Origin of the sequence: Streptomyces sp. WAC05374 (genome assembly GCF_004353505.1) — a bacterium.
Lineage (GTDB): Bacteria > Actinomycetota > Actinomycetes > Streptomycetales > Streptomycetaceae > Streptomyces.
Genome location: NZ_SMNQ01000004.1, coordinates 171,961 through 285,680, shown reverse-complemented (window position 1 = coordinate 285,680; position 113,720 = coordinate 171,961). Strand labels below are relative to the sequence as shown.

The 113,720-nt window shown below is 73.8% G+C and carries 103 protein-coding genes, 1 tRNA gene and 1 pseudogene (2 of these 105 only partly in view); 55 read left to right on the top strand and 50 right to left on the bottom strand.

Features of this window, described 5'->3' with window-relative positions:
- From E2B92_RS11660 to E2B92_RS11650, 3 genes are all read left to right on the top strand, one after another.
- On the top strand, positions 1–380 hold the 3' portion of the coding sequence (locus E2B92_RS11660) for an ANTAR domain-containing response regulator (protein WP_126885344.1). Its footprint begins 337 nt before the window's first position; only the last 380 of its 717 coding nucleotides appear in the window; its start codon lies beyond the left edge, outside the window; it ends in the stop codon at positions 378–380.
- Positions 381–498: 118 nt separating this feature from the next.
- Entirely contained in the window at positions 499–1,725 is a 1,227-nt protein-coding gene (locus E2B92_RS11655; RefSeq protein WP_126885343.1) for an aminotransferase class I/II-fold pyridoxal phosphate-dependent enzyme, read from the top strand.
- Between the two features lie 13 nt (positions 1,726–1,738).
- The gene (locus tag E2B92_RS11650) at positions 1,739–2,770 is read left to right on the top strand and encodes an MBL fold metallo-hydrolase (RefSeq protein WP_133087503.1); all 1,032 of its coding nucleotides are present in this window, start codon (positions 1,739–1,741) and stop codon (positions 2,768–2,770) included.
- A gap of 135 nt (positions 2,771–2,905) precedes the next feature.
- Here E2B92_RS11650 and E2B92_RS11645 read toward each other — a convergent pair whose 3' ends face one another.
- Positions 2,906–3,514 (bottom strand): DedA family protein, encoded by a 609-nt coding sequence (locus E2B92_RS11645; RefSeq protein WP_235023790.1) that lies wholly within the window; start codon positions 3,512–3,514, stop codon positions 2,906–2,908.
- The gene (locus E2B92_RS11640; protein WP_126889344.1) at positions 3,511–4,293 is read right to left on the bottom strand and encodes an MBL fold metallo-hydrolase; all 783 of its coding nucleotides are present in this window, start codon (positions 4,291–4,293) and stop codon (positions 3,511–3,513) included. The genes E2B92_RS11645 and E2B92_RS11640 overlap by 4 nt, the downstream gene beginning before the upstream one ends.
- 95 nt (positions 4,294–4,388) lie before the next feature.
- Between E2B92_RS11640 and E2B92_RS11635 the strand changes: the two genes are divergently transcribed.
- The 7 genes from E2B92_RS11635 to E2B92_RS33790 all read left to right on the top strand — a co-directional run bounded on the left by E2B92_RS11635 (position 4,389) and on the right by E2B92_RS33790 (position 11,976).
- The gene (locus E2B92_RS11635) at positions 4,389–4,793 is read left to right on the top strand and encodes a hypothetical protein (protein ID WP_126889343.1); all 405 of its coding nucleotides are present in this window, start codon (positions 4,389–4,391) and stop codon (positions 4,791–4,793) included.
- Positions 4,794–4,815: 22 nt separating this feature from the next.
- Positions 4,816–6,918, top strand: coding sequence for a phage holin family protein (locus tag E2B92_RS11630; protein WP_185923805.1), 2,103 nt, complete (start codon positions 4,816–4,818; stop codon positions 6,916–6,918).
- Positions 6,919–6,984: 66 nt separating this feature from the next.
- Positions 6,985–8,349, top strand: a complete 1,365-nt coding sequence (locus E2B92_RS11625) for an amino acid permease (RefSeq protein WP_133087502.1) — start codon at positions 6,985–6,987, stop codon at positions 8,347–8,349.
- Between the two features lie 186 nt (positions 8,350–8,535).
- Positions 8,536–9,597, top strand: a complete 1,062-nt coding sequence (locus E2B92_RS11620) for an ATP-binding protein (protein ID WP_126889400.1) — start codon at positions 8,536–8,538, stop codon at positions 9,595–9,597.
- On the top strand, positions 9,594–11,399 hold the full coding sequence (locus tag E2B92_RS11615) for a vWA domain-containing protein (protein ID WP_126889399.1): 1,806 nt from the start codon (positions 9,594–9,596) through the stop codon (positions 11,397–11,399). Before E2B92_RS11620 ends, E2B92_RS11615 begins: the two co-directional genes overlap by 4 nt.
- Positions 11,400–11,458: 59 nt before the next feature.
- Positions 11,459–11,785, top strand: coding sequence for a hypothetical protein (locus E2B92_RS11610; RefSeq protein WP_133087501.1), 327 nt, complete (start codon positions 11,459–11,461; stop codon positions 11,783–11,785).
- A 59-nt stretch (positions 11,786–11,844) separates the two neighbouring features.
- Entirely contained in the window at positions 11,845–11,976 is a 132-nt protein-coding gene (locus E2B92_RS33790) for a hypothetical protein (RefSeq protein WP_268825565.1), read from the top strand.
- Positions 11,977–12,020: 44 nt separating this feature from the next.
- Here E2B92_RS33790 and E2B92_RS11605 read toward each other — a convergent pair whose 3' ends face one another.
- Genes E2B92_RS11605 through tdh form a run of 3 tightly spaced genes read right to left on the bottom strand, consistent with a single transcriptional unit; the run spans position 12,021 to position 15,194 of the window.
- A complete protein-coding gene (locus E2B92_RS11605) occupies positions 12,021–12,938 on the bottom strand; it encodes a LysR family transcriptional regulator (RefSeq protein ID WP_126886740.1) in 918 nt (305 codons plus the stop codon).
- 21 nt (positions 12,939–12,959) lie between these two features.
- Complete coding sequence (locus E2B92_RS11600; protein WP_126886741.1) at positions 12,960–14,141, bottom strand: glycine C-acetyltransferase; 1,182 nt, start codon at positions 14,139–14,141, stop codon at positions 12,960–12,962.
- A 24-nt stretch (positions 14,142–14,165) separates the two neighbouring features.
- Positions 14,166–15,194, bottom strand: coding sequence for an L-threonine 3-dehydrogenase (gene tdh, locus E2B92_RS11595; RefSeq protein ID WP_126886742.1), 1,029 nt, complete (start codon positions 15,192–15,194; stop codon positions 14,166–14,168).
- Positions 15,195–15,337: 143 nt separating this feature from the next.
- Here tdh and E2B92_RS11590 point away from each other — a divergent pair, with 143 nt between their 5' ends.
- Entirely contained in the window at positions 15,338–15,961 is a 624-nt protein-coding gene (locus E2B92_RS11590; RefSeq protein WP_126886743.1) for a histone deacetylase, read from the top strand.
- A gap of 34 nt (positions 15,962–15,995) precedes the next feature.
- Here the strand turns inward: E2B92_RS11590 and E2B92_RS11585 are convergent, their stop codons facing one another.
- Positions 15,996–16,370 (bottom strand): hypothetical protein, encoded by a 375-nt coding sequence (locus E2B92_RS11585; protein ID WP_126886744.1) that lies wholly within the window; start codon positions 16,368–16,370, stop codon positions 15,996–15,998.
- Positions 16,371–16,598: 228 nt separating this feature from the next.
- On the opposite strand from E2B92_RS11585, the gene E2B92_RS11580 reads away from it, so the two are divergent.
- The gene (locus E2B92_RS11580) at positions 16,599–17,015 is read left to right on the top strand and encodes a hypothetical protein (protein WP_126886745.1); all 417 of its coding nucleotides are present in this window, start codon (positions 16,599–16,601) and stop codon (positions 17,013–17,015) included.
- Between the two features lie 217 nt (positions 17,016–17,232).
- On the opposite strand, the gene E2B92_RS11575 is transcribed toward E2B92_RS11580, so the two are convergent.
- Entirely contained in the window at positions 17,233–18,039 is an 807-nt protein-coding gene (locus E2B92_RS11575) for a helix-turn-helix domain-containing protein (protein ID WP_126886746.1), read from the bottom strand.
- Positions 18,040–18,142: 103 nt separating this feature from the next.
- Here E2B92_RS11575 and E2B92_RS11570 point away from each other — a divergent pair, with 103 nt between their 5' ends.
- Complete coding sequence (locus tag E2B92_RS11570; RefSeq protein WP_126886747.1) at positions 18,143–18,448, top strand: 4a-hydroxytetrahydrobiopterin dehydratase; 306 nt, start codon at positions 18,143–18,145, stop codon at positions 18,446–18,448.
- Between the two features lie 4 nt (positions 18,449–18,452).
- On the opposite strand, the gene E2B92_RS11565 is transcribed toward E2B92_RS11570, so the two are convergent.
- Both E2B92_RS11565 and E2B92_RS11560 read right to left on the bottom strand, forming a co-directional pair.
- On the bottom strand, positions 18,453–18,905 hold the full coding sequence (locus tag E2B92_RS11565) for a hypothetical protein (protein WP_126886748.1): 453 nt from the start codon (positions 18,903–18,905) through the stop codon (positions 18,453–18,455).
- Positions 18,902–19,387: a hypothetical protein gene (locus tag E2B92_RS11560; protein ID WP_126886749.1), complete on the bottom strand. Its 486-nt coding sequence runs from the start codon at positions 19,385–19,387 to the stop codon at positions 18,902–18,904. The genes E2B92_RS11565 and E2B92_RS11560 overlap by 4 nt, the downstream gene beginning before the upstream one ends.
- Positions 19,388–19,426: 39 nt before the next feature.
- Here E2B92_RS11560 and E2B92_RS11555 point away from each other — a divergent pair, with 39 nt between their 5' ends.
- Positions 19,427–20,440, top strand: a complete 1,014-nt coding sequence (locus E2B92_RS11555; protein ID WP_126886750.1) for a helix-turn-helix transcriptional regulator — start codon at positions 19,427–19,429, stop codon at positions 20,438–20,440.
- A gap of 27 nt (positions 20,441–20,467) precedes the next feature.
- Positions 20,468–21,364 carry a class I SAM-dependent methyltransferase gene (locus tag E2B92_RS11550; RefSeq protein ID WP_126886751.1) on the top strand — a complete coding sequence of 299 codons (897 nt, stop codon included), beginning with the start codon at positions 20,468–20,470 and terminating at the stop codon, positions 21,362–21,364.
- Positions 21,365–21,376: 12 nt separating this feature from the next.
- Here the strand turns inward: E2B92_RS11550 and E2B92_RS11545 are convergent, their stop codons facing one another.
- A complete protein-coding gene (locus E2B92_RS11545) occupies positions 21,377–22,174 on the bottom strand; it encodes a TIGR03943 family putative permease subunit (RefSeq protein WP_126886752.1) in 798 nt (265 codons plus the stop codon).
- The gene (locus E2B92_RS11540) at positions 22,171–23,157 is read right to left on the bottom strand and encodes a permease (protein WP_235023789.1); all 987 of its coding nucleotides are present in this window, start codon (positions 23,155–23,157) and stop codon (positions 22,171–22,173) included. Before E2B92_RS11540 ends, E2B92_RS11545 begins: the two co-directional genes overlap by 4 nt.
- A 127-nt stretch (positions 23,158–23,284) precedes the next feature.
- Here E2B92_RS11540 and E2B92_RS11535 point away from each other — a divergent pair, with 127 nt between their 5' ends.
- A complete protein-coding gene (locus E2B92_RS11535; RefSeq protein WP_126886753.1) occupies positions 23,285–23,842 on the top strand; it encodes a hypothetical protein in 558 nt (185 codons plus the stop codon).
- A gap of 77 nt (positions 23,843–23,919) precedes the next feature.
- Entirely contained in the window at positions 23,920–24,396 is a 477-nt protein-coding gene (locus E2B92_RS11530; protein WP_126886754.1) for a hypothetical protein, read from the top strand.
- A gap of 73 nt (positions 24,397–24,469) precedes the next feature.
- Here E2B92_RS11530 and E2B92_RS11525 read toward each other — a convergent pair whose 3' ends face one another.
- The 3 genes from E2B92_RS11525 to E2B92_RS11515 form a co-directional block, all read right to left on the bottom strand.
- Positions 24,470–25,303 carry an aldo/keto reductase gene (locus E2B92_RS11525; RefSeq protein ID WP_126886755.1) on the bottom strand — a complete coding sequence of 278 codons (834 nt, stop codon included), beginning with the start codon at positions 25,301–25,303 and terminating at the stop codon, positions 24,470–24,472.
- Positions 25,304–25,478: 175 nt separating this feature from the next.
- Positions 25,479–27,278 (bottom strand): AMP-dependent synthetase/ligase, encoded by a 1,800-nt coding sequence (locus E2B92_RS11520; RefSeq protein WP_126886756.1) that lies wholly within the window; start codon positions 27,276–27,278, stop codon positions 25,479–25,481.
- A gap of 255 nt (positions 27,279–27,533) precedes the next feature.
- Positions 27,534–28,394 carry a LysR substrate-binding domain-containing protein gene (locus tag E2B92_RS11515; RefSeq protein ID WP_126886757.1) on the bottom strand — a complete coding sequence of 287 codons (861 nt, stop codon included), beginning with the start codon at positions 28,392–28,394 and terminating at the stop codon, positions 27,534–27,536.
- 127 nt (positions 28,395–28,521) lie between these two features.
- Here E2B92_RS11515 and E2B92_RS11510 point away from each other — a divergent pair, with 127 nt between their 5' ends.
- Positions 28,522–29,538: a bile acid:sodium symporter family protein gene (locus tag E2B92_RS11510; RefSeq protein WP_126886758.1), complete on the top strand. Its 1,017-nt coding sequence runs from the start codon at positions 28,522–28,524 to the stop codon at positions 29,536–29,538.
- Positions 29,539–29,714: 176 nt separating this feature from the next.
- Positions 29,715–30,101 carry a (2Fe-2S) ferredoxin domain-containing protein gene (locus tag E2B92_RS11505; protein ID WP_126886759.1) on the top strand — a complete coding sequence of 129 codons (387 nt, stop codon included), beginning with the start codon at positions 29,715–29,717 and terminating at the stop codon, positions 30,099–30,101.
- Positions 30,102–30,186: 85 nt separating this feature from the next.
- On the opposite strand, the gene fdhD is transcribed toward E2B92_RS11505, so the two are convergent.
- Complete coding sequence (gene fdhD / locus E2B92_RS11500) at positions 30,187–31,035, bottom strand: formate dehydrogenase accessory sulfurtransferase FdhD (RefSeq protein ID WP_126886760.1); 849 nt, start codon at positions 31,033–31,035, stop codon at positions 30,187–30,189.
- 561 nt (positions 31,036–31,596) lie between these two features.
- Here fdhD and E2B92_RS11490 point away from each other — a divergent pair.
- Positions 31,597–32,538, top strand: a complete 942-nt coding sequence (locus tag E2B92_RS11490) for a beta-ketoacyl-ACP synthase III (RefSeq protein WP_126886762.1) — start codon at positions 31,597–31,599, stop codon at positions 32,536–32,538.
- 49 nt (positions 32,539–32,587) lie between these two features.
- On the opposite strand, the gene E2B92_RS11485 is transcribed toward E2B92_RS11490, so the two are convergent.
- The gene (locus E2B92_RS11485; protein WP_126886763.1) at positions 32,588–32,932 is read right to left on the bottom strand and encodes a hypothetical protein; all 345 of its coding nucleotides are present in this window, start codon (positions 32,930–32,932) and stop codon (positions 32,588–32,590) included.
- A 225-nt stretch (positions 32,933–33,157) separates the two neighbouring features.
- Here E2B92_RS11485 and E2B92_RS11480 point away from each other — a divergent pair, with 225 nt between their 5' ends.
- The 20 genes from E2B92_RS11480 to E2B92_RS11370 all read left to right on the top strand — a co-directional run bounded on the left by E2B92_RS11480 (position 33,158) and on the right by E2B92_RS11370 (position 59,003).
- Entirely contained in the window at positions 33,158–34,339 is a 1,182-nt protein-coding gene (locus tag E2B92_RS11480) for an ROK family transcriptional regulator (protein ID WP_126886764.1), read from the top strand.
- A 237-nt stretch (positions 34,340–34,576) separates the two neighbouring features.
- Positions 34,577–36,103 carry a sugar ABC transporter ATP-binding protein gene (locus E2B92_RS11470; protein ID WP_126886765.1) on the top strand — a complete coding sequence of 509 codons (1,527 nt, stop codon included), beginning with the start codon at positions 34,577–34,579 and terminating at the stop codon, positions 36,101–36,103.
- Positions 36,100–37,122: an ABC transporter permease gene (locus tag E2B92_RS11465; RefSeq protein ID WP_126886766.1), complete on the top strand. Its 1,023-nt coding sequence runs from the start codon at positions 36,100–36,102 to the stop codon at positions 37,120–37,122. The genes E2B92_RS11470 and E2B92_RS11465 overlap by 4 nt, the downstream gene beginning before the upstream one ends.
- A gap of 83 nt (positions 37,123–37,205) precedes the next feature.
- Positions 37,206–38,240 (top strand): substrate-binding domain-containing protein, encoded by a 1,035-nt coding sequence (locus E2B92_RS11460; RefSeq protein WP_126888762.1) that lies wholly within the window; start codon positions 37,206–37,208, stop codon positions 38,238–38,240.
- A gap of 47 nt (positions 38,241–38,287) precedes the next feature.
- Positions 38,288–39,487, top strand: coding sequence for a Gfo/Idh/MocA family protein (locus E2B92_RS11455; protein ID WP_126888761.1), 1,200 nt, complete (start codon positions 38,288–38,290; stop codon positions 39,485–39,487).
- A 10-nt stretch (positions 39,488–39,497) separates the two neighbouring features.
- The gene (locus E2B92_RS11450; protein WP_126888760.1) at positions 39,498–40,502 is read left to right on the top strand and encodes a sugar phosphate isomerase/epimerase family protein; all 1,005 of its coding nucleotides are present in this window, start codon (positions 39,498–39,500) and stop codon (positions 40,500–40,502) included.
- A gap of 459 nt (positions 40,503–40,961) precedes the next feature.
- Positions 40,962–44,660: a ThuA domain-containing protein gene (locus E2B92_RS11445; RefSeq protein WP_126888759.1), complete on the top strand. Its 3,699-nt coding sequence runs from the start codon at positions 40,962–40,964 to the stop codon at positions 44,658–44,660.
- Between the two features lie 91 nt (positions 44,661–44,751).
- The gene (locus E2B92_RS11440; RefSeq protein WP_126888758.1) at positions 44,752–46,029 is read left to right on the top strand and encodes an inositol-3-phosphate synthase; all 1,278 of its coding nucleotides are present in this window, start codon (positions 44,752–44,754) and stop codon (positions 46,027–46,029) included.
- Positions 46,026–47,156, top strand: a complete 1,131-nt coding sequence (locus E2B92_RS11435; protein WP_133087499.1) for an SCO3242 family prenyltransferase — start codon at positions 46,026–46,028, stop codon at positions 47,154–47,156. Before E2B92_RS11440 ends, E2B92_RS11435 begins: the two co-directional genes overlap by 4 nt.
- The gene (locus E2B92_RS11430; protein WP_133087498.1) at positions 47,153–48,064 is read left to right on the top strand and encodes a sugar phosphate isomerase/epimerase family protein; all 912 of its coding nucleotides are present in this window, start codon (positions 47,153–47,155) and stop codon (positions 48,062–48,064) included. Before E2B92_RS11435 ends, E2B92_RS11430 begins: the two co-directional genes overlap by 4 nt.
- Positions 48,061–48,705 (top strand): EboA domain-containing protein, encoded by a 645-nt coding sequence (locus E2B92_RS11425; RefSeq protein ID WP_133087497.1) that lies wholly within the window; start codon positions 48,061–48,063, stop codon positions 48,703–48,705. Before E2B92_RS11430 ends, E2B92_RS11425 begins: the two co-directional genes overlap by 4 nt.
- Positions 48,705–49,553, top strand: coding sequence for a TatD family hydrolase (locus tag E2B92_RS11420; protein WP_126889582.1), 849 nt, complete (start codon positions 48,705–48,707; stop codon positions 49,551–49,553). The genes E2B92_RS11425 and E2B92_RS11420 overlap by 1 nt, the downstream gene beginning before the upstream one ends.
- Before the next feature lie 12 nt (positions 49,554–49,565).
- Positions 49,566–50,735: a metabolite traffic protein EboE gene (eboE, locus tag E2B92_RS11415; RefSeq protein WP_133087496.1), complete on the top strand. Its 1,170-nt coding sequence runs from the start codon at positions 49,566–49,568 to the stop codon at positions 50,733–50,735.
- Positions 50,732–52,117, top strand: coding sequence for a nucleotide pyrophosphatase/phosphodiesterase family protein (locus E2B92_RS11410; RefSeq protein ID WP_126885185.1), 1,386 nt, complete (start codon positions 50,732–50,734; stop codon positions 52,115–52,117). The genes eboE and E2B92_RS11410 overlap by 4 nt, the downstream gene beginning before the upstream one ends.
- A gap of 47 nt (positions 52,118–52,164) precedes the next feature.
- Complete coding sequence (locus E2B92_RS11405) at positions 52,165–53,202, top strand: sugar phosphate isomerase/epimerase family protein (protein ID WP_126885186.1); 1,038 nt, start codon at positions 52,165–52,167, stop codon at positions 53,200–53,202.
- Positions 53,203–53,597: 395 nt separating this feature from the next.
- Positions 53,598–55,199 carry an ISL3 family transposase gene (locus E2B92_RS11395; RefSeq protein WP_126885187.1) on the top strand — a complete coding sequence of 534 codons (1,602 nt, stop codon included), beginning with the start codon at positions 53,598–53,600 and terminating at the stop codon, positions 55,197–55,199.
- Positions 55,200–55,258: 59 nt separating this feature from the next.
- Positions 55,259–56,065: a hypothetical protein gene (locus E2B92_RS11390; RefSeq protein ID WP_235023788.1), complete on the top strand. Its 807-nt coding sequence runs from the start codon at positions 55,259–55,261 to the stop codon at positions 56,063–56,065.
- 595 nt (positions 56,066–56,660) lie between these two features.
- Complete coding sequence (locus tag E2B92_RS11385; protein ID WP_126885188.1) at positions 56,661–57,107, top strand: hypothetical protein; 447 nt, start codon at positions 56,661–56,663, stop codon at positions 57,105–57,107.
- Positions 57,108–57,984: 877 nt separating this feature from the next.
- A complete protein-coding gene (locus tag E2B92_RS11375) occupies positions 57,985–58,515 on the top strand; it encodes a hypothetical protein (protein WP_126885189.1) in 531 nt (176 codons plus the stop codon).
- A 400-nt stretch (positions 58,516–58,915) separates the two neighbouring features.
- Positions 58,916–59,003: transfer RNA gene (locus E2B92_RS11370), tRNA-Leu, on the top strand.
- Between the two features lie 126 nt (positions 59,004–59,129).
- Here E2B92_RS11370 and E2B92_RS11365 read toward each other — a convergent pair.
- The 7 genes from E2B92_RS11365 to E2B92_RS11335 all read right to left on the bottom strand — a co-directional run bounded on the left by E2B92_RS11365 (position 59,130) and on the right by E2B92_RS11335 (position 68,426).
- The gene (locus E2B92_RS11365; RefSeq protein ID WP_126885190.1) at positions 59,130–59,351 is read right to left on the bottom strand and encodes a hypothetical protein; all 222 of its coding nucleotides are present in this window, start codon (positions 59,349–59,351) and stop codon (positions 59,130–59,132) included.
- A 121-nt stretch (positions 59,352–59,472) separates the two neighbouring features.
- Positions 59,473–62,304, bottom strand: a complete 2,832-nt coding sequence (locus tag E2B92_RS11360; protein WP_126885191.1) for an NHLP bacteriocin export ABC transporter permease/ATPase subunit — start codon at positions 62,302–62,304, stop codon at positions 59,473–59,475.
- 1 nt (position 62,305) lies between these two features.
- Complete coding sequence (locus E2B92_RS11355) at positions 62,306–64,528, bottom strand: NHLP family bacteriocin export ABC transporter peptidase/permease/ATPase subunit (protein WP_399431490.1); 2,223 nt, start codon at positions 64,526–64,528, stop codon at positions 62,306–62,308.
- Complete coding sequence (locus E2B92_RS11350; protein ID WP_126885192.1) at positions 64,525–65,331, bottom strand: HlyD family efflux transporter periplasmic adaptor subunit; 807 nt, start codon at positions 65,329–65,331, stop codon at positions 64,525–64,527. The genes E2B92_RS11355 and E2B92_RS11350 overlap by 4 nt, the downstream gene beginning before the upstream one ends.
- A gap of 95 nt (positions 65,332–65,426) precedes the next feature.
- On the bottom strand, positions 65,427–65,648 hold the full coding sequence (locus E2B92_RS11345; protein ID WP_126885193.1) for a type A2 lantipeptide: 222 nt from the start codon (positions 65,646–65,648) through the stop codon (positions 65,427–65,429).
- 430 nt (positions 65,649–66,078) lie between these two features.
- Positions 66,079–67,068 carry a polyprenyl synthetase family protein gene (locus E2B92_RS11340; protein ID WP_126885213.1) on the bottom strand — a complete coding sequence of 330 codons (990 nt, stop codon included), beginning with the start codon at positions 67,066–67,068 and terminating at the stop codon, positions 66,079–66,081.
- 305 nt (positions 67,069–67,373) lie between these two features.
- Positions 67,374–68,426 carry a tetratricopeptide repeat protein gene (locus E2B92_RS11335; RefSeq protein WP_126885194.1) on the bottom strand — a complete coding sequence of 351 codons (1,053 nt, stop codon included), beginning with the start codon at positions 68,424–68,426 and terminating at the stop codon, positions 67,374–67,376.
- A gap of 267 nt (positions 68,427–68,693) precedes the next feature.
- On the opposite strand from E2B92_RS11335, the gene E2B92_RS11330 reads away from it, so the two are divergent.
- Together E2B92_RS11330 and E2B92_RS11325 are read left to right on the top strand one after the other, a co-directional pair.
- The gene (locus E2B92_RS11330) at positions 68,694–69,455 is read left to right on the top strand and encodes an HAD family hydrolase (protein WP_126885195.1); all 762 of its coding nucleotides are present in this window, start codon (positions 68,694–68,696) and stop codon (positions 69,453–69,455) included.
- The gene (locus E2B92_RS11325) at positions 69,452–71,854 is read left to right on the top strand and encodes a glycoside hydrolase family 65 protein (RefSeq protein WP_126885196.1); all 2,403 of its coding nucleotides are present in this window, start codon (positions 69,452–69,454) and stop codon (positions 71,852–71,854) included. Before E2B92_RS11330 ends, E2B92_RS11325 begins: the two co-directional genes overlap by 4 nt.
- Positions 71,855–71,876: 22 nt before the next feature.
- Here the strand turns inward: E2B92_RS11325 and E2B92_RS11320 are convergent, their stop codons facing one another.
- The 6 genes from E2B92_RS11320 to E2B92_RS11295 all read right to left on the bottom strand — a co-directional run bounded on the left by E2B92_RS11320 (position 71,877) and on the right by E2B92_RS11295 (position 78,092).
- Positions 71,877–72,581, bottom strand: coding sequence for a helix-turn-helix domain-containing protein (locus E2B92_RS11320; RefSeq protein WP_126885197.1), 705 nt, complete (start codon positions 72,579–72,581; stop codon positions 71,877–71,879).
- Between the two features lie 99 nt (positions 72,582–72,680).
- Positions 72,681–73,535: a geranyl diphosphate 2-C-methyltransferase gene (locus E2B92_RS11315; RefSeq protein ID WP_200836953.1), complete on the bottom strand. Its 855-nt coding sequence runs from the start codon at positions 73,533–73,535 to the stop codon at positions 72,681–72,683.
- Between the two features lie 72 nt (positions 73,536–73,607).
- Positions 73,608–75,041, bottom strand: coding sequence for a family 2B encapsulin nanocompartment shell protein (locus E2B92_RS11310; RefSeq protein WP_126885199.1), 1,434 nt, complete (start codon positions 75,039–75,041; stop codon positions 73,608–73,610).
- A gap of 290 nt (positions 75,042–75,331) precedes the next feature.
- Positions 75,332–75,970 (bottom strand): LutC/YkgG family protein, encoded by a 639-nt coding sequence (locus E2B92_RS11305; RefSeq protein ID WP_126885200.1) that lies wholly within the window; start codon positions 75,968–75,970, stop codon positions 75,332–75,334.
- Entirely contained in the window at positions 75,967–77,385 is a 1,419-nt protein-coding gene (locus E2B92_RS11300; RefSeq protein ID WP_126885201.1) for a lactate utilization protein B, read from the bottom strand. The genes E2B92_RS11305 and E2B92_RS11300 overlap by 4 nt, the downstream gene beginning before the upstream one ends.
- The gene (locus E2B92_RS11295; RefSeq protein ID WP_126885202.1) at positions 77,382–78,092 is read right to left on the bottom strand and encodes a (Fe-S)-binding protein; all 711 of its coding nucleotides are present in this window, start codon (positions 78,090–78,092) and stop codon (positions 77,382–77,384) included. Before E2B92_RS11295 ends, E2B92_RS11300 begins: the two co-directional genes overlap by 4 nt.
- Positions 78,093–78,211: 119 nt before the next feature.
- Here E2B92_RS11295 and E2B92_RS11290 point away from each other — a divergent pair, with 119 nt between their 5' ends.
- On the top strand, positions 78,212–79,051 hold the full coding sequence (locus E2B92_RS11290) for an alpha/beta fold hydrolase (protein WP_126885203.1): 840 nt from the start codon (positions 78,212–78,214) through the stop codon (positions 79,049–79,051).
- A gap of 10 nt (positions 79,052–79,061) precedes the next feature.
- Here E2B92_RS11290 and E2B92_RS11285 read toward each other — a convergent pair whose 3' ends face one another.
- The gene (locus E2B92_RS11285) at positions 79,062–79,532 is read right to left on the bottom strand and encodes a MarR family winged helix-turn-helix transcriptional regulator (protein WP_126885204.1); all 471 of its coding nucleotides are present in this window, start codon (positions 79,530–79,532) and stop codon (positions 79,062–79,064) included.
- A gap of 186 nt (positions 79,533–79,718) precedes the next feature.
- Here E2B92_RS11285 and E2B92_RS11280 point away from each other — a divergent pair, with 186 nt between their 5' ends.
- The 4 genes and pseudogenes from E2B92_RS11280 (at position 79,719) to E2B92_RS34110 (ending at position 82,015) form a co-directional block, all read left to right on the top strand.
- On the top strand, positions 79,719–80,507 hold the full coding sequence (locus E2B92_RS11280) for a CoA transferase subunit A (RefSeq protein ID WP_126885205.1): 789 nt from the start codon (positions 79,719–79,721) through the stop codon (positions 80,505–80,507).
- Positions 80,507–81,142, top strand: a complete 636-nt coding sequence (locus tag E2B92_RS11275; protein ID WP_126885206.1) for a CoA transferase subunit B — start codon at positions 80,507–80,509, stop codon at positions 81,140–81,142. Before E2B92_RS11280 ends, E2B92_RS11275 begins: the two co-directional genes overlap by 1 nt.
- A gap of 20 nt (positions 81,143–81,162) precedes the next feature.
- Positions 81,163–81,612 (top strand): annotated as a pseudogene (locus tag E2B92_RS32955) (dioxygenase family protein); the annotation flags it as partial.
- Between the two features lie 187 nt (positions 81,613–81,799).
- On the top strand, positions 81,800–82,015 hold the full coding sequence (locus E2B92_RS34110) for a hypothetical protein (RefSeq protein WP_185923585.1): 216 nt from the start codon (positions 81,800–81,802) through the stop codon (positions 82,013–82,015).
- Between the two features lie 27 nt (positions 82,016–82,042).
- Here E2B92_RS34110 and E2B92_RS11265 read toward each other — a convergent pair whose 3' ends face one another.
- The 3 genes from E2B92_RS11265 to E2B92_RS11255 all read right to left on the bottom strand — a co-directional run bounded on the left by E2B92_RS11265 (position 82,043) and on the right by E2B92_RS11255 (position 85,074).
- On the bottom strand, positions 82,043–82,789 hold the full coding sequence (locus E2B92_RS11265; RefSeq protein ID WP_126885207.1) for a Clp protease N-terminal domain-containing protein: 747 nt from the start codon (positions 82,787–82,789) through the stop codon (positions 82,043–82,045).
- Between the two features lie 62 nt (positions 82,790–82,851).
- Positions 82,852–83,991 (bottom strand): ABC transporter substrate-binding protein, encoded by a 1,140-nt coding sequence (locus E2B92_RS11260; RefSeq protein WP_235023787.1) that lies wholly within the window; start codon positions 83,989–83,991, stop codon positions 82,852–82,854.
- Positions 83,992–84,108: 117 nt separating this feature from the next.
- Positions 84,109–85,074, bottom strand: a complete 966-nt coding sequence (locus E2B92_RS11255; RefSeq protein ID WP_126885209.1) for an NADP-dependent oxidoreductase — start codon at positions 85,072–85,074, stop codon at positions 84,109–84,111.
- Between the two features lie 70 nt (positions 85,075–85,144).
- Here E2B92_RS11255 and E2B92_RS11250 point away from each other — a divergent pair, with 70 nt between their 5' ends.
- Positions 85,145–86,107, top strand: a complete 963-nt coding sequence (locus E2B92_RS11250; protein WP_126885210.1) for a GlxA family transcriptional regulator — start codon at positions 85,145–85,147, stop codon at positions 86,105–86,107.
- Here E2B92_RS11250 and E2B92_RS11245 read toward each other — a convergent pair.
- Positions 86,088–87,995: a DUF2264 domain-containing protein gene (locus E2B92_RS11245; RefSeq protein ID WP_133087495.1), complete on the bottom strand. Its 1,908-nt coding sequence runs from the start codon at positions 87,993–87,995 to the stop codon at positions 86,088–86,090. The two genes, E2B92_RS11250 and E2B92_RS11245, sit on opposite strands and share 20 nt — an antisense overlap.
- 164 nt (positions 87,996–88,159) lie before the next feature.
- Entirely contained in the window at positions 88,160–89,086 is a 927-nt protein-coding gene (gene mmuM, locus E2B92_RS11240) for a homocysteine S-methyltransferase (RefSeq protein ID WP_126888833.1), read from the bottom strand.
- A 104-nt stretch (positions 89,087–89,190) separates the two neighbouring features.
- Here mmuM and E2B92_RS11235 point away from each other — a divergent pair, with 104 nt between their 5' ends.
- Complete coding sequence (locus E2B92_RS11235) at positions 89,191–89,418, top strand: DUF5133 domain-containing protein (protein ID WP_126888834.1); 228 nt, start codon at positions 89,191–89,193, stop codon at positions 89,416–89,418.
- Positions 89,419–89,525: 107 nt separating this feature from the next.
- Here the strand turns inward: E2B92_RS11235 and E2B92_RS11230 are convergent, their stop codons facing one another.
- From E2B92_RS11230 to E2B92_RS11200, 6 genes are all read right to left on the bottom strand, one after another.
- Positions 89,526–90,080, bottom strand: coding sequence for a hypothetical protein (locus E2B92_RS11230; RefSeq protein ID WP_126888835.1), 555 nt, complete (start codon positions 90,078–90,080; stop codon positions 89,526–89,528).
- Between the two features lie 30 nt (positions 90,081–90,110).
- Entirely contained in the window at positions 90,111–90,806 is a 696-nt protein-coding gene (locus E2B92_RS11225) for an ester cyclase (RefSeq protein WP_126888836.1), read from the bottom strand.
- A 73-nt stretch (positions 90,807–90,879) separates the two neighbouring features.
- Positions 90,880–93,636 (bottom strand): helix-turn-helix transcriptional regulator, encoded by a 2,757-nt coding sequence (locus E2B92_RS11220; RefSeq protein ID WP_312846102.1) that lies wholly within the window; start codon positions 93,634–93,636, stop codon positions 90,880–90,882.
- 308 nt (positions 93,637–93,944) lie between these two features.
- Positions 93,945–95,759, bottom strand: coding sequence for a S8 family peptidase (locus E2B92_RS11215; protein ID WP_185923764.1), 1,815 nt, complete (start codon positions 95,757–95,759; stop codon positions 93,945–93,947).
- An 850-nt stretch (positions 95,760–96,609) separates the two neighbouring features.
- On the bottom strand, positions 96,610–97,041 hold the full coding sequence (locus E2B92_RS11205) for a hypothetical protein (RefSeq protein ID WP_126887390.1): 432 nt from the start codon (positions 97,039–97,041) through the stop codon (positions 96,610–96,612).
- On the bottom strand, positions 97,035–97,505 hold the full coding sequence (locus tag E2B92_RS11200) for an ATP-binding protein (protein WP_126887389.1): 471 nt from the start codon (positions 97,503–97,505) through the stop codon (positions 97,035–97,037). Before E2B92_RS11200 ends, E2B92_RS11205 begins: the two co-directional genes overlap by 7 nt.
- Before the next feature lie 214 nt (positions 97,506–97,719).
- Between E2B92_RS11200 and E2B92_RS11195 the strand changes: the two genes are divergently transcribed.
- Entirely contained in the window at positions 97,720–98,583 is an 864-nt protein-coding gene (locus tag E2B92_RS11195; protein WP_126887388.1) for a helix-turn-helix domain-containing protein, read from the top strand.
- A complete protein-coding gene (locus E2B92_RS11190; protein WP_126887387.1) occupies positions 98,584–98,829 on the top strand; it encodes a DUF397 domain-containing protein in 246 nt (81 codons plus the stop codon).
- Here E2B92_RS11190 and E2B92_RS11185 read toward each other — a convergent pair.
- Positions 98,822–100,732, bottom strand: a complete 1,911-nt coding sequence (locus E2B92_RS11185) for a M64 family metallopeptidase (protein ID WP_126887386.1) — start codon at positions 100,730–100,732, stop codon at positions 98,822–98,824. The two genes, E2B92_RS11190 and E2B92_RS11185, sit on opposite strands and share 8 nt — an antisense overlap.
- A gap of 66 nt (positions 100,733–100,798) precedes the next feature.
- The gene (locus E2B92_RS11180) at positions 100,799–102,121 is read right to left on the bottom strand and encodes a 6-phospho-beta-glucosidase (protein ID WP_126887385.1); all 1,323 of its coding nucleotides are present in this window, start codon (positions 102,119–102,121) and stop codon (positions 100,799–100,801) included.
- A 129-nt stretch (positions 102,122–102,250) separates the two neighbouring features.
- Between E2B92_RS11180 and E2B92_RS11175 the strand changes: the two genes are divergently transcribed.
- Positions 102,251–103,138 carry an alpha/beta fold hydrolase gene (locus tag E2B92_RS11175; protein WP_235023785.1) on the top strand — a complete coding sequence of 296 codons (888 nt, stop codon included), beginning with the start codon at positions 102,251–102,253 and terminating at the stop codon, positions 103,136–103,138.
- A 7-nt stretch (positions 103,139–103,145) separates the two neighbouring features.
- Here E2B92_RS11175 and E2B92_RS11170 read toward each other — a convergent pair whose 3' ends face one another.
- From E2B92_RS11170 to tgmA, 3 genes are all read right to left on the bottom strand, one after another.
- Positions 103,146–104,912, bottom strand: coding sequence for a hydroxysqualene dehydroxylase (locus tag E2B92_RS11170; RefSeq protein ID WP_126887383.1), 1,767 nt, complete (start codon positions 104,910–104,912; stop codon positions 103,146–103,148).
- 236 nt (positions 104,913–105,148) lie between these two features.
- Positions 105,149–106,081, bottom strand: a complete 933-nt coding sequence (gene tgmB, locus E2B92_RS11165) for an ATP-grasp ribosomal peptide maturase (protein WP_126887382.1) — start codon at positions 106,079–106,081, stop codon at positions 105,149–105,151.
- A 21-nt stretch (positions 106,082–106,102) separates the two neighbouring features.
- Positions 106,103–106,297: a putative ATP-grasp-modified RiPP gene (gene tgmA, locus E2B92_RS11160; protein ID WP_126887381.1), complete on the bottom strand. Its 195-nt coding sequence runs from the start codon at positions 106,295–106,297 to the stop codon at positions 106,103–106,105.
- 130 nt (positions 106,298–106,427) lie between these two features.
- Here tgmA and E2B92_RS11155 point away from each other — a divergent pair, with 130 nt between their 5' ends.
- Positions 106,428–106,913, top strand: a complete 486-nt coding sequence (locus tag E2B92_RS11155; RefSeq protein WP_126887380.1) for a YchJ family protein — start codon at positions 106,428–106,430, stop codon at positions 106,911–106,913.
- 42 nt (positions 106,914–106,955) lie between these two features.
- On the opposite strand, the gene E2B92_RS11150 is transcribed toward E2B92_RS11155, so the two are convergent.
- From E2B92_RS11150 to E2B92_RS11135, 4 genes are all read right to left on the bottom strand, one after another.
- Complete coding sequence (locus tag E2B92_RS11150) at positions 106,956–108,998, bottom strand: MDR family MFS transporter (protein ID WP_260604389.1); 2,043 nt, start codon at positions 108,996–108,998, stop codon at positions 106,956–106,958.
- A gap of 67 nt (positions 108,999–109,065) precedes the next feature.
- Positions 109,066–109,500 carry a GNAT family N-acetyltransferase gene (locus E2B92_RS11145; RefSeq protein ID WP_126887379.1) on the bottom strand — a complete coding sequence of 145 codons (435 nt, stop codon included), beginning with the start codon at positions 109,498–109,500 and terminating at the stop codon, positions 109,066–109,068.
- A 42-nt stretch (positions 109,501–109,542) separates the two neighbouring features.
- Positions 109,543–109,803, bottom strand: coding sequence for a hypothetical protein (locus tag E2B92_RS11140; RefSeq protein ID WP_126887378.1), 261 nt, complete (start codon positions 109,801–109,803; stop codon positions 109,543–109,545).
- A gap of 196 nt (positions 109,804–109,999) precedes the next feature.
- Positions 110,000–111,220, bottom strand: coding sequence for a helix-turn-helix domain-containing protein (locus E2B92_RS11135; protein ID WP_126887377.1), 1,221 nt, complete (start codon positions 111,218–111,220; stop codon positions 110,000–110,002).
- 567 nt (positions 111,221–111,787) lie between these two features.
- Here E2B92_RS11135 and E2B92_RS11130 point away from each other — a divergent pair.
- Both E2B92_RS11130 and E2B92_RS11125 read left to right on the top strand, forming a co-directional pair.
- Positions 111,788–112,381 carry a hypothetical protein gene (locus E2B92_RS11130; protein WP_126887376.1) on the top strand — a complete coding sequence of 198 codons (594 nt, stop codon included), beginning with the start codon at positions 111,788–111,790 and terminating at the stop codon, positions 112,379–112,381.
- Positions 112,382–112,443: 62 nt separating this feature from the next.
- Positions 112,444–113,720, top strand: the 5' portion of a protein-coding gene (locus E2B92_RS11125) for a DUF6801 domain-containing protein (RefSeq protein WP_126887375.1). The gene runs 343 nt beyond the window's last position; only the first 1,277 of its 1,620 coding nucleotides appear in the window; the start codon lies at positions 112,444–112,446; its stop codon lies beyond the right edge, outside the window.

Below are 113,720 nucleotides of genomic sequence, written 5' to 3'. Positions count from 1 at the left end.
ACCGGGCCGGCATGGACATCACGCTCAACCTCTACGGCTTCCGGCCCGGGGCGCTGGCGCACGCCGCGTACGGCTTCGCCGCCATCCTCGGCGAGGAGATCACGGCCGGCCTCGCCCGGGACCGGCGCTACCGCGCGGCCCTCACCGAGCTCGGCCAGCTCACCACGGCACTGCGCTCCCGGCCCGTGATCGACCAGGCCGGCGGCATCGTCATGCACGTCCTCGGCTGCGACGCCGACGAGGCGTACCGGGTGCTGCGGCACGTCTCGCAGCTCACCAACCGCAAACTCGCGGACGTCGCCCAGGGCGTCGTCCGCACCCGGGGCCGCGGCCTGGAGAAGGAACTGGTCCGCCTGGCACCGGGCACCCCGCGCCGGTGACCGGGGGCCGGACCCCGCGGAGCGGCGATATGCGAAGAACCTCCGTATAAAGGGCTATGGGGCTGGGCACATGTCCCCGGACCACCAGCGGCTCGGACCCAGCGGCGGAGGTGAGGGCATGGGGCAGCCGGACACGCGAGGGCGCGGCCCCGTCCGCTACGGGCCGCACGCGCCCGAGTCCGGGCTGCCCGTGCTGCCCGAGCTGGCGGCCGTCCTCGCGGCCGCCGCCGGCCGCACCGAACCCGAACCACCCGGAGGCGGCGCCGTCCTGCGCGACGCGGCCTGCGGCTACTGGTGGCGCCGAGGGCTGCGCTGCCACCCCGAGGACCTCGCCGCAGCGCCGGGCGCCCAGCCGCTGCTGTCGGCCCTCGTGGCCGCCCACGGGGGCGACGTCCTGATGCCCCGGCCCTGCCCCGCCTGGTGGACCCCGCAGGCCAGGCTCCTGGGGCGGCCCGCCTACCACGTGCCCACGCCCGCCGAGTGCGGGGGCGTGCCCGACCCGTTCGCGCTGCTGGAAACCGTACGGCGCGTGCGCGCCGAGGGTGGCCGGCCGGCCGTCCTGCTGCTGTCCGTGGCCGACGACCCCACGGCCACCGTCGCCCCGCCCGAGGTGGTGCGCGAGGCGTGCGAGGCGGCCGTCGACGAGGGCCTGCACATCATCAGCGACGAGACCTGGCGCGACACCCTGCACGACCCGCACGACACCGTGCTCGTCAGCCCCGCCGAGATGTGCCCCGACGACGTCACCGTCCTGTGCGACCTGTCCGGGGCGCTCACCCCCGGCGCCTGGCCCGCCGCCGTCGCCCGCTTCCCGCACACCGGACGGGGACCGGCCCGCCGCGCCCGCACCCTGGACCGGCTCACCGCCCTCGGCGCCCAGGTGGCCGCCCCCGTCGCCGCGGCCGCCGCCCACGCGCTCGGCGAACCCGCACCGGTCACCACCCGCGCCGCCGCCACCGCCGCCCTCCACGCGCGCGTGGCCGCCGCCGCGCACCGCACCCTCCTCGACGCCGGGGCGCTCGCCCTCCCGCCCCGGGCCGGACGGCACCTGTACGCGGACCTCGGCCCCCTGCGCGGCCGCCTCGCCGAACGCGGCGTGACCGACTCCATGGAACTGGAGGACTACCTGACGGACCGCCTGGGCGTGCCCGTACCCGGCGGCCACCGCTTCGGCGACGAGCTCGGCGCGCTCCGGGTGCGGCTGGCGACCTGGTCCCTGCTCGGAGCAACCCCCGAGGAGCGCACGGAGTCCCTCACGGCGGCGGAGCCGCTGGAATCGCCCCATGTGACGGAGGCGTTGGACAGGTTCGGTTCTGCTTTCCACGAACTGGGAGAACCACGGTGAACGGAGCTGGCGGATGACGGAACAGACGGCACCCAGCGAGCACCCCCCGTCGGGCCGCGCCCCGGCCGGGCACCCCCGGGGCGGCCCCCCACGCCCCCTCGGCCAGATCCGCACCTGGCCGAGATCCTTCACCGACCGGCTCACCGCCCCCCTGCCCGGGGTGCGCGCCATGGCCAGACTCGCCCGCGAGGGAGCGGTGCGCCCCAGCGCCGAAGGGCTCCGCGACATCCCGCACCTGCCGTTCGCGCCCGAACCCCTGCCCACCGCGGAGCCCGGCTCCGTCGCCGTCACCTGGGCCGGCCACGCGAGCTGGATCATCCGGATCGGCGGGCTCACCGTCCTCACCGACCCCGTCTGGTCCCGCCGCATCCTCGGCACACCCGCCCGCATCACGCCCGTCGGCGTGCGGTGGGAGGACCTCCCGCCCGTCGACGCCGTCGTCATCAGCCACAACCACTACGACCACCTCGACGCCCCCACCGTCCGCAGGCTGCCCCGCGACACCCCCGTCTTCGTCCCCGCCGGGCTCGGCCGCTGGTTCCGCCGCCGCCGCTTCACCCACGTCACCGAACTCGACTGGTGGGAGGCGGCCGAACTGCGCGGCGTCCGCTTCGACTTCGTACCGTCCCACCACTGGTCCAAGCGCACCCTCACCGACACCTGCCGCACCCTGTGGGGCGGCTGGGTGCTCGGCGACACCCACGGCCACCGCGTCCACTTCGCCGGCGACACCGGCTACGGCCACTGGTTCGAGGAGATCGGCCGCCGCCACCCGGGCATCGACCTCGCCCTCCTCCCCATCGGCGCCTACGACCCCCGCTGGTGGCTGCGCGACGTCCACACCGACCCGGAGGAGGCCGTCCAGGCCTTCCAGGACCTCGGCGCCCGGATCATGGCGCCCATGCACTGGGCCACGTTCGTCCTCTCCTCCGAGCCGGTCATGGAGCCCCTCACCCGCGTCCGCGCCGCCTGGGAGAAGGCGGGACTGCCCCGCGACCGCCTCTGGGACCTGCCCGTGGGCGCCTCACGGGTGCTGCCTGATTAGGGCTCGCATCTCCTCCGGGGCGCTTCAGCCTGTGCCGACGGCCGATCGTGCTCGGTCGCTCGTTCCTCACGACCTCCGCGCGTTCTCCCTCTCGACACAGTCGCGCCCCTTCGGCTCACTCGCCGATCCGCCCGCTCAGGAGTGACGCACCCGCCGCCACAGCGACGGCACCGCGCCCACCACGACCGTGAGGGCGATCGCCGCCAGCACGCCCTGCCAGGGGCTCGCGAAGAGCGAACCGCCCAGGACGCCGATCAACTGGTACGTCGCCGCCCACGCCAGGCACGCCGGCAGATTGCCGCGCACGAAGCGGCGCAGCGGCATCTCGGCGAGCAGGCACGCCAGCATCACCGGTATCCGGCCCGCCGGGACCAGCCGGGACAGCACCAGCACCGACACCCGGTGCTCCGCCAGCCTGCTCCGGGCCTGCTCCAGCTTGTCCGGCGCCGCCCGCCCCCGCAGCGCCTCCAGCCACCGCGAGCCGTTCCTCGACCGCACCCCCCGCCGGCCCAGCCAGTACAGCGCCACGTCCCCCACGAACGCCGCGCCCGCCGCCAGCAGGAACACCACCAGCAGCGACACCGGCGACGTCTGGTGGAACGCCACCACGGCGGCCGAGCTGACGATCGCCCCCGTGGGGATCACCGGCACCAGCGCCCCCAGCGCCACCAGAAGGAACAGCGCCGGGTAGCCGAGCGCCTGCTGGGTCGACTCCGGCGGCAACTGGGCCACCGCCGCGATCACCCGGACACCTCCGGCCGCACGCTCTCGCCGTGCCGCAGCAGGTGCACCGCCACGCCCGGCGCCAGGCGCGCCGCGTGCCGCACGAACTCGTCGCCCGGCGCGTGGAACTCGTGCGGCCGCACCCCGTCCAGCCCGATCGGCCAGTACGTGCCGTAGTGCACCGGAACCGCCGCCCGGGGCGCCAGCGCCGCCAGCGCCTCGGCCGCCCGGGTCGCGTCCAGGTGCCCGTGCCCCAGGAACGGCCCCCACCCGCCCACCGGCAGCAGCGCCACGTCCACCTCGCCCACGGCCGCCGCCATCCCGTCGAACAGCCCGGTGTCCCCGGCGAAGTAGGTGCGCGCCGCGCCACTGATCACGTACCCGAGCGCGGGGGAGAGGTGCGGCCCCACCGGCAGCCGCCGCCCGTCGTGGCGCGCCGGCACCGCCCGGACGACGACGCCCGCCACCTTCACCTCGTCACCGGTGGCCACCTCGGTGATCCGCAGGCCGCGCGCGCCCACGAGCCTGCGCAGCCCCGGCACCGCACGGAGCGCGCCCGTCGGCACGATCAGCCGCGTACCCGGCGCGAGCCGGGCCAGCGACGGCAGGTGCAGGTGGTCGGAGTGGAGGTGCGACACCAGCACCACCTCCGCCCGCGCCGCGGCCGGGGGCGGCACCGCGCCGCGCCGCCGCCGCAGATGGGCCAGCCGGCGCACGAACAGCGGGTCGGTGAGCACCCGCACCCCCGAGTCCTGGACCGTACAGGTGGCATGACCCCACCAGGTGACCTCCACCGGCACGCCCGCCCTCCTCGCTCCCGTGTCGCCCGTCCGAGCTCTTACGAGCGTAAATGCGCTCCTCCTCGCCCGGAGCCGATCGGAGTAGGGTCGGCGGCATGGACGACGTACGCGTGGCGGCGATCGCCAGCCTGACGCCGCTCGAAGAGCTCGACAGCGACCCCTTCCTGGTCGACACCCGCAGCCAGCACGCCATGTGCGAGCGGTGGGCGGCCGACAAGGGCTACGTCGTCAGCCGGCAGCTCCTGTTCTACGGGATGCGGCCCGACCACCGGATGCTCTGGGCCGACGTGGAGGCGGGCGCGGTCGACCTGTTCGTGGTGCCCAACGAGCGCGTCCTGCACCGCGCCCTGACGTCCGCGCGGGACTTCACGGCCGAGTGCGAGCGCCGGGGCGTGCGGCTGGAGACGGCCGGGCTCGACGAACCGGCGTACGACGCGGCGATGAAGGCCCATGTGCACCGCCGGCTCTCGATGCCGACAGCGGGCTACGACGGCTGCTGAGCCGGATCGAGGAGTTGGCGGCGTGTTCCCCGGACGCTGGCGTACGGCGGGAGGTGCCCTGCTGCGCGTCGTCGTGGTGTGGGCGGTGTCGACCCTCACCCTGCTCGCGCTCGCCGGGCTCCTGCCCGACTTCCGGCTCCAGTCCGACGACGGCGACAGCATCACCCGCACCGCCGTCACCGCCGCCTGGGGCGCCGGCGCCTTCGGCCTGCTGAGCGCCCTGGTGTGGCCGCTGGTCGTCCGCGCCCTGCTGCTCGTGCCCGCCCTGGTCCTCGGGCTCCTCGCCTTCTTCCTCAACGGCTCACTGCTGCTGCTCGCCCTCTGGCTCATCCCCGACGGGCGCGGCGAGGCCGCCCCGGAGAACGCCGTCGTGGTGGCCGCCGTCATGTCGGCCGTCGCGTCCGCCACGTCCACCGCCCTCGCCGTCCGCGACGACAACGCCTACCGGCGGCGTCTGCACCGGCTCGCGGGGCGGCGGCGGTCCGGGCACCCGGCGCTGGGCCCCGGCAGCCCGCCCGGCACGCTGTTCCTCCAGCTCGACGGCGTCGGCCACCGGGTGCTGCGCGACGCCGTCGCCGACGGGCTCATGCCGACGGTCGCCGCCTGGCTCGGCTCCACCCACCGCCTCACGCCCTGGCGCACCGACTGGTCCAGCCAGACCGGCGCCAGCCAGCTCGCCATCCTGCACGGCACCAACCACGACGTACCCGCCTTCCGCTGGTACGAGAAGGACACCGGCCGGCTCATGGTCAGCAACCGGCCCGCCAGCGCCGTCGAGCTCCAGCGCCGCGCCATCGAGCGCACCGGCGACGGCGGCCTCCTCACCCTGGACGGCGCCGGCCGCGGCAACCTCTTCAGCGGCGGCGCCGAACAGCTCGCCCTGGTGCTCTCGGTCTCCGCCCGCCGGGGCCGCCGCAACCGCTCCCGCGCCGGGTACGTCGCCTACTTCCGCGACCCCGCCAACGCCGTGCGCACCGCCATGTCCGCCGTCGCCGAGGTGTGCCGGGAGATCGGCCAGTCGACCCGGTCGCGGATCAGGAAGGAGACCCCCCGGGTCGGCCGCGGCGGGCTGTACCCCGTCATCCGGGCCTTCGCCACGGTCGTCGAACGGGACGTGGTCGTCGCCGCCGTCATCGGCGACCTGCTCGCCGGCCGCACCGCCGTGTACGCCGACCTCGTCGCCTACGACGAGGTGGCCCACCACTCCGGCCCGCACAGCCGCGACGCCCAGAAGGTGCTGGAGCGCCTGGACCGGTCCGTCGCCCTGATCGCCAAGGTCGCCGAGCACGCCCCCCGCCCCTACCGGATCGTGCTCCTCTCCGACCACGGCCAGAGCCCGGGCGAGACGTTCGAGTCGGCGTACGGCCTGACCCTGCGCGACCTGGTCCGGGCGGGCTGCGGGCTGCCCGTGCCGCGCCGCGCCCAGCACACCCCGAGCGGCGCCGAGGCGCGCGACGCGCTGCGCAGCGCGGTGCACCTGCCGGTGGAGGAGGGCCGGGAGGAACGCCCGGCCCCCACCTCCGGCCCGATCGTGCTGGCCTCCGGCAACCTGGGCCTGATCTCCTTCCCGGACGTGCCCCACCGGATGTCCCGCGAGGAGATCGACCGCCGTCACCCGGCGCTGCTGCGGACCCTGGCCGACCACCCCGGCATCGGCTTCCTGCTGGTGCGCAGCGAGGAGCACGGCTCGGTGGTGCTCGGCCCCGGCGGGGCCGAGGTCCCGGTCGCCGACTTCACCGACGACGGCCCGCTCGCCCCGTACGGCCCCGGCGCCGCCGACGCCGTCCGGCGCACCGACACCTTCCCGCACGTCGCCGACATCATGGTCAACTCCATGTACGACCCGCGGACCGGCACCGTGCACGCCTTCGAGGAGCAGATCGGCTCCCACGGCGGTCTGGGCGGCGAGCAGTCGGAGGCGTTCCTGCTCTGGCCGCGCACCCTGTCCGCGCCGGTCGCGGACGGCGGCCGGCTGGTGGGCGCCGAGGCGGTGCACCGGGTGCTGCGCCGCTGGCTGCGGGAGGGCCAGGGCCCGCAGGTACCGCTGCAACAATCCCCGTCCCGCCCGCAACCGGAAGAAGTATTTCCGGTTCCCGACCGCGTCGCGCCGGACAAACACGGGTGATTTGGTGCGGCGTTCGCCGTACCCGACCATGTTCAGGTTTGTACGGCGAAAGGCGCACCACCCCCCATGAGCACCACCCCCGCGAGCACCACCCCCCTGATCACCGACCCCACCCCCGACGAGCGGTCCAAGCACGCCCGCAGCTTCGGACTGCCCATCGCCACCGCCCTGGTCATGGGCAACATCATCGGCGGCGGGATCTTCCTCCTCCCCGCCTCCGTCGCCCCCTACGGCACCATCAGCCTCGTCGCCTTCGCCGTCCTCACCGCCGGTGCCATCGCCCTCGCGCTCGTCTTCGGCCGCCTCGCGCAGCGCCACCCCCTCACCGGCGGCCCCTACATCTACGCCCGCGAGGCGTTCGGCGACTTCGCCGGCTTCCTCGCCGCGTGGTCGTACTGGATCACCACCTGGGTGTCCAACGCGGCGCTCGCCGTCGCCGCCGTCGGCTACCTGAACGTCCTCGTCCCGGTGCACGACTCCACGGCCGCCACGATCGCCGCCGCCCTGACCCTCCAGTGGCTGCCCGCCCTCGCCAACCTCGCCGGCACCCGGTACGTCGGCGCGGTGCAACTCGTCGCCACCGTCCTGAAGTTCGTCCCGCTCCTCCTCGTGGCCGTCGGGGGCCTGTTCTTCTTCGACTCCGCCAACCTCGGCCCCTTCCAGGCCGGCGACTCCAGCGCCGTCGGCGCCGTCTCCGCCTCCGCCGCGATCCTGCTCTTCAGCTACCTGGGCGTGGAGTCCGCCGCCGTCAGTGCCGGCGAGGTGCGCGACCCGCAGCGCAACGTCGGCCGCGCCACCATCCTCGGCACGCTCGGCGCCGCCGCCATCTACCTGCTGGGCACCCTCTCCGTCTTCGGCCTCGTCGCGCACGACCGGCTCGTCGACTCCGGCGCGCCCTTCTCCGACGCCGTCAACGCCATGTTCGGCGGCACCTGGGGCGGCACCGCCGTCGCCTGCATGGCCCTGGTCTCCATGGTCGGCGCCCTCAACGGCTGGACCCTGCTCAGCGCCCAGACCCCGTACGCCGCGGCCAAGGACGGCCTCTTCCCCAAGGCGTTCACCCACAAGCGGCGCGGCGTGCCCACGTACGGCGTCCTCGTCACCGTCGTCCTCGCCTCCCTGCTGACCGTCTACAACTACACGGCCGGCCCCGAGGGCGTCTTCGAGATCCTCGTGCTGGTCACCACCTTCACCGCCACGGTGCCCTACCTCCTGTCGACCGCCGCGCAGATCTACTTCCTCGCCTCCGGCCGCTCCGAGCGCGTCCACCGCCCCCGCCTCGTCCGCGACGCGGCCCTCTCCCTGATCGCCTTCGCGTTCTCCATGTGGCTCGTCGCCGGCTCCGGCTACGCGGCGGTCTACCAGGGCGTGCTGTTCCTCTTCGCGGGCGTGCTGGTCTACGCCTGGATGGCGGCCCGCAAGCAGGCCTGAGTCCCGGGGCGGCGCCGCCCCGGGCGCACGCCCCGGGACGGCGCCGTCCCGCGCGAACGGGCCGCCCCGGAAAATCGGCTGCGCCGCACCGCGTGCCGTGCCCACACTGGGCGGGCCCGCCGTCCGTACGGGCGTCGAACCCCCGTCCGGGGCCCCGGACTTCGCGCACCCCAGGAGTGAGCCCGCTTGCAGGCCGCCGTCACCGTCACGCCCGCCCGGATTCCCGAGCTGCTGCTCGGCCTCGCCACCGTGCGCCCCGTCTTCCTGTGGGGCGCGCCCGGCATCGGGAAGTCGTCGCTCGTCAGGGACTTCGCGCGGTCCCTCGGGCTCGAGTGCGTCAGCCTGCTCGGCACCCAGCTCGCCCCCGAGGACCTCATCGGCGTCCCCCGGATCAGGGACGGCAAATCCGTCTTCTGCCCGCCCGAGGCCATCGCCCGCGACGAGCCGTACTGCCTCTTCCTCGACGAACTGAACGCCGCCACCCCCGACGTGCAGAAGGCGTTCTACTCCCTCATCCTCGACCGCCGCATCGGCAGCTACGAACTGCCCGCAGGGTCCATCGTCATCGGCGCCGGCAACCGCGCCACCGACAACGCCCTCGCACGCCCCGTGTCCTCCGCGCTGATCAACCGCCTCACCCACGTCCACCTGCGCGCCAGCGCCAACGACTGGCTGGTGTGGGCCGGGGAGAACGGCATCCACCCGTGGGTCACCGACTACCTCACCGACCGGCCCGACCACCTCTGGTCGCAGCCGCCCAAGACGGAGGAGCCCTTCTCCACGCCCCGCTCCTGGCACATGCTCTCCGACGCGCTGCACTCCTTCGGGCCCACGCTCGACGAGGAGACCCTCAAGATCGTCGCCCACGGCACGCTGACGCCCTCCCACGCCGTCTCCTTCTGCGGGTACGCCAAGATCGTGCGCCACGCCTACGGCATCGACGCCATCATCAAGGGCGACGCCTCCTGGCCGCACCGCGTCGAGGACCGCGACCTGCTCTACTACCTCGCCGACGCCTTCCGCGGCCGGCTCATCAAGGAACTGCCCGCCACCAAGGACCGCGTCCCGCCCGCCGTGCGGGAGGCCGCCCACCGCGCGAAGTCGCTGCTCGTGCAGCTCGCCGAGATCTCCGTCGAGGTCGCCCAGACCGTCATCGCCGACGACGCCGACGGACAGCCCGTCCTGCCCGCCTGGTTCCTGATCGAGGCCGCACGCGACCTGCCGCGCCTGGTCGAGGCCCGCCGGTGACGCCTGCACGGCCCGCCAAGAAGGCCCGCCGGCCCGACCCCGCAGCCGAGGCGTTCCTCGCCGGACTCGCCCTCGTCAAACGCCACCCGGCCCTCGCCGCCCTGGAGGCCGACATCTGCCGCAGCCGCGACTGCGCGCACTCCCCGCGTCACGGGGCGGCCGCCGTCGACTCCAACGGCCGCATCCACGTCCACCCCGACCGCCGCGCCGAACCCGCCGAATGGGCCTGGGCACTCGCCCACTGCCTCATCCACCTCGGCTTCGGGCACGTACCCGCCCACCGGGACCGGCGCCGCGAGCAGCCCGACCGTTACGAGCTCGCCGCCCGCTGCGCCGTGGTCAACCGCTTCCTGCTCACCCTCCGCGTCGGCCGCGCACCCGAGGACCTGCCCGCCGCCTACCCCGACGGCGAGGAGGAACAGCTCGCCGCGCGCTGGCGGAAGACCGGCGTTCCCGCCGCCTTCACCCACTGCGGGACGGCGGGCGACGCACCCGACCAGATCCTCGTGCCCTGGTCGACCTGGCACACCCCGCCCGACTGGCAGCTCGCGTTCGCGCACGCCCTCACCCGTACCGTCTCCGCCGCCATGGACGTCGCCGGCGGCCGGCGCGACTCCCTCACCGGCGAGATCCGGCCGCAGCAGCCCTGGGACCGCGCGCTCGGCTGGTTCATCTCCTCGTACCCGCTCCTCGGCGGCATCGCGTCCGGCATGAAGCTCGTCGCCGACGCCGCACTCGCCCGGGAGCACGGCATCTCCGTCGCCGCCGTCGACGCCACCCTCGGCGAGATCTACCTCAACCCGCTGCGCCGGTACGAGGACGAGGAATGGCGCTTCGTCCTCGCCCACGAGATGCTGCACGCCGCGCTGCGCCACGGCGACCGGCGCGGCGCCCGCGACCCGTACCTGTTCAACGTCGCCGCCGACTACGTCGTCAACGGCTGGCTCGTCGAGATGGGCGTCGGCACCATGCCCGAGGGGCTGCTGTACGACCCGGGCCTCGGCGGCCTGTCGGCGGAGGAGGTGTACGACCGGATCGTCACCGACGCCCGGCGCGTGCGGCGCCTGGCCACCCTGCGCGGCAAGGGCGCCGGCGACATCCTCGGCGCCCCGCTCGGCGGGCGCCCCCACGCGTACGTGGACCTCGACGAGTTCTACCGGCGCGGCCTCGCACAGGGCCTGGACCTGCACCTGAGCGGGGAGCGCGGCCTGCTGCCCGCCGGACTGGTCGAGGAGATCCGGGCGCTGGCGCACCCCCCGGTGCCGTGGGACGCGCGGCTCGCCCGCTGGTTCGACGCGTTCGTGCCCCGCCCCGAGCCGGTGCGCAGCTACGCCCGGCCGGCCCGCCGCCAGGCGTCCACCCCCGACATCCCGCGCGCCGGGCGGTACTTCCCGCCCGAGGAGGTCGCCCGCTGCACCTTCGGCGTCGTCCTGGACACCTCCGGTTCCATGGACCGGCGGCTGCTCGGCAAGGCGCTCGGCGCCATCGCCTCGTACGCCGAGGCCCGTGACGTCCCCGCGGCGCGCGTGGTGTTCTGCGACGCCGCCCCGTACGACGCGGGCTACCTGCCGCCCGGCGAGATCGCCGGACGGGTACGCGTCCGGGGCCGCGGCGGCACGGTCCTCCAGCCGGGGCTGGACCTCCTGCTGCGCGCCCGCGACTTCCCCGCCACGGCGCCCGTCCTGATCATCACGGACGGCCACTGCGACGTGCTCCGCGTCCGCCGCGAGCACGCCTTCCTCGTCCCGGACGGCGCGAGGCTGCCGTTCACCGCGCGGGGCCCGGTGTTCCGGCTCCGCTGAACGGGCGGTTGTGGCCCCGGACGGGCACAAGCCGTCCGGTCACGGGCAAAGGAACGCCCATGACCAGCACGACCGGGCTCATCGTCGCCGCACGCCGCGCCGTGCTGGTCACCCTCCTGGCGCTGGCCGCCCTGCTGGGCGTCACCGCCGGCGCCGCTCCCGCCCCGGGCGCCGAACCACGCCCGGCCGCCTCCGCCGCGCCCGAGCCCGACCTCACGGAGGCGGAGGCGGCCGCCCCGCACCGCACGGACCGCCGCCCCCGGCGCGCCGTACGCCCCCGGGCGCCCCGTCCCCGCCGCCCCGGCCGGCCACCGGCCGCCGGTCCACTCCCGCTTCCGGCCCACCCGACGGTCCGCCCCCTCACGTGCGTGGTCCTGCGCTGCTGAGCGGCCCGCCCGCCCCCCGCAGCACCGACCAGCCACGTCACCCAGCAGGAGGCCCCGCCATGCCCATCGACCCCTTCGCCGCCCTCAACGCCCTCATCCGCGCCGAAGCCACCCGCGCCACCGCCCCGGACGCCCCGACCGCCACCGACGCGGACACCGCACCCCAGCCGCCCGAGGAGGACGAGAAGTAACCGGCACCACGCAAGGGCCGGGGGCGCCGCCCCCGCCCGCCGGCTCAGCCCAGGGCCGACAGCCCCCGCGCCGACCCCGCCAGCGCGTCCAGCACCGGACGGATCAGGGGGTGCTCCTCCGCACCCCGGCGCACCGCCGCGAAGACGCGCCGGAACGCCGCCGGGCCCGCGACCGGGCGGACCACCACGTCCTTCAGCTCGATGCCCCGCAGCGCCGAGCGCGGCACCAGGGCCACCCCCGCCCCCGCGCCCGCCAGGGCGACGACCGCGCGGAAGTCGTCCGAGGAGTGCACCAGCCGCGGATCGAACCCGGCCAGCTCGCACGCCAGGAGCACCATGTCGTGGCAGGGGTTCCCCGGGTACGGCGCGATCCAGTCGGCGTCCGCCAGCGAGGCCAGCGCCACCTCCGGCTCCTGCCCCAGCGGATGCCCCGCGCGCAGCACCGCGTCGAACGGCTCCGCGTACAGCGGGACGCGCGCCAGCCGCCGGTCGCCCTCGCGCGGCGCGCCCCGGTACTCCACCGCCACCGCCACGTCCGCCTCGCCGTCCAGGACCAGCGGCAGCGACTCGTCGCCCTCCGCGTCCCGCACCCGCACCCGGATGCCGGGGTGCGTCCCGGCCAGCCGCCCGATCGCGGGCGCCAGCACCTCGCCGATCCCGGTCGCGAACGCGGCGACCGTCACCTCGCCCGCCGCGCCGCCCGCGTACGCCGCGAGCTCCGCCTCGGCCCGCTCGAGCTGCGCCAGCACCTCGTTGGCGTGCCCCAGCAGGATCTCGCCGGCCGCCGTGAGCCGCACGCCCTTGCCGCTGCGGGTCAGCAGCACGTGCCCCGTCTCCTGCTCCAGCGCGGCGAGCTGCTGCGAGACGGCGGACGGGGTCAGGTACAGCGCCGCGGCCGCGGCGGTCACCGTACGGTGGTCCGCCGCGGCCCGCAGGACACGCAGTCGCCGGGGGTCGATCACCCAGCCATTGTCCCCCAGTTGTCAGCCGGCCATCGCCGCCCTGGCGTCGGTGAACGCCGCCACGGCCCGCTCCACGTCCGCCGTCGAGTGCGCGGCCGAGAGCTGCACGCGGATGCGGGCCTGCCCCATGGGCACCACCGGGTAGGAGAAGCCGATCACGTACACGCCCCGCTCCAGCAGCAGCTCGGCCATCCGGCCCGCCTGTGCCGCGTCCCCGATCATCACCGGGGCGATCGCGTGGTCGCCGGGCAGGATCTCGAAGCCCGCCTCCGTCATCCGCGTACGGAACAGCTTGGTGTTGGCCTGCAGCTTCTCCCGCAGGTCACCGGCCGACTCCAGCAGGTCCAGCACCTTCAGCGACGCCGCCGCGATCACCGGGGCGAGCGAGTTGGAGAAGAGGTACGGGCGCGACCGCTGGCGCAGCAGCGCGACGATCTCCGCGCGGGCCGCCACATAGCCGCCGGAGGCGCCGCCGAGCGCCTTGCCGAGAGTGCCGGTGATGATGTCGACCCGGTCCATCACGCCGTGCAGCTCGGGCGTACCGCGACCGCCGGGGCCGACGAACCCGACCGCGTGCGAGTCGTCGACCATCACCATGGCGTCGTACCGGTCGGCGAGGTCGCAGATCTCCGGCAGCGGCGCCACGTAGCCGTCCATCGAGAACACGCCGTCGGTGACGATCAGGCGCCGCCGCGCGTCCTGGGTCTCCTTGAGCTGCTTCTCCAGGTCGGCCATGTCCCGGTTGGCGTACCGGTGGCGGCGCGCCTTCGACAGCCGGATGCCGTCGATGATGGAGGCGTGGTTCAGGGCGTCGGAGATCACCGCGTCCTCGGGCCCGAGCAGCGTCTCGAAGACACCGCCGTTGGCGTCGAAGCAGGAGGAGTACAGGATCGTGTCCTCCTGGCCGAGGAACGCGGACAGCCGCCGCTCCAGCTCCTTGTGGACGTCCTGCGTGCCGCAGATGAAGCGCACGGACGCCATGCCGTAGCCCCAGCGGTCCAGCGCCTCCTTGGCGGCGGCGATCACCTCGGGGTGGTCGGCCAGACCCAGGTAGTTGTTGGCGCAGAAGTTCAGCACCTCACCGGAGGGGACGGACACGGTGGCGCTCTGCGGGGTGCCGATCACCCGCTCCGGCTTGAACAGACCCGCGTCGCGGATCTCGTCGAGGGTGGCGCGCAGCTCGTCGCGGACGGACGCGTACATGGGTGGGAGTCTCCTAAGGGAAGGTCAGACGGTCCAGTCGAGGATGATCTTGCCGCTGCGGGCGGTGGCCGCCTCGTCGAAGGCGGCGTCGAAGTCCTGGTAGCCGTAGCTGCCGGTGATCACCGGGCTGAGGTCGAGACCGCCCTCCAGCAGGACGGTCATCGCGTACCACGTCTCGAACATCTCCCGGCCGTAGATGCCCTTGACCGTGATCATGGAGGTGACGATCTTCGACCAGTCGACGGCGAACTCCTCGGCCGGCAGGCCCAGCATCGCGATCCGGCCGCCGTGCGTCATGTTGGCGACCATGTCCCGCATCGCCTCGGGCCGCCCGGACATCTCCAGGCCGATGTCGAAGCCCTCACGCAGGCCGAGCTGCCGCTGCGCCTCACCGATCGACGACTCCGCGACGTTCACGGCGAGCGTCGCGCCCACCTTGCGGGCCAGCTCCAGCCGCGACTCGCTCACATCGGTGATCACCACATTGCGCGCACCCGCGTGCCGGGCCACCGCCGCCGCCATGATCCCGATCGGGCCCGCACCGGTGATCAGCACGTCCTCGCCGACCAGCGGGAAGGACAGCGCCGTGTGCACGGCGTTCCCGAACGGGTCGAAGATCGCGGCGACGTCCAGGTCCACCTTCGTCCGGTGCACCCACACATTGGACGCGGGCAGCGCCACGTACTCGGCGAACGCGCCGTCCCGCCCCACACCCAGCCCGACCGTGGCCCGGCACAGGTGCCGGCGGCCCGCCAGGCAGTTGCGGCACTTCCCGCACACCAGGTGCCCCTCGCCGCTGACCAGGTCGCCCACCGCGATGTCGGTGACGTCGGAGCCGACGTGCGCCACCTCGCCGACGAACTCGTGCCCCAGCACCAGCGGCGCCGACACCGCCTGCCGGGCCCAGCCGTCCCAGGAGCGGATGTGCAGGTCCGTCCCGCAGATACCGGTGCGCAGCACCCGGATCAGCACGTCACCGGACCCCGTCTCGGGCTCCGGGACGTCCATGAGCCAGAGGCCCGGCTCGGCCTTGTGCTTGACGAGTGCCTTCATGGGTGCGGCTCCAGGCGAGAGGGTCCGGACGGAGATCGTGAACGCGCACCACCCTGCCGACCCGCGCCCGCCGCGTCCATCGAGGTTTTCTTAAGCGGGTCAACAGCGCAGCTTCACGCGCCACGCCCCGCTACGTTCGACGCATGACGACCGAGGTCTGGTACACGTCCTACGGCTCCAACACCCACGTCGACCGCCTGGCCCACTACATCGTCGGCGGCACACCCCCGGGCGCCCTGCGCACCTACCCCGGCTGCCGCGACCGCCGCCTGCCCACCGCCTCCGTCCCGGTGGAGCTGAACGGCGCCCTGTACTTCGCCACCGAGTCCCCGGTGTGGACCGGCGGCCGGGCCTTCTACGACCCGGACGCCGAGGGCCGCGTCCTCGCCCGGGCGCACCGCGTCACCGCCGGGCAGTTCGCGGCCATCGCCGCCCAGGAGATGTACCGCGAGCCAGGCCCGGACACCGCCCTCGACCTGACGGAGGTCCTCCGCGACGGCCGGGCGGTCCTCGGCGAGGGCCGCTACGAGACGCTCGTGCACCCCGGCACCCTCGACGGGCTGCCCCTGCTCACCTTCACCGCCCCCTGGCACCTCGCCGACGTCGCCTGGAACGCCCCCTCCGCCGACTACCTCCGCTTCCTCGCCGCCGGCCTGCTCGCGGCGGGCGCCTGGGACGCGGACACCGTCGCCGCCTACCTCGCCGCCTGCCCGGGTGCGGCGGGCCACTGGACCGAGCGGCGGATCAAGGAGCTGATCGCGAGCTGACCGTAGTCACCGCCGGCCTCCGGCCGGACCCCGGTCAGGCCCGCGGCAGGTTCCGCACGATGTCGTCGATCCGGCCATTGCTGGCTTCGTACCCCGCGCCTCCGTCCTCCAGCAGCATGATGTGCCGGATCTGGGCAGGTGTCAGGCCCCGGTCGTGCAGCGCGATGACCTGATCGCGCCAGGCGATGGCCGACTGGGCCCCGTCGATCCGGTAGTGCGCGTCCAGCGTGCGTTCCGCGATCACCTGGGCCTGTGTCAGGGCCGCGTCCGCCCTCTGGAGGCCAAGTGCCGACTGGCGTTCGGACTGGGCCAGGGCACGCTCGGCCTTGCGCAGGCTCAGAACGGCCACCGCCACGGCGATGACGTTTCCGGCGAGCCCCGACCATGCGGCAACGCTGTCCGGATTCACTTCCCGCTCCTGAGACGCTCGCTGAGACGTGGTGACTGGGGGGACGCCCAGGAGAGCGGGCCGGTTCCGCACCCCGGCCATCACGGACCGCCCACAGGCCCCCGCATTACCCCGGCGGTAATCGACCCCCTCCCCGCCGACCGGCATCGTTCTCGGTACCGGAACCCGGACGGTCTCGCACTCCGGCCGGGCTCCGGGCCCCTACGACCTCGACGGAGGCTGACCGCCATGTCCCAGGCCCTGCTCGCCGGCATCTCCCGCACCACCGAGCCGCAGACCATGCTGCGCCGCTTCCTCGCCCTCGACGCCGCCGTCACCGGGGCCAACGGGCTGGCGTACGCCCTCGCCCCCGCGCCCCTCGGGCGGCTCCTCGGCACCGACGCCACGCTCCTGCTCGGACTCGGCCTGTTCCTCACCGCGTTCGCCGCCGGCGTCGGCTACCTCGCCTCCCGCCCGCAGCCGCCCGCCACGGCCGTCAAGCTGGTCGTGGACGCCAACGCCCTGTGGGCGGCCCTGAGCATCGTGGCGCTCGTCGCCTGGCTGTCGCCCACGACCGCCGGCGCGGTGTGGATCCCGGCGCAGGCCGCGACCGTCGCGGGGTTCGCCGTCCTCCAGTTCTCCGCCCTGCGGGCGGTGGGACGCTAGGGCGTGTCTTTCGGACCTTGCCGGGCTCGCGTGCCCTGGCACGCGCTCCCCCTGCCTTCGGCGGGGGGACCCCCAGCGGCGTTGTCGTCGGTCGCCAATGTCCCCCGTAGCCCTACGGGCACGGGAGGTGCCCCCACCGCAGTGGCTCCCTCCTCCGCCTTGCATCCACACGCACCAGACCCCGCTCCCTGATCCGGCCTGATCCGAAAGACACGCCCTAGAGCGACCGCAGGTACTTGACCGTCGCCGGGTCGGCCGGGAGGAGCGTCTCGATGGCCAGCTCGGCGACCGTCACGTCCATCGGCGTGTTGAACGTCGAGATCGACGACACGAACGACAGCAGGTGCCCGTCGTGCTCGATCCGCAGCGGCAGCGCGAAGTACGGGTACGGATGGGGGTCCTCCCGGTCCTCCGGACGGGCGTCCGCCGGCTCCGGCAGCGGATACGCCGCGACCTCCTCGTACAGCCTGCGCAGCGGCTCCGAGCGCGCCAGCGCGATCTGGCGCTCCATCTGGGCCAGCAGGTGGCCGCGCCACTCGCGCAGGTTGTGGATGCGCGGCGCCAGGCCCTCCGGGTGCAGGGTGATCCGCATGGCGTTCAGCGGCGGCGTCAGCAGGTGCTCGGGCAGCCCGTCCAGCAGCCGCGCGATGCCCTGGTTGGCGGCCACCACCGTGTACGAGCCGTCCACCACGAGCGCCGGATACGGGTCGTACCCGGCGAGGAGCTGATCGATGCCCGCCCGCAGCGTGTCCAGCGACGGGTCGTCCAGGGACGTCTCGGCGTACCGCGGGGCGTAACCCGCCGCCAGCAGCAGGGCGTTGCGCTCCCGCACCGGCACGTCCAGGTGCTCGGCGAGGCGCAGGATCATCTCCTCGCTCGGACGGGACCGGCCCGTCTCGATGAACGACACATGACGCGCCGACGAGTCGGCGCGCAGGGCGAGCTCGAGCTGGCTCAGCCGCCGCCGCTCACGCCAGCCGCGCAGCAGCGGCCCTACTCCGGTACCGGACGCGACAGTTGTCATACCGCAGACCGTAACCCACGTGTTGACCGCGGCGGGCCGCCGCCGGACCGTAAGGTCACGGTCACGCCGACATCGTCCGCACCGACCCGGAGGGAGCCCGGACATGCCCACGGAGCCGCTGTCGCAGAAGGAGATCGAGGACCGGCTGCGGGAACTTCCCGGCTGGTCCCAGGAGGGCGACCGGATCGCCCGCACCTACCGCCTGGGCACGCACTTCGCGGCGGCCGCGATGGTCGTCCACGTCGCCCGCATCCAGGAGGAGCTGAACCACCACTCCGACCTCACCCTCGGCTACAACACCGTCAACGTCACCGTGAACACCCACGACGCGGGCGGCGCCATCACGGAGAAGGACTTCTCCCTGGCCGCCCGGGTCGAGGAGATCGCGCCCTCCCACGGCGCGGACTGACGCGCTACGCGCGCGTGAAGGTCATCACCCAGTTCGTCACCCAGGTCTCCCCGCCGTCCACCGAGAAGGCCTGTTCCCACCGCGCGCCGGCCGCCGTGATGTCCGACCACAGGAAGCGGACCCGCACGGCCCGGCCCGCGTGGTGGTCGTCGCCGTGGAACCGCCCCGTACCGTCTGCGCCGAAGCGGCCGCGTACGGGCGGCTCCAGGCGGCCCGTACGGCTGTTGGCCCAGTTCAGCGTCCACTCCCCGGTCTCCGGCTCGTACAGGCGCGTGGTCAGGCCGCGAAAGCCCTTCGAGGGGAAGACGATCTCGTCCACGTGCGCGGCGCCGTCCCAGAAGAGGTGCCCCGTGGTGTGGCCGTCGAACTCCTCCCACCCGCTGTTGGGGTCGAGGAAGTCGGCGAGCCGGCGGTTGCGGACGTTCCAGCGGCCGTCGAGGAAGTCGAAGTCCGTCACGCGCGCGTGCCTCCCGTCCGGGGCGAACGCAGCACGTCGGCCACGTACGCGTCGAGATCCGGGCGGTCCGGCGCGAGCATGTGCCGTACCCACGCGTCGCGTTCGTGCGCCAGGGGCGGCAGCTCCCACACGCAGCCGATCCACGGTCTGCGAAGGGGCACGAAGTGCGTCGGATCGCGGTCCGGGCAGCCCAGCGTCGGCTGTCCGGCCACCGCGACGGCGCAGTGCAGGACGTTGTCCCACACCCACGTGTAGGCGTTGAGGTAGGCGCCGTCGTCACCGCCCCGGTGCAGGACGGTGAACGACGCCGGGGGAGTGGTCGCGTCCGGCTCCGGGAGCAGGCCGGGCAGGAGCGCGTACGCCGCCTCCGCCACGTCCGGGGCGATCCCCGCCGGGTCGGCGGTGACCTCGTAGCGCTTGACGCGACGGCCGGCCACCTCCACCGGGACCGCCGTGAACAGGAGTTTCTCTGCGAAAGACATGGCTGGACGGTACGAGCGGTCCACTGACACCCTGTGTCAGTGAAGTCCAGCCGGCTCCTGTCCATCCTGCTCCTCCTCCAGACCAGGGGCCGCATGACCGCCGCCCAGCTCGCCGCCGAGCTGGAGGTCTCGGTCCGCACCGTCTACCGGGACGTCGAGGCCCTGCACACGGCGGGCGTCCCGCTCTACGGGGACGCCGGGCACCGCGGCGGCTACGAGCTGCTCGCCGGCTACCGCACCCGGCTGACCGGCCTGTCCGCCGGCGAGGCCGAGGCGCTGTTCCTCACCGCCCTGCCCGGCCCGGCCGCCGAGCTGGGTCTCGGCCCCGCCGTCGCGGGCGCCCGGCTCAAGCTGCGCGCCGCCCTGCCGCCCGCGCTGCGGGAGCAGGCCGACCGCATGAGCCGCAGGTTCCACCTCGACGCGCCCGGCTGGTACGCGCGGGACGACGACGTGCCGTTCCTGCCCGCCGTCGCCGACGCGGTGTGGCGCGGCCGGGTCCTCGACGTCCACTACCGCCGCTGGACGGCACCGACCGACGTCGAGCGGCGCCTGGAGCCGTACGGCCTGGTCCTCAAGGCGGGCCGCTGGTACGTCGTGGCGGCCCGGCCCGGCGGGTCCGGCCCGCGCACCTACCGGGTCGACCAGATCCTGCGCCTCACGGTGACGGACGAGGAGTGCGCCGTGCCGGACGGGTTCGACCTGGCGGCGTACTGGCGGGAGTACCAGCGCGACTTCCACGCCCGGCTCCACCGGGGCGAGGCGCTCGTCCGGCTCTCCCCGCGCGGGGTGTCCCGGCTGACCGGCGCCGCCCGGGCCGCCGCCGGGAGCGGCACCGTCGAGCCGGACGGCTGGACGCGCACCGTGGTGCCCGTCGAGTCGGCGGACGACGCCCACGACCGGTTCCTGGCCCTCGGCGCCGACGTGGAGGTCCTCGCCCCGCCCGAGCTGCGCGCCCGGCTCGCCGCGACGGCCCGGCTGCTCGCCGAGCGGTACGCCGCCGAGCCTCCCGCACGCCCCGTAATTTTGCCGGAGTCGCAACAAAGTTCGCCCTGACCGCGCCCCGGGGCCACGCTGTTCCGCATGAGCGCACACCACCAGGGCCACCACGGTCACGCACACCACCACCACGACGACACCCACATGGACTGGACCGAGCTGCTGCCGCTGCTGGAGCAGGGCGCGGAGCTCCAGAGCCCGCTGTACCGGCAGGCCGTGGCCTGGCTCGGCGAGCTGGCGCCGGCGGCCGGCGTGCGCCGCGTCCTCGACGTCGGCAGCGGCCCGGGCGTGCTGTCCTGCCTGCTCGCCGAGGCGTTCCCGTACGCGGAGGTCGTCGCCGTCGACGGCACGCCCGAGCTGCTGGAGCGCACCCGGGAGCGGGCCCGCGCCGCGTCGCTCGACGGGCGGATCACCACCCTGAACGCCGACCTCCCCGGCGGCATCGCCGACCTGGGCGACGCCGACCTGATCTGGGCGGCCGACTCCCTGCACCACCTGGGCGACCAGCGCGGGGCCGTCGCCGGACTGGCCGGACTGCTGCGCCCCGGCGGGCTGCTGGCGGTCGTCGAGGGCGGGCTGCCGACGCGGCGCCTGCCGAGGAACCCGGGCATCGGGCGCCCGGGCCTGGAGGCGAGGATCGACGCGGTGCACGCGGAGTGGTTCGCCGAGATGCGGGCGGCGCTGCCGGGCGCCAAGGAGGAGGTCGACGACTGGCGGGCGCTGCTCGCGGACGCGGGGCTCGTGCCGAGCGGCACCCGCTCGTTCCTCCACGACGTGCCCGCCCCGGTCACCGACGCGGTGCGGGAGCAGGTCGTGGCCACGTTCGCGCGGTCGCGCGACGGGCTCGGTGAGCGGCTCACGCCCGAGGACCGGGCCGCCCTGGACCGGCTGCTCGACCCCGAGGAGCCCCAGGGCCTGCACCGGCGGCCGGACCTGTTCGTCCTGACCGCCCGCACGGTGCACACGGCCCGCCGGGGCTGAGCCGCCGGTCCGTCACGGCAGCAGGGGCGTGGTGTCCTGGTAGGGGTTGACCGGCTCGGGCACCCGCTCCACGCTCCGGGCGTCGAGCGCCACCTGGGCGGTCGCCGTGCCCAGTTCGCCGCCGCCACCGGGGTGCCACGTGCCCGTCACGGTCACCCAGGTGTCGGCGGGGGGCGCGGGCCTGCCGTGGACGCGGACGCGCAGCGACCGGGAGTCGGCCGCGCAGCAGCTCACGACGAGCCGGGTGAGGTACCAGGAGCCGTCCTTGGCGGAGCCGTCCTTCGCGGGCGTGACGAACCCGGTCATCAGCACCGTACGGCCGGCCAGGCTCCGCTCCCGGTCCTGCTGGACCCGCGCGATGAACCCGGACAGGGCGAGCGGCGCGGGGTCGGCGTCCGGCAGGGGGTCGAACTCCGACACCCGGGCGACCGCGTTGTCGGTCTCGCGCGCCGCGGTGTACGAGCCGAGCGCGGGCGGGGCGTACAGCAGCAGGGCCAGGACGGGCAGGAAGAGCACCCAGGCGACCCGCGGCCCGCCGTCGTGCCCGTGCCCGTGTCCATGCCCGTGCCCGTCGTCCACCGGTCCCTGGTCGTCCGCCCGTTCCCGGTGCTCCGGCCGCCGGGGCGCGAACGGCAGCCCGTCCCGTACGGCGCTCACGACGCCCAGCACCAGCAGCAGCACGGCGGAGGCGATCAGGAAGGGCCGCAGCCCCTCCTTCACGTACCGCAGGTAGACCTGGCTCAGCAGCGAGATGTGCAGCACGGCCGAGCCGGTGAGCAGCAGCAGCGCCGCCTGGATGTGCCGTCTCACAGCAGCCACCACCCGGTCAGACAGGCGCACGCCACGGCCACCACGGCGGTCGCGGCCGAGAAGCGCACGGCGAAGGCCCGGCCGAAGGTCCCGGCCTGGAGGGCGATCAGCTTCACGTCGACCATGGGGCCCACCACCATGAAGGTCAGCCGTGCGGTGGGGGAGAAGCCGGTGAGCGACGCGGCGACGAAGGCGTCGGCCTCCGAGCAGACGGCGAGCACGATGGCGAGCGCGGCGAGGAACAGCACCGACAGCCAGGGGGAGCCGGCGAAGGCGTCCAGGACGGAGCGCGGTACGAGCACGTTGAAGGTGGCCGCCGCCATCGCGCCGACGACCAGGAAGCCGCCCGCGTGCAGGAAGTCGTGCTGGAAGCCGAGCCGGAACTCCTCCCAGCGGCTGTGCCCGGCCCGGTGGCCCGTGTGCCGCGCGGGCATCGACAGCCACTCGGCACGGCCCCACTTCAGCCACAGCCAGCCCATGGTGGCCGCCGTCACGAGGGAGGCGACGAGCCGGGCGGCGACCATGCCCGGCTGCCCGGGGAAGGCGACGGCGGTCGACACCAGGACCACGGGGTTGACCGCGGGCGCGGAGAGCAGGAACGCGAACGCCGCGGCCGGGGTGACCCCGCGCCGGATCAGGCTCCCCGCGACCGGCACGGAGGCGCACTCGCAGCCGGGCAGCACCACGCCCGCGGCCCCGGCGACCGGCACCGCGAGCGCGGGGTTGCGGGGCAGCGCCCGGCTGAAGACCCGTGCGGGGACGAAGGCGTTGACGGCCCCCGAGACGATGGTGCCGAGGAGCAGGAAGGGCAGCGCCTGCACCGTGAGCGCCACGCAGACGGTCTGCCAGGCCCGGAACCCGGGGTGGTTCAGCACGGGGAGCGCCAGCGCGCCGATCAGCAGCAGCGACACGGCTCCGGTGACGGCGACGGACGACGGTATCGCGCCCGGCGGGCGCTCGCGCACGGGGGCGGCTCGGTTCATGGAGCCACACCCTAGCCGCAGCGGCGAATGACAATCATTTCACCCTACGGATCGACCGCTCCTCGCGGACAAGGGTGAGCGATACCCTGAAAGGGGCATAACGGGCACTCCTGAGGGGGTTGGTCCCATGTCGACAGGCACGCTCCTGGCGATCGTCATTCCCGTCGCGCTGATCCTCGCCGCACTGGCCGTGATCGCCTTCCTGGGCTTCCGCAGCCGGCGCCTGCGCGAGCGGTTCGGGCCGGAGTACGACCGGACGGTCGAGGACGCCGGAAGCCGGCGCGCGGCCGAGCGCGACCTGAGCGCACGCGAGAAACGCCACGACGAGCTGGACATCAAGCCTCTGCCGGGCGAGGTCCGGGACCGCTACACGCGGAACTGGACCGAGGTGCAGGGCGAGTTCGTGGACCGCCCGGAGGAGGCCGTGCAGGACGCGGACCTCCTGGTGACCTCCCTGATGAGGGAGCGCGGCTACCCGACGGAGGGCCTCGACCAGCGGCTGAGGGACCTCTCGGTCGAGCACGGCCGCACGATCGAGCACTACCGGGCCGCGCACGAGGTCAACAGGCTGAGCATGAAGCACCAGGCCACGACCGAGCAGTTGCGCGGGGCGATGGTGCATTACCGCGCCCTCTTCGACGAACTGCTGGCCGACGGGGGCCAGTCCCGCCGGGCCCCGGCCTGAACCCGGAAGCGGAGAGTCGCGCCCGCGCGCCCGGACCGGCGCGTACCGCGGGCGCCTGTCGCGGTGGAGGAGGAGAGATGCGACGCCAGGACATACCCGGGCCCGGCGAGAGCGGGCCGGCCACCGAGCTGTCCACCGAGGACATCGCCCGGCCGGGCAGTGCGGGCGGTGGCCTGGAGGGGCGGCCGGACGCCCCGGCCCATCCCCTCCGGAGCGCGGCGGAGCCGGCCGGTCCAAAGCCGCCCACGGCCCCCGAAGTGGCCGTGCCGAGCGATGAGGACGAGACGCCACAGCTCCTGGCCGGGGGCGACGAGGAGGGCTTCCGGGACCGCTGGCAGGAGATCCAGACCCGGTTCGTCGACGATCCGCGCGATGCCGTGCACCAGGCCGACGCCCTCGTCACCGACGTCATGCGGCAACTGGCCTCGACCTTCGCCGAGCACAAGAAGGACCTGGAGGGTCAGTGGAACCGCGGCGAGGAGGTCGACACCGAGGACCTGCGCAGGGCGCTGCGCCGGTACCGGTCGTTCTTCAACCGCCTGCTGACCACCTGACCCACCGGCCGGCCCCGCACCACGACCGGCGCGGCCGCCCCCGGGCCACCGCGCCGGCGGACGGCGCCGTGGCTCAGTCGTCGCCGAACGTGGCCGGGTCCGGGCCCAGCCGCCTGCCCTCGTCGAGGGCGGCGAAGGCCGCCAGGTCGTCGGCGTCCAGCTCGAAGCCGAAGACGTCGATGTTCTCCCGGATGCGGGAGGGGGTCGAGGACTTCGGGATCACGACGTTGCCGAGCTGGAGGTGCCAGCGCAGCACCACCTGGGCGGGCGTGCGCTCGTGCTTCCGGGCGACCGCCACGACCGTCGGGGCCTCCAGCAGGCCCCGGCCCTGGCCCAGCGGCGACCATGCCTCGGTCCGGATGCCGTGGCGGGCGTGGAACTCCCGCGACTGCGCCTGCTGGAGCTGGGGGTGCAGCTCGATCTGGTTGAGCACCGGGACGACGGAGGTCTCGTCCATCAGGCGCTCCAGGTGCTCGGGCAGGAAGTTCGAGACACCGATCGCCCGGGCGCGGCCGTCCGCGAGGATCTTCTCGAACGCCTTGTACGTGTCGACGTACGCGTCCCGCGACGGCACCGGCCAGTGGATCAGGTACAGGTCGACGTAATCGAGCCCCAGCCTGGCCAGCGAGTCGTCGAACGCCCGCAGGGTCGAGTCGTGGCCCTGCTCGCTGTTCCAGAGCTTGGTGGTGACGAAGATCTCGTCGCGGGCGATGCCGGAGGCGGCGATGGCCTCGCCGGTGCCCTTCTCGTTCCCGTAGATCGCTGCGGTGTCGATGCTGCGGTACCCGGCCTCGAGGGCCGTGCCCACCGTCCTGGCCGCCTCGTCGTCGGGCACCTGCCAGACACCGAAACCGAGCTGCGGCATGGACACGCCGTTGTTGAGGGTGATGGAGGGGACCTTGCTCACGAGCGGTCGATCCTTACGTCGTCGGTCTGCTACTCCCAGGGACAACGACCACATCCTGGAACGTGTTCCCGCCCCGTACCGGAACCGTTCCCCCGACCGGGTCCGGTCCATGCCCCCCCTCCCGCGCACGTCACTGAACGCGGTACGGCCATCTGAACCCGCGCCCGGGGACGGCTCACCGGTACAGGGCGTCGACCTCCGCCGCGTAGGCCGCCTCGATGGCCTTCCGTTTCAGCTTGAGCGACGGCGTCAGCAGCCCGTGCTCCTCCGAGAACGGGTGGGCCAGGATGCGGAAGGTCCGGATCGACTCCGCCTGTGACACCAGGGTGTTGGCCGCCACCACCGCCCGCCGTATCTCCGTCTCCAGTGACGGGTCCCGCACCAGCTCGGCGGGCGGCAGGGGCACGCGGTTCTGCATGGCGAGCCAGTGCTCGACGGCCTCCTGGTCGATGGTCACCAGGGCGGCCACGTACGGGCGGTCGTTGCCGACCACGATGCACTGCGCCACCAGGGGGTGGGACCGCACCCGCTCCTCCAGGGCGGCCGGCGACACGCTCTTGCCGCCGGAGGTCACCAGGATCTCCTTCTTCCGCCCCGTGATGGTCAGATAGCCGTCCTCGTCGAGCGACCCCAGGTCACCGGTCGCCAGCCAGCCGTCGTGGAGCACGGCGGCGGTCGCGGCCGGGTCGCCCAGATAGCCGGAGAAGACGTGCGGCCCGCGCAGCCACACCTCCCCGTCGTCCGCGATGTGCACCGTCGTGCCCGGGATGGGCGGGCCGACCGTGCCGTACTTCGTCCGCTCGGGCGGGTTGGCCGTGGCCGCCGCCGCCGACTCCGTCAGGCCGTAGCCCTCGTACACGGTCACGCCCGCGCCCTCGAAGAACAGCCCGAGCCGCCGCGCCATCCCCGAACCGCCGGACATGGCGTGCCGCACCCGGCCGCCGAGCGCCTCGCGGACCTTGCCGTACACCACCTTGTCGAAGAACTGGTGCTGCACCCGCAGCGCGGCCGACGGGCCGGGCCCCAGCCCGAACGCCTTGTTCTCCAGCGCCTCCGCGTACCGCACCGCCACCTCGACGGCCTTGTCGAAGGGGCCCAGCCTCCCGTCCGCCTCCGCCCGGCGCCGTGCCGCCTGGTACACCTTCTCGAAGATGTACGGGACGGCCAGCACGAACGTCGGCCGGAACGCGGCCAGGTCGGCCAGCAGCGGCCCGGCCGCGAGCTGCGGCTGGTGGCCGAACTTCACCCGCTTGCGGACCGCCGCGACCTCCACCATCCGCCCGAAGACATGGGCGAGGGGCAGGAACAGCAGCGTCGACGCCTCGTCGCCGGGCTTGGAGTGGAAGACCTGCTCCCAGCGGCCGACCAGCGTGTCCGCCTCGAACATGAAGTTCGCGTGGGTCAGCACGCACCCCTTGGGGCGGCCCGTCGTCCCGGAGGTGTAGATCACCGTGGCGACCGACTCGGGCGTCACCGCGCGCCGGTGCCGGTGGACCACGTCCTCGTCGATGCGGGAGCCCGCCTCCGTCAGCTCGCCGACGGCCCCAGCGTCGAGCTGCCACAGCCGCTTCAGCCGGGGCAGCCGGTCGATCACCGAGCCGATGGTCATGGCGTGGTCCTCGTGCTCCACCACGCACGCGGTCACCTCGGCGTCGTGCAGCATCCAGTGGACCTGGTCGGCCGAGGAGGTGGGGTAGATGGGCACCGACTGGGCCCCGACGGTCCACAGCGCGAAGTCGAACAGCGTCCACTCGTAGCGCGTCCGCGCCATGATGGCGACCCGGTCCCCGAACCGGACGCCCTCGGCGAGCAGGCCCTTGGCGAGCGCCAGCACCTCGTCCCGGAACCGAGCGGCCGTGACATCGGCCCAGCGGCCGTCCGTCCCCTTGCGGCCGAGGACGACCCGGTCCGGGTCGTCCAGCGCGTGCTCGAAAACGGAGTCAGCCAGTCCGCCAACCAGGGGAGCCGCAGCCACGGGTGGGACGGTGAACTCGCGCAATGGCCTGCTCCTTGGGGGGTGCTCCGCACGGCGGAGGGTGACGGTACCCCACGCCGGACCTGCGCGGGAGGGCCTTCGCGAACCCCGCCCGTACGACATCGCCACAGGTCAGAAGCTAAGTGCCCGGCCACGGCGGTTGCCATGCGTCCACTACTGACCGCCGGGTAAGTAGCGGGTACCGTAATCTCCACGGAATCTGTACGACCCGCTCACGCACCGTTACCTGCCCCGCTACCGGTGCAGCCGGTCGCCGCCCGCCAGGATCGCCGCCGCCAGGGCGTCCGCCGCCTCCTGGGCACCGCCCCGGGGCCGGCCGTGGAGGAGGACGAAGTCCACCCCGCCCAGCTCCGGCAGGCCGGCCCGGGCGGGGACGGGAGCCAGACCCGGCGGGACCAGGCCACGGGTGTGGGCCATCACGCCCAGGCCCGCCCGGGCGGCCGCGATCAGCCCGCTCAGGCTCGCGCTCGTGCAGACGATCCGCCAGGAGCGGCCGTGCGCCTCCAGCGCCTCCAGCGCACGCGCCCGGGTGATGCCCGGCGGCGGGAAGACGATGAGCGGAACCGGGCGATCCGGGTCCAGGCGCAGCGCCGGCGCGCCGATCCACGTCAGGGTGGACTGCCAGACCAGACGGCCGTGGGTGTCCCCGCCGCGCCGCTTGGCGAGGACCAGGTCCAGCCGGCCCGCCGCCAGCTTCTCGTGCAGCGTGCCCGACAGGCCCACCGTCAGCTCCAGGTCCACCTCGGGGTGCTCGCGCCGGAACGACTCCAGGATCTCGGGCAGCCGGGTCAGCACGAAGTCCTCCGACACCCCGAACCGCAGCCGCCCCCGCAGCCGCGTCCCCGTGAAGAACGCCGCCGCCCGCTCGTGCGCCGCCAGGATCGTCCGGGCGAAGCCGAGCATCGCCTCCCCGTCCTCGGTCAGCTCCACGCTGTGCGTGTCCCGGGTGAACAGCGCACGCCCCGCCGCCTCCTCCAGCCGCCGTACGTGCTGGCTGACCGTCGACTGGCGCAGCCCGAGACGGCGGGCGGCCTGGGTGAAGCTCAGGGTCTGCGCCACGGCCAGGAACGTGCGCAACTGCGTCGGCTCGTACACACCGCCAGGCTAGCGCCGGTCATCGCGGAACGTGATGACAGTCAGAGCGGTGTACCGGATTCCCGATCGGCTCGATCAGGTGGACGATGGGCGGGGTACGACCCGAACCCGAGAGCACGTGGAGCACATGAGCCGCCGACCCCTGTCCTGGCCGCCGATCGACCCGTACCTCCTGGCGCTGGTGGGGACGGTGGCCCTCGCGGCGCTGCTCCCCGCCTCGGGTGCGGCCGCCGACGCCGTCGGCGGGGTCTCGACCGGCGCCGTCGCGCTGCTGTTCTTCCTGTACGGGGCACGGCTGTCCACCCGGGAGGCGCTGGACGGCCTGCGCCACTGGCGGCTGCACGTGACCGTGCTGGCGGCGACGTTCGTGGTCTTCCCGCTGCTGGGGCTGGCCGCGGAGGGCCTGGTCCCGGCGGTGCTGACGCCCGCCCTGTACGGCGGGCTGCTGTTCCTGTGCCTGGTGCCCTCCACGATCCAGTCGTCGATCGCCTTCACCTCCATGGCGCGCGGCAACGTGCCCGCCGCGATCTGCGCGGGCTCCTTCTCCTCGCTGGCCGGGATCGTCCTCACGCCCCTGCTGGCGGCCCTGCTGCTGGGCGGTTCCGCCGGCGGGTTCTCGGCCGGTTCACTGCTGCGCATCGTCGCCCAGTTGCTGCTGCCGTTCCTGGCGGGCCAGGCGCTGCGCCGCTGGGTGGCCGGCTTCCTCACCCGGCACAAGAAGGTGCTCGGGTACGTCGACCGCGGCTCGATCCTGCTCGTCGTCTACACGGCGTTCAGCGCGGGCATGGTCCAGGGCGTCTGGCACCAGGTCACCCCCGCCCGGCTGGCGGCCCTGCTGGGCGTCGAGGCGGTGCTCCTCGCCGTGATGCTGGCGCTGACCTGGTACGGGGCCGGACGGCTCGGGTTCGGCCGGGAGGACCGGATCGCGATCCAGTTCGCGGGGTCGAAGAAGAGCCTCGCGGCGGGCCTGCCGATGGCGAGCGTCCTGTTCGGCGCGCACGCCTCGCTCGCCGTCCTGCCGCTGATGCTCTTCCACCAGATGCAGCTCATGGTGTGCGCGGTCGTCGCGAAACGCCGCGCGAACGACCCGGCGCCCCAGTTGTCGGCGGCGGACCCGGGCCGTGCGGAGCCGGTCCACCGCTGACGGCCGCCGTCACGGGACGAGGACGTCCACCGTGCCGCCGCCGGGGCCGTACGCCCACCGACCGCGACCGGTTCGCCGCCCTCCTGGAACGGATCGCCCACCCCACCGCCCGGTGATGATCACGCAGGCGGATACCGTGAGGCCATGCCCTCATTCGACGCCCCGGACACGGCCCGGTGAACCGCACCTGGATACGCCCCGGCGCCACCCGCCCCTGCTCCCTGGTCGTCTGCCGCGGCTGCTGCTGCGGCGACGCCCGCAAGCGCCCCGGCACCGACCACGCCGGCCAGCTCGACCGGCTCCGCGCGGCCGCCGCGGCCTCCGGCGGCCGGCTCGCCGTCCGCACCAGTGACTGCCTGGGTCCGTGCGGCCAGGCCAATGTGGTGGTCGTCCAGCCCTCCACCGAGGGCCGCCGCAAGGGCGCCCGCGCCGCCTGGATCGGCTGGGCGCTCGACGACGACTGCCTGGACGACATCCTCGCCTGGGTCGAGGCGGGCGGGCCGGGCGTCGCGGCACCCCCGGACACGCTCACGCTCCAGATGATCGACCCGCCCCGCAGGTAGGGACGCGGAACCGGCCGGCACGGGGGCGCACCCCGTGCCGGCCGGCCACCGCACCGGCCCGTGCGGCCGGCCTCCCGGAGCCGGGTCAGCCGCGGGGGGCCGCTGCCTCCAGGGCGATCCGGCCCTCACCCGCGTACACGTTCATGTTCCGGCCGCGCAGGAAACCGACCAGCGTGAGTCCCGTCTCCGCGGCCAGGTCGACGGCGAGCGACGACGGCGCCGACACCGCCGCCAGCACCGGGATGCCCGCCATCACCGCCTTCTGCGCCAGCTCGAACGACGCACGCCCCGACACCAGCAGGATCGCCCGGTCCAGCGGCAGCCGGTCCTCCCGCAGGGCGTGGCCGACCAGCTTGTCCACCGCGTTGTGCCGGCCCACGTCCTCCCGCACGTCGAGCAGCTCGCCCGTCTCGGAGAACAGCGCCGCCGCGTGCAGCCCACCGGTCCGGTCGAAGACCCGCTGTGCCTCCCGCAGCCTGTCGGGGAGCGCGGCGAGCAGCCCGGGCTCCACCAGGAGCGGGGGAGTGTCGGCGATCGGGAAGCGCGCCGTGGTGCGCACCGCGTCCAGGCTGGCCTTGCCGCACAGGCCGCACGAGGACGTCGTGTAGACGTTCCGCTCCAGCGTGATGTCCGGAACGGTCACGCCGGGCGCGAGCCTGACGTCCACCACGTTGTAGGTGTTGGTCCCGTCGTCCTGGGCGCCGGCGCAGTACACGATGTTCCGTACGTCCGCCGCCGAGCCCAGCACGCCCTCGCTGACGAGGAAGCCGGCCGCCAGGGCGAAGTCGTCGCCCGGGGTGCGCATGGTGATGGCGAGCGGCTTGCCGTTGAGCCGGATCTCCAGAGGCTCCTCGGCGACCAGGGTGTCCGGGCGGGTCGAGACGGCTCCGTCCCGGATGCGGATGACGCGGCGGCGCTCGGTGACCCGTCCCATGCTGATCAGTCCCGGTTCTGAACGTGGTGGCAGCCGAAACGGCCCTTGACGCGGAGGTTGCCGTGGTCACCGTGCCGTCGTGCGGCGAGGTGACCCCGACGATCACATTGTCCTGCACGTACGGAGTCGGGTGGCGGCCGACTCCGCGGTACGCGCGGACCGTCGCCCGTCGCCCGTCGCCCGTCGCCCGTCGCCCGTCGCCCCTCGCCCGTCGCCGTGGCCGTGGCCGTGGCCGTCGTCGTGGCCGTCGTCGTCGCCGTCGCCGTGGCCGTGGCCGTCGTCGTGGCCGTGGCCGTCCCCGCCCGCCGCGCGTCGTGCGCCGTGCGCCGTCCGCCGTCCGACTCGTCCCACCCGCCCGCCGCCCGCGTGCCGGACCGGGGCCGCGGGACGCGCGCGCGGGTTTCCCTTCCGGGGCGGGCGGGACCGCGGATGTTGCGGACTCTCCAAGAGGCGGGCGTGAATCCTGTCGGATCGCTTGACCGGTTACTCATCAGTCGCTGGCGAAACTGGGTGGTTCCTGCACCCGCATGAAACCTTTCGCACACCAAGGGGGTCCCGGGCATGACGGGCACTCGTATCGCCGCGCTCGGGCACTACCAGCCCGCCAAGATCCTGACCAACGCCGACCTGGCCGCGCTCGTCGACACCAGCGACGAATGGATCACCAGCCGGGTCGGCATCAGGACCCGCCATGTCGCCGGCCCCGACGAGCCCGTCGACGAGATGGCCGCCCACGCGGGCGCCAAGGCGCTGGCCGCCGCCGGACTCGGCCCGGCGGACGTCGACCTGGTGCTGGTCGCCACCTCCACGGCCATCGACCGCTCCCCGAACACCGCGGCCCGGGTCGCCGCCCGGCTGGGTATGGGGTCGCCCGCCACCATGGACCTCAACGTGGTGTGCGCCGGCTTCACCCACGCGCTGGCCACCGCCGACCACGCCGTACGGGCGGGCTCGGCGACCCGCGCGCTGGTGATCGGTGCCGACAAGATGACCGAGATCACCGACTGGACCGACCGGACGACCTGCGTCCTGGTCGGCGACGGCGCGGGCGCGGCGGTCGTCGAGGCGGCGCCCGGCGAGGCCGGCATCGGACCGGTGCTGTGGGGCTCCGTCCCCGAGATGGGCCACGCCGTCCGCATCGAGGGCACCCCGCCGCGGTTCGCCCAGGAGGGCCAGGCGGTCTACCGCTGGGCCACCACGCAGCTCCCGCCCATCGCCCGCCGGGTGTGCGAGCGGGCGGGCGTCACGCCCGAGGAACTGGCCGCGGTCGTGCTGCACCAGGCGAACCTGCGCATCATCGAACCGGTCGCCCGGCGGATCGGCGCGGTCAACGCGGTGATCGCCCGCGACGTCACCGAGTCCGGCAACACTTCGGCCGCCTCCATCCCCATGGCGCTCAGCAAGCTGGTCGAGCGCGGCGAGGTCGCCTCCGGCGCGCCCGCCCTGCTCTTCGGCTTCGGCGGCAACCTGTCGTACGCGGGCCAGGTCGTCCGGGTGCCCTGACGGCGGAGCGCGCGTGCCGCCGGTCATCGTTTCCCTTGCCCGGCGCCGGTCACTCCTTGTCGCGTGTGACGACGACCAAGGAGCACAAGCGGTCGGTCCCGGGATCGCCGGTGGGCAGGGCGACCGGCAGGCCGGGGCCGGGCGGCGGGGCGGAGGACCGTGCCTCCGCGCGGAAGGCGGGCCCGCAGTGGTCGCCGGGGGACTCGCCGCCCGGGGGCGGGCAGCCGGCCGGGTGCCGCTCCCGCGCCGCGCAGTCCGGCGGCGCGGGTTCGGACGCGTAGGGGCTGGGCGGCGTGGCCGTGCCGGTGGTGCTGGCGAGGTACTCGGTGGCCGCGTAGCCGGCGCAGCCGACCACCAGGGTGCCCACCGTGAAGGCGCGCAGTGCCCTGCTCACCCCGGTCCCCTTCCCGCTCGGTCGCCCCGCCGGCCTTCCCAGCCGCTCGATCCGCCGTCCACCGTACGCGAGTTGGGCCGTGGCGAGCCTTTGTCCTGGCTGTGGAGAAAGTTGGCATGGATTGCCGCGCAACTTCTTCCCCCTGAGGCAAAGCGCTGCTACGTTCCCCCTCGAAAGCAGCACACCAAGGCCGGACACGACGGCGGGGAGGGGCGCGTGAGACGTATGACGGCTCGACCCGCCAACGCGCACCAGGCGCGACTTCTGCGGCTGCTGCGCGACGGCGGCCCCAACTCCCGCGCCCAGCTTGGCGACCAGGTCGACCTGTCACGCTCCAAGCTGGCCGTCGAGGTGGACCGGCTCCTGGAGACCGGGCTCGTGGTGGCGGACGGGCTCGCCGCGTCACGCGGCGGGCGGCGGTCGCACAACATCCGCCTCGCGCCCGGACTGCGCTTCCTGGGCGTCGACATCGGCGCCACCTCCATCGATGTCGCCGTCACCAACGCGGAGCTGGAGGTGCTGGGCCACCTCAACCACCCCATGGACGTGCGCGACGGCCCGGTCGCCGTGTTCGAGCAGGTCCTCACCATGGCCGCCAAGCTCCGGGCGTCCGGCCTCGCCGAGGGCTTCGACGGTGCCGGGATCGGCGTACCCGGCCCGGTCCGCTTCCCCGAGGGCGTACCGGTCGCGCCGCCGATCATGCCCGGCTGGGACGGGTTCCCCGTCCGGGAGGCGCTCAGCCAGGAGCTCGGCTGTCCGGTCATGGTGGACAACGACGTGAACCTGATGGCGATGGGGGAGCAGCACGCGGGCGTCGCCCGTTCGGTCGGCGACTTCCTCTGCGTCAAGATCGGTACGGGCATCGGGTGCGGCATCGTCGTCGGCGGGGAGGTGTACCGCGGGACGACCGGCAGCGCCGGCGACATCGGTCACATCCAGGTCGTGCCGGAGGGCCGCGCCTGCGCGTGCGGCAACCGCGGGTGCCTCGAGGCCCACTTCAGCGGCGCCGCGCTCGCCCGTGACGCCGAGGACGCGGCACGCGCCGGCCGGTCGGAGGAGCTGGCGCGGCGCCTGGAGGCCACCGGGCGGCTCACCGCCGTGGACGTCGCCGCCGGCGCGGCCGCGGGTGACGCCACCTCACTCGCGCTGATCCGCGAGGGCGGCAACCGCGTGGGCCAGGTCATCGCCGGGCTCGTCAGCTTCTTCAACCCGGGCCTGGTGGTGATCGGCGGCGGGGTGACCGGCCTCGGCCACAACCTGCTCGCCGCCGTCCGCACCCAGGTCTACCGCACGTCCCTGCCCCTGGCCACCGGCAACCTCCCCATCGTGCTGGGCGAGCTCGGCCCCGCCGCCGGAGTCACCGGCGCCGCCCGGCTCATCAGCGACCACCTGTTCTCACCCGCCTGACCCGTACCGGCCCGACCGCGCCCTCCTCGGCCCAGCAGGCCGCACCCGTACCCGTCCGGGCCCCACCAGCCTCACCGGCACCACCCGCACCGGCCGCAACACCCCGCGCACCGCACCACCGGCCCCACCCCGGCCCCCACCCCCCCCCCCCCCCGCCCCCCCCCCCCCCCCCCCCACCCCCCCCCCCCCCCCCCCGGCCCCCCCCCCCCCCCCCCCCCCCCGCCGAGGGGATTCGTCATGGCAACACCGGAACCACCCCTGCTCACCATGTCCGGCATCACCAAGTCGTTCCCCGGGGTACGCGCCCTCGACGGCGTCGACCTGGAGGTCAGGGCCGGCGAAGTCCACTGCCTCCTCGGCCAGAACGGCGCCGGCAAGTCCACCCTCATCAAGGTCCTGGCCGGGGCCCACCAGCCCGACGGCGGCACCATCGCGTGGCGGGGCCGGCCGGTGGAGCTGAAGTCGCCCGTCGCCGCCATGCGCCTCGGCATCGCCACCATCTACCAGGAACTCGACCTGGTGGAGGGCCTGTCCGTCGCCGAGAACGTCTTCCTCGGCCACGAACCCACCACCGCCGGGTTCGTCGTGCGCGGCCGCACCGCCCGCACCGCCGCCACCGCCCTGCTGCGCCGTCTCGGCCACCCGGAGATCGACCCGGCCCGGGCCGTGGGCGACCTGTCCGCCGCCCAGCGGCAGATCGTCTCCATGGCCCGCGCGCTCTCCCACGACGTACGCCTCATCGTCATGGACGAGCCGTCCGCCGCCCTCGACCCCGACGAGACCGCCAACCTCTTCCGGATCGTCGCCGACCTCACCGCCGACGGGGTCGCCGTCGTGTACATCTCCCATCGCCTGGAGGAGATCCGCCGCATCGGCGACCGCGTGACCGTCCTCAAGGACGGCCGAGCCGTCGCCGGGGGCCTGTCCGCCGAGGACACCCCGACACGCGACATCGTTGCCATGATGACCGGCCGGAACGTCGAGTACGTCTTCCCCGAGCGCCGCCCGACCGCGCCGGGGCCCGCGGGAGCCCCGCTGCTGAGGGCCGAGGGCCTCGCCCGGGAGGGGGAGTTCGCGCCGGTCGACCTGGAACTGCGGCCCGGCGAGATCGTCGGCCTCGCCGGGCTCGTCGGCTCCGGACGCTCCGAGATCCTGGAGACCGTCTACGGCGCCCGGCGCCCCACCGCCGGACGCGTCCTGGTCGACGGCCGCCCGCTGCGCCCCGGGAGCGTACGCGCCGCCGTCCGCGCCGGACTCGGCCTCGCGCCCGAGGAACGCAAGGCGCAGGGCCTGCTGATGCTCGAATCCGTCACGCGCAACGTCTCCGTGTCGTCCCTGGCCCGCTTCTCCCGTGCCGGCTGGATCGACCGCACGGCCGAACGCGCCGCCGCCCGCGCCGCCACCCGCGACCTGTCCCTGCGCCCCGACAACCCCGACGCCCGCGTCCGCACCCTCTCCGGCGGCAACCAGCAGAAGGCCGTCCTCGCCCGCTGGCTGCTGCGCGGCTGCCGTGTCCTCCTCCTCGACGAACCGACCCGCGGCGTCGACGTCGGAGCCCGTGCCGAGCTGTACGCCGTGATCCGCCGCCTCGCCGACGACGGGCTCGCCGTCCTGCTCGTCTCCAGCGAGATCCCCGAAGTGCTGGGCCTCGCCGACCGGGTGCTGGTGCTGCGGGAGGGCCGCGTCGTGCACACGGCGCCCGCCCGGGAGCTCGACGAACACCGCGTACTCGACCTTGTGATGGAAGGGAGCCCGACGCCATGACGCAGCCCGCGCCGGTCACGACCGCCGAACCCCGGGAACCCGCCGGCAAAGCCGGTGGACGACCGCCCCTGGGGCTGCGGGCCGACGTCCGCAACCTCTCCCTGCTCGGTGTCCTCGCCGTACTGATCGCGATCGGCGGCATCACCCGGCCCGACCAGTTCCTCGACACCTCCAACCTCCAACTGGTGCTCACCCAGGCGTCCGTCATCGGCGTCGTCACCGTCGGCATGACGTTCGTCATCACCAGCGGCGGCATCGACCTGTCGGTCGGCGCGATCGTCGCGCTGGCGTCCGTGTGGGCGACCACCGTCGCCACCCAGGAGTACGGTTTCGCCGGCATCCTCTTCACGGCGGTCGTGGTGGGCCTCGGCTGCGGCCTCGTGAACGGCGTGCTCATCGCGTACGGCGGGATGGTGCCCTTCATCGCCACGCTCGCCATGCTCGCCTCGGCGCGCGGACTCGCGCTCCAGATCACCGACGGCAAGACCCAGATCGTCACCGTCCCGTCGGTCCTCGACCTCGGCGTCCCGGACGCCTACGTCCTCGGTATACCGCCGCTGGTGCTGGTCTTCGCCGCCGTCACCGTCATCGGCTGGCTGGTGCTGAACCGGACGACGTTCGGACGGCGCACGGTCGCGGTCGGCGGCAACGCGGAGGCGGCCCGGCTCGCCGGCATCGACGTACGCCGCCAGCGCCTGTACCTCTACCTCCTGTCGGGGCTGTGCTGCGGCATCGCGGCCTTCCTGCTGATCGTCCTGGCGGGCTCGGGCCAGAACACCAACGGCAACCTGTACGAACTCGACGCGATCGCGGCCGCGATCATCGGCGGCACCCTGCTCAGCGGTGGACGCGGCACCATCGCCGGCTCCGTGCTCGGCGTCCTCGTCTTCACCACCATCACCAACATCTTCGCCCTGAACAACCTCCAGAGCGACGTCCAGCAGATCGCCAAGGGCGCCATCATCGTCGCCGCCGTCCTCGTCCAGCGCCGCACCGCACGCGACACCGCCGAGTCCTGACACCCCCCGGCCCCCATCACCAGCCTCTCACCCCCCTTTCACCGCTCCCCTTTGTGCGCCCCTACCGGAAGGGTCCCACCGCCATGCCAGAAACCAGCCGCAGAGGACTGCTGTTCGGCACCGCCGCCGTATCCGCCGGCGCCCTGCTGACCGCCTGCACCAGCAACGAACCCAAGAACCCGGCCCCCGCCAACAACGCCCCGGCCGCCGACGACAAGCCCGGCGCGCCCGTGACCATCGGGTTCGCCGGCCCGCAGGCCGACCACGGCTGGCTCAACGCCATCAACGTCAACGCCAAGCAGCGGGCCGAGAAATACTCCGAGGTGACCCTGGAGATCACCGAGGGCTCCAACGACACCGCCACCCAGATCGGCCAGATCCAGACCCTCATCAACAAGAAGGTCGACGTCCTGGTCATCCTGCCGGCCGACGGCAAGGCGCTCACCCAGGTCGGCCTCCAGGCCATGAAGGCCGGCATCCCGGTGATCAACCTCGACCGGATCTTCGCCTCCCCGCAGGCCTACCGCTGCTGGATCGGCGGCGACAACTACGGCATGGGCCTCAACGCCGGCCGGTACATCGGCGAACAGCTCAAGGACAAGCCCGACGCCAAGGTCGTCGAACTGGCCGGGCTGGACAACCTGGAACTGACCAAGCAGCGCACCCAGGGCTTCGACGACGCCCTGAAGAACTATCCCAACATCAGGAAGGTGGCGCGGCAGGCCGCCGAGTTCACCGTCGAGTCCGGCCAGGCCAAAATGGCCCAGCTCCTGCAGGCGCAGCAGCAGTTCGACGCGCTGTGGAACCACGACGACGACCAGGGCGTGGGCGCGCTGCGCGCCATCCAGCAGGCCGGCCGGGACGACTTCCTGATGGTCGGCGGAGCGGGCGCCAAGTCGGCGATGGACGCCATCAAGGCCGGCGACGGCGTGCTCAAGGCGACCGTCCTCTACCCGCCCACCATGGCCGCCTCCGCCATCGACCTGGCACGGGCGCTGGGCCAGAAGAAGGGCGTCGGCGGCATGTCGGAGCTGGAGATCCCCGCGTCGATCACCCTCTACTCGGCCGTGGTCACCAAGGAGAACGTCGACGAGTACCTGCCGACGGGCTTCAACTGACCCGGCTCTGCCCGCCCCCACCGAGCAACCGACGAGGAGGAACCCGTATGGCGCAGCAGGAACGCACGGCGCGGCAGGAACGGACGATCGGCATCGGCATGGTCGGGTACGCGTTCATGGGCGCCGCCCACTCACAGGGCTGGCGCACCGTGGGCCGCGTCTTCGACCTGCCGCTGCGGCCGGTGCTCGCCGCGGTCTGCGGCCGGGACGCCGCGGCCGTCCGGGCGGCCGCCGACCGGCACGGCTGGGCCGCGGCCGAGACCGACTGGCGGGACCTCGTCGCACGCGACGACGTCGACGTGGTGGACATCTGCACCCCCGGGGACAGCCACGCCCGGATCGCCATCGCCGCCCTGGAGGCGGGCAAGCACGTCCTGTGCGAGAAGCCGCTGGCCAACACCGTGGCCGAGGCCGAGGCCATGGTGGCGGCCGCCGAGCGGGCCCGGGCGCGCGGCCGGGTCGCCATGGTCGGCTTCAACTACCGCCGCGTGCCCGCCATGACATACGCCCGGGACCTGATCGCCGCCGGCCGCCTGGGCGCGCTGCGTCACGTACGGGTGACCTACCTCCAGGACTGGCTGGTCGACCCGGACTTCCCGCTCACCTGGCGGCTGGAGCGGGAGCACGCAGGGTCCGGGGCGCTCGGGGACCTGGGCGCGCACATCGTGGACCTCGCGCAGTTCCTGGCGGGGGAACCGCTCGTGGGGGTGTCGGCGCTCACCGAGACCTTCGTGCGCGAGCGGCCGCTGCTCGCCGGGGCGTCGGCCGGGCTCTCGGCGTCGGGGGGCGCCGAGCGCGGGGCCGTCACCGTGGACGACGCGGCCGTGTTCACGGGGCGGCTGGCGTCGGGGGCGCTGGTGTCGTTCGAGGCGACCCGGATGGCGGCGGGCCGCAAGAACGCGCTGCGGCTGGAGGTCAACGGGGAGCGGGGGTCGCTCGCCTTCGACCTGGAACGGCTGAACGAGCTGTCGTTCTACGACGGAGGCGACCCGGCCCCGTCGGCCGGCTTCCGGCGCATCCTCGTCACCGAGCCGGACCACCCGTACCTGGAGGCGTGGTGGCCGCCCGGTCACGCCCTCGGCTACGAGCACACCTTCGTCCACCAGGCGCGCGACCTCCTCCACGCCATCGCCTCGGGCACCGAGCCGGCGCCGTCCTTCGCGGACGGGCTGCGGGTGCAGCGCGTGCTGGCGGCGGTGGAGGAGAGCGCCGAGAAGAACGCCGTCTACACCCCCGTACCGGCCTAGGAGGCATGTGGTGCCACGTCCCTTCACCCTCTTCACCGGCCAGTGGGCCGACCTTCCGCTGGAGGAGGTCTGCCGCCTCGCGCGTGACTTCGGCTACGACGGTCTCGAACTCGCCTGCTGGGGCGATCACTTCGAGGTCGACAAGGCGCTGGCCGACCCCGCCTACCTGGACGGGCGGCGGGCGCTGCTCGACAAGTACGGACTGAAGTGCTGGGCGATCTCCAACCACCTGGTGGGCCAGGCCGTCTGCGACCACCCCATCGACGAGCGGCACCGGGCCATCGTGCCGGGGCGGGTCTGGGGCGACGGCGACCCCGAGGGCGTGCGGCGGCGGGCGGCGCGCGAGCTGGCCGACACCGCCCGGGCGGCCGCGGCCTTCGGGGTGCGTACGGTCGTCGGTTTCACCGGGTCGTCGATCTGGCACCTGGTGGCGATGTTCCCGCCGGTGCCGGAGCGGATGATCGAGCGCGGGTACGAGGACTTCGCCGAGCGGTGGAACCCGGTCCTGGACGTCTTCGACGCGGAGGGCGTGCGGTTCGCCCACGAGGTCCATCCGAGCGAGATCGCCTACGACTACTGGACCACGCAGCGGGCCCTGGAGGCGGTGGACCGGCGCCCGGCCTTCGGGCTGAACTTCGACCCGAGCCACTTCGTGTGGCAGGACCTGGACCCGGTCGGGTTCCTGTACGACTTCCGGGACCGGATCTACCACGTGGACTGCAAGGAGGCGCGGCGGCGGCTCGACGGCCGCAACGGCCGGCTCGGCTCCCACCTGCCGTGGGGCGATCCGCGGCGCGGCTGGGACTTCGTGTCGGCAGGGCACGGGGACGTGCCGTGGGAGGACGTCTTCCGGATGCTGCGCTCGATCGGGTACGCGGGGCCGGTGTCGGTGGAGTGGGAGGACGCCGGGATGGACCGGCTGACCGGTGCGCCGGAAGCGCTTGCCACGCTGAAGCGGTACGACTTCGACCCGCCGGCCGCCTCCTTCGACGCCGCGTTCGGCGGCGACGGCTAGGGCGGGGCCGCAGGTCACCGGCCCGGTGGCGGGTGCCGCCACCGGGCGGTCCGGCCTGCCCGCCCACGGCTTTGTCCAGCGCCGGGAAAAAGTCCGGGCCAAGTCCCGCACAAGGGCTTTCGGCACAGGAGCAACCCGGCTAACGTCCCTTCCGTGTACGGCCCTGAGGTGTACGCGACACCGGCAGGACACCCGCGTCGAGACATCGGCTCCACGGCACCGCCCTGGCAACACCCGTCTCGGGCAGCCGGTTTCACGACACCGGCCCGGCAGCCACCCGCCTGAGGCACCCGGCTCCACCACCCCGGCCCCACGACACCGTTCAGGCCATGGACCCCGACCAGCGTGACGGCGCACGCCGGTCCCCGGACAACCCGGCGCGGCACCCCCGGCAAGTACCCCTGGGGAGCCGCCCCACCGAGGCAACAGCCCGCATCCGGCCTTCTCCGGAGGACATTCGTGCACAGAAAACGGCTCGGAGCGCGCAACGCGCTCGCACTCCTCACCGGCGGCCTGCTCGCCGTGACGTCGTTCACCCTCGGCGCCCCGCCCGTCGTGGCGGCCGGCGCGCCCGCACCGGCGGCGGCCGAGGAGCAGTTCCAGCAGGTCACCCTCGCCAAGGGCGGCGAAGAGGTCGGCGAACCGATGTCGCTCGCCGTCATGCCCGACCGCAGCGTGCTGCACACCTCGCGCGGCGGCGAGCTGCGGCGCACCGACGCCGCCGGCAACACCAGGGTCATCGGCACCGTCCCGGTCTACTCCCACGACGAGGAGGGCCTCCAAGGCGTCGCCCTCGACCCGGACTTCGAGCGGAACCGGGCCGTCTTCCTCTACTACGCGCCCCCGCTCGACACCCCCGCCGGAGACGCGCCCAACGACGGCACGGCCGCGGACTTCGCCAGGTACGACGGCGTCAACCGCCTCTCGCGCTTCACTCTCAGGGCGGACGGCACGCTCGACAACGCCAGCGAGAAGAAGGTCATCGACATCCCCGCGACACGCGGCATCTGCTGCCACGTCGGCGGTGACATCGACTTCGACGCCCAGGGCAACCTCTACCTGTCGACGGGCGACGACTCCAACCCGTTCGCCTCCGACGGCTTCACCCCCATCGACGAGCGGCCCACCCGCAACCCCGCGTACGACGCCCGCCGCACCTCGGGCAACACCAACGACCTGCGCGGCAAGATCCTCCGCATCAAGGTCGCCGACGACGGCTCGTACACCGTCCCCGAGGGCAACCTCTTCGCACCCGGCACCGCCAGGACACGGCCCGAGATCTACGCGATGGGCTTCCGCAACCCGTTCCGCTTCAGCGTCGACAAGAAGACGGGCGTCCTGTACGTCGGCGACTACGGCCCCGACGCGGGCGCCGCCGACCCCCAGCGGGGCCCGGCCGGACAGGTCGAGTTCGCCCGGGTCACCAAGCCCGGAAACTTCGGCTGGCCGTTCTGCACCGGCGACAACGAGCCGTACGTCGACTACGACTTCGCCACCAGGACCTCCGGCGCCCCCTTCGACTGCGCGGCGCCGAAGAACGACTCGCCGCACAACACGGGCCTGGTCGACCTGCCGCCGGCCGAGCCCGCCTGGATACCGTACGACGGCGGGTCCGTGCCCGAGTTCGGCTCCGGGTCCGAGTCGCCCATGGGCGGGCCGGTCTACCGGTACGACGCCGCGAACCCGTCGCCCGTGAAGTTCCCCGAGGCGTACGACGGCGACTTCTTCGCCGGTGAGTTCGGGCGCCGCTGGATCAAGCGCATCGAACACGGTGCCGACGGTGCGGTGCGGTCCATCAACCCGGTGCCGTGGACCGGCACACAGGTGATGGACATGGCGTTCGGCCCCGACGGGGCGCTGTACGTCCTCGACTACGGCACCGCCTGGTTCGGCGGCGACGAGAACTCCGGCCTCTACCGGATCGAGAACGCCACCGGCGGCTTCTCGCCGGTCGCCGAGGCATCGGCGAACAGGACCTCCGGCAAGGCCCCGCTGCGGGTCGCCTTCTCCTCGGCCGGAACGACGGACGCCGACGGGGACGCCCTGACCTACCACTGGGACTTCGGCGACGGCACCGGCACGTCGACCGCCGCGAACCCCACGTACACCTACCGCAAGAACGGCACCTACACCGCCACCGTCACCGCGCGCGACGCCTCCGGCCGCACCGGCTCCGCCAGCGTCCAGGTGGTGGTCGGCAACACCGCGCCCAAGGTGACGCTCGACCTGCCCGCCGAGGGCGCGCTGTTCGGCTTCGGCGACGAGATCCCCTTCAAGGTGACCGTCACCGACCCGGAGGACGGCACGATCGACTGTGCCAAGGTCAAGGTCACCTACATCCTCGGCCACGACAGCCACGGCCACCCGGTGACCTCCTCGAACGGCTGCTCCGGCACCATCAAGACGTCGGCGGACGGCGGCCACGACCCCAACGCCAACATCTTCGGCGTCTTCGACGCCGAGTACACCGACGGCGGAGGCGGCGGACAGGCCGCGCTGACCGGCCACGACCAGGCACAGCTCCAGCCGCGCCACCGGCAGGCCGAGCACTTCTCGGCGCAGTCCGGCATCCGCACGTACGACAAGGCCACCGCGCACGGCGGCAGGACCGTCGGCGACATCGACGACGGCGACTGGATCTCCTTCACCCCCTACAACCTCACCGGCTCCACCAAGCTCACCGCCCGCGTCTCGTCCGGCGGCGCCGGCGGCTTCCTGGAGGTACGCACCGGATCGGCCACCGGCACCCTGCTGGGCTCCGCCCCGGTACCGGTGACCGGCGGCTGGGAGACCTTCCAGGACATCGACGTCCCGCTGCGGGCCGTACCGAAGCGGACCACCCAGCTCTTCCTGGTCTTCAAGGGCGGCGCCGGTGCCCTGTACGACGTCGACGACTTCGAGCTGTCGAACACGCCCGTCGACCGGACCGCCAAGCGGGTCCTGGTCTTCTCCAGAACCGCCGGGTTCCGGCACGACTCCATCCCGGCCGGCATCGCGGCCCTGAAGGAGCTGGGCGCCGCCGGCAACATCACGGTCGACGCCACGGAGACCGCCGCGCAGTTCACCACCAGCAACCTGGCCCGGTACGACGCCGTCGTGTTCCTCTCGACCACCGGCGACGTCCTGAACGCCGAGCAGCAGAAGGCGTTCGAGAACTACGTCGCCACCGGCGGCGGGTACGTCGGTGTCCACGCCGCCGCCGACACCGAGTACGACTGGGAGTTCTACGGCGGACTCGTCGGCGCCCACTTCGCCTCCCACCCGCACATCCAGCCCGCCACCGTCCGCGTCGAGGACCACGCGCACCCGGCGACGAAGGACGTCCCGGCCGCCTGGGAACGCACCGACGAGTGGTACAACTACCGCACCAACCCGCGCGGCCAGGCCCGTGTCCTCGCCACCCTCGACGAGACCACCTACCAGGGCGGCACCATGAAGGGCGACCACCCGATCGCCTGGTGCCAGAGCTACCGGGGCGGGCGCGCCTTCTACACCGGAGGCGGTCACACGGCCGCGTCCTACGCCGAACCCGCCTTCCGGCAGCACCTGCTGGGCGGCCTCCGCTACGCCACCGGGCAGGTGAAGGCCGACTGCACCCCGCGCACCGGATACCGGCCCCTGTTCAACGGCCACACCCTGGAGGGCTGGAAGCAGGCCGGACCGGGGAGGTTCACCGTCGTGGACGGTGAGCTGCGCACCGAGGGCGGCATGGGGATGCTCTGGTACCAGGCCAAGGAGCTCTCGTCGTACTCGCTGAAGCTGGACTGGAAGATGGCGGGCGACGACAACTCCGGTGTCTTCGTCGGCTTCCCGGCCTCCGACGACCCCTGGTCGGCCGTGAACAACGGCTACGAGATCCAGATCGACGCCACCGACGCCCCCGACCGCACCACCGGGGCCGTCTACGGCTTCAAGTCGGCCAACCTCAAGGCCCGCGACCAGGTCCTCCGCCCGCCCGGCCAGTGGAACAGCTACGAGATCAAGGTCCAGGGGGAGCGCCTCCAGGTCTTCCTCAACGGCGTGAAGATCAACGACTTCACCAACACCGATCCTGTCCGCAGCCTGAAGGACGGCTACATCGGCATCCAGAACCACGGCGCCGACGATCAGGTGTCCTTCCGGAACATCCAGCTCAAGGAGCTGCCCTCGTCCACCTAGCGGGGCGCTCCCGTTCAAGCCGGCGGCGGGCGGGGAGGCGCCGTACCCCCCGCCCGCCGTCTCCAACGCACCACACCCAGGGAGGCTGGCCATGTTCGATGCACGCCGTGCCGGAGACGACGGGACCACAGGGGCCGCCGGAAACACCCAAGCCGCCGAAGACGCCGAGGCCGCCGAAGATCCCGAGGCCAACAGTGACGCCAGGGACGCCGAGGCCGCCGGGGACGCCGAGGCCGCCGGGGACGCCGGGCGCACCGGGAGCGACGGCACGGTCGGCGTCTGGCTCGTCGGGGCGCGCGGCTCCGTCGCCACCACCGCCGTCGCCGGATGCGCCGCCGTCGCCGCCGGGCTGCACCCGCCCACGGGCATGGTCACGGAAACCGCCCCCTTCACCGCCAGCGGCCTCCCCTCCCTCTCCTCCCTGGTGTTCGGCGGGCACGACACGGCGGCCTGCCCCCTGCCCAAACGGGCCGAGGAACTGACGACGGCGGGCGTCCTGCCGTACGGCCTGGCCGCCGCCGTGCACGGTGAACTCGCCGCCGCGGACGCCGAGATCCGCCCCGGCGGCCCCGCCCCCGGCGACACCCGCACCGACGACGAACTGATCGCCGCCTTCGCCGCCGACATCACCGCCTTCACCCGCCGCCACCACCTCACCCGAACAGTCGTCGTCAACGTCGCCTCCACAGAACCGGCACCCGGACCGGACGACCCGCGCCTCGCACCCAGCTCCCTCTACGCGGCCGCCGCCCTCCGCGCCGGCTGCCCCTACGTGAACTTCACCCCCTCCACCGGGCTGCGCACCGCCGCCCTCGCCACCACCGCCGCCACCAGCGGCCTGCCCCACGCGGGCCGCGACGGCAAGACGGGCCAGACCCTGCTCCGCGCCGTGCTCGCCCCGATGTTCGTGCAGCGCGCCCTGTCGGTACGGGCCTGGTCCGGCACCAACCTCCTGGGCGGCGGCGACGGGGCGGCACTCGCCGACCCGGCCGCGGCGGCCGCCAAGAACGCCGGCAAGGAACGCGTCCTCGCCGATGTGCTCGGCGCCGCCCCGGAGGGCGAGGTCCACATCGACGACGTACCGGCCCTCGGGGACTGGAAGACCGCCTGGGACCACATCGCCTTCGACGGATTCCTCGGCTCCCGGATGGTCCTCCAGACCATCTGGCAGGGGTGCGACTCGGCGCTCGCCGCCCCTCTCGTCCTGGACCTCGCCCGCCTGGTGGCCCGCGCCCACGAGGCCGGCCTCTCGGGGCCCCTGCCGGAACTCGGCTTCTACTTCAAGGACCCCGACGGCGGCCCCGCGGCCCTCTCCGACCAGTACGCCGCCCTCCTCTCCCTCGCCCAGCGCCTCGGGGCCGCCCGATGAACCCCCCGGCGGACCCGGCGGCGCCGGCGGCCTCGGCGGCGTCCGGGGAGCGGGCCCGGGGGGTACGGCGACGGGCCTGGGCGGAGCTGCTGCGCGTGTCCGCCCTGTTCTCCGTACCCGGGGACGCCCTCGCGGGCGCCGCGGCCGTGGGCGCGCGCCCCAACCGGGGCACCGCGCTGGCCATCGGGTCCTCCCTGTGCCTGTACGAGGCGGGCATGGCGCTCAACGACTGGGCGGACCGTGACGAGGACGCCGTCGACCGCCCGCACCGCCCCATTCCCTCCGGCCGTGTCGCCCCGCCCGCCGCCCTCGCCGCCGCGGCCGCCCTGACGGCCACGGGCCTCGCCCTCGCCACCCGAGCGGGCCGGGCGCCCCTGGCCGTGGCGACCGCCCTCGCGGCCACGGTATGGGCGTACGACCTGCGCCTGAAGCACACCCGCGCGGCCCCCGCCGCCATGGCCACCGCCCGCGCCCTGGACCTCCTCCTCGGCGCCACGGCCACCGCACCCCCCGCCGGCACGCCCGCCCCGGCACGGCAGGGGCGCTCCGGGCGCCCGGCCCACCCAGCACGCTCGCCCCGCACCGGAACACCGGCCCACTCGCCCCGCACCGGAACACCGGCCCACTCGCCCCGCACCGGAACACCGGCCCACTCGCCCCGCCCACCCCACAGGTCCCACCCGCCCCGCCCAACCCGCGCCGCGCCCCGCGGCATCCCGTCCGCCGCCCTCCCGTCCGCCGCCCTGCTCGGGGCGCACACCTACGCGGTGACCGCCGTGTCCCGCCACGAGACGCGAGGCGGTTCGACGGCCGCCCCGCTCGCCGCCCTCGCCACCACCGCCCTGCTCGGCGCCGCGGCGGCCCGCCACCGGCGGAGGGCGAGGGCCTACCCCGCCACGGCCCTGACCGCGGCCGCCTACCTGCGCACCGCCGCCATTCCCTACCTGCACGCCGCGCTCAACCCCTCCCCACCCCTCACCCAGCGCGCCGTCGGCGGCGGCATCCGCGCCATGATCCCGCTCCAGGCCGCACTCGCCGTCCGGGGCGGAGCCACCGGCACCGGGCTCGCCCTGCTGGGGCTCGTCCCCCTCGCCCGCGCCCTCGCACGGAAGGTGAGCCCCACATGAGCGCCCCCGCCCGCACGCCCGCCCACACGCCCGACCTCCGCTTCGGCTACGGCACCAACGGTCTCACCGACCTCCGTCTCGACGACGCCCTCGCCCTCCTCGCCGACCTCGGCTACGACGGCGTCGGCCTGACGCTGGACCACATGCACCTCGACCCCCTCGCCCCCGGCCTGGCCGCCCGCACCGGCCGGGTCGCCCGCCGCCTGGGCGAACTCGGGCTGGGCGTCACCGTCGAGACCGGCGCCCGCTATGTGCTCGACCCGCGCCGCAAACACGGCCCCTCCCTCCTCGACCCCGACCCCGACGGGCGGGCCGCCCGCACCCGCCTCCTCGTCCGCGCCGTCCAGGTGGCCGCCGACCTCGGCGCGCACGCCGTGCACTGTTTCAGCGGCACCGCACCGGACGACCTCTCCCCTTCCACCGACGCCGCCACCGCCTGGAAGCGCCTCGAAGAGGCACTCACCCCCGTCCTGGACGCCGCGGCCACCGCCCGCGTCCCGCTCGCCGTCGAACCCGAACCCGGCCACCTCCTCGCCACCCTCGCCGACTTCCACCACTTCCGCCGCCTCCTCGGCGACCCCGGCCCCCACCTCCTCGGCCTCACCCTCGACATCGGTCACTGCCAGTGCCTCGAACCGGCGTCACCGGCCGACTGCGTCCGCGACGCCGCACCCTGGCTGCGCCACGTCCAGATCGAGGACATGCGGCGCGGAGTCCACGAACACCTGCCGTTCGGCGACGGAGAGATCGACTTCCCTCCCGTCCTGGACGCCCTCGCCGCCACCGGTTACCAGGGCCTGACGGTCGTCGAACTGCCCCGCCACTCCCACGCCGGCCCCGAACTCGCCCGCACCTCCCTCGCGTTCCTCCGCAGCCGGACCGGGAAGAAGGGAGAACCGACGCCATGACGACCCCCCGCCCGCAACCGCGCGAGCGATCGCGCGAGGACCTGGACGGCCGGCTCTCCGGCGCCGCCCGCGCCTGGCTGGCCGAGGCCCTCGCCGAGGCCGCCCACGCCGCCGACCGCCCACGCGAGACGCCCGGCCCCTACGTGTCCGCCTCCTGGGAGCTGCGGTTCGCCTCCGCGGGCCGCCACTGCGGCCAGGAACACGCCGACGCCGTACGCGTCCTCCTCCTCCACGCGGCCCGCGCCGACGCCGACACCCTGACCCGGCTCTACCGGCACGGCGCAGCCGCCGAGCGCCGCGCCGTCCTGCTCGCCCTCCCCCCGCTCGTCCCGGGCCCCGAGGCCCTGCCCCTGATCGAGGACGCCCTGCGCACCCACGACACCCGGCTGGTCGCCGCCGCCGTCGGCCCCTACGCCGCCGCCCACCTCGACCCCCACGCCTGGCGGCACGCCGTCCTCAAGTGCCTCTTCACGGACGTCCCCGTCGACGCCGTCGCCGATCTGCCCGGGCGGGCCCGGGGCGACGCCGAACTTGCCCGGATGCTCGCCGACTACGCCGCCGAACGCACCGCCGCCGGCCGCCCCGTCCCCGCCGGCCTCCACCGCGTCCTCGCCCTGACCGTCCCCCCGGAGGAGTCCTGATGCGCATCTTCGACCCGCACATCCACATGACCTCCCGCACCACGGACGACTACCGGGCGATGTACGACGCCGGGGTCCGCGCCGTCGTCGAACCCTCCTTCTGGCTGGGGCAGCCCCGCACCTCGCCCGCCAGCTTCTTCGACTACTTCGACTCCCTCCTCGGCTGGGAACCCTTCCGCGCCGCCCAGTACGGCATCGCCCACCACTGCACCCTCGCCCTCAACCCCAAGGAGGCCAACGACCCCCGCTGCACCCCCGTGCTCGACGCCCTGCCCCGCTATCTGGTCAAGGACTCCGTCGTCGCCGTCGGCGAGATCGGCTACGACTCCATGACCCCCGCCGAGGACACCGCGCTGGCCGCCCAGCTCCAGCTCGCCGCCGATCACGGCCTGCCCGCCCTCGTCCACACCCCGCACCGCGACAAGCTCGCCGGACTGCGCCGCACCCTGGACGTCGTCCGCGAGTCCCACCTCCCCCCGGAGCGGGTCCTGCTCGACCACCTCAACGAGACCACCGTAAAGGAGGCCACTGACAGTGGCGCCTGGCTCGGCTTCTCCATCTACCCCGACACCAAGATGGACGAGGACCGCATGGTCGCCGTCCTCGAGGAGTACGGGACAGAGCGCGTCCTTGTGAACTCGGCCGCCGACTGGGGCAGGAGCGACCCGCTCAAGACCCGCAAGGTCGGCGACGCCATGCTCGCGGCCGGATTCACCGACGACGACGTCGACCAGGTCCTGTGGCGCAACCCCGTGGCCTTCTACGGCCTCAGCGGCCGCCTCCAGCTCGACCTCCCTTCCCCCGGCCCCCTCCACGAGGGCAACTCCATCCTCCGCGGCGGGGAGTGAGGCAGCCCGGCCATGCGCTTCCGCCACCCCGACGGCTCCACCGTCCACCTCGCCTACTGCACCAACGTCCACCCCGCCGAGACCCTCGACGGAGTCCTCGCCCAGTTGCGCGACCACTGCGAACCGGTCCGCAGGCGCCTCGGACGCGACCGCCTCGGCATCGGCCTGTGGCTCGCCAAGGACGCGGCACACGCCCTCACCACCGACCCGTCCGCCCTGCGCGGCCTGCGCGCCGAACTCGACCGCCGCGGCCTGGAGGTCGTCACCCTCAACGGTTTCCCCTACCAGGGGTTCGGCGCCGAAGAGGTCAAGTACCGCGTCTACCAGCCGGACTGGACCCGGCCCGCGCGCCTGGCCCACACCACCGACCTGGCCCGCCTCCTCGCCGCACTGCTGCCGGACGACGTCACCGAAGGGTCCGTCTCCACCCTTCCCCTCGCCTGGCGCACCTCCTTCGGCAGCGCCGCGGCCGGCACGGCCCGTACCGCGCTGGCCACCCTCGCCGAGCGCCTGGACGCCCTCGAAGAGCTCACCGGCAAGTCCGTCCGCATCGGTCTCGAACCCGAGCCCGGCTGCGTCATCGAGACCACCGCGGACGCGATCGGCCCGCTCACCGCCCTGTCGAGCCCGCGCATCGGCATCTGTGTCGACACCTGCCACCTCGCCACCTCCTTCGAAGACCCGCACACCGCCCTGGACGCCCTCCTCGCGGCCGGCGTCCCCATCCCCAAGGCCCAGCTCTCGGCGGCCCTCCACGCCGACAACCCCCACCTCCCCGAGGTCCGCGAAGCGCTCGCCGCCTTCGCCGAACCACGCTTCCTGCACCAGACCCGCACCAGCACCGCCGCCGGCCTGCGCGGCACCGACGACCTCGCCGAGGCACTCGACGGCCGGACGCTCCCCGACGGCACCCCCTGGCGCGCCCACTTCCATGTCCCCCTGCACCGCCCCCCGGCCGCGCCCCTCACCTCCACCCTGCCCGTACTCCGCGACGCCCTCGCCCACCTCGTCGGCGGCCCCGTCCCGCACACACGCCACCTCGAGGTCGAGACCTACACCTGGCAGGCCCTGCCACCCGACCTGCGCCCCCGCACCAGGAGCCGGCTCGCCGACGGCATCGCCGCCGAACTCGGCCTCGCCCGCGACCTCCTCACCGACCTCGGCCTCAAGGAACTCCCATGAACCGGCCCACCCCCCTCCTGGTCCTGGACGTCGTCGGCCTCACCCCCCAGCTCCTCGACCACATGCCCCACCTCCAGCGGCTCGCCCGGTCCGGCTCCCAGGCCCCGCTCGGCACCGTCCTGCCCGCCGTCACCTGCGCCGCCCAGTCCACCTTCCTCACCGGCACCCTCCCCGCCGAACACGGCATCGTCGGCAACGGCTGGTACTTCCGCGAACTCGGCGACGTCCTGCTGTGGCGCCAGCACAACGGCCTCGTCTCCGGCGACAAGCTCTGGGACGCGGCCCGCCGCGCCCACCCCGGCTACACCGTCGCCAACATCTGCTGGTGGTACGCCATGGGCGCCGACACCGACATCACCGTCACCCCCCGCCCCGTCTACTACGCCGACGGCCGCAAGGAACCCGACTGCTACACCCGGCCCCCCGCCCTGCACGACGAACTCACCGACGCATTGGGCACCTTCCCGCTCTTCCACTTCTGGGGCCCCGGCGCCGACATCGTCTCCAGCCGGTGGATCACCGAGGCCACCCGGCACATCATCCGCACCCGCAACCCCGACCTCGCCCTGTGCTACCTCCCGCACCTGGACTACGACCTCCAGCGCTACGGCCCCGACGACCCGCGCTCCCACCGCGCCGCCACCGAGCTCGACACGGTCATGGCCCCCCTCCTCGACGACGCGCGCGCCGAAGGCCGCACCGTCGTCGCCCTCTCCGAATACGGCATCACCCGGGTCACCCGGCACGTCGACATCAACCGCGCCCTGCGCCGCGCCGGGCTGCTGGAGGTCCACACCCAGGACGGCATGGAGTACCTCGACCCCATGGCCTCCCGGGCGTTCGCCGTCGCCGACCATCAGATCGCCCACGTCTACGTCCGCCGCCCCGAGGATCTCGACGCCACCCGGGACGCCCTCACCGGCCTCCCCGGCATCGAGACGCTCCTCGACGACGAGGGCAAGAAGGCCCACGGACTGGACCACCCGCGCTCCGGCGAACTCGTTGCCGTCGCCGAGCCCGACGCCTGGTTCACCTACTACTACTGGCTCGACGACGCACGCGCGCCCGACTTCGCCCAGCTCGTCGAGATCCACCGCAAACCCGGCTACGACCCCGTCGAGCTGTTCATGGACCCCCTCGACCCCTACGTACGGCTCAAGGCGGCCACGGCGATCGCCCGCAAGAAGCTGGGCATGCGCTACCGCCTGGCGGTCGTGCCCCTCGACCCCTCACCTATTCGCGGCAGCCACGGCCGCCTCCCCGACAGCGACGACAGTGACACCGGGCCACTCATCCTGTGCTCCACCCCCCGCGCCGTATCGGGCCGCGTCGCGGCCACCGATGTGAAGTCCCTGCTGCTCCGGCTCGCCGGTCTCCACTGACCCGACCTCAGTGAAGCAGACGCCACTGACAACGAGGAGTCATCCCCATGCCACGCACGACCAGGACCACCGACCCCGAGCTCGCGCACAAGCTCACGCGACGGAACATGCTCGGTGTCGCCGCCGGCGCCACCGCCGCCGCCCTGCTCGGCGGCGCGACCACCGCCGTGGCCGCCGAGACCGGCCCGGGCCGCGGCCACGGCCGCCCCGTCCTCCCGCCCGGCCGCCTCGGCATCCAGCTCTACTCCCTGCGCGACAAGGTCTCCGCCCTCGGCTTCGCCAGGGTCTTCGAGGAACTGCGGCGCTTCGGCTACGACGAGGTCGAGTACGCCGGCTACACCCAGGGCTCCGCCGGCCCCATCACCCTCTCCCAGCTCAGGCGGCTCACCCGGGACAACGGCCTGCGCGCCATCGGCAGCCACGTCGGCTACTACTCCGCCGACCCCCAGGCCTACACCTTCGCCCAGAACCTCACCAAGGTCCTCGACGACGCCCAGGCCCTCGGCCTGAAGCACATCGGTACCGCCTCCGGACCCTGGCGCTACGGCGCCACCGTCGACGGCTGGAAGCGCTGCGCCGAGGAGTTCAACCACTACGGCGCCGAGGCGAGGAAGCGCGGCATGAAGTTCTACCAGCACAACCACGCGGAGGAGTTCTCCTTCGCCACCGACCGGCCGGACGTCCGCCTGTACGACGTCCTCCTCGCCGAGACCGACCCCGACCTCGTCTTCCTGGAGATGGACATCTACTGGGCGTACGCGGGCCGGTTCCGCTTCAGCCGCCGCGCCGACGGCACGCCCGCGCCGTTCGACCCGCTCGCCTACGTACTGCGGCAGCCGGACCGCTACCCGCTGTTCCACGTCAAGGACGGCGAGCGCGACGACTCCGCCCGCGACGGCTACCGGATGGTGGACGTCGGGGACGGAGACATCGACTACCAGCGCTTCATCTCGGCGGTCACCCGCACCCACGGCGGCCGGCGCGACCACCACTGGCAGGCCGAGCACGACAACCCGGTCGAGTCCTTCACCTTCGCCCGCAAGGCGAGCACCCACCTTCACTCACTCCGCGAGAAGGACTGCTAGGAGCTGTCCGGCCGATCATGGTCTCGGCTGCTGCGGCGTGGCGGGGGCTGCAGCTCGTCGATGGCATGGTCGGCCCGCGATGTCGTGTGCCAGGGTGGCGGCATGAGTTGGCCGTCTGAGAGCCCGAGCCCGGGCGTTCCTTGAGCCCCCGCACTGCGGCGACGTTCTGTCCGGCACCGTCGCTGCGATCGAGCGGTTCGCGGCCTTCGTGGCTCTGGACGACGCGCCTGCCCGTCCTCTCTTCCCCGGTGTCGCGGCTCTGTCCATGACAATGGGCTCTGGCACAACTTCTGTGACCCGGTCACCCTGAGTGACAGCCGGACCTCTTCGAGTCGTACGCGAAGTCGCCCGAAAATGGCCCGTCGGCCCGGCGGCTGGGCTGACAGTTCGGGGCCGTGGAAGAGGTCGTGCTCCGGCTCAAGGAGTTACTGTTCCCGTCGATAGCGGACGTCGTGGTGCTGTCGGTGGACGTGGACATCGAGATAGTGCGGGTTGATGCGCAATGTGTCGCGAACGGCGCCCTGTGTCCGGTCTGCGGAGTCTGGTCGAACCGGGTTCATGGTTCCTACCTGCGGTTTCCCGCTGATGTGCCGAGCGGTGGCCGAAGCGTTGTTCTCCAGCTGAGGGTCCGCCGGTTCACCTGCGGGAACTCCGGCTGCGCACGCCGTACCTTCGTCGAGCAGATACCCGGCCTGACACGTCGGCACGGTCAGCGAACCGAGCGGTTGCGCTCCACCCTGGCCGCAGTCGGCCTGGCCCTCGCGGGCCGGGCCGGGGCACGTATCGCCCGCGTTCTCGGGGTGTCCGTCAGCCGAAGCACGGTGCTCCGGCTGGTAGACGCTCTTCCCGAACCTGAGATCCCCGCTCCGCGGGTGGTCGGCGTCGACGAGTACGCCACCCGCAAGGGCCGCCACTACGGCACCGTCCTCGTCGACATCGAGACCCGCCGCCCCGTCGACCTGTTGCCGAACCGGGAGGCGTCCAGCCTGGCGGCCTGGCTCGCCGACCGGCCGGGCATCGAGGTCATCTGCCGAGACCGGGCACCGTTCTTCGCCGAAGGCGCCTCCGCCGGCGCCCCGCAGGCCATCCAGGTCGCGGACCGGTGGCACCTCTGGCACAACCTGAGCGAGGCCGCCGAGCGGGCCGTCGCCCAGCACCGCCGCTGCCTGAGTGCCCTTGTCCCGGCCACCCCCGAACCCGAGCTGGAACCCGCTCTGGAAGAAGAACCGTCCGGCTCGCCCTGGCCGACCGGACACCGGTTCGCCGACCGCACCAGGTCCCGGCACGCTTCCGTCCACGCACTCCTGGAGGCAGGACACAGCCTGCGTTCGGTCCAACGGCAGCTCGGCATGGCCTGGCACACCGTCAAACGGTTCGCCGACGCCGAGAGGCCAGAGGACCTGTTCACCGGCCAGTGGCAGAACCGGCCCTCGGTCCTCGACGACTACAAGCCCTACCTGGACGACCGCTGGAACGAGGGCCTTACCAACGCGTGGAAGCTGTGGGAGGAGATCGTGCCGCTCGGCTACAAGGGCAGTTACCAGCGCGTTCGCGCCTACCTGCACAAGAAGCGCACCTCACCACGACCTGTGACCGCCAGGCCGCCCTCACCCCGAACGGTCTCTGGATGGATCCTCAGCCGCCCGGAAACCCTCACCGAGCACGAACAACTCCAGCTCAAGACTCTTTGCACGCACTGTCCCGAGCTCGACGCCCTCACCCGGCATGTCCGCTCCTTCGCGATCATGCTCACGCAGCGCCAAGGTGAAAACCTGCCAGCCTGGCTCGACGCCGTCCGGCAGGACGACCTGCCCAGCCTCCACACCCTCGCCGCCGGCATCAACCGCGACCTCGAAGCCGTTATCGCCGGATTGACCCTGCCCTGGAGCTCGGGCGCGGTCGAAGGGCATGTCAACCGGATCAAGATGCTCAAACGCCAGATGTTCGGGCGCGCCGGATTCAACCTCCTGCGGAAGCGCACCCTGCTCTACACGTGACACCTCTACACGTGACACCCCGCGTCACGCCGGCTCGACGACGCTATAGCCTCCCGCCTGTGACCTATCGCCGCAGTCGGACCAAGAATCCCCGCCCCCACGAGCTACCTCACTATCAAGCGCTCCTGGACGGTACGGACTGGGCGTCGCTCGCCACCGCATGTGGGACGGGCGAAGCCCTGCCGACGGCGCTGGCAAGCATCCTCAACCCCGACCCGGCCGTCAGGGCGGCCGCCACCGACAACGCGCTCAGGGAAGTGACCCACCAGAACACCATCTACGAAGCCACCGTGCCCGTGGCGCTCTTCGTCGCGGCCATCCTCAACCACCCGGCCATCGCGATAGACGACTTCGGCCACGATGCCGACGCGCCACCACAACACCCGACCCTCGTGAGACTACTTGAGTGGCTCAGCGACACCGCCTACGACGCCGACGACGAGTGCGCCGCCATCAGCGAACGCCATGTCAGCAAGGGGTTCCTCCAGGAGGACAGGGAGATGCGCGCGTTCCGAGACCTGCGCCCGGCCATCTTCTCCGCTGTCTATCCCCTTCTCAGCCACGACAACGCGGACGTACACGACGCGGCCCTCGTCGCTGCGATCCCCCTAGCAGAGCACCCCGCCCTCACCGCACACCGGCCCGAGCTGGTCGACCACGTCCGTTGTCTGCTGGCCACCAGCACCGACCGCCACAATCGAGACCGCGTCTTGGACGCCATGAAGGCATGGGGTCACGACACCAGCGCCTTGGAGAACGCGGACGACATCGCAGCCCGCAAGCGTTACGCCCGTCTCAAGGCGGAACGTGATTCCTGGTGGGCGGCCGACGGAACAGGCGGCTACTCCGAAGATCCACCGTTCTGACTCAGGAGCACGTAGCGCCCCAGGCATCCGTCGATCACTCAGCGTGGCAGCTTCACAGAAGTTGTGCCAGAGCCTGACAATGGACAGCGCTTCGTCACTGATTCGGGAGGCATGAGGCCACGGATATTGCCTGGCGGGTCGGTGCCCGGGGCGGGCAGGGGGGCGGGTGATGCCCGATGAGTACGAGACATACGCCCGCTCCGACTCTGTCGAGGGCCTGCTGCAACGGGGGCGCGGCCTGGGCGCGGTGCGAGCGCTCCAGGACCCGCAGCGGGGATCTGCCGTGTTCGTGTACGACGGGATCCGCCGTGACGGGCGGTGGGACCAGACCGACGAACACTCTCTGTACCTGGCGCGGCTGGTCCAGGATCTGGAGTTGTCCCCGCGCCGATCGTGGACAACCTGGCGGGGGACGAGGAGTCGTGCGGCCTGCGAGGTGCGAGCGTATGTCCGGAGAGGCGAGCACTGGGTGGGCGTACTGGAGTCGGTATCAGCAGCCTGGCCGCTGGAGTGGTGGGAGGACCTTGGTGACGTCGCACGTGCTCGGGTCGGTGCAGGGGCGGAGCTTCCATGGCTTTCTGAGCCGTGGACGCGGTTGGGGATCGAGGTGCAGAGCCGTCCGTTCGTTCCGCGGCCGTCACTGGCTGGGCTCAGCACCGCGGAGCTTCTCGCTCTGCTTGCCGATGCCCGCACGGAAGACGCCACGAAGATCGAGGCACTGCGTGCGCTCAACGGCCGAGAGCCTGCTGCTGAGGGGCTGATCCCGCTGGTCCCCTTGTTGGGCACGTCGGACGGCTGTCGACCCCTGACCCTGCTCAGGCAGGCCGTTGAGCGCCTGGGTGCCCTCGCCGTACCGGCGGCGCACGGCTGGGCACGGGACGACCGCCCCTGGCTGGCTCAGATGAGTGCGGACGTCCTGGCCGACCATGCCGGCCCCGAGGTTTTGCCGGGACTGGTGAACGAACTCGCCGAACAGTGGACGGCGCGGGCCTGGTGCGGGCCCGACCGGACGGCCAGGCGCCTGGCCCGGTTCGTGGCATGACGCCGCCGGGGCGGTGCCTTACCTGCGGCGCTTCTGGCTGCACACCCCGCACTCGTACGAGCGGGCCGCGTACCTGCAGGCACTGGCAGCCATCGAGCCGGACCTGGACCACGTGTACGCCGAGTCTCTCTGGGACTGCGAGGAAAAACGCGGCTGCTGGGGATCACCTCGGCACCCACGAGCCCGGAGACCCGGGGACGGATCGCCGTGCTGCGTGATGATCCGATGGAGACGACCGAGGTGAGAGCTGCGGCCCGGGCACGGCTGGTAGCCCCTACCGGGCGGCATCTGTCCTGACCCCGTTCGAACGAGCAAGCCCGATCTTCGCGGGGCGCCTCCCGTTCTCGCGAACAAGGCCAGTGTCGGGTTCATCGTTGTTCCCGAACCGTCCTGGCGGCACATCGATGCTCCCACCGAGGTCGTCCAGGTGGGTCAGCGTGTCTCGTGCGAGTTCGTGCAGTTCGACACTTGAGGGCACTGGAGCCCGACCCCCTCCAGGCTTTCGCCGGCCGCGGGTGGGCCGGGAATCGCGCGGGACGGTGGAGAAGGTGCTTCCCTTCGGCATTTTCGCCGACCTCGGGGACGGGATTGCATGCGTCGGGTCGGCCATGTGACGGCCGGCGTGCCCCAGCCGTTGATGTGGGCGTGGGGCGGGGTGATCTCAGTCATGCCGAGTGGCAATGGCTGCGGCCGTTCCTGCCTGTCAGGAACGGGCGTTGTGGCAGGGACAACTCGCCGCCGTCCTAAGCCCCGGACGCCGCCGAGCTGTTGACCCGGCGGGCGATAGGATTTCTCGGCTCACGCCAAGTGCATTGACCCACAGCGTCGCACGGGATGTCACCGCGATCCGAGCCACCCGAACGACCGAAGGAGAACCATGCGTCTGACCAGGACCCTCGCCACCGGTGCCGTCGTGCTGAGCGCGCTCGTCACGCTGACGGGCTGCGGGGGCGACAGCGAGGCCGCCCCCGACGGTCCGCTGGGGGGCCTGCCGGCGGCGAACACCATGGCCGACGTTCAGAAGGCCATCACGGAGCGCGGAGAGGACTGCAGCCCGCTCGAGAAGAGCCGCGAGGGCCAGTCCTACATGGAGGACGAGGCCGAGGACCCCGCCTGGGGCATCAAGGAGCGTGCCGTCTGCTCCGACAAGGGGGGCAGTCCCGTCACTGTGCTGCTCATAGGTGACATGGCCAAGTTCCAGGAGTCCTTGGCCAAGGACGGCGGCAGCTTCACGGTCGGCCAGAACTTCGCTCTGGCCGGCGAGAGCGAGAACTTCGGCGCGACCCTGAATCGGAACGGCCTGCGCACGTTGTCGTGCGACCCGGACGCCCGTGAGAAGGTGCCCAGCGGCTACGAGATCCACGAGGGCCAGGTCAAGGGCTGCTTCACCACGAACTACGACGCGTAGCCGTTTCCCGCTCCCGTCACGCCGCTGAACGCCGGTCCGCACCAGGTGCCGAATTCCGTCGCTCACCTGCTGGTGATCACGTCATCGGCCACAGCGCCTGTTGCTGACCGATGAGAACGGCCGCAGCCGTTCTCACGCGGCTCCCTGCCGGTCGGGGCCGTCACCCAGGGCCCGCCGGGCGAGCGTCCGCCCGGCGGGCCCAGCGGCCACCACCGCGGTCACCCGCCCCGGCACACTCCGTGCACCCGCCGGAACGCTGCGTGCAGGACGCCGAGGCATCCCGGCCCATCACCTGCCCCGGCCCCCTGACCACGGGATATGTGGGTGAAGGGCGCCTCAAACCCCTGGTAGAGTTATCCATGTCGCCGCGGGGAACACCCCGCCGAGCGGCAGACACCTTGTCCGGGTGGCGGAATGGCAGACGCGCTAGCTTGAGGTGCTAGTGCCCTTTATCGGGCGTGGGGGTTCAAGTCCCCCCTCGGACACCACCGAATGCTGGTCGGGATTGATCCCGGCCGGCATTTCGCGTTGTACGGCGCCGGAGGCGATGCGACGGCGGCCGCCGGGACGACGCGACGTCGTCCCGGCGGCCGCCGTGCGACCGGACCGGCCGGTTACCACTCGGCGTGGATCGCCCCGCCCTGGTGGAAACCGCCTGCGGCGATCTTCGCGCCGCCCGCCGACTCCAGCGCGGCGAACTTGCCCTTGTGCCACTCGGCGGCGTGGAAGCTGCCGTGGTCGTCCTTGTCGTCGCCCCCGTGGGCGGCGGCGGGGACGGTGCCGACCGCCATGGCGGCGGCGACGAGGGCCGTGCAGGCGAAAGCCTTCCTGAGCATGTGTTCCTCCGTGGACGCGCCGCCCGGTCCGTCCGGGCGGGGTTCGGAGGGAGAGGTTCCCGGGTTCGCGGGGATCGGCGCGCCCCTGGGGGTCGATCCCACCCTTTCGAGGGGTGCCCGGTCAGCGCATTTGGCGGCGTACCAGGTCGTACAGGTGGCCGTTCGGGTCGGCGAGGAGCGCGGCCGGAGGGCCCTGCTCCACGACGCGGCCCGCCTCCATGACGATCACCCGGTCGGCGTCCATCACCGTCGACAGGCGGTGGGCGATCACCAGCCGGGAGGCGTTCAGACGGCGCGTGGAGTCGATGACGGTCCGCTGGGCCTCGTTGTCCAGCGCGCTCGTGGCCTCGTCGAGGAACAGGATGCGGGGGCGGCGGATCAGGGCCTGGGCGATCATCAGGCGCTGGCGCTGGCCGCCGGAGACGGCCCCGCCGCCGGCGATCATCGTGTGCAGGCCCATCGGCATGCGCCGGATGTCCTCCGCCAGTCCCGCCATCTCCGCCGCCGCCCACACCTCCTCCTGGGAGAACGACTCGGCGCCGCTGATGCAGTCCAGGATCGAGCCGGTGAGGGGCTGGGCGTTCTGCAGCACGACGCCGCACTGCCGCCGCACCGCCGCCTGGTCGAGGGCGGTCAGGTCCTGGCCGTCGTACAGGACACTGCCGCCGAGCGGCCGGTCGAAGCCGATGAGCAGGCGCAGCAGTGTCGACTTGCCGCAGCCGCTGGGGCCCACCACCGCCACGAACTCGCCCGGCCGGATCTCGAGCGACACGTCGTCCAGGACGAGGGGCGCGTCGTCGGAGTAGCGGAAGGACAGGTTGCGGGCCTCGATGGCACCCGACAGGACCCCCGGCCGGGTGGTGGAGCCCCGGACCTCGGGGGCCTCGTCCAGGACCGGCCTGATCTGTTCGTACATCGGCAGCGCGGCGGCGGCCGAGACCAGTGCGCCGGTGACCTGGGTGACCGACGTCAGCAGCATCGTCACCGACGTACTGAAGGTGAGGAACTCGCCCGCCGTCATGCTCCCGCGCGCCGGACCCGCCAGAAGCATGAACATGATCAGCGAGCAGAGCGGGAGGTAGACCGCGTCCAGGACGGTCGTCACGTTGCGGATGCGGCCCGCCCGCTGCTGGAGCTCCCGCGAGCGGGCGAACTCCCGCGCCCAGGCCGCGTACGCGAAGCTCTCCGCCGCCGCGACGCGCAGCTTGGGCAGCCCGCGCAGCGTCTGGAAGGCCTGGTTGTTGAGCTTGTTGCCCAGCTCCACCAGCCGCCGCTGCCAGCGCACCTGCCACAGGCCGAGCCCGAGGAACACGAGCGCGATAACCAGGAGCATGGCCATCGCCGCCAGCGCCAGCGGCACGCTGTAGCACAGCAGCAGCACCAGGTTCACCGCCCCGACGGTGCTCGCCTGCACGGCCACCGGGCCGACGCCGGTCAGGACGCGGCGGATCGCGCTGATCCCCATGGCCGCGCTCGCCAGCTCCCCGGTGGAGCGCTCGGCGAAGAACGTCGTCGGCAGCCGCAGCAGCCGGTCCCACACGGCCGGCTGGAGGACGCTCTCGATGCGCCCCTCCATCCGCAGCACCGTGAGGTTCTGCATCAGCATGAACGCCGCCGACACCACGCCCGCGATCATCACGGCCACGGCCACCTGCGTGATCAGGTCCGTCTGCGCGGTCGGTACGTACACGCCGAGGATGCGGCCGGTGGCGAGCGGCACCAGCGCGCCCAGGGCGACCGTCACCAGCCCGGCCAGGGCCAGGTTCCGCACGTCGCCCCCGGCGCCGCGGAGGCTGAAGCGCAGCAGCCGCAGCGGGGTCAGGGGGCGGTCCGGCAGCGGACGGTAGAACATCACCGCGCGCGGCTCCAGTTCGGCGGCCTTCTCCTCGCCGATCCGCATCCGCAGCCCCGAGGCCGGGTTGACCGCCTCGTACCGGCCGCGCCGCCACAGCAGCGCCACCGGGGCGCCGGACTTCGCCCAGTGCCCCACCAGGGGCCCCAGGTCCGTGCGCCACCAGCGCCCCTCCAGCCGCACCGCCCGGGTGCGTACGCGCGAGGCGACGGCGATGCGCTCCACCGCCCCGGTCCGCTCGTCGGCCACGCCGCCCGCCGACGGCTCGGCGAGCGTGATCCCGGCCGCCCGGGCGACCTGCCGGCACACCGCGTACGTGGCGTCGTCGTCCGCCGCCGACCTCTTCTTGCGGCCCGTGCGGTCGGCCCGGCCGATGGACGCCAGCAGTGCCTGGTCCGCCCGCGCGCGGACGGCCTCGCCGGCCCTGATGCCGGCCGCCGCGCGGTCCTCGTGGGCGCGTTCCAGCCGCTCGATCCAGCGGTCGACGGCGGACAGCAGCCGGTACTGCTGGTTGACCATCCGCTGCCACAGCGCGCCGTCGACCAGCAGGTCGGCGGCCGCCTCCGCGGCGCCGTAGTGGACGCTGCCGGGCGGGACCGGCATCCAGAGCATGTCGTCGTCGGCCACGTGCTCGTCCGCCGCCGTCTCGTCCGCGGGCCGCCCGTCGAGCGGCGCCTCGAACAGGACGCCCAGGCTGCGGGCCGTGCCCAGGGCGACGGCGTGCTCCAGGGGCGTCGGCCCGGCGGCGTAGGAGTGGTACGGGTCGGCGTACAGCTCGCGCAGCGCGATGCGGCGCAGCGCGCAGTCCTGCGTGGGGCGGCCCACCAGGGTGTGGCGCGGGCCTTCGACGGGGCCGAGGAGCAGGCTGCCCGCCTCCAGGCGGCCCAGGAAGTGCCAGTGGCCGTCCTCGGCGGCGTCGACCGCGAACAGGTCCAGCCCGCCCGCCACCACCAGCCACAGCACGTGCGGCCCTTCCAGCGGGACGTTGCGCAGCCCCGCGCAGGGGACGGGGGCGCCCAGGGCGCCCAGGGCGTGGACCACCGGGTCGGTGGCGGCCGGCGCGGGGTGGGCCTGTGTGCGGGCCTCCGGGTGGACGGACATGTCAGCGCTCCTCGACCAGCTCGGCGTAGGCGCCCCGGGCGGCGAGCAGTTCCTCGTGACGGCCCCGCTCCACGACCGTGCCGTGGTCCAGGACCACGATCTCGTCGCTGTCGCGGACCGTGGACAGCCGGTGGGCGATGACCACGCACGCGCAGCCGCGCCGCCGCAGGTTGTCGATGATGACCCGCTCGGTCCGGGCGTCCAGCGCGCTCGTCACCTCGTCCAGCACGAGGACGCTCGGCCGCCGCACCAGTGCGCGGGCGATCTCCAGGCGCTGGCGCTGCCCGCCCGAGAAGTTCCGCCCGTCCTGTTCGACGCGGCTGTGGATGCCGCCCGGGCGGCGCGCGACGACGTCGTCGTACACGGCGGCGTCCTTCAGCGCGGCGACGACGGCCTCGTCGGGGATGGAGGGGTCCCACAGGGCCACGTTGTCGCGGACCGTCCCTTCGAACAGGAACACGTCCTGGTCGACGAACGACACGGAGGCGGCCAGCGCGCCGCGCGGGATGTCCTCCAGCCGCTGCCCGTCGATGCGGATGGTGCCCTCCCACGGGGCGTACAGGCCGGAGATGAGCCGCGAGACGGTCGATTTGCCGCTGCCAGAGCCGCCGACCAGCGCCACCTGCTGCCCCGGGCCGACGGTCAGCGAGAACCCGCTGAGCAGCGGTGCGTCCAGCGGGCTGTAGCCGAAGGTGATGTTCTCCAGCTCCACGTGTCCCTTGAGGCGCCGGGTGCTCGCCTCCGGCTCCACGCGCGCGTAGAGGGCGTCGGCGGGGAAGCTCTCGACGTCCTTGAGCCGGGCCACGTCGGCGGCGAAGTCCTGGATGCGGCCCGCCACCCCGTTCAGCCGGGTGATGGGCGCCGTGAAGCGGGTCACCAGGGCCTGGAAGGCGACGAGCAGGCCGATGGAGATGTGCCCCTCCACCGCCCGCAGTCCGCCGATCCACAGGATCAGGGCGCTGTTGAGGGTCGCCAGGGTGGGCGCGACGACGGCCAGGGCCGCGCTCGGCACCCCGAGGCGCTGCTGCACCTCCAGGGTCGTCGCGTGCTGCCCGGCCCAGCGGCGGAAGTAGCCGTTCTCGCCGCCCGTGGCCTTCATGGTCTCGATGAGCTGGAGGCCGGTGTACGAGGTGTTCGTCAGCCGGGCGCTGTCGGCGCGCAGCTTCTGTGTGTGGGTCGCCCGCAACCGGATCACCATCCGCATGGCGACGACGTTGAGGAGCGCCATCAGCACGCCCACCACGGTCAGTTGCGGGTCGTAGGTCCACAGCAGCAGCGCGTAGAGGACGACGACGATGCCGTCGACTCCGGCGGCGGCCAGGTCGCGCGCCAGTGTCTCGGCGACCGCGTCGTTGGACTGGAGCCGTTGCACCAGGTCGGCCGGGCTGCGCTGGGCGAAGAAGGTGACCGGGAGCCGCATCAGGTGGCGCAGGAAGCGGGCGCTGCTGAGGGTGGAGGAGATGATCCGCCCCCGCAGCAGGTTGGCCTGCTGCAGTCCGGTCAGGACGGCGGTCAGGGCGACCATCACCGCCATCGCCGCGAACAGCGGGCCCAGCACCGACGTCTGGTTCCCGATCAGGAACATGTCGATGTACGTACGGCTCAGCGCGGGCAGCGTCGCGCCCACCGCGACGAGCAGCAGGCTCGCCAGCAGCGCCGCCAGAAGGGTGCCCGTGGTCCCGCGCAGCCGTGCGGGCACGGCGCTCAGCACGCCGGGTCTGCGGCCCCCGGGGCGGAAGTCCGGGCCGGGTTCGAAGACCAGGGCCACCCCGGTGAAGCTGGTGTCGAACTCCTCGGGCGTGACGAAACGGCGGCCCTTGCCGGGGTCGTTGACGTACACGCCCCGCCGGCCGAAGCGGCGCCCCGTCCCGTCGTAGACGACGTAGTGGTTGAACTCCCAGAACAGGATGGCCGGGGCCCGCACCTCGGCGAGCGCCTCCGGCTCCATCTGCATGCCCTTGGCCACGAGGCCGTAATTGCGGGCGGCCTTGAGGACGTTGCTGGCGCGGGAGCCGTCGCGGGAGACACCGCACGCGATGCGCAGCTCCTCCAGTGGCACATGGCGCCCGTGGTGGGCGAGCACCATGGCGAGGCAGGCGGCACCGCACTCGACGGCCTCCATCTGGAGCACGGTGGGGGTGCGCACGGGCCTGGGGTGCTTCCCCTTGAGCCTCTTGGGCGCGGATCGCGCGGGGGCGCGGCGGCGGCCGCCCGGCGCGCTCACGGCAGCAGCCAGTCGACGGGGCGCTGGGTGGCCAGGTGCACGGAGGCGCTCACCGGGGTCATGGAGTCCAGCGCGTACGCCGGGCCGTCGGACGTGGACCAGGCGTAGCCGCTTTTCGTCGCGGTCGACCGCTCCAGCTCCACCAGGACCGCGACCGGCTGGCCGGCGCGCGAGAACTGGTCGCCGAGCTGGCCGTTGCCGAGGAAGGCGGTGATGTGACGGCGTGTCTGCACGGTGCGGCCGACGGCCTTCACCCGGCCGCGCAGGACGCCGTACCGCTGCGTGGGCACGGACGGGACGGTGAGGTCGACGGATGCGCCGACGGGGACGGTCGCGCCGCGGTCGGCGGGCACGTAGAGCGTCGCCGTCAGGGGCGCGTCCTCGGTGCCGACGCGCTCGACGGCGGCCACGTCGGCGCCGGTGGTGACCACGGAGCCGATCGTCGCGACCAGGGCGGTGACCCGGCCGGCGGCGAGGGTCCTGACGACGACGTCGCCCCGGGCGGTGCGGACGTCGAGGAGCGGGGCACCGGAGGGCAGGTGGTCGCCCTCCTCGGCGCGCACGCCGGTGACCTGCCCGGCGACGGGACTCTGCAGAAGGTAACTGCCCTTGCCGTGGGTGAGGATTCCGGGCGCCGCAAGGGTGGAGGAGACCGATCCGGTGACGGCCCAGACGGTCGCGGCCGCCATGGCGAGGACCGTGACGGTCAGGACGAGAAGGCCCTGCGGCCGGGCGAAACGCACGGGCAGGTCGATTTCCTCCGGGGATTGCAGCTTGGAAAGGGCCTTTTGGCGGAACTGCACGTAACTCTTACCTCGACCGCACGTGTCCGGTTCAGTGGGCGGACAGCGAGGTGAGCCCCGGAACAGGCAACGTTCCGGGGCTCACTCCTGCTGTCTCAGAGGCCGGCGACGAAGCCGGTGAGGGCCGAGGAGTTCAGGCCCGCGAAGGACTCGACGGCGGCGACGCCCGAGGTGGCGACGGTGGAGACCGGGGCGACCGAGTCGAGGGTGGCGGTCGCGCTGCCGACGACACCGCTGGCGACGGCGCTGTGCAGGCCACCGGACACGGCGTCCAGGTCGGCGTCGGAGATCTCCTGGGTCTGGATCTGGGGGTTCATGCTGTTCCCTTCGCGCGAATTACTCGAAATGACTACGGAGCGAGCCTTTGTGCGACCGCCGCAGTGCGAAGGATCAAAGCACGGGGGCGCGTTGTTCAGCCAATCCGGGGAAGGGCCTGGGGAGTTCTTGCCCACCATGGGACAACGCCTGTGTGCAGGTACCTCCATGGCATGGTGCCGGGTTCTTCACACGGTCGCTCGGCGCCTTTCGGAAGGCTGCCCTCCGGGTGTTTCGGAACGGGACATTCCGGCCGCGGGGGCGGAGCCCCCGGGCCGCGTTCATGACCGCCTGTGGGAGGCGGTGTGACGCCTGTACATTCGGTGTGCAGATTCCCTGGCAGTACGTCATAACGGATGTGCCCGCCAGATGGGGAATGGGACGTTTTCCCGGCGTCGGCCGACTTCGCCGGAGCTGTCCGCCGCGCCCGCCTCACACGGCGCGACCCACCACGTAGGGCAGCAGCCCCAGCAGCTCGCCGGCCGGCCCCGGGGCCAGCGGCACGCCCAGCAGGCAGCCCCGCGCCCGGTCCAGGCGCCGCCGCGCCTCCGCCAGGGCGGCCTCCCGGCCACCCGCTTCCTCGACCAGCCCGGCCGCCCGCCGCAGCCCGGCCTCGTCCAGCGGCCCGGGAGCCGCCAGCAGAGCCGCCAGCCGGCCGGACGCGGGCACGCCCGCCGCCAGGGCGGCCAGCACCGGCAGCGTCTTCTTGCGGCGCCGCAGGTCACCGTGGACCGGCTTACCCGTCGTCGCCGGGTCGCCCCACAGGCCCAGCACGTCGTCGACCGCCTGAAAGGCCACGCCCAGCTCCCGCCCCGCCGTCGACAGGGCGTCCACCGTCGCCGCCGGCGCACCCGCCAGCAGGGCGCCCAGCGCGGCCGCGCAGCCCAGCAGCGCCCCCGTCTTGTGCTCGGCCATGCGCAGATACGCGTCCACCGGCACGGCACCGGGCCCCGTCCACGGCCGCTCCTCGAACAGCAGGTCCTCCGCCTGCCCGCCCACCAGGTCGGCCAGGTCCCGGGACAGCCGCCGCACCGCGGCGCCGCCGTGCGGGCCCGGCGCGCCGGCCAGCACCTCGAAGGCCAGCGCGAACAGCGCGTCACCGGCCAGCACGGCGGGCCCCGTCCCGTACGCCTTCCACGCGGCCGGGCGCTGCCTGCGGGTCTCGTCGCCGTCCATGATGTCGTCGTGGAGCAGCGAGAACGTGTGGATCAGCTCCACGGCCACGGCGCCCGCCACGGCCGTCCGCACCGGCGCCCCGGCCGCCTCGGCGCACAGCACCGCCAGCGCCTGGCGCACCCCCTTCCCGGACGACCCGGTACGGGGCGCGCCCCCGCGCTCCCACCACCCGAAGGCGTACCCGGCCATCTCGGCCGGCCACGCGTGCATCCCCCCGACCCGGGCCCGCAGCTCCGGCTCCACCATGTCCCGGCACCGCGCCAGCACGGCCGGCGCGGTGCCGGGCCCGCCCACCGGGCCGGCCGCCCCCGCCGCGGGCACGCGGGAACCGTCCACGGAGGCGCCGTCCACGGAGGCACCGCTTACGGAGGCGCCGCTCACGGAGGCGCCGCTCACGGAGGCGCCGTCCACGGAGGCGCCGCTCACGAGGGCGCCGTCCACGGAGGCGCCGTTCGCGGCCGGGGGAGCCGCGGCCGGGGGAGCCGCTCCTGGGGCAGCCGCGGCCGGGGGAGCCGTGGCCGGGACGTGGGAGGACGAGACGGACGACGGCGTCATCGGCGGGGCTCCTCTACGGGCGCGACGGGCAGGCCCAGCTCGGCGTGGGCCTTGTCGACCATGGCGCGCGCGTGGCGCAGGCCCATGCGGTCCAGGACACCGCGCAGGTCGGCCAGCTCCGCCGCGGTGCGCGCGGGGTCCGCCCCGAGGCGGGCACGCGCCTTGACGGACCCCAGCCGGGACAGGGCCTCGCCCCGCGGCTCGTCCATCGCGCGGAACTCGGACAGCGCCAGCTCGTACGTCTCCAGCGCCTCCGCGTACCGCCCCGCCCGGTACAGCACATTGCCGCGCATCTTGTGGTTGTACGCCAGCGCGCTCGACAGGTTCATCTCGCGGCAGCCCTCCTCCGCCCGGCCGAGCAGCTCCAGCGCACGGGCGGCGTCGCCGTCGCGGACGGAGACGATGTCGGCCAGCCCGCGCAGCGCCCAGGCGTGACCGCGCCGGTCGTCGGCGGCGGCCGCGATCGCGGCGGCCTCCTCGAACAGCGCGTACGCCGTGTCGTACCGGCCACTGTTGCGGTGCATCTGGGCGATGCCCTCCAGCGCCCACACCGTGTGCCGCGCCTCGCCACGCGCGCGTGCCTCCGCGAGCAGCTCGTCGTGCAGGGCGCCGACCGCCTCGTAGTCGCCCTGGATGCGGCCCGTCTCCGCGAGCCCGGCCAGCGAGTAGCCGTGGGCGACCACGTCGCCCCCGCGTTTGCCCAGGTCGGCCGCGTACCGCAGGAGCCGGAAGGCGAGCGCCAGGGCGCCGCGCTGGCGGGCCAGCGTGCCACCGCTCCACAGCGCCCACGCCATGGCCGGCAGGTCACCGGCCGACCGGGCGGTGCGGTAGCTCGACTTCCAGGCCCGGTCCGCGGCCTCCACGTGGCCGAGCCGCCGGTGCGCCTCCGCCACCGCGAGGCCGGCACGTGCCGCCTCGTGGGCGTCCCCCGCACGCTGTGCGGCGGTCATCTGGCCGGTCGCCGCCTCGAGCACGTCGGTGAGGGACGCGTTGACCGACAGGGCGCTGAGCGCGCCCTGGTACTCCGGCGCGAGAGCCTTGCTGAACATGAGTGCCTTTCCCGGAGGGGCGGCCGCAGGCCGCACGCCGGCACCGGGGCCGTCACGGCCCCGGGGGCCGTCCGTGCCGTCACGCGGCGCCCCCCTTCTGACTCGTCTCCCAAGCTGACTGCGCGCGCTTCGGGAAGGAAGAGGATCAAGAGAGCGGACAGGTTCCACTTTCGGGTGAAGGAGGGGCGGAGAGTGACGGTTCCCGGCGTACGCGGGCCGTAGCCGGGAACCCGCCGAGGTCAGGAGGACGACCCAGGAGGCCCGCCCATGACCGCACAGGCCCCCGCCCACCGGCTGCTGCGGGAGGTGCGCGCCGTCGTGTTCGACACCGACGGCGTGCTCACCGACTCGGCCCGCGCCCACGCCGCCGCCTGGAAGGCGGCCTTCGACGCCCGGCTGGCCGCCCACCCGCCCGAGGACCCGGACCAGCGCCGGCCCTTCGACGCCACCGAGGACTACCTGAGGTACGTCGACGGAAGGTCCCGTCTCGACGGAGCCGCCGCCTTCCTCGCCTCCCGGGGGCCGCGCCCTTCCCCCGCCACCGTGCAGGCGGTCGCCGCCGAGAAGGAACGGCTGTTCACCGAACGGCTGCGGGAGCGGGGCGTCGACGCCTTCCCGGACGCCGTGCGGCTGCTGCGCGCCCTGCGCCGCGCCGGCACCCCCGTCGCCGCCGCCTCCGCCTCCCGCCACGCCCGTGAGGTCCTCTCCTCCGCGCGGCTCCTGGACCTCTTCGACGCGCTGGTCGACGGCGTCGAGGCGGCCCGCCTCCGGCTGCCCGGCAAACCCGAACCCGCCCTCTTCCTGGAGGCCGCCCGCCGGCTCTCCGTGCCGCCCGCCCACTGCGCGCTCGTCGAGGACGCCCGGGCCGGGGTCGAGGCGGGCCGGCGCGGCGGCTTCGGGCTGGTCGTCGGCGTGGACCGCGCACCCGGCCCCGGGACGGGCGACGCGCTCCGCCGCGCCGGCGCCGGCATCGTCGTACACGACCTCGCGGAGCTGCTCCCGGCTCCCTGTGAAGGAGTGCCGTCGTGACGGACTGGACCTGGGACTACGAGGGGTACACCCCCGCCAAGGAGAGCCTCCGCGAGTCCCTGTGCACCCTCGGCAACGGCTACTTCGCCACCCGCGGCGCCGCCACCGAGTGCTCCGCCGACGACGTCCACTACCCGGGGACGTACGCAGCGGGCTGCTACAACCGTCTCACCTCCGACGTGGCAGGCCGTACGGTCGAGAACGAGGACCTGGTCAACCTGCCCAACTGGCTGCCGCTGCGCTACCGCGTCGACGACAGCGAGGCCGAGACGCCCGCCGCCTGGCTGGGCCCCGACAGCGAGGAGCTGATCGACCACCGCCAGACCCTGGACCTGCGCGCGGGCACCCTGGAGCGCCTGACCCGCTACGAGGACGACGACGGCCGGCGGCTCGCCGTGCGCCAGACCCGCCTCGTGCACATGGCCGACCCGCACCTCGCCGCGTTGCGCACCGAGTTCACGGCCGAGAACTGGGCCGGAACGCTGGACGTCGAGGCAGCCCTCGACGGCGACGTCATCAACGGCGGGGTGGCCCGCTACCGGCAGCTCGCCTCCCGCCACCTCACCCATGTGCACACCGGGGACGCCGCCGCCGACACCGTCTGGCTGCGCTGCCGCACCCGTACCTCCGACATCCGCGTCGGCATGGCCGCCCGGACCACGACCACCGGCGCCGAGGACACCGCGCTCACCGTCCACCACACCCCCCGGCACGCCGCCCAGCGCTTCCGGTTCACCGTCCGGCCGGGCAGCCCGGTCGTCGTCGACAAGACCGTCGCCCTGCACACCTCCCGCGACGCGGCGATCAGCGACCCCCTGCACGCCGCCACCGACCGGGTGCGCCGCGCACCGGCCTTCGAGGCGCTGCTGGTCTCCCACCGCACCGCCTGGCGCCAGCTCTGGCGGCGGGCCGCGCTGGAGGTGCCGGACCACGCGGGCCGCGTCCTGCGGCTGCACCTGTTCCACGTCCTGCAGACCCTCTCCCCGCACACCGCCGACCTGGACGTCGGCGTCCCCGCCCGGGGCCTGCACGGCGAGGCGTACCGCGGGCACATCTTCTGGGACGAGCTGTTCGTCCTGCCGTATCTGAACCTGCATTTCCCCGAGGTCTCCCGAGCCCTGCTCACCTACCGCCACCGGCGGCTGGAACGCGCCCGCCTCACCGCCCGGGACGCGGGCTGCACCGGCGCCATGTACCCCTGGCAGAGCGGCAGCGACGGGAGGGAGGAGACGCAGCGGCTCCACCTCAACCCGCGCTCGGGGCGCTGGCTGCCCGACCACTCCCACCTCCAGCAGCACGTGGGCTCGGCCATCGCGTACAACGTGTGGCAGTACTGCGAGGCCAGCGGCGACACCGAGTTCCTGCACACCAAGGGCGCGGAGATGCTGCTGCAGATCGCCCGGTTCTGGGCCTGCCGTGCCACCTGGGACGGCGATCTGGGCCGCTACCGCATCCGGGGTGTCCTCGGTCCCGACGAGTACCACGACGCCTACCCGGACGCCGTCACCCCGGGCCTCGACGACAACGCGTACACCAACGTCACGGCCGCCTGGGTGCTCACCCGCACCCTGCAGCTCCTGCGCGACCTGCCCGAACCGCGCCGGCGGGAACTGGCCGAGCGCACCGAGCTCGACCACGGCGAGCTGGAGCTGTGGGAGGACGTCTCACGCGGACTGCACGTGCCGTTCCACAAAGGGGTCATCAGCCAGTTCGAGGGCTTCGGCGACCTCGCCGAACTCGACTGGGAGGGCTGGCGCCGGCGCTTCGGCGACATCCGCCGGCTCGACCGCATCCTGGAGGCCGAGGGCGACTCGGTCAACCACTACCAGGCGTCCAAGCAGGCCGACGTGCTGATGCTCGGCTACCTCTTCTCGCCCCCCGAGCTGGCGGCGCTGATGAGCCGCCTCGGCTACTCCCTGGACGACGCGACCTGGCGGCGGACCGTGGACTACTACCTGTACCGCACCAGCCACGGCTCGACGCTGAGCGGCCTGGTGCACGGCTGGGTGCTGGCCCGGGTGCGGCGCTCCGAGGCGTGGCAGTTCTGCCAGGAGGCGCTCGACGGGGACATCGCCGACGTCCAGGGCGGCACCACCGGCGAGGGCATCCACCTGGGCGCGATGGCCGGCACCCTGGACCTGGTGCAGCGCGGTCTGACCGGCCTGGAGACGCGCGGCGGCGTGCTGCGGCTCGACCCGGTCCCGCTGCCCGAGCTGTCCCAGTACGACTTCACCCTCCGCTACCGGGGCCACTGGGGTGTACGGCTGCGCATGACGCCGGGGCACCTGCACATCGCCGTGCCCGGCTCCGGAGGAGAACCGATGGGGCTCGAGCTGCCCGACGGCGTGGCGGTCCAGCTCGACCCGGGGGAGATCCGCGAGCTGCCGCTCCTCGGCTGAGAGCCGCGGGCGGTCCCGGGCGTCACGCGTGCGCGTACGGTACGTCGATCCGCCGGCCGCTCACCCGGTCCGGCGTGAGGGCCACCCAGCACGCCCGGTCGCCCTCGCCCCACGGCGTGCCGTACGCCTGGTCGTCCAGCCGGTGCACGTCCTCGGGGTCCGTCACGGTGTGCGGCGTGCCGACGACCAGGACGCTCCAGCCCCGGCACAGCGCGTCGTCGATGTGGTCGACCTCGAACGCCATCCGGCCGCCTCCCGTGAGTGGCGCCAGCGCCTCCGGCGCGACGCGGAACGCGACCTCCCCGTCCTCGACCAGGTAGCTCACCGGCAGGATGGCCGGGCCCTCCCGCGTCGTCACGGCCACGTGCCCCACGCCGTGCGTGCCCAGCAGGGTGCGGCACTCGTCGAGGCCGAGGTCCACGAGCTCAGGGTGGAGCGGGGCGTGCCCGGTCCCCGGCGGCAGGTCGGCGGTGCCCCCGGTCAGCTCCACCACGCTGGTCTCCAGCGCGTCCGCCAGCCGCAGCAGGAAGCCGATCCCGGGGGTCGCGGGCTGCTCCTCCAGGTACTGGATGTACCCGGGCGCGGACCCGGCCCTTACGGCCACCTCCTCGCGGCTCAGTCCGAGCTGCTGCCGGCGCGCCGCCACGCGCCGGCCGATGTCCCCCCGGCAGGACCCGTGGGCGTGCGTACCCCCGCCTGGTTCCGCCAACAGCGATTTGTCGGGCATGGGAGGCACCGTCCCTTCCGGGTGCGCGACGGCAGGCTGCCTACCAGCCCACGGTACGCCTCGGTGCGCTCCCACACCCGTGCGGACCTTCCGGCCCCGTCAGACCCGGTCCGCCGCGATCAGCAGGTAGTGGAAACTGCCCTCCTTGTAGGCGGTGAGGAAGGGGTCCTCGATGCCCGTGGCCAGGGCGGACCTGGCGCGCAGCTCCCAGTACGGGATGGTGGCGGCGGTCAGGTCCACGACGTTGATCGGCACCAGGCCGTTGGCCGCCATGGCCTTGAAGTACTCGCTGCGGGGGTGGATGTTGCAGGTGTAGTGCTCGTCGATGCGGCTGACCGCCCTGGAGCGACCACCGGTGAGGTCGTTGTAACAGCCGGTGACGCAGACGTAGCGGCCGCCGTGCCGCAGGACCCGGGACATCTCCGCGTACAGCTCGAAGAGGTCCACGTACATGGTCGTCTCGTTGGTCCAGGCCGCCCGGCGGGAGCCGGTCTCCAGACCGGTGTCCAGCATGTTGCGGAAGTGGAACCGCACGCGGTCCGAGACGCCGCGCTCCTCGGCCTGGGTGTTGGCGAACCCGACCTGGTACTCCGAGATCGACACCCCGTCGACGTGGCAGCCGAAGCGCTGGTTGGCCATGAAGCTGGTGCCGCCGCGGCCGGAGCCGGCGTCGAGCAGCCGGTCCTGGGCGGTGACGGGGCCGAGGTGGTCCAGCAGGACCTCCGCCTGCGCGGTCTCCAGGCGGTGCAGCTCCCTGGTGATCCGTTCCTGGCGGGTGTCCTCGGGGCCCTGGAGGACGGAGGGGTCGTAGTCGCCGATCCCGTAGTGGTGGTGGTAGAGGCCGTCGACCTCGCCGAGCCGCAGGTTGACCGGGTCCTGCTGGTTGGTGTTCCAGTACGCGGCGACGGACCTCTGGAAGTCGGTGCGCAGCACCTCGTCGGAGGAGGTGGTCATGGTCATGCTGAGGGACTCCTTGCGATCTGCGTGTGGGGGGTGGGACGCGACCGGGTCGTGCCGTCGGAGTCCCTACTCGGCGCGCGGGCGCACTTCGACGTTCTCGAGGATGCCGATCGCGTCCGGGACGAGGATCGCGGCCGAGTAGTAGGTGCTGACGAGGTACGAGATGATCGCCTTCTCGTCGATGCCCATGAAGCGGACGTTGAGGCCGGGCTCGTACTCGTCGGGCAGGCCGGTCTGGAACAGGCCGATGACGCCCTCGTTGTCCTCGCCGGTACGCATGGCGATGATCGAGGACGTGTGGTGCTCGGTGATCGGGATCTTGCCGCACGGCAGGATCGGGATGCCGCGCCAGGCCGGGATCTGGTGGCCGCCGACGTCCACGCTGCCGATGTACAGGCCGCGCTTGTTGCACTCCTTGCCGAACGCCGCGATGGTGCGCGGGTGGGCGAACAGGTACTGCGTGTTGCGCCGCATGCTGATCAGGTCGTCGAGGTCGTCCGGCGTGGGCGCGCCGGCGTGGGCCTGGATGCGCTGGTCGTAGTCCGTGTTGTTCAGCAGTCCGAAGTCGGGGTTGTTGACCAGCTCGTACTCCTGGCGCTCGCGCAGCGCCTGGATGGTGAGCTTGAGCTGCTGCTCGGTCTGGTTCATCGGCTGGTTGTAGAGGTCCGCGACGCGGCTGTGGACCTTCAGCACCGTCTGGGCGACGCTCAACTCGTACTCGCGCGGGTCGAGTTCGTAGTCGACGAAGGTGGTGGGCAGGGCCGGCTCGCCGTCGTGGCCCGACAGGAAGCGGATCTCGACCTCGCCGTACTTGTTCGTCGGCTTGTGCCCGTTGGAGGTCACCGACTGGATGTGCTCGCGCAGCGTCTCGTACTGGCCCGCGACCTGCTTGTACGCCGCCTGCGAGAGGACGAGCACGGTGGTCTTGGTGGTGGCGCGGACGGTGAACTCCCACTTGGCGCCGGCGTCGCCCGCCAGCATCCGGCCGCCGAACGAGTCACCGTCGGCCAGCATGCCGAGCCGGGTCTCGCCGTCGTCGTACTTGGCCTTGCCGAGCTTCTCGACCTTGCCGTGCGCGATCAGGAAGACCTGGTCGGCCTTGCGGCCCCGCTCCGCGAGGAGCTGGCCGGGCTCGAACTCCTTCTGCGTGAACTTGTCGGCCAGCGCGGCGAGCGCCGTCGGGTCGGTGAACCCGCGCAGCAGCGGCAGCTCGCACAGCTCGGCCGGCACGACCTGCACCTTGGAGCCGGTCTGTACGAAGGTCACGCGGCCGTCGCCGACGGCGTACGACAGCCGCCGGTTGACCCGGTAGGTGCCGCCGGGCACGTGGACCCACGGAAGCTTCCGCAGCAGCCAGCGCGAGCTGATCTCCTGCATCTGCGGTTGCGACTTGGTGGTGGTCGCGAGGTTGCGCGCCGCCCGCGTGCTGAGGCTGAGCTGGATGTGCTCCTGGGTCTGGATCTGCGGCTTGGTGGGGGCCGGGCGCGTTTCGACTGCCATGGGCTGCTTTCCCTTTCGTATGGTGATGCACCTGGTGGGCGGGGGTCGGACAACCGGGCCCGTTTCCAGGGTCATTACGGGTAGTGAATAGGTGTGACGGACAGTGATGGGGGATTGGCGCGCGCGTGCGCGTGTCGCGCCGTACCGGGAGGGGGCGCACGGGGGCCGTGGCCCGCATGGTGAAACGTTCAGCCCGCCTGTCGTCCGCGCCGGACCCGCTCCGGCACCCCGCCGGCCCGCCGCCGGATCGCGCCGTCCCGCGACGACCCCGGCGTACCCGCCCGAACGGCCTAGCCCGTGGTCAGCAGCACCACGTCGAGCGTGCGCGGACCGTGCACGCCTTCCACCCGGTCCAGTTCGATGTCGCTGGTGGCCGACGGCCCGGAGATCCACGTCAGCGGACGCGCCGGGTCGAGCCGTGGCAGCGCCCGTGGCAGCGAGGCGACGACCTGCTCCGGCGCCCGGACGACGCAGATGTGCAGGTCGGGGACGAGCGTCAGGGCGCGCCGTCCCTGGCCCTCGGTGGCGTCCAGCACGAGGGTGCCCGTCTCGGCGACGGCCAGGGCACAGGTGGTGACCACGGCGTCGGTGGCGTCCAGTTCGTACGCGGTGAGCGGGCGCCCGGCCGTGTCGTGGCGCCGCTCGGCCTCCGTGGCGGCCAGCCACTCCGCGGGCAGGCCGGGCGGGACGGCGACCGACGCCGCCCCGCGCGCGGCGAGCAACCGGGCGATCAGCGCGGGCAGTTCGTCGTCCACCGCGCGGTGGACGTGGGCCCGGTAGTCGGCCAGGTTGTGGTGGAGCAGGTCCAGCAGGGCGGCCGGGTCGTCGGGGGAGTGGCTCGCGCGGTAGTCGCGGACCGGCTCCGGGGCGTCCGGCGCTCCGGCGGTGGCCGCGCGGACGCGGGCGAGGATCTCGTCACGGCTGCTCATGCGCGGTTCTTCCGCCACCAGTCGCGGAACGACCGTTCCGGCAGTTCGGGCAGGTCCCGGCCGTCGGTCCACGCCCCGGCGCCCGGCGGCCTGGCCGGGTGCGCCTTCCGGGTCGCGGACGCCAGCCGTTCGCCCGCCGCCAGGGCGGTGGGGTGGTCCAGCAGCCAGGTGGCCGCCCTGACGGCGGCCCGCTCCAGTCGGTGCCCCTTCCCGCCCTGTCCGGCGACCTTCCCGCGCAGGTGGACGAGCACCTCGGGGATGTCGATGGCGACCGGACACACCTCGTAGCACGCGCCGCACAGCGACGAGGCGTACGGCAGCGAGGCGTCGATGTCACTGGCCGTGCCCCGCAGTTGCGGGGTGAGGATCGCCCCGATCGGGCCCGGGTAGACCGACCCGTACGCGTGCCCGCCCGCCCGCTCGTACACCGGGCAGACGTTGAGGCACGCCGAGCAGCGGATGCAGCGCAACGCCTGGCGGCCGACCTCGTCGGCGAGCGCGGCGGTCCGGCCGTTGTCCAGCAGGACCAGGTGGAAGGCGGCCGGGCCGTCCGCGTCCGTCGTGCCCGTCCACATGCTGGTGTACGGATTCATCCGCTCGGCCGTCGACGACCGCGGCAGCGTCTGGAGGAAGACCTCCAGGTCCCGCCACGTCGGCACCACCTTCTCGATCCCGACGACCGAGATCAATGTCTCCGGCAGGGTCAGGCACATGCGGCCGTTGCCCTCGGACTCGACCACGACCAGCGTGCCCGTCTCGGCGACCATGAAGTTCGCCCCGGAGATGCCCACCTTCGCCGAGAGGAACTTCTCCCTCAGGTGCAGGCGGGCCGCCTCCGCCAGGTCGGCCGGCGCGTCGGTCAGGTCCTCGGGCGCCGGCCGCCCCCAGCGGGCCATCCGGTCACGGAAGATGTCGCGGATCTCCCCGCGGTTGCGGTGGATCGCCGGAACCAGGATGTGCGAGGGGCGGTCCTCGCCCAACTGCACGATCAGCTCGGCCAGATCCGTCTCGTACGCGGCGATGCCCTCGGCCGCGAGGGCCTCGTTCAGGCCGATCTCCTGCGTCGCCATCGACTTGACCTTCACGACCTCCCGTTCACCGGTCGCCTTCACCAGGTCCGTCACGATCCGGTTCGCCTCGCCGGCGTCCGCCGCCCAGTGGACCGTGCCCCCGGCCGCCGTGACGGCCGCCTCCAACTCCACGAGGTAGGTGTCCAGATGGCGCAGCGTGCGGTCCTTGATCCGCTTGCCGGCCTCCCTCAGCAGCGCCCAGTCGTCCAGCTCGGCGACCGCCCGGGCCCGCTTGTCGCGGATGGTGTGCGTGGCGTGCCGCAGGTTGGCCCGCAGCACCGGATCGGCCACCGCCTCCGCGGCCGCCTCCGGGAAGGCCGGCATGCCCAGGAACGTCCCGCTCACCGCGGCGGCTCCCCTTCCGTACCGGCCAGGATCTCGGCGATGTGCACCGTCCGCATCCGCTCGCCCTCCCGTCGCAGGACGCCATCGAGGTGCATCAGGCACGAGTTGTCCGCGCCGCACAGCACCTCCGCGCCCGTACCGACGGCGCCGCGCACCTTGTCGCGGCCCATCGCCACCGACACGGCCGGGTTCTTCACCGCGAACGTCCCGCCGAAACCGCAGCACTCCTCCGCCCCGGGCAGTTCCACCAGCTCCAGGCCCCGGACCGCCGCCAGCAGCCGGCGGGGCCGGTCGCCGAGACCCAGCAGCCGCAGCCCGTGGCAGGACGGGTGGTACGTCACCCGGTGGGGGTAGTACGCGCCCACGTCCGTCACGCCCAGCACGTCGACCAGGAACTCCGTCAGCTCGTACGTCCGGGGCCCGAGCCCCGGTTCGCCCAGCCCCGGGTAGTGGTCGCGCACCATGGCCGCGCACGAACCCGACGGGGCGACGACGTACGCGTACCCCTCGAAGGCCCGTGCCGTGCGGCGCGCCAGGCGTTCCGCCTCGCGGGGGTAGCCGGTGTTGAACTGGGGCTGGCCGCAGCACGTCTGGGCCTCCGGGAAGTCCACCTCGACGCCGAGGCGTCTCAGGAGCCGCACGGTGGCGATCCCGGTCGCGGGGTACAGCGCGTCGTTGACGCAGGTGACGAACAGCGCGACGCGCATCGCGGCTCCTTCCTTACCCGGACGAGGATAGGGCCCGGTGTGAGCACCGGGCCTGCTACCCGGCCCGGCGCCCGGAAACCCGTTGCCCGCCCGCCGAGCCGCTGGCAGGGTCTCGGCCCATGCCCACCTTCTCTGCACCCGACGGGACCACGCTCGCCTACCGCCTCCGGGGTGAGGGCCCTCCACTGATCTGCCTCCCGGGCGGGCCGATGCAGGCCGCCGCGTACCTCGGCAACCTCGGCGGTCTGTCCGCGCACCGGCGGCTGGTCATGCCGGACCTCCGGGGCACCGGCCGCTCGGCGGTACCGGACGACCCCGCCTCCTACCGCTGCGACCGGCTCGTCGACGACGTGGAGGCACTCCGCGCGCACCTGGGCCTGGAGCGCATGGACCTGCTCGCGCACTCCGCCGGCGCCAACCTGGCCGCCCGCTACGCCGAGCGGCACCCCGGACGCGTCGGCAGGCTCGCGCTGATCACGCCCAGCGTCATGGCCGTCGGCGTCACCGTCACCGGGGACCTGCGGCGCGAGACGGCCGAGCTGCGCCGGGACGAGCCGTGGTTCCCGGAGGCGTACGCGGCCCTGGAGGCCATCGTCGCCGGCCGGGCGAGCGCCGAGGCGTGGCGGGCCATCGCCCCCTTCGCCTACGGCCGCTGGGACGATGCCGCCCGGGCCCACCGGGACGCCGAGGACGGGCAGCGCAACGACGAGGCCGCCGCCGTCTTCGGCGGCGAGGGCGCCTTCGACCCGGCCACCACGCGCGCGGCGCTCGCGTCGTTCCGGCGGCCGGTGCTGGTCCTCGCGGGGGAGACCGACCTGAATTCACCCCCTCCCGCGATGGCGGAGGTCGCCGGGGTGTTCCCGGACGCCCGGCTCGTGGTGCAGAAGGGAGCCGGGCACTTCCCGTGGCTCGACGACGCCGGCCGGTTCGTGGAGACCACCGCGGCGTTCCTCGGCTGAGCCGGCCGGCTCACGCGCCGACGGCCGCCGCCGGGGGAGCGGTGGGGTGGCGCAGACCCTCGGCGGCGTCCGACACCCGGCGCAGCAGGTCCAGGAAGACGGCCCGCTCCGCCTCTTCCAGCGGGGCCAGGAGGATGTGGTTCATCCGTGCCGTGCGCGCCGCCAGCCTCGTGTGGACGCGTACGCCCTCGTCGGTGGCGCGCAGCACCGAGCGCCGCCCGTCGCCCGGGTCGCGGACCTTGTCGACCAGGCCGCGGCCGGCCAGCCGGCGGACCACCTCGGCGACGGTGGAGCGGTCGAGGCCGACACGGTCGCCGACGGTGCGCTGGTCCAAACCGCCCTCACCGACGAGGGTGTTGAGGACGGCGAACTGCGGGGAGGTGACCTCTTCGGAGACGACCGTGTTCCACAGCAGGGTGTGCGCCTGCCGGAAGCGCCGGGCCAGATGGCCGGGATGGCGCTCGAGGTCGAGTGCGGGCACGGTTTGTCCCCTCTCCCCGGGTGGTCCCTGATGCGAGTGCCGGCCAGTGTCTCACGGGCCCTCCGTGCCCTGAGGGCCTTGACCGCCCGGTGCGACGGTGCCACGCTGCCGGTTCACGCACCGATGCTCAGTGCACTGAGCTTTTCGGCGGCCCACCGGGGCGTTCTTCGGGAAGGAAGGCGACCGATGGACAAGGTGGTGGCCACGGCGGGCGACGCCGTGGCCGACGTGCACGACGGAGCCTCGCTGGCGGTCGGCGGCTTCGGCCTCAGCGGCGTGCCCGACACGCTGATCCGGGCCGTGCACGCGACCGGGGCCGGCGGCCTCCGGGTGGTCTCCAACAACTGCGGCGCCCTGGACCACGGGCTCGCGGTCCTGCTCGCCGCCGGGCGCCTCGCCCGCGTCACCGGCTCGTACATCGGCTCCAACAAGGAGTTCGCCCGCCAGTACCTCGCGGGCGAGCTGGAGGTGGAGCTGATCCCCCAGGGCACCCTCGCCGAACGGCTGCGGGCGGGCGGCGCGGGCATCCCCGCCTTCTACACCCCGGCCGGCGTCGGCACCCAGGTCGCCGACGGCGGCCTGCCCCGGCGGTACGACGGCCACGGCGGCGTCGCGCTCGCCTCACCGCCCAAGGAGGTCCGCGAGTTCGACGGCGTGCCGTACGTCCTCGAACGCGGCATCCGCACCGACTTCGCCCTGGTGCGCGCCGCCCGGGGCGACCGCCACGGCAACCTGGTCTTCGCCAAGTCCGCCCGCAACTTCAACCCGCTCGCCGCCATGGCGGGACGGATCACCGTCGCCGAGGTCGAGGAACTGGTCGAGCCCGGCGAGATCGACCCCGACCACGTCCACCTGCCCGGCGTCTTCGTGCAGCGGGTCGTCGCCCTCACCCCGGAGCAGGCCGCCGACAAAAGGATCGAGCACCGCACGACCCGTCGCCGTACGCCCGGCCCCACCGGTGAGGAACACCGCTGATGGCCTGGACACGCGACGGGATGGCCGCCCGCGCGGCCGCCGAGCTGCACGACGGCGCGTACGTCAACCTCGGCATCGGCCTGCCCACCCTCATCCCCGGCCATCTCCCCGACGGCGTCCACGTCGTCCTCGCCTCCGAGAACGGCGTCCTCGGCACCGGCCCCTACCCCGACGAGGACGAGGTCGACCCCGACCTCATCAACGCCGGCAAGGAGACCGTCACCGTCCTGCCCGGCGCCTCCTTCTTCGACTCCGCGCTCTCCTTCGCCATGATCCGCGGCGGCCACATCGACATCGCCGTCCTCGGCGCCATGCAGGTCTCCGCCACCGGAGACCTCGCCAACTGGGCCGTCCCCGGCAGGCTCGTCACCGGCATCGGCGGTGCCATGGACCTGGTGCACGGCGCCCGGCGCGTCCTCGTCACCATGACCCACACCGCCAAGGACGGCAGCCCGAAGATCGTGGAGCGGTGCACCCTTCCGCTCACCGGCCGCGCCTGCGTCCACCGGATCATCACCGACCTGGGCGTCCTGGACGTCACCCCCGACGGCCTCGTCCTCGTCGAGACCGCCCCCGGCGTGACCGCCGGCGACATCCGCCGCGCGACCGCCGCACCCGTCCGCACGGCCCCCTGAGCCACGTGGAGTTCACCGGCATGGCCCCCACCGGCGCCGACCCCTCCGCCACCGTCCCGGCCGCCGCCAGTCAGGCCCAAGTGGACGTCCGCATCGTCCGGCAGCGCGACGCGCACGAGAAGACCGTCGCCGACGGTGCCCGGCGCGCCCACCACCCGGCGCGCGACTACCCGCCGTACCGTTCCACCCTGCTGCGCCCCCCCTGGCTGCCGCTCGTCGCCGTCGCCACCGCCCGCGACCCGGAGGCCGTCGAACTGGCCGCGCCCGCCTTCGGCCCCACCGACGTCACGGAACTCGACAACGACCTGACCCGGCAGCACCCGGGCGAGCCGCTCGGCGAGCGCATCACCATCACCGGGCGCGTCCTGGACCGCGCCGGCCGCCCGGTACGCGGCCAGCTCGTCGAGGTGTGGCAGGCCAACGCCTCCGGCCGGTACGCCCACCGGCGCGACCGGCATCCCGCCCCCCTCGGCCGCCGCCCGCCGCGCCCCGGCCCACGCGGCCGTCCTGTACGGCTCGGTCGCCGCCGGGGACGATCGGCCTCCGGGGGCCTGGCACGCCGAGCGGGAGCCGCTGCGGGACCCGCTGCGGCTCACCGGCGGCGCCGCGCACCACGCCGCCCGCCTCGCCCGGGGGCTGCGCGTCCACCCGGACCGCATGCGCGCCGGCCTGGACCTCACCGGCGGGCTGATCGTCTCCGAGCGCCTGCGGGCCCGCTTCCCGCGGGAGCACCTGGCGAGGGCGGCCGAGGAGGTCCGCGCCACCGGCACGCCCCTCGCCGGTGTCCTCGGCGTACCGCCCGGGCTGACCGACCCCGCCCGCTACACCGGCGCGGCGGCGCGGCTCACCGACCGTGCCCTGGAACGCCGGTGAACCGCCCCCGCCCGCCGGCCCGCGGCGCTACGACGGCGACGAGTCCCGCACCGCCCGGGCGGCCTCGGCCACGGCGGTGGCCACGAACGTCTCGGCGGCCGGCTTGTCGATGCCGAGGCGGGTGAGGAGCCCGTCACCGTCCTCGAACTCCAGCAGGGCGAGCAGGATGTGCTCGGTGCCGACGTGGTGGTGCCCCAGCCGCAGGGCCTCGCGGAAGGTGAGCTCCAGGACCTTCTTGGCCCGGGCGTCGAAGGGGACGAGGTCGGGCACGGCGTCCGCCGTCGGCGGCAGGGCGGCGGCCGCCTCCCGCCGGACGGTGTCCAGCAGCACCCCCTGCGCGGTGACGGCCCGGGCGGCGAGGCCGTCGGGCTCGTGCAGCAGCCCGAGCACCAGGTGCTCGGTGCGGATCTCGTCGTTCTGTGCCGCGTGGGCCTCGTTCTGCGCGGCCATCACGACGTTGCGGGCGCGCGGGGTGAAGCGGCTGAAGCCCTGGGAGGGGTCCAGGTCCGACGGCTCGCCGGCCTTGGGCACGAAACGCTTCTGCGCGGCCTGCCGGGTCACGCCCATGCTCCGGCCGATGTCCGTCCAGGAGGCGCCCGAGCGCCTGGCCTGGTCGACGAAGTGGCCTATCAGGTGATCCGCCAGCTCTCCCAGGTGGTCGGCGGCGATCACGGCGCCGGAGAGCTGGTCGAGGGTGTCGGTGTGCGTCTTCTTGATCGCTTCGATCAGGTCGTCGAGGCGGACGGGGTGCGTCATGCCGACTGGTTGCGTCATGTGTCAACCGTAGGTTGACAAGGCGGGTGCGTCAACCGCGAGTTGACACCCCGTCGGTCCCCCTACGGAACCGCGTCCAGGGGCAGCAGCTCGCCGCCGACCGGCAGGCCCTCCACCCGCCGGTTGTCGACGACCACCAGCTCGTGGGGGTGCCTGCGGCCGCGCTGCCACTGGCCGCCCGAGAGCCGCACCGTGGCGATGCGGGGCGCGGGGCCGGACGTCCAGTCGAGCGGGCCGGCGACGGTGTCCAGCCGGGTCGCCCCGAGCGCGGCGGCGACCGATGCGGGTGCCGCGGGGTCCCCGGCGGTGGCCAGGGCGTGCGCGGCCACCTCGAACAGGGCGTACGCCAGCCCCAGCGGCTGGAGCCACTGGTTGCCCGTCACCCGCTCGTAGCCCTCGGCCAGTTCGGCGGCGGTCGTGCCGTCCAGGGAGGAGCGGTAGGGATGGGACGGGGTCCAGTAGACGAGCGTCGCCACGTTCGCCTGCGGCACCTCCCCGCCGGGCGCGGTGGTGGCGGGCGGATAGGCCAGCCATCGCGAGCAGGTGAGCAGGCGCAGGCGCAGGCCCTGCCGGGCGGCCTCCCGGCGGAACAGGCCGAGGTCCGCCCCCGTCGCGGCGCTCGTCACCACGTCCACGCCCGCCTCGCGGAACGCCGCCACGTGCCCGGCCGGCGCGGTGGCCGGCTCCCGGTACCCGCCCGGGTCCACGAGGCGGTGCCCACGCGCGCGTGCCGCGGGAAGGAACCCGTGCACGGGGTGGCGGGACCAGGTGCCCTGCGGGCCGTCGTTCCACAGGCACCCCACCCCGCGGCCCGTACCGCCCGCCGCCTCCCACAGGTCGGCGAAGGTCTCGGCGATGTCGTCGAGCCCCCAGCAGAAGTGGTACGCCCAGCGCCGCGGACCACCCCCGTGGTGGTACACCTGCCACGGGAAGGTGCTCGACAGGCACGGCACCCCCGCCTCCTCGCAGGCGTCGGCCACCGCCGGCAGCACCCGCGTACCCGCCAGGGTGAGCACGATCCGCGCCCGCTCCACCTCCACCAGCTCCCGTACCGCCCGCCGCGCGCCCGCCGCGTCGGAGCGGCTGTCGCGGCCCACCAGCCGCAGCCGCCCGCCCAGTGCCGCCGCCGCCCGGTCCATGGCGTACGCCAGCGGGTCGCCCAGTCGTGCCAGCCGGCCCGTGCGGGCGATCACCACGCCCACGGTCGGAGCCTGTCCTGCCTCACCGTGTCTCCGGTCCATGCCCCGGACAACGCACGGGCGGAGCAGGTGTCACGCCCGGCCGTGCCCCCGGTGCCGCCGGCGCCGCCCGGGCACCCGTCACTCGACGGTGAGCACCAGCTTGCCGGCCGTCCGGCCCGTGTCCCCCAGCTCGTGCGCCCTGGCCGCGTCCGCCAGCGGGAACGTCCCCGCGATCGCCGCGCGCAGCCTGCCCTCCTCGGCGAGCCGGGCGATCGCGTTCATGCCCGCGTGGTCGGCCTCGACGAGCAGCAGCTCCGTACGGACACCGAACCGCTGTGCCCGCTCGGCCAGTTCCCGGCCGCCCGCCGGCAGGATGGACACCAGCAGGCCGCCCCGGCGCAGCGTGCGCAGCGAACGGGCGCGGTAGTCGTCGTCGCCGATGGTGTCCAGGACGACGTCGACCCCGCTGACCGCTTCGGCGAAGTCCGTCTCCCGGTAGTCGATCACCTCGTCGGCGCCCAGGTCCCGGAGGAACGCGTGCTTGCCCGCGCTGGCCGTGCCGATCACGTACGCCCCGCGGGCCTTGGCGATCTGCACGGCCAGGTGCCCCACGCCACCGGCCGCCGCGTGGATCAGCACCCGCTGCCCGGCCTCCACGCGGGCGGTGTCGACCAGGGCCTGCCAGGCGGTCAGCGCGGCCAGCGGCAGGGCGCCCGCCTGGACGTGGTCGATGGCGGGCGGCTTGCGGGCGAAGGCGCGGGCGGGGCCGGTGACGTACTCGGCGTGGGAGCCGGCGCCGTACGGGTAGGGCAGCATCCCGAAGACCTCGTCGCCGGGCCTGAAGAGCGTGACGCCCATGCCGACGGCCTCCACCACGCCGGAGACGTCCCATCCGAGGACGTAGGGCGGCTCGCCCAGGAAGAGCGGGGCGGCGCGGTGCTTCCAGTCCGTGGGGTTCACCCCGGCGGCGCGGACCCGGACCAGCACCTGGCTGGGGCCCGGCTCCGGGCGGGGGAGCTCCACCTCCTTCAGCACCTCGGGCCCGCCGAAGGTGTCCTGGCTGATCGCGCGCATGGTGGTCGTCGTGCTCGTCGTCGTTGTCATGCGCTCCACCCTGCCGGGGCGGGGGCCCGGGAAAAATGGCCAGATTGCCATTATCCGATAGGATCGTGCCATGCAGCGTGTGGTCGTCCTCGCCCTCGACGGCGTGTATCCCTTCGAACTCGGCATCCCCAACCGCGTCTTCGGCTCGGCGGACGGCCGCTACGAGGTGCTCACCTGCTCCGCCGACGGGCGCCCGGTGCGCACCGGCTCCGACTTCTCGATCACCGTCGAGCACGGCCCGGAGGCGCTGGCCACCGCCGACACCGTGGTCATCCCGCCCTACGACATGAAGGCGGCCGCCGCCGAGCTGCCCGGGCCGGTCGCCGGCGCGCTGGCACTGATCAGGCCGGGCACCCGGATCGTCTCCATCTGCACCGGCGCCTTCCTGCTCGCGGCGGCCGGGCTGCTCGAGGGCAGGACCGCCACCACGCACTGGGCGCTGGTCCCGCTCTTCCGGAGGCTGTTCCCGCACGTGACCCTCGACCCCGACGTGCTCTTCGTCGACGACGGGACCGTCCTCACCTCGGCGGGCGCCGGCTCCGGCGTGGACGTCTGCCTGCACATCGTGCGCGAGGACCACGGCACCGAGGTCGCCAACCAGGTGGCCAGGCTGTGCGTGGTGCCGCCCTGGCGGGACGGCGGCCAGGCCCAGTACATCGAGCAGCCGGTGCCGGAGACGTCGGCGAACGGGACGGGCGCCACCCGGCAGTGGGCCCTCGGGAACCTGCACCTGCCGCTGACGCTCGCCGACCTCGCGGACCACGCCCGGATGAGCGCGCGCACCTTCGCCCGCCGCTTCGGCGACGAGGTGGGCATGAGCCCGGGACGGTGGCTCATCCAGCAACGGGTCGCCCGCGCCCGGCACTTGCTGGAGTCCACCGACCTGTCGGTGGACCGCGTCGCGAGCGAGGTCGGCTTCGCGACCGCCACCTCCCTGCGCCAGCACCTGCACGCCGCGATCGGCGTCTCCCCGCTGGCGTACCGGCGCACCTTCCAGGCCGCCGGGCGCGACCTCACCCGGGCGCGTGCGTGACCGTCACCCCGGGGGCGAACGTGATCCGGGTGAGCGCCCCGTCACCCGCCCACCGCACCTCCACCGCCTCCGCGCGGACGCGCTCCACCACCGCCACCCCCGCCAGGGGGCCGGCGTCCCCCGCGCCCGTCAGGGACGCCAGCGCCACCAGCACCACCGTGCCGCCCTCCGGCACGGTGACGCTCAGCCGGGGCAGCACCGCCCAGCGCGTGAACGCCGTGCCCTGCGGGGCGCGCACCTCCTCGGCGGGCCCCTCCCACCCGTACAGGCCGTGCAGCCGCGAGACCAACGGCTCCTCCGGCCCCGTCGCCCACCCCGACAGGCGCACCCGCGCCCCGGGCACCAGACCCACCAGCCGGTGCGCGCGCAGCTCGTGGCGGCCCCGCGCCACCGTGACGCTCTCCGCCCGCAGCCCCGGCACCACCGGCGCCCCGCCCGGGAACACCGGCCGGTGCCAGGAGGCCGCCCACCCCCAGCCGTCACCGTGCCCCGCGCCCAGCGGCCGGATCCGGCAGCGCTCCGACGCCACCGCGCCCACCTCCACGGACACGTGGTTGTCGGGCGCGTTCGCGGCGGACGTCGGCCCCGTCCGGGTCGAGTAGGCGAACCGCCCGTACAGCACGTCCCGCGCGTCCGGCGAGTCGCCGCCGGCCGGGTGCACCGCGTCGCTGCCGTGGTTGTGCAGCCGCGCCACCCCGTCCGCGCCGGTGACCTGGACCAGCAGCCCCGGCGCGGGCAGCGCCAGCACCCGGTCGCCGCGCTCGGCGGGCGCCGCCTCCTCCCGGGCCGTCCACAGCGGATCTTCCGGCGGGACCAGCAGCGCCACGAACGCCTTGGACGCCCAGTACGGCGACGCGGGGCCCGAGTACGACTGGAGCGTCGCCTCGTGCGGCCCGTGCCAGCCGGGCGTCAGCAGCCCGTCGCGGGCGTCCACCGCGCCCCGGTCCAGGAAGTACCGCAGGCACCCGCTCAGCAGCCGCCGCGAGACGCCGGGCGCCAGCGGGGTGTACCCCGTCAGCGCGCCCACCCCCACCGCCGCCCCCGCCGCGAACCGGTACGTCAGCGACCGCCCGAAGTGCACCGGCGCCCCATCACCGCCGAACAGCAGCGAGAACCCCTCCAGGTGCTCGCGCAGCCGCGGCCCGTACACCTCCAGCAGCGCCCGGTCGCCCGCCAGACGGGCGTGCAGCAGCGGATAGAGGTGCAGTGCCCAGCCGTTGTAGTGATCGAACGCCCTGCCGTCCCCGTCCGCGTACCAGCCGTCGCCCCGGTACCAGCCCTCCAGCAGCTCCAGGCCCCGCTCGACCGCCCGGGCCGTGTGACGGTCACCGCGCCCCACCGACTCCAGGAACCCGGCGACGGTGAGCGGGAAGAGGTACCAGTTGTTGGGCGCGGGCGTGTGCCGCAGCGCGCCCCGCAGCCACCGCTCGGCCCGGTCCCGCACGCCGTCGTCGAGGCGGTCCCACAGCCACGGGCGGGTCAGCCGCAGGCCCAGCGCCACGGACGCCGACTCCACCATCGGCTGGCCGCCCACGGGGTGGTCGCGGACCGGCGGCCACGACTCGGCGTCGTCGCGGCCGGGCGTGCGCGTCCCGGCGGCCAGCCCGTCCGCGTACCGGCCGAGCAGCCCGTACGGGTCCTCGCCGGCAGCGCCCGCGACCCGGAAGGCGGCGGCCAGGAACGTCCGCGCGTACCCCTCCAGGCCGTCGGAGCGCACCCCGGAGCGCGACGGCCGTCCCGGCAGGTCCAGCAGCGCCCCGCCGGGCGTGGCCCACCGCCAGGCGGCCCGCACCAGGCCGTCGGCCGTCGCCTCCCAGTGGGCGCGGGTGAAGCCGGTGTACGGACTCAGCCCCCGGTCCTCGGGCGGCAGCCGGAGGTCACCGCTCATGCCGGGTGCACCCGCCTCCCGCGTCGTACGGGACGGACGAACCCGGGGGCGGGCGGCGGCTGGTGGACGTGCGCGGGCGGCATCGCATCCCTCCCGGTCGTCGGCGCGGCGCCGACCCCCGCATGGTGATCGACGCGCGCCCGTCCGGTCAAACGATCAAACGATCAGCGGAGCTTCGCCGCCAGCTCGGCGATCGCGTCCGGGCCGACCCGGCAGCAGCCGCCGATCAGCCGCGCCCCGGCCTGCCGCCAGGTGCGCGCCCGCCCCGCCCTGAACGCCGGACGGCCGCGCCAGGCACGGGCCGCCGCGTCCCACTCCTCGCCGCTGTTCGGGTACACCACCACCGGCTTGCCCGTGACACGGGCCGCGACCGGGACCGCGCGGTCCGCGTCGCCGGGCGTACAGCAGTTCACCCCGACGGCGACGATCTCGTCCGACGCGGCCGCCACCGCGAACGCCTCCTCCAGCGGCTGGCCGGCGCGTGTGCGGTCACCGGCGACGGTGTACGACAGCCACGCCGGCACGCCCAGCCCGCGCACCGCGCGCACCAGGGCCCGCGCCTCGTCCGCGTCCGGCACGGTCTCCAGCGCCAGGACGTCCGGTCGCGCGGCGGCCAGCACCTCCAGCCGGGGCCGGTGGAACCGCTCCAGCTCGTCCACGCCCAGCCCGTAGCGGCCCCGGTACTCCGACCCGTCGGCCAGCATCGCGCCGTACGGCCCGGCGGACGCGGCCACCCACAGCGGCCGCCCGGGCGCCTTCGCCTCCGCCCGCCGGGCCGCCTCCCGCCCCAGCTCCACGCTGAGCGCCAGGAGTTCGGCCGCCCGGTCGTGCCCGACGCCCCGGCGGGCGAACCCCTCGAAGGTGGCCTGGTAGCTCGACGTGGTCGCGACGCTCGCACCGGCCTCGTAGTAGGCGAGGTGCGCCGCGACGAGGGCCTCGGGCCGGTCCGCCAGCAGCCGCGCCGACCACAGCTCGTCGCCCAGGTCGTGCCCGGCGGCCTCCAACTGGTTGGACAGCCCGCCGTCGAGGACGAGGGGAGCGGCCGAGGTGGTGAGCGCCTCGGTGAAGGCGGGGGCTGCGGCGCTGGTCATGGGGGCGAAGCTAGTCCACCGCGTCCGGGCATGCGGAACGAATCACCGGGTAGCAGCGCTCCCACGCGGACAACCGGCGCTTGTCGTCACGAAGGAGAACCACCGTGCTGATGGCTCACCCCGCCGTCCTGAACAACCTGGTCGAGCAGTACGAGACCCTGCGGCTCCTGCACGCCGAGGAGGGCGCGCCCGAGGTCCGGGAGCGCATGGAGGAGCTGGCCCGCACGCTGTGCGTCGCCACGGGCACCGCGGACGTGGAGGTGGCCCTCGTGGCCGCCCAGCACAGGCTGCCCGGTGCCCGGCCGGAGGACGACTCCCTGCTCACCGCCTGACACGCGCCGGCCCGGGCCGCCCGCGACCGGCGAGCGGCCCCGCCCCGGCCTGGCGCTGCCCCCGGGGCCGTACCGGTGCGCCACCTCACCCGGTGGTTCACCCAGGTCTACGGCACCACGCCCGGGGCGTACGCACGGGCCGCCGCGCACTCGTCCCGGAGCGCCGCCAGCGCCGGCCAGGGGCTGCGCGGGGGGAACACGCGGGCCGGCACGGAGCCGGGTCCCATGACCGCATAGTGGACCGGCAGATAGGACAGGCCGCCCCACGGCTCCACCGTGTGCGCCCGCGCCAGCACCGCGCCGCAGCGGCCGCAGCCGATCCATGGCACGAGGACGTGGTCCGCGCCCGGCGAGGGCAGCGGCCGGGCGTCCGGGTGCTCGATCAGCCGCAACCGGGCGCCGTCACCGTCGCCCGAAGCGACCGCGGCGCAGCACAGCAGCCGGTGCGTCAGCTCGTCGCCCATGCCCCAGGCCTGCACCAGCACCGCGATCTCGGCCAGCGTCGTCTCGCTGATCACCACCCGGTGGGTCTGGAGACCGGACACGAGCGCGTCGAGACCGGCCTCCTGTTCCCCGGTGTTCCAGCAGTCCCTGACCCGGGTCGCCGCCGGCTCCGGCAACAGGGCCGCGAAGCGATACCAGAGAGTAACTTCATCGATCACCCGCGAAGGCTACCGGGTGAAGGGCGCGGACTAGCCCTCCACGACGCCGAGCTGCCGCATCAGCCCGAGGTCGTCCACGTTCCACCAACTCTCCGCGATCTTGCCGCCCTTGCAGCGGAAGGTCGCGTGACCGGTGCCGGACACATCCCGGTCGGTGGCCTCGATGCCCTTGTACGTGCCCACGTGGCGGCCCTTGAAGGACATGCGCAGGCACACCAGGTCGCCCTCGGCGACGAGCCCCTCGATGGTGCACGTCGGCCGGAACGCCTGCATGATCTCCCGGTTCTCCGCCTTGGCGGTCTCCAGGTCCACGTCGTACGACGTGAGCGAGGGGTCGTGCTCCCGGTAGTCGCCGGTGCACATCGTGTCGGCGGCGTCGACGTTCCCCTGGTTGATCACCTCGTCCACGAACCTCTGGACGACGAGCTTGTTGAGCTGCTCGTCCCGGACGACGTCCAGGTCCGTGAAGGTGGGTTCACCGTCGCAGAGCTCCACCATCTCCCGGAAGATCCGGTTGGTCTCGGGGAGCTTCGAGTTCTCCATCGCCTCCTCGTACGAGGGGAATTCCACGATCTCCAGCACGTGCGTGGAGTCCGAACGGTCCCGGCCCATCAACGCGTGCGTGGCCGTCCGCTTGCCCTGAGTCGCCTCGGCCCAGTTGTCGAGCAACCGGTTCATCTCGTCGACCCGGTCGGTCTTGCAGTCGATGATCTGGACGAATGTCATGATTCCTCCCGGCATAGGGGAACGACTGCGCCGTTTTCAGCGTATGACGCACAGCCGGACCCGGCGCGGGGGATCACCGGGAGGGCGTGGCCGGTCCGTTCAGGGCCGTGGCGAGCTGGGCGCGGGAGCGGACGTCGAGCTTCTGGTAGATCCGGGTCAGCCGGGCCTCGACCGTCTTCACGCTCAGGTACAGCTTCGCGGCCGCCTCCTGGTTGCTCGCGCCCTCCCCGACGAGCCTGGCCAGCCTCAGCTCGGCCTCCGTCAGCCGGGACAGGGCGCTTCCCGCCGCCGGGGCCGGGGCGGAATCGGCGGGGGACGGGCTCTCGGCGGTCAGCCCCAGCCAGGGCACCGCGCCCGCCCGCTCGAAGACGGCCGCGGCCGCCTGCATCGCCGCCTGCGCGGCCGACCGCCTGCGCCGCCGCCGCTCCACCCGCGCCAGGGCGATCAGGCAGCGCCCCTGCTCCAGGACCAGCCCGTGCGCGGCGAACCGGTCGGCCGTCCCGACGAGCAGATCGACCGCCTCATCGGTCTTCCCGCCCGCCGCCAGGCACAGCGCGTACACCCGGTCGCACCCCAGCAGCACCGTGCCGCGGCCCAGCCGCTCCGCCACCGGCCCCACATCGGCGAGCAGCGCCTGCGCCTCGTCCACGGCGTCACTCGCCAGCAGGGCCTCGGCCAGCTCCTCGTGCCAGCGCAGCATGGACGGGTCGACCGTGCACTGGGCGCTCTCCCCGTCCCGCACCCGCCGCAGCGTCTCCAGCGCGCCCGCCACGTCCCCCGTGACGAGCTGCACCCGGCCGAGCGCGTACAGGCTGCGCGAGAGGAAGACGTGGTCGCCCTCCTCCTCCGACGCCCGCACGCTGCGCCGCGCGTACCCGGCCGCCCGGGCGAAGCTGCCGCCCGCCGTCTCGGCCAGCGCCAGCGCGTACCACGCGGGCCCCGGAGACAGGCCCGCCTCCAGCGTCAGGGCGAGCGACCGCCCGGCGTGCGCCAGGGCCGCCCCGCACTGGCCGCGCCGGGCCTCGACCTCCGCGAGGGTGCGGAACAGCTCGATCGCGTCCTCGACCGGGCCGCGCCGTTCGACCAGCGGCAGCAGGGCGTAGAGCTGGTCACGGGCCTCGGCGAGCCGGTCGTCGAACAGGGCATGACGGATCGTCAGGATCTGGGCGGCGTTGTGGACGCCCAGCGGCCGGTCGGTCATCTCCAGGGCACGCGCCTCCGCCAGCGTGCGCTCGGCGTCCGGCGACCCGAGCACCCGGTCCATCCTGGCCTGCTGGGTCAGCGCCCGCGCGGCGGTGTGCCGGTCGCCCACCGACATGGCGAGGGCGGCGGACTCGACCGCGGCGGCCCGGGAGCGCACCGGATCGCCGTCCGCGAGGACGTACTTCACCCCCAGCCTGAGCTGGACGGCGGCCCGCAGCGCGGGCTCGCCCTCGGAGTCCTCCATGGCGTGCACATAGATCTCGTCCAGGTCGGTCAGCCCCTGCCCCGCCGTGTCCAGCACGGCCAGCCGCGCCCGCACCCGGTCGGCGGGCGTGGCGTCCCGGGCGAGCAGATCGGCCGCGGCGCGCATCGCGAGATCGGCGCGGGCCGCCCGCGCGGCCTCCTCGGCGGCGTCCACCAGCCGCTCCAGCCGGCGGCGCCCCAGGCTCGCGGGCGTGGTCTCGGCGGCGAGCAGCGCCAGTTCGGCGGCGAGCGCGCTGTTGCCGCGCCGGCGCGCCGTGTCGGCCGCCTCGGCGACCTCCGCCGCCAGGTCCTCGTCCGGGACGTCGTTGGCCAGCGCCCGGTGCCGCACCACCTCCACCGGGTCGTCCGCGACCTCGGCGAGCGCGGCGTGGCCCTTGCTGCGCTCGGTCCAGCAGGTGTCGTGGACCAGCGTGGACGGCAGCAGCCCGGCCGCGAACGCGACCGTCCCGTCCTCGGTCAGCGATATCAGCCCCGCCCGCTCCGCCGCGGCCAGCTCCGCCTCGGCCGTGGGCCGGCCCGCCCGGCGCAGCAGCGCGGTGGTCGGGCGCAGCGCCAGCGCCGCGAGCAGCAGCGTCGCCCGTACGGGGGCGGAGGCCGGCGCCAGCATCCGGCGGGCCACGTCCCGGGCCCGCCCCGACAGGGGCAGCGCCTCGGCGTGGTGCACCGGCGTCCGGGAGTCGGCCAGGGACCGGCCGACGGCCAGCGCGAGGCGCGGGTTGCCGCCGCTGGCGCGGTGGATGCGGCCCGCGAGTCTGGACGGCAGCCGGTGGTGGACGAGCAACTCGGCCATCTCGTCGGCCTGGAGCGGCGGCACCAGCAGCACGTCCGCCTCGGACGCCACCCACAGCGGCATGGGCGCGCCCCCGCTGTCGGCCCCGCCGCCGGTGTACGGCGCCGGGGTCTCCACGGCGACGACCCGCAGCGCGGGCGGCGCCAGGTGGAGGGCGAAGCGCAGCAGGTCCGCGCTGTCGGCGTCGATCCGCTGGGCGTCGTCGACGACGAGGAGGACCGGGGTCCGTTCGGCCAGGGTGCGCAGGATGCCGGCGATGGCGAGCCGCAGGGCGATGGGGTCCCAGCCGACGGCCGGCGCGGCGGACTCGCGGCACAGCACCGAGACGGCGTCCCGCTGCGGGCCCGGCAGGCCGTCGAGCGCGAAGGCGGGCACGGAGGCGACGAGCGCGGCCGCCGCCGCCCCGGGCATGTCGCGGTCGGCGGGCTGCGGCGCGAGCCACACGACCGTCTCCCCGCGCGCCGACGCCTGCTCGGCGGCGGCGTGGGCGACCTCCGTCTTGCCGACCCCGGGCGGCCCGGTGAGCAGGGCGCGCCCGCGGGCGTGCAGGACGCGCTCGAGGCGGGCCAGCAGCTCGGCCCGCCCGACCGGGGCGGCCCGGTCGCTCTGGCCGGGGCCGTAGGCCGGCGGGCCGTAGGGCGCGGGGGCGCCCGGCGTGGCGGCGTACGGAGCCGATCTCACCTGCGACCACCACCCTCCGGCGCGCGGACCCCCTGTCCACGGACCCCCTGCCCGTGATCTGTCTCGCGAGCGCAGCATACGAACTCGGCCACGGGAGTCCAGGTGTCCTGTCCGGTATGTGGACGAACACACAAGCGGGCGTGCCCGCGGCGAAGTGCCGCGAACACGCCCTGACCTGCGATGATGCTGATCCGGCCGCCTTACGGGAAGGTCAGGCCCCAGGAGTCGATGTAGCCGGTGTCACCCGACGCCACGTCCCGGACCTGGAGCTTCCAGGTGCCGTTCGCGACCTCGGCGGAGGCGTCGACCGTGTAGGTGGCCAGGACGTTGTCGGCCGAGTCGTTGCTGCTGGAGTTCTTCAGCCGGTAGAGGCTGCCGTCCGGGGCGACCAGGTCGATGACCAGGTCGCCGCGCCAGGTGTGCTTGATGTCCACGTCGACCTTGAGGGCGGCGGGGGCGTTGCCGGTGCGGCCGGTGACGGCGAGGGACGACGACACGGTGGCGTTGTCCGAGATCGTCACGTTTGTGGCGTTGGTGAACACCGCTCCGGTACCGGGGGTGGTGGTACCGGTCACGGCGTTCACGGTCTTGGTGGCGTCCGCGATGCCGGAGCCGCAGCCGCCGGTGCAGGTGCCGGGCAGCGGGCGGGCGTTGGCCTTGATCGCGGCCTCGATCTCCGCCGGGGTCAGCGTCGACTTGGCGGACTTCAGCAGCGCGGCGAGCCCGGCGATGTGCGGGGCGGCCATCGAAGTGCCCTGGTAGGGCTTGTAGTTCTCCAGCGACGGGGTCGTGGTGCCGGAGTTCAGCGTGGAGAGGATGCCGTTCTCGGGGGTGGTGACGGTGCCGGGCGTGTCGGTGGCGCGGCGGGTCTCACCGCCCGGGGCCGAGACGTCGATGATGGAGCCGTAGTTCGAGTAGTACGAACGGTTGCCCTCACGGCTGGTGGACGCCACGTTGATGACGTTCGCGCAGTTGGCGGGCGTGAAACCGGACGCGTTGGCGTTGCTGTTGCCCGCCGCGACGACGACGGTCGCCCCCCGCGCGACCGCCCCGTCGATGGCGTTCTTGTACACGGTCGGGCAGGTCGAGCTGGCGCCGCCGAGGCTCATGTTGATGACCTTGGCCGGGTTCGGGTTCGCCGGGACGCCCGGGACGGTGCCGCCGGACGCCCATGTGATCGCGTCGGCGATGTCCGAGGACGAGCCGCCGCACTTGCCGAGCACGCGCACGTGCTGGACCTTGGCCCCGTACGCGATGCCCGCGACGCCCTTGGCGTTGTGGGTGGTCGCCGCGATGGTGCCCGCGACGTGCGTGCCGTGCCAGGAGGAGTTGCTCGCCCGGGAGCCGGTGCCGCACTCGCCGTCGGTGGCGTTCCAGTCGCCCTCGTCCGCCGGGTTGGCGTCGCGGCCGTTGCCGTCGCGGGCGTCGGCGGAGCTGGAGATGAAGTCGTAGCCCGAGACGGTGTTCCCGCTCAGGTCGCTGTGCGCCGCGTAGCCGGTGTCGATGACGGCGACGGTGACGCCGCTGCCGGTGGTCTTGTCCCAGGCGCCGGGCACGTTCATGCCGCCGGTGGCCTCGAAGAGGTCCCACTGCTTGGCGTACTCGGTGTCGTTGGGGGTGACGGCCATCGCGTAGGCGCGGATGTCGGCCTCCACGGAGGCGACCTGCGGGTCGGCACGGAAGGCGTCCATGACCTCCGTGACGTCCTGCTTGGTGGCGTCCGCGCCGAGGTCGACCAGCGCGGCGCCGCCGGCCAGGCGCCGCTCGAAGCTCAGCTTCTCGCCCGTCTCGGTGGCCTTCGCCGCGGCGTCGCTCTTGGCGGCGGCGTTCGACGTGGCCTCGGCGGTACGGGACTTGTAGGTGACGATGACCTTGTCCACGGGCGCGCTGGGCAGCGCGGCCGGGGTCATGGCCTGCGAAGCCGGGGCAGCCGGCTTCGGGGTGGGGGTGGCCTCTGCGGCGAGGGCCACCGTGGAGGTGGCGGTCACGCCGAGGATCGTGGCGCTCGCCGCCACGACGGATATGAGTCTCCGCCTGGAACCGTTCAAGGTGTTCCCTTTCAGGGCAGCTCCGGCGACTCCCGGAGCGGCTGACGGTGCAGGGCGCGACGGGCGGCGGGCGCGTGGGGACCGCGGGCGTGCCGTGGGGGTGGCACGCCGTGGTCCCCGGGCCGGGTACGCCCACTGCGCCGCCGCCGACGCGACAGCCCCTGGGGCGGGGCCGTCACCGGCGGAACTCAGGGCTTACATGCACCTGACAGCCAGGTGGCTGAGAACCTCCGGTGCGGCAGACAGTAGGGAAACCCGGGATGAAGCCGATACGGGGAAAACCCTTGTCACCCCCGCGAGGGGCAAGGGCGGGGCAGGGGGAGGGCCCCACGCGCCGCCGCACCGGGCCGTGACGGGGCCCTGTGGGGGGGCGGGGGAAAGGCGGTGGGGCGGGGTGGCCTTGCCCGGCCGGTGAGGCGTGGTCGGGGGCGCGGGGCGGCCGAGGGTGGCGCGGCACCGGGCGGCCGGTGGGCCGGTGGGCGTGCGCCGGGCCGGTGGTGAGCCCGAGCCGGGCCGGCGGTGGCGGGTGGCAGGCCCCCGGGGCGGGCCGGGGGAGTGGCTCGTACGCGCCCGAGGCCGCTCTGGCAGGGGCGCCCAGGGCGGTGTGGCGGCGGTGGGTGAGCCCGGGGCCGCGCCGGGCGGGGGCTCCGGACCCGGCCCCACCCGGTCGGTGCTATGCCGACAAGCGGCGCGGCCGCCCCGTGGCCGTGCCGGCGGGGCGTCCGTACCGGAAAAGTCCCGCGGCTCGCGCGGCCCTGCCCCCCAGCCGGGGCCGCGCGAGCCGGCCGCCGTGGACGGGCCACGGCGGGCAGGTGGGTCAGAGGCGGCTCCCGACGCCCGGGAGCGTCCAGGCCGGGGCCACGCCGGTGAGCTGGCAGATCATGAGGTACAGCGGGATGGGCGGGGTGTACGGCGACGTCGTGCCGGGCCGCTGGATCAGCCGGGGCCGCCGGTCGGGGACGCGGGCGTCCACCGCGTAGCAGGACGGCAGCGGCCAGCGCAGATCGGCGTCCGAGCCGGCCGGGACGATCCACCACCACCAGTCCGAGTCGGCGAACACGCACCCGTCACCGGGCAGCCGCGACATCAGCCGGAAGCCGTACCGCGCCGGTACCCCCACCGCGTCACAGCCCAGCGTCGCCGGCAGGGACGGCGGCAGGGCCAGCCGTACCTCGCCGTCGGGGTCGCCGTGCCGGACAGGCCCCCGCCCGCCACGCGCCGACAGCAGCGTGGCCATCGTCCTCAGCACGGCTCCGCCAGGCCGCCGGCGTGCGCCAGCTCCGCCCAGACGACACGCCCGGCCCCGTGGCGCGCGTCATGGGCGCCCCACGCGCTGCTGACCGCGTCGACGAGCAGCAGGCCCCGGCCGCCCTCCTCGGGGGCTGTCCGCCGCAGCCGCGGACCGGCGGCGGGGGAGCCCTCGTCCTGGACGGCCACGCGCAACCGCTCGCCGCAGTCCCGCAGTTCGCAGACCACCCGGCGGCTCGCCGTGTGCACCACGGCGTTGGTGACGAGCTCGGAGACGACCAGCGTCACCGCCTCGCACACCGTGCCGTCCACCTCCCACAGCACCAGCCGTTCCTCGACGAGGTGTCTGGCTCTGGCGACCGACTCCGCGCGCGCGGGAAGCTCGAAGGAGAAGCGGCGGACATCGGCGGTGATCGGCGGTCGTGGGGCGATGAGCCGGGGGGTGAGCGCATTACCAGGAGCCACGACCGATTCCTAACGTGGGGGAGCGGCGCCGTACGTCGCCTCTCCCGTGGCGGAGCGCGGCAGCCGCGTGAACTGGTTCACCAAGTCGTTCACCGGAATACTTTCCTCCCGACGCGGACACTTGGCAAGTGGCACTCTGAAAATTGCAGAGTGTGGTGTTCTCTCTGCCCGCCGCATGGCACACTCATCCAAAAAGCGCGTGGGGAGGTCATCAGTGAGCGAGCCGCGGTCCGCCCCCACCGTGGGACAGGTCGTACTCGGCAAGCGTCTCCAGGACCTGCGGGAACGGGCCGGCCTGAAGCGGGAAGAGGCCGCCAAGGTGCTCCGGGTGGCCCCGGCCACCATCCGCAGGATGGAGACGGCGGAAGTCGCGCTGAAGATCCCCTACGTACAGCTCCTGCTCCAGGCGTACGGGGTGCCCGCCGATGAGGCGGACGCTTTCGTCCGGCTGGCCGAGGACGCCAACAGGCCCGGCTGGTGGCAGCGGTTCCACGACGTCCTGCCGGGCTGGTTCAGCATGTACGTCAGCCTGGAGGGCGCCGCGAGCGTCATCCGGGCCTACGAACCGCAGTTCGTGCCCGGCCTCCTCCAGACCGAGGACTACGCCCGGGCCATCCTGCGCGGCGGCGCCGTCGGCCAGGTCCGGCACGACGACATCGAACGCCATGTGGCCCTGAGGATGGAACGGCAGTCGCTGCTCACCCGCCCCGACGCCCCGAAGTTCTGGGTGATCATGGACGAGACGGTGCTGCGCCGTCCCGTGGGCGGCGGTCCGGCCGTCATGCGGGCGCAGATCGACCGGCTGCTGGAGGCCGCCGAGCTGCCCAACGTCACCCTCCAGGTCGCCGAGTTCGCCACCGGCCACCACCCGGGCACCTACGGGCCGTTCGTCCTCTTCCGCTTCGCCGTGCCCGAACTCCCGGACATGGTCTACAGCGAGTACCTGACCGGCGCGGTCTACCTCGACGCGCGCCCCGAGGTCGCCTCGCACCTCGAGGTCATGGACCGCATGGCGGCGCAGGCCGCCACCGCGCAACGTACGAAGGAAATCCTCAGGGATTTCCGCAAGGAGCTGTGAATGGATAGCGCGAAGCGCATATACAACGGCATGCCCGCCGCCGAGCTCGGGGCGGACGGGTGGCACAAGCCGTGGAGCGGTGGCAACGGCGGCAACTGCATCGAGGCGATGAAGCTGGCGGACGGCCGTGTCGCCGTCCGCCAGTCCGCCGACCCCGACGGGCCCGCGCTCATCTACAGCCACAAGGAGATCGCCGCGTTCATCCAGGGTGCCAAGTCGGGCCAGGCCGACTTCCTGCTCACCTGACCGCGGGCCGGGGCACCAGCGTGACGAGGAAGGTCCTCGCCGGGCCGGTGTTCCCGGCCGAGTCGATCGTGCGGTACTCCACGGTGTGCGTGCCGTACTCGGGGGTCGCGTCGTCCCACGGCACCACGCGCGCGGTGCCGAGTTTGCCGTACACCAGGCCGTCGATCTCCGTGCCGCCCGGGGTGAACCGGAACGGCGCGTCCGCGTCCGTCGGCCAGCCGTAATACGTGTACCAGCCGTCGCCGTCCACCCGGAACTGGCTCACGACGTAGCCGTCCTGGTCGTCACGGGCGGTCAGCCGCATGGTGAACGGGCCGTCGTACACGTACTCCACCGGCCGCCCCGGACGGTGCACCGTGCGCAGCGGCTTCGACAGCGTGTACGAGGCCGAGGCCGCCGTCCCGTCGACCGTCCAGCGCAGCTCCCGGTCCGCGCCCGTGACGCCCGCGATCCGGGCGGTCAGCGTGTGCGTGGTGCCCGGACGCAGCCGCAGCGCGGACAGGTCCAGGTCCCGGTCATTGCCCGGGTTCGCCACGGGCCGGCCGTCCAGCCGCCACTGGACGGCGAGCGTCCGGTCCACCGGGTGCGTGGTGTCGGCGTACACCACCGACCAGGCCCCCACGGGCGCGCCGGTGGCCGTGTGCCCGGTGAACCCGGGCGCCACGGGCACCGGTTCGGTCACCACCGACGTGTCCACCGTCCAGGTGACCGTACGGGTCAGGGCCGCCGAGCCGCGCACCGCCGGGTCCCGCACGAACGGCGTCGGGTCCGTCACCGTCGCCGTCAGCGTGTGCCTGCCGCGCGGCACGTCCAGCCGCCGCAGGTCCAGCGTGCGGGCACCGGCCGCCGACCGCACGGGCCGCCCGTCCAGCCTCCACACGACGTCCAGTTCGCCGCCCAGCGGGTGCAGGGTGTCCACCCACACCGTCCGGTCGGCCCCGATCGGCGCGGCGTCGGGCGTGTGCCCCTGCACCAGGTTCACCTTCGAGGAGATCGCCCGCACCATCACCTCACGGCCGACCTGGTCGAAGGCGTACCCGAGCGTCTTCATGAGCGAATGCCGGCTGGGCCGCCACACGCCCTTGGTGCTGTACAGGCCGCCCTCGTACCGTCCGATGACGCCGCCGGACTCGCTCTCCTCGCCCAGCCAGCGCCACCACTTGGCCCGCCGGTCGCGCATCTGCTCCTCGGTGAGGACCGTGTGGTGCGCCGACGACGGCTCGCCGCCCTGGTGCGTGCCGCCCGGCACGCCCCGCCCGTAGTAGTCGTACTCGTCCTGGAGCCCGCCCAGCGAGTGGCCGATCTCGTGCGGAGTGATCAGCGAGGAGAGGGCGTTTCCGCCGGACGCGGTGGCGTAGGTGCCGCCGGCGCCGCCGTAGGTGTCGCTGTTGGCGAGGGCGACGATCTGCCGGTTGGCGCTCGTCGCACCGGGCACCAGGCCGGCGAGCGCGTTCGCGGCGCCGCTGTCCACGGTCAGCAGCCGCTGCACGCTGCCCGCGTCGCAGCCGTTCCAGAACCCCATCCCGAGGGGCGTGTCGCGGCGCGGGGCGTCCAGGCCCGGGTCGCAGTCGACCCCGGACTCGGCGGAGGGCACCTCGACGGCCCAGACGTTGACGTAGGAGCGGTACGACGCGAACGGCTCGATGCTCCACAGGACGTTGAGGTGCTTGTCGACGTCCGCCCGGAACTCGGGGAGCTGTTCGGCGGTGTAGCCGTCCCCCATGAGGATCAGGTTGAACCGCTTGTCGGCGGGGCCCGTGGTCTGTACGGGGACGACGGTGGCGGTCTCGGTGACAGGGGCGCGTTCGCCGGCGGTGGCCGGTCCGGCGCCCACCAGCGCGGTGGTGAGGAGCGAGGCCGCGCCGATCAGCGCGGCGGCCCGTCCGGGGCGTGAGGCAACCATGGGGCCGGAGCGTACGGTGTGGCCAACAGGCCGTAAAGACAGCCGTGTTGGCCACCGGTGACGCCGTTACGCCAGATAGCCCAGCCCCGGGTGCTCCGTCACGTACGCGTCCAGGAGCCGCCGCGCCACCGCGACGGAGTCGACCAGCGGGTGCAGCGCGAACGCCCGCACGGCGGCCTCCCGCGAGCCGCTCTCCGCCGCCGCCATCACCTCGCGCTCCGCCGCCTTGACCGCCGTCACCAGGCCCACCGCGTGGTACGGCAGCGGCGTCACCGGGGCGGGGTGGGCGCCGTTGCCGTCGACGAAGCAGGGCACCTCGACCACCGCGTCGGCGTCCAGCACCGACAGGGTGGTGCGGTTGCGGACGTTCAGGATCAGCGTGGCGCGCTCGTTGCGGGCGATGGCCCGCATCAGCGCCAGGGCCACCTTCTCGTAGCCGCCGGACTCCAGGTCCTCCTCGGCCCGGTCCCCGGCCCCGGCCGCCTCCCGGTTGGCCGCCATGTAGGTGGCCTCCCGGTCGGCCAGGGTGGCGTACCAGCTCTCCAGGGAGGGCGCGCCGTAGAACGCGGCCTGCTGCTCGTGGAGGTACGCCCCGCGCGTCCGGCCGGCGCCTCGGTAGGCGCGTACCGCCTCGCGGTTGAAGTAGTAGTAGTGCAGGTACTCGTTGGGGATCGCGCCCAGCGAGCGCAGCCAGTCGGCGCCGAACAGCCTGCCCTCCTCGAAGGAGCCCAGCGCCTCCGGGTCCGCCAGCAGCCGGGGCAGCTCGTCGCGCCCCGCCACCCGTACCCCGCGCAGCCAGCCGAGGTGGTTGAGCCCCACGTAGTCGAACCACGCCTCGTCCGGGTCGGCGCCCAGCAGCCGCGCCACGCGCCGCCCCAGGCCCACGGGGGAGTCGCAGATGCCGATCACCCGGTCGCCCAGGACGCGCGACATGGCCTCCGTCACCAGCCCGGCCGGGTTGGTGAAGTTGATGACCCAGGCGTCGGGGGCGAGTTCGGCGACCCGGCGGGCGACCGCCACCGCCACCGGAACCGTGCGCAGCCCGTACGCGATGCCGCCCGCGCCCACCGTCTCCTGCCCCAGCACGCCCTCGGCCAGCGCCACCCGCTCGTCGGCCGCCCGCCCGGCCAGGCCCCCGACGCGGATGGCCGAGAACACGAAGTCCGCGCCCCGCAGCGCCTCGTCGAGGTCGGTGGTCACCCGCACGGCCGGAGCGTCCGGCACGCCCCGGGCCTGTTCGGCCAGCACTCCGCCGATCGCCCGGAGCCGGTCCGCGTCCACGTCGTACAGCGTCACCCCGGTGACCCGGCCCTCGGCGTGGTCGCCCAGCAGCGCCCGGTACACCAGCGGCACCCGGAACCCGCCGCCGCCCAGAATCGTGAGCTTCATGGCGGCCACGCTACCGGGCCGGAGGGGCCCGGCCGGGGCGGGTTGACCCCGACCGGAGTGTGCGAGACGATACGTATCGTCTAGATGGCGGCGTCCGGCTGTCGTCGATCCGCGTCCGAGGGAGACCCCGTGCCCCAGCCACACGTCCAGTACGTGGAGACCGCCCCCGGTGTGCGCCTGTGGACCGAGCGCCGGGGCGAGCCGGACGCGCCCGCCCTGCTCCTGGTCATGGGCGCCCAGGCGTCCGGCCTCGGCTGGCCCGAGGAGCTGTGCGACGCGCTCGCCGCCCGCCACCACGTCATCCGCTACGACCACCGCGACACGGGCCGCTCGACCTGGTCGTACGAGAAGGAGCCCTACCGGCTCACGGACCTCGCCGACGACGTGGTCGCCGTGCTCGACGGCCTCGGCATCGACCGCGCCCACCTCGTCGGCATGTCCCTCGGCGGCATGCTGGCCCAACTGGTCCTCTGCGACCACCCCGGCAGGGTGCTCAGCGCGACCCTGTTCGGGACGACCGCGCTCAGCACGGCGCCGTTCGTCCGCCCCGACGGGACCCGTACCCCGGTGGAGGAGCTGCCGGGCATCGACCCGCGGGTCCTCGCCGAGTGGGCCCGGCCCGTCGAGGACCACGGACTCGAGGCCGAACTCGACCGCCGGGTGCGGCACTGGCGGCTGCTCAACGGGGAGGCGGTCCCGTTCGACCGCGCGTACTTCCGCGAGCTGGAACGGCGCGTCGTCGCTCACACGGGGCGGTACGACTCCTCCGGCGCCCACGCCCGCGCCGACCAGTCCGGCATGGACCGGACCCGGGCCCTCGCGGCGACCCGGGTGCCGGTGCTCGTCGTCGCGGCCCCCGCCGACCCCCTGGCTCCGCCGCCCCACCCCCAGCACCTGGCGCAGGTGACCGGCGGGGGCGCCACGCTCGCCGAGGTTCCCGGGATGGGGCACGCGCTGCCCCGCCAGGTCCTCGCCCCGCTCGCCGGGGCGATCCTGGCGCACACCACCGGGTCCTGAGCCTCCGTCAGCCCAGATCGAGCGCGTTGCGCAGCCCCAGGTGGTAACGGGTGCGGTCGTGCCGCTTCAGCGCCTCGATCTCCGGGGCGCGGAACAGGGGCTTCACGGTGCACCGGGCCGCGTCCGAACCGGTGCGGTCCAGCAGGGCGTTGACCGCCTGCCGGGCGGCGGCGTTGGCGCCCTCCATCGTCGCCAGGTCGATGTCGACGGCGACGTAGTCGCCCGCCAGGAAGAAGTTCGGGACCGCCGTGCCGGCCGGCGGGCGGTGGTGGAACGTGCCCACGGGGTGGATGAGCAGCTCGTCCTCGTTGGTGGGGTGCGGCGTGCCCAGACCGTCCACGCCCGGGTCCAGGAACCAGGAGTGCAGGGCTCCGTCCTTGAGCACGGTTCGGCCCGTGTCGTTCAGGGCCGCCTTGAGCTGGGCCCACACCTCGCGGGCCACCTGCTCGCGCGTGCACTGCTTGGCCGTCCTCCCGTACAGCACGCCCGGCTTGTCCCACTCCGAGATGTCCACCGACAGGCAGTCCACGGCGGCGCCGTCGCCGAAGTCGGCGGCGAAGTCGTGGTGCGGCCAGTGCCCGGCCTGGGCGATGGCCGTCAGCGACCAGGGCGAGTCGATGCAGTTGACGTGGCCGCGGACCATCGGCGGGCGCTCGGTCAGATAGAACTGGATGCCCGTCATCCAGTCCGTCCGGAGCCGGTCGCACCGTGCCAGCGCGGGGTCGGCGGCCCGCAGCGCCGCGCCCCAGGTGCGCCGGGCGTGCTCGACCGGAAGCGCGCAGACGTAGTGGTCGGCCGTCACCGTGGTGCGCGCCCCGCCGGGCTCCTCGACCAGCGCGCCGGCGACCCGGCCGCCCCCGTACAGCACCTCGCGCAGGGTCCACCCGATCCTGAACTCCACGCCCAGGGAGCGCAGATGGGCCTCCCACGGGTCGATCCACGCCTCATTGGTGGGCGCGTTGAGGATCCGGTCCGGCGGGCCGTCCGCGCCCCGGCCGAGGGCGTTGAAGACGAACGCCTCGCCCAGCGTGCCGACCGTGCGGGTGCTGGCCTCCTCCGCCTTGGTGGCGACGATGTTGCGGGTGACGCCGATGGCCAGGATGCGCTGGTACGTCTCCGACATCCGCGCGGCCCGGGTGAACTCCCACCAGGGCGTGCGCTCCCACACCTCGTCGCGCCGCTCGTCGCAGCTCGTCAGGAAGACGAGCGCCCGGTTGACGAAGTACGCGGCCTCGTGGAGGGGCAGTCCGGTGGCCGTCTCCACCAGGGCCGTCAGGGCGCGGCGGATCTCGTCGAGGGTGAGCCGCTCCGGCTGGTGGCCGGGCCACGGGATGGGCATCCGCAGGTCCTCGCGGCCCGTGCGGGCGAACATCATCTCGCGCGGCGCGACCAGATTGTCGAAGACGCCGCGCGCGTTGCCGGGGAAGGGGATGCGGCGCATCGTGTCGGGCAGGTTGTGGTAGATGCCCGGGATGAAACGGAAGCCGTGCTCGGCGGGCAGCGGTCTGCGCCCGCCCCTGGCGCTGCCGGGCACGTCCATGCTGCGGGCCTTCCCGCCGAGCGCGCGCCGTTCGTAGACGGTGACCCCGAAGCCGCGCTCGGCCAGCTCGTGCGCGGCGGTCAGCCCGGCCACCCCGCCGCCGAACACCGCGACGGCCGGGCGCGGCGTGGCCGCCGAGGCGGAGGGCGCGGGCAGGGCGCCCACCCCGACCGCGCCGGTGACGGCGGTGGCGCCCGCCATGAAGGTGCGTCGTGTCGTACCCCTACGGTGCATGCCCCACCCCTTACCCGCGGTAACGGTCGCGTCGGTCGCAGGAGCATAGGGCCGCCCCGCCGGACCCGGAACCACCGTGCGCCCCATCCGTGCGCCGAGGCCGGGACAATGGCCGGATCACGCCACCCGGTTCCCCGGCCCCAGGTCGTGTCCGCTCTCCTCCGCCTTGCGATCGCACGCACCGGACACCGCGACCCCCGCCCTTCGGGCGGACGCCGATACTTTGCGGACACTCCCTACAGGTGAGGGTCCCCCGACAGCCAGGCGGCGACCGCCGCGGCGATCGGCTGGCCCGTCTCGAGCTCCACGAAGCCGAACTGCCCGCCCTGGTTGCACTCCAGGAACCACCACAGCCCCTCGGCGTCCTCGGCGAAGTCGAACGCGGCGTACGCGAGGCCGGCCAGGTCCATGAACTCGCGGACCGGCCGGGCGATCCGCTCCGGCACCTCGACCGGCTCCCAGCTCTGCCCCGTGTCGCCGTACCGTCCGTCGACCTGCCCCTCGGCGGCGACCTTGCGCGCGGCGAACATCCGCCCGCCGACACAGGTGAGCCGGACGTCGGCCCGCTTGGCCACGTACTTCTGGAACAGCGTCGGCCCGGCCGCGACCCCGCCGAAGTCGGTGCCCGGCTCCACCAGCGTGGTCGGCAGCGCCACCGGCGGGCCGCCGCGCGGCGGGCCCGACAGCGTCTTGACCACCACCCGCCCGTGCCGGGCCGCGAACTCCTCCGCCACCCGGGGGAACGTCGTCACGAGCGTCGGCGGCACGGCGAAGCCGCTGTGGTGCGCCACCCGCAGTTGCCACGGCTTGAACCGGGCCTGCGCCGCCTGCCGGGGATGGTTCATCCAGCGCGCCGTCGTGGAGTAGAGCATCCCGTACAGCGCCTGGGCGGTCTCGGCGGTCAGCCACGCCGAGGCCCCGGGCGCGTGCGCCGCCGGCTCACCGGGCCTGCGCACCCACACGGAGCGCAGCGCCCGGGAGCTGACCATGCGCCCCTGGGTGGACAGGTAGCAGTGGAAGTCCCCCCGGACGTACTCGGCCGACAGGTCGGCCCCACCGGGCAGGTCGGCGGGGTCGAGACGCACCAGCGGCACCCCCCGCTCGTGCAGCTCGGCCACCACCATGTCGGCCGTGACGTCCTGAGGGCTCGTCAGGATCAGTACGGTCATCAGCGCGCGCCGGCGGGCCGCTCAGTCGTCGAAGTGCGTCTGGGAGCCGGCGGTGGACGTCGTCGTGCCGGCCGCCAGGAGCAGCGCACGGTCGCTGATCGCGGGCCGCCCGTCCGGCAGGACGTTGAGCTGGAGCGCCGGGTCGTACGCGTAGAGAGCGGTGACGTCCTCCGAAGCCTTCTGCGGACGCGCGTAGGTGCACGCGAACGGCTGCATGATCCCCTCCATCACTTCGTCAACTTCGGTACAAGTGACGGTACGCGGCCCATGTGCGGGGATCTCACTACTCTCCGCTGCAATCCGGACACCCCCCGGGACGGCCGCCGCCGACCGGCACAATGGACCCATGTCCCGACGCACCGGCGGCCGCCGCGCCACACCCCGCCCCACCTCCCGTAACGCCCGCCCGGCAGGGCGCCCGCGGCCCGCTGCCGAGGTCCGCGCCGAGACCCCCTGCCCCTGCGGACTGCCGGCCCCCTACGCGGCCTGTTGTGGCCGGTTTCACACCGGTGAAGCCCTCGCTCCGACGCCCGAACTGCTGATGCGTTCCCGCTACAGCGCCTTCGTCGTCCACGACGAGCCGTACCTGCTGCGCACCTGGGCACCGGCCACCCGCCCCCGGAGCGTGGACTTCGACCCGGACATGCGCTGGACCGGCCTGGAGATCACCGGCACCACCGACGGCTCGGTGTTCCACACCACCGGCACGGTCACCTTCGTCGCCCGCTACACCCACCGGGGCGAGCCCGGCGCGCTCAGCGAGCACAGCCGCTTCGAGAAGACCGACGGCGCCTGGGTGTACGTGGACGGCACCTTCACCGACCAGTCATGACCGCCGCCCGGCGCGGGCGGCCGCCGGGCGCGGGCGGCACCGTCACCGGCCGGGCATGGCCGACGCCAGGTCCTCCGCGAGCAGCCGTTTCGCGATGGCGTCCACCGCCGCCCGCAGCTCCGGCCCGCTCGGGCGGCCGCTCTCCCGCTCGACCCGCCCGGCCAGCCACCGCCCCCACGCGTCGCTGATCACCCGCGCCTCGCGCGCCCCCGCCTCCGTGTGCGAGAACAGGTGACCGTCCCGCGTCAGGTACCCCTCCTCGACCATCCGGTCGAACACCGGTACCAGCACCTCCGGCGGCAGCCGCCGGCGCGCCGCGATCAGGCCCAGGCTCGCGTGCCCCACCAGCCGGGTCAGCAGCTCCACCTGCATCACCGCCCACGCGCCCGCCGGGTCGAGCCGGGTGTCCGACGCGGCGACCACCTGCCGCACCGTGTTCAGGTCCGTCCGGCGCAGCAGCCTGCCCACCGACAGTTCCAGCAGCTTGGCCGAGTCGGCGGTCGCGACCGGCGAGGAGAAGCCCTCGCCCATGTCCGGCGCCGTCGCCCGTGCCGTGTCGCGCAGCGGAACCTGCTTGAGGAACAGCGCCACCACGAAACCGGCGGCCGCCACCGGCACCGTCCACAGGAACACGGTGTGCAGCGTGTCCGCGTACGCCTCGATCACCGGCGCGGCCTGGGCGGGCGGCAGCGCGTGCACCCCCGCCGGGCTCTGCGCCGCCCGGGCGAGCACCGCCGCGTCAGGCGCCCCGGCGACCGAGGCCGCCTCACGCAGGCCGCCGGCCAGGTTGGGGCCCAGCGCGTTGGCGTAGATCGTGCCGAAGACGGCCGTGCCGAAGGACATGCCCAGGGTGCGGAAGAAGGTCACGCCCGACGTGGCCGTGCCGAGGTCGGCGTACTCCACGGTGTTCTGCACCGCGATCGTCAGGACCTGCATGCACAGCCCGATCCCGGTGCCGAGCACGAGCATGTACAGCGACTCGACGGCGGTTCCCGTCCCGGGGCCCATCAGGGACAGCAGGAACAGTCCGGCGCCCATCACCAGCGAGCCGGCGATGGGGAAGATCCGGTACCGGCCGGTCCTGCTGACGACGTTGCCGCTGTAGACCGAGGCGATCAGCAGGCCCACGACCAGGGGCAGGGTCCGCACCCCGGAGAGCGTCGCCGAGTCCCCGTCGACGTACTGGAGGTACGACGGGAGGAAGATCATCGCGCCGAGCATGGCGAAGCCCACGATGAAGCTCAGGGCCGAGCAGACGCCGAAGACGGGATTGCGGAACAGCCGCATCGGCAGCATCGGCTCGGCCGCCCGGGTCTCGGCCACGCAGAACAGCGCGAGCGCCACCAGGCCGCCCGCGAACAGCCCCAGGATGACCGGTGACCCCCACGCGTACTCGTTGCCGCCCCAGCTCGTCGCCAGGATCAGCGCGCTCGCCCCCACCGTGACCAGCGCGATGCCCGGGTAGTCGATCACCGGACGGCTCGGCGAGCGGACGGAGGGGAGGGTGCGGGCGGCGGCGATCACCACGAGGACGGCGATCGGGACGTTGACGTAGAAGGCCCAGCGCCAGGAGGCGTGGTCGGTGAACAGCCCGCCCAGCAGCGGCCCGATCACCGTGGAGACACCGAAGACCGCGCCGATGGCCCCCTGGTACTTGCCGCGTTCCCGCAGCGGGATGACGTCCGCGATCAGCGCCATGGCCGTCACCATCAGCCCGCCCGCGCCGATGCCCTGCAGCCCGCGCCACACGATCAGCAGCGGCATGCTGGCCGCGAGACCGCACAGGAAGGACCCGGTGATGAAGACGACCGCCGAGACCTGGAAGACCACCTTGCGGCCGAAGAGGTCACCGAACCGGCCGACCAGCACGGTGGCGACGGTCTCCGCGAGCAGGTACGCGGTGACCACCCACGACATGTGCGCCGCGCCGCCCAGGTCCGCCACGATCGTCGGCAGGGCCGTGCCCACGATCGTCTGGTCCAGGGCCGCCAGCAGGACACCCAGCATGATCGTCACGAAGACGACGTTCCGCTGCCGGGCGTCCAGCACGGGCGGCGCCTGGGGCCGGGTGCCGGTGGTCGTCACGCTTGCACCCTCACACCGGCGGACCGCCCCTGCATGCGGGCACGGTCCGGACCGGTGACCGGGGGCGTCAGAGCTCGATCTGGTACCGGATGAAGCCCCGGTTCTCCGCCACCTGGTCGTACAGCCGCCGTGCCGTCGCGTTGGACTCGTGGGTGTTCCAGTACACGCGTACGCAGTCCCGCTCGCGCGCCCACGCCGTCACCGCCTCGATCAGCGCCCGGGCGACACCCCGGCCGCGCACGTCCGGCGCGGTGAACAGGTCCTGGAGGTAGCAGACATCCGGCCCGGAGGTGTTGGCGTGCACGAAGAAGTGGGTGATCCCGACGAGCCGGCCGTCCAGCCGTGCCCCCAGCGCGTGCATCCGGGTGTCCGCCCGGAACTCCCGCCACGACCGCTCGTACATCTCCGGCGGCTCGACCCTCTCGTAGAAGTCGATGTACGCGCGGAAGAGCGCTTCCCAGGCGTCCCGGTCGGACGCCTCCAGCCTGTCGACACTGATCATGGCATCACCCTCGCACGACGCCCCGCGGGACGGCCGTCCGGGTCAGCGCCACTGGGCACGGGGCCGCAGGATCAGGCCCGGGTTGTAGGCGCCGAGCACCTTGTTCGCCCGGGCCAGCGCCGCCAGCGCGTGCTCGCGGTCGGCCTGGTCGTCCGCGCACAGCGGGGCGCGGAACCGATACACCTCGCGCGCCGCGCACTCGGCGTCGACCTCCGCCTGGAGGATGCCGATCGGCATGCACGAGCCGATGAGGGCGGCCACCCGGTCGGGGATCGGGACGGGGACGAGGGGCGACGCGGTCACGTGGAGTCCTTCACTGCTGGGCGCTGCTTGTGGCAGCCGTCGTTTGCTGTGCTCCCTCCATGGGTACAGCATCAGGTTCACGTTTACCCCCAAGGTTTGTATCTGTGCTGCAACCGTTTGCCCCAAGGCCGCTGATTTTCCGTTACGGGGAGCACGGTGCGCGTACCGGTGAGGGGCGGGCGCTACCGCCCGCCCCTCACCGCTCGCCCCGCCGGCCGGCCTCCGCGCGCAGGTCCAGCGCCCGCAGCACCGCCTCCGTGGCGAACCGGGTCCGCGGGGCGGTCAGCCGCCCGCCGAAGCGCGCCTCCAGGGTGCGCATCCGGTAGCGCACCGTCTGGGGGTGCACATCGAGCAGCTCGCCCATCTGCGCGGCGGTGCCGCGCGTCTCCAGCCAGGTGCGCAGGGTCTCGACGAGCCGGTTCCGCCGGGTGGGGGTGAGCCCGGCGAGCGGGGCGAGCTGACGCTCGGCGAGCTGGTCGACGAGCCCGGGGTCGGCCAGCAGCCAGAGGGTGAGCAGGTGGTCGGCGCAGAAGGTGAGCGGCGCGTCCTCGATGACGCCGGTGTCGATCAGCTCCAGGACGCGCCGGGCCCAGCGCAGCGAGTCGGCGGCCGAGGCGGTGGGCACGGTGAGCCCGACGGCCGCGCGGGCGGCGGGGAAGGCGGCTTCCAGCATCCGTCTTCGGGCGTCGTCCACCTCACCGGGAAACAGCAGGTGCGGCTGGGGGTCGGCCGGGTCGAGCAGGACATCGTTGTCCACCTTGGCGCGGGGGGCACCGGCGGGGGAGCGGAGGGCGACGAGCGTGACCCGGTCCGGCAGCGGCCAGCCGGTCTGCTCGGCGAGTTCGGTCACGGCGGTGCGCGGGGCGGGCGGCGCGGCGAGGATCAGGTGCAGCAGCCGCCTGCGTAACGCGTCGGGCTGTTCGACCGCCTCCGCCCGCACTTGCAGATAGCCCTCGCGGGTGAGTGCCTCCAGCTCGTCGATGTAGGCGAACAGCGCGTCGGCGAAGCTGAGCATCAGGGTGGGGGACAGGTGGTAGCGCCGGCCGACCTTCTTGGCGCGGCGCAGCGCGACCCGGGCACCGAGGCGGTAGGCCCCTTGGAGGGTCTCCAGGCTGCGCCCCTCGTACGCCTCGAACCGGCCGAACCTCCGGCACATCTCGTCGCGCAGGGTGGTCGGGGCCGAGGGTGAGGCGACCTGGTCGACGAAGGCGGAGATGTTCTGCTCGACGCCCCGGCGGATCGCCTGCCCGTAGGGGCCGTTGAGGAGGCGGGCGTACTCGGGGTAGGCACGGGTGACCTCGATGCCTATCTCCTGGATGAGGCTGGGCAGTTCGGGCCGGATGAGGGCGGCGAACTCCTGGGGGAGCGGCCCCAGTGGCTCGCCCGCGTCCGACGGCTGGGTGGCGGATCTCGGCATGGCGGGTGGCCCCTCGGGAGGCGGCGGTGCGGGGGCGCGTGGGGGGAAGCGCTCCCACGTGGGGACGGGATTGAGCACTTCGTGGGTGCTGAACATAGACCAGAAGCCCATTCCCGCGCATCAGTTCGGACACGGCCGGGGACGCCGCACGCGGATCTGGCCGAAGCCCGACCGTCGGCACGGCCCCGCGCGGGCCGGAGCCGGGCCGCGGGGGCGCGCTTACTCACTTCCGTACAAGAAAATCTCGCGATCTGTTGCCCCGGAGACAAGAAAATACCCGGCGGTAAGAGCGCCGGGGAAAACTCACGGGCGAGTATTGCGCGGCCGGTTACTCACTCGTAGCGTCATTCGCGCAAGGTGCTCCACCTGGTGGCCGTCCGAAATAGGCCCCGCGTTCCGTGAAGTGAGCCGCCACCGCTTTTCCACGCCGCGTACGAGCCGCATACGCGTTCCCCGGAAGAGCGGTCATCAGGTACGCCCCATCCCCCCAGGAGGGAACAGCCCGTGCGACGCATTACCAGAACCTCCGCGCTTTGTGCCGCCGCATTACTCGCCGTCGCCGGCGGAGTGACCGCGACGACCGCCTCGGCCGCCCCTCAGGCCCAGTGGACCGTCACCAACCCCGCCGCCGACGACAAGTTCACCGCCGCGCCCGTCGCCGGCGTGACGGCCGTCCTCAGCAACGTCAACACCGGTGCACAGCTCGTCTGCACCACGTACGCCGCCTCCGGCACCGCGGCGGACGGCGTCCGCGCGAGCGGCGCCGGCCTCGCGATCATCCAGAGCACCACCTTCGGCACGTCCGCCTCCCCGTGCACCGGCCCGCTCGGGTCGCGGTGGACGGCGAGGAACAACGCCCCCATGTCGCTGAACGGAACCTCGTACAGCGCAGGCGTCTCCAAGGGCAACATCACCGGCATCGACATCACCCTCACCGGCAGCAGCCTGCTGGGCTCCTGCACGGCGAAGGTGACGGGCTCGGCCAACACCGGCAGCTACACCAACGGCACCGGTGTCCTCGACGTCCAGGCCGATGCCACGCCCGCCCTCACCATCTCCGGCGTCACGGGCAACTGCGCCGGCCTGCTCAACAACGGCGACAAGGCCAGGTACACCGCCAAGTACAAGGTCACGCCGGTCATCACGGTGACCAGCCCGTAAGGGAAGGGACGCCAACCGCGCCCGGCCGCCCGGCCGGGCGCGGTCGATGGGAGGGCAGCGACATGAGAAGGACACGCGCGGCGGCGGTGGGCGTCGCCGTCCTGGTGGCCGGGATGATCCCCGGAACGGGCGTCGCCCTGGACGAGGGCGAGCAGACCGTGGACGCCGAGCTGGCCTACCGGTGCGTCAGGGCGGGCGAGACGCCGGCGCGGCAGGGCGGCGGTCCGGTGCCGGCGGGCGAGACGCCGGCGCGGGCCGGCACGGACGGGGGTTCGTCACGGGAGGGTGAGACCCCGGCGCCGGAGGGTACGGACGTGGTGCCGGACGGCGGGCGGGCGGCCGGGAAGGCCACGGTCCGCGTCTCGGCGGTCGTGCCCCGCCAGGTCCTGGCCGGGCGCCCCGTCCAGGCCGAGGACGTCGCCGTACGGGTCACCCTGCCCCCCGAGGCGGTCGCCGCCCTGACGGAGCACGGCGCGGCGTCGGCGGGCGGCGCGGTGAGCCTCACCACGACCGTGACCCGGCCGGGCGGCGAGCCGTCCGGGGTGCCCTGGTCCCAGCTCGCCGTCCCGGACACCGGCCTGCCGGCGGGGCCCGCCGGGGAGCCGTACACGGTCGAGGCCCGCGGAGCCGTACCGCCGGTGACCGCCGGCCCCGGGGGCGACCTCACCTTCTCGGCGGGCGCGCTCGGGCTGGACCTGCTGCCGCGCCGCGCGGACGGCACGCCCACCACGCCGCCGAACCTGTCCTTCGCCTGCACGCCCGAGCCGGGCGCCGACCCGGTGTTCGCCCGCGTCACCGTACGCCGGGCACCGGTACCGGTACCGGTGCCGGGCCGCGAGCCGTCCGCTCCTCCGTCCGCCACCGGGGCGCCGGCCCCCGCGCCCGGACCCGGCACGGCTCCCGTGCGACCGCCGCGCCCCGGAGGCGGGGAGACGGGCGGGCCCACCGCGTCGGACGACTGCGAGGAGCCGCCGCCCGTCCCGTCCGTGCCGGTCAAGGGCCATGGGTACCTCGCCGGATACGCCAACGTCGCCAAGCTCGGTGGCGCCATGTTCCTGAAGGACCCGGGGCTGCTGCGGGTCAACATGAACAAGATGGTGCAGATCCGCTGCCCCTCGCCGAACGGCCCCTTCGCCACCCTGTACAGCGACGCCACGCTCGACCACCGCGGCAAGCCGCGCTTCCCCCCGGTCCGCGCCACGTTCCTCACCTTCGGCTTCATGCCGACGACCGCGACCGCCGAACTGACCCTGGACGGACCGATCGAGATCGCCACGGACGCCTACCCGATCGACCTGGAGCAGGGCAGGCTGCCGGAGGTGTCGACCGCGACGGCCCG

Bases quoted from the DNA above. Each gene is read 5' to 3' on its own strand.
- E2B92_RS11655 (WP_126885343.1), top strand. From the start codon at position 499: ATGGGGCAGCCGGACACGCGAGGGCGCGGCCCCGTCCGCTACGGGCCG.
- E2B92_RS11650 (WP_133087503.1), top strand. From the start codon at position 1,739: ATGACGGAACAGACGGCACCCAGCGAGCACCCCCCGTCGGGCCGCGCC.
- E2B92_RS11635 (WP_126889343.1), top strand. From the start codon at position 4,389: ATGGACGACGTACGCGTGGCGGCGATCGCCAGCCTGACGCCGCTCGAA.
- E2B92_RS11625 (WP_133087502.1), top strand. From the start codon at position 6,985: ATGAGCACCACCCCCGCGAGCACCACCCCCCTGATCACCGACCCCACC.
- E2B92_RS11610 (WP_133087501.1), top strand. From the start codon at position 11,459: ATGACCAGCACGACCGGGCTCATCGTCGCCGCACGCCGCGCCGTGCTG.
- E2B92_RS33790 (WP_268825565.1), top strand. From the start codon at position 11,845: ATGCCCATCGACCCCTTCGCCGCCCTCAACGCCCTCATCCGCGCCGAA.
- E2B92_RS11600 (WP_126886741.1), bottom strand. From the start codon at position 14,141: ATGTACGCGTCCGTCCGCGACGAGCTGCGCGCCACCCTCGACGAGATC.
- tdh (WP_126886742.1), bottom strand. From the start codon at position 15,194: ATGAAGGCACTCGTCAAGCACAAGGCCGAGCCGGGCCTCTGGCTCATG.
- E2B92_RS11590 (WP_126886743.1), top strand. From the start codon at position 15,338: ATGACGACCGAGGTCTGGTACACGTCCTACGGCTCCAACACCCACGTC.
- E2B92_RS11580 (WP_126886745.1), top strand. From the start codon at position 16,599: ATGTCCCAGGCCCTGCTCGCCGGCATCTCCCGCACCACCGAGCCGCAG.
- E2B92_RS11575 (WP_126886746.1), bottom strand. From the start codon at position 18,039: ATGACAACTGTCGCGTCCGGTACCGGAGTAGGGCCGCTGCTGCGCGGC.
- E2B92_RS11570 (WP_126886747.1), top strand. From the start codon at position 18,143: ATGCCCACGGAGCCGCTGTCGCAGAAGGAGATCGAGGACCGGCTGCGG.
- E2B92_RS11560 (WP_126886749.1), bottom strand. From the start codon at position 19,387: ATGTCTTTCGCAGAGAAACTCCTGTTCACGGCGGTCCCGGTGGAGGTG.
- E2B92_RS11550 (WP_126886751.1), top strand. From the start codon at position 20,468: ATGAGCGCACACCACCAGGGCCACCACGGTCACGCACACCACCACCAC.
- E2B92_RS11540 (WP_235023789.1), bottom strand. From the start codon at position 23,157: ATGAACCGAGCCGCCCCCGTGCGCGAGCGCCCGCCGGGCGCGATACCG.
- E2B92_RS11535 (WP_126886753.1), top strand. From the start codon at position 23,285: ATGTCGACAGGCACGCTCCTGGCGATCGTCATTCCCGTCGCGCTGATC.
- E2B92_RS11530 (WP_126886754.1), top strand. From the start codon at position 23,920: ATGCGACGCCAGGACATACCCGGGCCCGGCGAGAGCGGGCCGGCCACC.
- E2B92_RS11510 (WP_126886758.1), top strand. From the start codon at position 28,522: ATGAGCCGCCGACCCCTGTCCTGGCCGCCGATCGACCCGTACCTCCTG.
- fdhD (WP_126886760.1), bottom strand. From the start codon at position 31,035: ATGGGACGGGTCACCGAGCGCCGCCGCGTCATCCGCATCCGGGACGGA.
- E2B92_RS11490 (WP_126886762.1), top strand. From the start codon at position 31,597: ATGACGGGCACTCGTATCGCCGCGCTCGGGCACTACCAGCCCGCCAAG.
- E2B92_RS11480 (WP_126886764.1), top strand. From the start codon at position 33,158: ATGACGGCTCGACCCGCCAACGCGCACCAGGCGCGACTTCTGCGGCTG.
- E2B92_RS11470 (WP_126886765.1), top strand. From the start codon at position 34,577: ATGGCAACACCGGAACCACCCCTGCTCACCATGTCCGGCATCACCAAG.
- E2B92_RS11465 (WP_126886766.1), top strand. From the start codon at position 36,100: ATGACGCAGCCCGCGCCGGTCACGACCGCCGAACCCCGGGAACCCGCC.
- E2B92_RS11460 (WP_126888762.1), top strand. From the start codon at position 37,206: ATGCCAGAAACCAGCCGCAGAGGACTGCTGTTCGGCACCGCCGCCGTA.
- E2B92_RS11455 (WP_126888761.1), top strand. From the start codon at position 38,288: ATGGCGCAGCAGGAACGCACGGCGCGGCAGGAACGGACGATCGGCATC.
- E2B92_RS11440 (WP_126888758.1), top strand. From the start codon at position 44,752: ATGTTCGATGCACGCCGTGCCGGAGACGACGGGACCACAGGGGCCGCC.
- E2B92_RS11435 (WP_133087499.1), top strand. From the start codon at position 46,026: ATGAACCCCCCGGCGGACCCGGCGGCGCCGGCGGCCTCGGCGGCGTCC.
- E2B92_RS11430 (WP_133087498.1), top strand. From the start codon at position 47,153: ATGAGCGCCCCCGCCCGCACGCCCGCCCACACGCCCGACCTCCGCTTC.
- E2B92_RS11425 (WP_133087497.1), top strand. From the start codon at position 48,061: ATGACGACCCCCCGCCCGCAACCGCGCGAGCGATCGCGCGAGGACCTG.
- E2B92_RS11420 (WP_126889582.1), top strand. From the start codon at position 48,705: ATGCGCATCTTCGACCCGCACATCCACATGACCTCCCGCACCACGGAC.
- eboE (WP_133087496.1), top strand. From the start codon at position 49,566: ATGCGCTTCCGCCACCCCGACGGCTCCACCGTCCACCTCGCCTACTGC.
- E2B92_RS11410 (WP_126885185.1), top strand. From the start codon at position 50,732: ATGAACCGGCCCACCCCCCTCCTGGTCCTGGACGTCGTCGGCCTCACC.
- E2B92_RS11405 (WP_126885186.1), top strand. From the start codon at position 52,165: ATGCCACGCACGACCAGGACCACCGACCCCGAGCTCGCGCACAAGCTC.
- E2B92_RS11375 (WP_126885189.1), top strand. From the start codon at position 57,985: ATGCGTCTGACCAGGACCCTCGCCACCGGTGCCGTCGTGCTGAGCGCG.
- E2B92_RS11365 (WP_126885190.1), bottom strand. From the start codon at position 59,351: ATGCTCAGGAAGGCTTTCGCCTGCACGGCCCTCGTCGCCGCCGCCATG.
- E2B92_RS11360 (WP_126885191.1), bottom strand. From the start codon at position 62,304: ATGTCCGTCCACCCGGAGGCCCGCACACAGGCCCACCCCGCGCCGGCC.
- E2B92_RS11345 (WP_126885193.1), bottom strand. From the start codon at position 65,648: ATGAACCCCCAGATCCAGACCCAGGAGATCTCCGACGCCGACCTGGAC.
- E2B92_RS11340 (WP_126885213.1), bottom strand. From the start codon at position 67,068: ATGGTGGAGCCGGAGCTGCGGGCCCGGGTCGGGGGGATGCACGCGTGG.
- E2B92_RS11335 (WP_126885194.1), bottom strand. From the start codon at position 68,426: ATGTTCAGCAAGGCTCTCGCGCCGGAGTACCAGGGCGCGCTCAGCGCC.
- E2B92_RS11330 (WP_126885195.1), top strand. From the start codon at position 68,694: ATGACCGCACAGGCCCCCGCCCACCGGCTGCTGCGGGAGGTGCGCGCC.
- E2B92_RS11320 (WP_126885197.1), bottom strand. From the start codon at position 72,581: ATGCCCGACAAATCGCTGTTGGCGGAACCAGGCGGGGGTACGCACGCC.
- E2B92_RS11315 (WP_200836953.1), bottom strand. From the start codon at position 73,535: ATGACCACCTCCTCCGACGAGGTGCTGCGCACCGACTTCCAGAGGTCC.
- E2B92_RS11310 (WP_126885199.1), bottom strand. From the start codon at position 75,041: ATGGCAGTCGAAACGCGCCCGGCCCCCACCAAGCCGCAGATCCAGACC.
- E2B92_RS11305 (WP_126885200.1), bottom strand. From the start codon at position 75,970: ATGAGCAGCCGTGACGAGATCCTCGCCCGCGTCCGCGCGGCCACCGCC.
- E2B92_RS11295 (WP_126885202.1), bottom strand. From the start codon at position 78,092: ATGCGCGTCGCGCTGTTCGTCACCTGCGTCAACGACGCGCTGTACCCC.
- E2B92_RS11290 (WP_126885203.1), top strand. From the start codon at position 78,212: ATGCCCACCTTCTCTGCACCCGACGGGACCACGCTCGCCTACCGCCTC.
- E2B92_RS11280 (WP_126885205.1), top strand. From the start codon at position 79,719: ATGGACAAGGTGGTGGCCACGGCGGGCGACGCCGTGGCCGACGTGCAC.
- E2B92_RS11275 (WP_126885206.1), top strand. From the start codon at position 80,507: ATGGCCTGGACACGCGACGGGATGGCCGCCCGCGCGGCCGCCGAGCTG.
- E2B92_RS34110 (WP_185923585.1), top strand. From the start codon at position 81,800: ATGCGCGCCGGCCTGGACCTCACCGGCGGGCTGATCGTCTCCGAGCGC.
- E2B92_RS11265 (WP_126885207.1), bottom strand. From the start codon at position 82,789: ATGACGCAACCAGTCGGCATGACGCACCCCGTCCGCCTCGACGACCTG.
- E2B92_RS11255 (WP_126885209.1), bottom strand. From the start codon at position 85,074: ATGACAACGACGACGAGCACGACGACCACCATGCGCGCGATCAGCCAG.
- E2B92_RS11250 (WP_126885210.1), top strand. From the start codon at position 85,145: ATGCAGCGTGTGGTCGTCCTCGCCCTCGACGGCGTGTATCCCTTCGAA.
- E2B92_RS11245 (WP_133087495.1), bottom strand. From the start codon at position 87,995: ATGAGCGGTGACCTCCGGCTGCCGCCCGAGGACCGGGGGCTGAGTCCG.
- mmuM (WP_126888833.1), bottom strand. From the start codon at position 89,086: ATGACCAGCGCCGCAGCCCCCGCCTTCACCGAGGCGCTCACCACCTCG.
- E2B92_RS11225 (WP_126888836.1), bottom strand. From the start codon at position 90,806: ATGACATTCGTCCAGATCATCGACTGCAAGACCGACCGGGTCGACGAG.
- E2B92_RS11190 (WP_126887387.1), top strand. From the start codon at position 98,584: ATGGATAGCGCGAAGCGCATATACAACGGCATGCCCGCCGCCGAGCTC.
- E2B92_RS11185 (WP_126887386.1), bottom strand. From the start codon at position 100,732: ATGGTTGCCTCACGCCCCGGACGGGCCGCCGCGCTGATCGGCGCGGCC.
- E2B92_RS11180 (WP_126887385.1), bottom strand. From the start codon at position 102,121: ATGAAGCTCACGATTCTGGGCGGCGGCGGGTTCCGGGTGCCGCTGGTG.
- E2B92_RS11170 (WP_126887383.1), bottom strand. From the start codon at position 104,912: ATGCACCGTAGGGGTACGACACGACGCACCTTCATGGCGGGCGCCACC.
- tgmB (WP_126887382.1), bottom strand. From the start codon at position 106,081: ATGACCGTACTGATCCTGACGAGCCCTCAGGACGTCACGGCCGACATG.
- tgmA (WP_126887381.1), bottom strand. From the start codon at position 106,297: ATGCAGCCGTTCGCGTGCACCTACGCGCGTCCGCAGAAGGCTTCGGAG.
- E2B92_RS11155 (WP_126887380.1), top strand. From the start codon at position 106,428: ATGTCCCGACGCACCGGCGGCCGCCGCGCCACACCCCGCCCCACCTCC.
- E2B92_RS11145 (WP_126887379.1), bottom strand. From the start codon at position 109,500: ATGATCAGTGTCGACAGGCTGGAGGCGTCCGACCGGGACGCCTGGGAA.
- E2B92_RS11135 (WP_126887377.1), bottom strand. From the start codon at position 111,220: ATGCCGAGATCCGCCACCCAGCCGTCGGACGCGGGCGAGCCACTGGGG.